This window comes from Nonomuraea sp. NPDC049637 (assembly GCF_040675235.1).
Lineage (GTDB): Bacteria > Actinomycetota > Actinomycetes > Streptosporangiales > Streptosporangiaceae > Nonomuraea.
On record NZ_JBFAOM010000013.1, the window covers coordinates 1 to 111,066 of the forward strand.

The following is a 111,066-nucleotide window of genomic DNA, read 5'->3' on the forward strand; positions in this document are numbered from 1 at the left end:
GCGCTGGTGGCGGCGGAGCTGGCCGAGCTGGGCGCGCGGGGCGAGGGCGGCCGGTTGGGGGTCATCACGCCCGACGGGCTGCACGCGCGGGTGGCGGCTCTGTTCCCGGGGTCGGCGGACCTGGACGCGCCGGTGGTGGTGCTGACGGTGACGCAGGCCAAGGGCCTGGAGTTCGACGGGGTGGTGGTGGTCGATCCGGCGGGGATCCTGGAGCAGTCGCCGATGGGCGGCCACGACCTGTACGTGGCGGTGACCCGGGCGACGCGGCGGCTGACGGTGGTCTGCGAGGGCGAGCTGCCGGCGATGTTGTCCCGTCTGAAATCTACAATGTAAAGCCGCTGGGCTGGTGGCATTCACCCACAATTCATCAAAAAAGCCGCAACGATCGGGAGCGCCCCGGGTGGGTCATTCGTTGTAGAGCTTGTCCGCGACTTCGTGGATGCGGCGGGTGGCGTGGTCGAGGGCGCGCAGGGTCTCGGTGTCGAGGTGGGACATGATGCGCTTGTAGTGTCTGAGGCCCGCGTCGTTGATCTCGGCGATCAGGGTGGCGCCGGCGGGGGTGAGCTCGACCCGGCGCACCCGGCGGTCGTTGGGGTCTTCGTGCCGGCTGACCAGGCCCTGGGCGACCAGGCGGTCGACGATGCCGGTGACGGTGGCGAGGCTGACGCCGAGGGTGTGGGCGAGCTCCTGGCCCGAGGCGGAGCCCTGCGTCGACAGCTGCATGACGACGTGGAGCTGCCGGATGGTGAGGTTGGAGCTGAACAGGGGGGACTGTTGCCGGGTGAACAGTCTTCCCAGGTCGCGCTGTGTCTCGGTGATCCGGCGGATCAGGTCTTCGCGGTCGTCGCTCACGCTCACCTCTCGCTTCCTGAGAAGGTTATCAGGAAAGCTGAGTGAGGCTAAATATTCGTATAAGGCAAAGTGTTAGTCTGGGGCGAACTTTGGAGGGGAGCCTATGACCGCTTTCGCCCGGTTGAGTCTGGTCAACCGCAGTCTTGTGATCTTGGTAGCGGTCGTGATCACCGCGTTCGGCGCGTTCACGATTCCGCAGTTGAAGCAGCAGCTCCTGCCGTCGTTGGCGTTCCCGGGCGCGTTCGTCATCGCGCCCTTCCCCGGCGCCTCGCCGGAGATCGTCGAAGACCAGGTGACGAAGCCGATCGAGGACTCCTTCCAGGGGATCCCCGGCATGGAGCAGATGACCTCCACGTCGAAGGAGGGCATGGCCCAGATCCAGGTGGCCTTCGAGTACGGCACCGACATCGAGGCCTCGCTGAACAAGATGCAGCAGGCCGTCGCCAGGATCACGCTCCCGCAGGGCGTCGATCCGCAGGTGGTGGCAGGCAACACCGACGACATCCCGGTGCTGGTGCTGGCGGTGGGCGACGGCGGCGACGAGCGGGCGATGGCCGACAAGCTGCGCCGGATCATGGTGCCGGAGCTGCAGAGCGTGGAGGGGGTGCGCGAGGCGGCGGTCACCGGCACCCGTGACGAGGTCGTCACGATCGAGCCGGACGTCAAGAAGATGGCGCTGGCCGGGGTGTCGGCGGCGCAGATCCCCGAGGTGCTCAAGGCGAACGGCACGCCGATCCCGGCTGGGTCGCTGACCTCCGACGGCAGGTCGCTGACCGTGCAGGTGGGGTCGCGGGTCGACTCCCTGGAGAAGCTGAAGAACCTCTACCTGACCCCCGCGCAGCCCGCCCAACAGCAGGCCCAGACCCCGGGGCAGACCCAGGGGCAGGCGCAGGGCCGCCCGCAGGCCGGGCAGCCGGCCCAGACGGGCCGGGCCGCCCTGCCGCAGCAGGTGGCGCGGCCCAAGCCGCTCAAGCCGGTCAAGCTCGGTGACGTCGCCGAGATCACGCGCGGCCTGGCCGACGCCTCGACGATCACCCGTACCGACGGCAAGACCAGCCTCGGCGTGTCGGTGACGATGACGCCCGACGGCAACGCGGTGACGATCTCCCACGAGATCCGCGAGAAGCTGCCGGAGCTGACGCGGTCGCTGGGCGACTCCTCCGACACGCAGGTGTCGGTGGTGTTCGACCAGGCGCCGTACGTGGAGGAGTCGATCGAGAACCTGACCACCGAGGGCCTGCTGGGACTGGCGTTCGCGGTGCTGGTCATCCTGGTGTTCCTGCTGTCGGTGCGCTCGACGCTGGTGACCGCGGTGTCGATCCCGCTGTCGGTGGTGATCGCGTTGCTGGCGTTGTGGGCGGGTGACTACTCCCTCAACATGCTGACGCTGGGCGCGCTGACGATCGCGGTGGGCCGGGTGGTCGACGACTCGATCGTGGTGCTGGAGAACATCAAGCGCCATCTGGGTTACGGCGAGGCCAAGCTGCAGGCGATCCTGACCGCGGTGCGGGAGGTGTCGGGGGCGGTGACGGCCTCGACGCTGACGACGGTGGCGGTGTTCGCGCCGATCGCGATCGTGGGCGGCATGGTCGGGGAGTTGTTCCGGCCGTTCGCGGTGACGGTGGCGGTGGCGTTGCTGGCCTCGCTGGTGGTGTCGCTGACGGTGGTGCCGGTGCTGGCGTACTGGTTCCTCAGGGCGCCGTCGTTGTCGCCGGAGCAGGCGCGGGCCCAGCGTGAGGAGGCCGAGGCCAAGGAGCTGCGCAGCCCGTTGCAGCGGGCGTACCTGCCGGTGTTGCGGTTCGCCACGCGGTTCAAGCTGGTGACGGTGCTGATCGGCGTGGCGGTGTTCGTCGGGACGATGGGCCTGGCGGGCGGTCTGCGGACGAACTTCCTGGACTCCTCCGGGCAGAACACGATCTCCCTGACGCAGAAGATGCCGGTCGGCACCGATCTGGCCACGACCGACAAGGCGGCCAAGAAGGTCGAGGGCGTGCTGTCGGGGCTGGCCGGTGTGGAGACGTACCAGGTCAACGTGGGTGGCGGCAACGCCATGCAGGGCGGCGTGGGCGGTGGCGCGGACCGGGCGTCGTTCTCGGTGACGGTCAAGGACGGCGCCGAGCCGGCGACGGTGGAGCGGCAGCTCCGCGAGAAGATCACGGGCCTGTCCGGGGTCGGCGAGGTGACGGTCGGCGGCGCCGGCGGTGGCGGGTTCTCCTCCGACACGGTGAGCGTGATCGTGCAGGCGCCCGACGCCGAGTCGCTGCGCACGGCGACCGAGGCGGTCAAGGGCGCGATGAGCCAGGTGAAGGGTCTGCGTGACCTGTCGTCGAACCTGGAGGCCAGCGCGCCGCGCATCGAGGTCGCGGTGGACCGGGAGAAGGCGGCGGCCAAGGGGCTGTCGGAGGGGCAGGTCGGTCAGGCGGTGGCGCAGGCGTTCCGCGGCGCGCCGCTGGGCCAGATCACCCTGGACGGCCGCAGCAGCGACCTGGTGCTGCGCGGCGGCGACGCGCCCGACGACGTCAAGGCGATCGAGGACCTGAAGCTGCCGACGGCGGCGGGGCTGGTGAAGTTGTCGTCGGTGGCCAAGGTGGAGCAGGTGGCCGGTCCGACGCAGGTGACCAGGATCGACGGTGAGCGTTCTGCGACGGTGTCGGGCAAGGTGGAGGCGTCGGACCTGGGCACCGTCACGCAGGAGCTGACGACGAAGATGAAGTCGGTGGCGCTGGGCGCCGGCGCCCGGTACAAGATCGGCGGCGCCTCGGCCGACCAGGCGGACGCGTTCTCCGACCTGGGCATGGCGATGCTGGCGGCGATCGCGATCGTGTTCATGATCATGGTGGCGACGTTCCGGAGCTTCGTCCAGCCGCTGATCCTGCTGGTGTCGATCCCGTTCGCGGCGACCGGCGCGGTGGGGCTGCTGGTGGCGACCGACACGGCGATGGGTGTGCCGGCGCTGATCGGCATGCTGATGCTGATCGGCATCGTGGTGACGAACGCGATCGTGCTGATCGACCTGATCAACCAGTACCGGGATCAGGGGCTGGGCGTGGTCGAGGCGGTGATCGAGGGCGGCCGGCGCAGGTTGCGGCCGATCCTGATGACGGCGGTGGCCACGATCTGCGCGCTGACGCCGATGGCGCTGGGGGTGACCGGGTCGGGCGGGTTCATCTCGCAGCCGCTGGCGATCGTGGTGATCGGCGGTCTGGTGTCCTCGACCCTCCTGACGCTGGTGCTGGTTCCGACGTTGTACACGGTGGTGGAGCGGGTGAAGGAGCGGATGGGGCGCAAGCCGTCCGCGCCCAAGCACGAGGCCAAGGTCCTCACGCCCACGTCGTGAGCGGAGCACCCCGGCGCCGACCTCATGCGGCGCCGGGGCCGGGCGGGTCACCCCATCCCGCATTTCATAATGCTGATATGAGGCGGTTGTGGGCGCTCGTTGCAGTGGTGGGCCTCCTTGCCATTTTTGGCTGGGGAGACCTGGGGGAAATGGTGTCAAAGTGGACTTCCGGCCCTTTGGGATCAACCACGCAATGGGGGCCGTTCACTCTTTTCTGGTGGGGTCGTCTCGGGAAGTGTCTGCAGTTCCTTGGCGGCCTTGTCGCCCTGCTCGATCTGGTGGATCCGGAAAAGGTTAGAGAAGCCGCCCGAAAGGCGTCCGCCCGGGCCCGAAAGCTGCGCAGAACTCTTCACCTGAGCTCGTACCTGTCGGAGCTGATCGCGCTGGAGAACCTGCTGCTCAGCCGTACCGTCTGGCACAATCCCACCGACTGGCGAGGGCTGGAGGCCGACTACATCGATCCGACGCCTCCCCGGCAAGGGTTCGCCGGCAGCCTCGTCCCGCTCGAGGACTACCTGCGCATGAAGGACGACTTCGTCAAGAATCGCCATGACTATTGCGGCCGTCAATGCCGCTACGGCGAACCGCATGAGTGGATCTGCAGCGACCAGAAAGTGCGGCTGAAGCGGGCCATCCGCGATCTGGTGACGTCCGGCCTGCCTGCCGAGGAACGTCCTGTGCGCGAACTGGCAGAAGAAGAAGTGGCTGCGTTGAACCTTGCCGAGCCCCTTCTGTCGCTGGCCGTGCTGGGAGCAGGTATCGGCATCTTCACCTGGGGCGTCGCGGAGTTCAGCCACAGCGCGATGTGGGCGGCGATGGGCCTGTTCGGCTCGGCGTCGCTGGCGTTCACCGTGATGACGTCCGGGGAGCTCATGCTGGAGAAATCAGGCGTCTGGCTGAGGTACAAGCCGGCCATCTTTCTCCGCTTACGGTTCGCCCGAGCGCTGGAGGTCATGCGTCCCAGTCGCAAGCTACGCTGGGCCGGATTCGCGATCTTCTTCGTCGGGTTTCACCTCGACCTGCTGGCTTCGTAAGCCACCTGCCCATTCATCAGCTTCGGGGACGCGTCGGCCGCGGAGCAGCTGTCTGTCTGCTTCACCCGCCGTCCGGGTGGTCCCCCAGCAAGGTGCTGAACCTGGCCGCGCAGGCCGGTGACGGCGCCGTGATCATCAGTTGGGGGCTGCCCGTCGACGACGGCAGCTCCGCGATGCTGGACGCCCACCCCTATGACACGCAAGCTCCGCCGTGAGCGCGTTCCTGGAATGGCTCCACCCCTACATGCTCGGCAGCACGGTCGCCACGTGGTCGTCGTTGCTGGTGCCGGGGCTGCTGGACGCGCTGCTGCTGTGGTGGCTCCTTGGCCGCCGAGGAGGCCTTGGGGCATGCCGCTGGCGCAGGTATGCCTTCTCCTGCTGCTCCCTCGTACGCCGCCTCAAGAGGTGACGGTCCGGCAGAAGTAAAAGAGTTATGTGGAAGTTGCTTCCAGGGCGTAATGAAAATGCCTGCCGGAGTTTCAGGGGAAGAAATGCGTTTCGGCGGCGGAAATAAATTCCGGGCGGTCGTCTTGACGATTCCCGGTAATGGCGGGTCACGATGGAGGGGCCAGAGGAAGAAGTCCTGTGGGAGGAACCGTGTTCAAGGAAGCATGCGCTGTGAGCGCCCTTGTCGCTGCCGCCCTCGCCCCTTCGACGGCCTCGCAGGCGCTGGGGGAGAAAGTCCACGCCGCCACCGTCACGCCCGCCGCGTCGGCCGCGCCTGCCGACTGTGCCGCGGGCGGCGCCGCCAGTGGCGCGCCCAAGTGCAAATATCTGGAGGAAGGCAACAAGCGCTGCTACTACTGCCGCGACAAGAAGGGCGGCGGGTACAAGAAGCAGTACTGCGAGCAGAAGACCAAGCAGCCCGAGCAGGCGACGGAGCGCGAGTGCAAGACCACCAAGGAGCCGATCACGGGGAGCCCGGACCGTACGTGCAAGACCTGCACGGACGCCAAGACGGGCAAGGTCCTGTCCCGGGAGTGCAACAGCTAGCCGGCGCCGGGCACACGCTTCTGGTGACGGTCCGGCCCTTCGGCCGGCCGGGGCCCGGTAGCAGGGGCCGGTGACCGGGAAGCGGGGGAGGCGGCGCGGTGCGAGGTCGGGACGACCCGCCGCACCGCCCCCCAAGGCCCGCGGCGGTTACTTCTTGAAGGCGTCCTTGACCTTCTTGCCGGCGTCCTTGACCTTCTCACCCGCCTGCCTCAGGCCGCCTTCGGTCTGGTCGGCGCGGCCTTCGGCCTGAAGGCTCTCGTTGTCTGTGGCGTCGCCGATGTTCTCCTTGGCGCGTCCCTTGAGCTCCTGGGCCTTGTTGCGGATCTTGTCGTCGGTGCTCATGTTCATGCCTTTCTGGTCGGGTCCTCGCGACTTCCTGTACTTACCGGCCAGGACAGGGGGAAACATGGCCTCCGTCCGGCCCGGCGCGCGACGGCGCTGGTCAGCGCCCGTCCGCGGGGGGCGGACGTGCCCGCAACGTGGCCGCAACGGGGCCGCGGGGAAGGGCGTGCGGGCTGGATGCGGTGGCGGTGACGGGGTGTGAATAGACTTGTCCAACGTGACTTCCAAGCCGCGCATCCCGAACGTCCTGGCCGCCCGCTACGCCTCACCCGGGCTGGCCCGCCTGTGGTCTCCCGAGTACAAGATCATCGCTGAGCGGCGGTTGTGGCTGGCGGTGCTGCGGGCGCAGGCCGAGCTCGGGGTGGCGGTGCCCGACGGCGCGGTCGCCGACTACGAGAAGGTGGTCGAGCAGGTCGACCTGGAGTCGATCGCGGCGCGCGAGCGCGTCACCCGCCACGACGTCAAGGCGCGCATCGAGGAGTTCAACGCGCTGGCCGGGCACGAGCAGGTGCACAAGGGCATGACCTCGCGCGACCTGACCGAGAACGTCGAGCAGCTGCAGATCCGCGACAGCCTGCTGCTGGTCCGCGACCGCGTCGTGGCGCTGCTGGCCCGCCTGGCCTCCCTGGCCGAGGAGCACACGTCCACCGTCATGGCCGGGCGGTCCCACAACGTGGCAGCGCAGGCCACGACGCTGGGCAAGCGGTTCGCCTCGGCCGCCGACGAGCTGCTGGCCGGCTACCACCGGCTGGAGGAGCTGATCGGCCGCTACCCGCTGCGCGGCGTCAAGGGCCCGGTCGGCACCTCCCAGGACATGCTCGACCTGCTGGGCGGCCGCCAGGACAGGCTGGCCGAGCTGGAGGAGAAGGTCACCGCGCACCTGGGGTTCTCCCGCCGGCTGACCAGCGTCGGCCAGGTCTACCCGCGATCCCTGGACTTCGAGGTGGTCTCGGCGCTGGTGCAGCTGGCGGCCGCGCCGTCCTCGCTGGCCAGGACGATCCGGCTGATGGCCGGGCACGAGCTGGTCACCGAGGGATTCAAGGAGGGGCAGGTCGGCTCCTCGGCGATGCCCCACAAGATGAACACCCGCTCCTGCGAACGCGTCAACGGCCTGACCGTGGTGCTGCGCGGCTACGCCTCCATGGTGGGCGAGCTGGCCGGCGACCAGTGGAACGAGGGCGACGTGTCCTGCTCGGTGGTGCGCCGGGTGGCGCTGCCGGACGCGTTCTTCGCCTTCGACGGGCTGGTGGAGACGATGCTGACCGTGCTGGAGGAGTTCGGCGCGTTCCCGGCGGTGATCTCGGCCGAGCTGGGCCGCTACCTGCCGTTCCTGGGCACGACGAAGATGCTGATGGCCGCCGTGCGCGCCGGCATGGGCCGCGAGCAGGCCCACGAGCTGATCAAGGAGCACGCGGTGGCGGCGGCGCTGGCGATGCGGTCGCGGGGCGCCTCCAACGAGCTGCTGGACCTGCTGGGCGCCGACGAGCGTTTCCCGCTGGACCGCGCCGAGCTGGAGGCGCTGCTGGCCGACCGGGTCTCCTTCACCGGCGCGGCCGCCGCGCAGGTGGCCGAGGTGGTGCGGCAGGTGGGGCAGGTCGTGGCCGAGCACCCGCAGGCCGCCGCGTACCGGCCGGGCGAGATCTTGTGATCCACCGGCTCGGCGACCCGGGCGCGCTGCGCGCCGCGTGCGGCGACGACGACCTGGTCGTGTGGACGGGCCAGGACCTGCGCGGCCGGGCCCGCGCCTGGGCGTTACGGGAGGCGGTGGTGGCCGCCGCCCCGGGCATCGCCCGGCACGACCGGCTGGCGGTGTGGGGCGACCCGGACGACGCGGCCGAGCTGGTCCGGCACGCGCTGGCCGAGCTGGGGCCCACCTTCCGGCCGCTGGGCGAGCGGGAGCTGATGCGGCGGGTGGCGGCGAGGCTGGAGGGTGTGACGGAGAGCGGCGCGTTCTCCTGGATGAGCCTGCCGGGGCCGCCCCGCCCCCGGCCCGGCCAGGCCGGCGCGCCGCCACGGGATGCCGGCCCACGCGACGCCGGCCCTCTGGATGCCGGCCCGGCGGGCGGCCCCGCTGTGGGCCCGACGTCGGCGGTCGGCTGGCTGGACGGCGCGGCCGAGCGGGAGATCGCCGCGCTGCTGGCCGGGGACGCGCCCGCGTCGTACGCGGTGCCGGGCGCAGCCGGGGTGCGGCGCTGGGCGGGTGTGCGGGTGGGGCGCGAGCTGGCCGCGGTGGCGGCCGACGCGTGGTCGGCGCCGTCGGTGGGCCTGCTGGCCGGCGTCGCCACGGCGGCCCGCTTCCGCGGGCGGGGGCTGGCCGAGCGGGTGTGCGGCTGGATGTCGTCGCAGCTCGTGGCCACGCACGGCCGCGCGGCGCTGATGGTCGACGACGTCAACGCCGCGGCGATCAAGGTGTACGAGCGGATCGGCTACCGCCGGCGCCTGGTGCTGGCCTGCCACGTCGCCGGCTGAACCCCCGCGGGGGGAGGCGGTGGGTCAGGTGATGGCGCGGTAGGTCAGGTGGGTGGCCAGGGGCGAGAAGTGCGTCTCGACCGGTTCCCACTGGCGCGGGCGCGCGTGTGCGAACAGGCGGGTGCCCGCGCCGAGCAGCAGCGGCGCCAGGTGCAGGCGCAGCTCGTCGAGCAGCCCTTCGTCGGTGGCCTGGCCGATCAGGTCGGCACCGCCCATGACGACGATGTCGCCGTCGCCGGCCACGGTGCGGGCGTGCTTGACGGCCGCGGCGGGGCCGTCGGTGATGAAGGTGAACAGTTCGGGCCGGCGTACCGCTGGGGGCGGGACGTGGGTGACGACGAACACGGGCGGCGTCTGCGCCTGCTCGCGGGCCGAGCCGTAGCCGAGGGGGTCGCCCCACCCGTAGGGGCCGTCGACCACGTCGAAGGTGCGCCGTCCCATGAGGACGGCGCCGGTGGCGCGGACCGCGCCGCCCAGGACGCGCGCGTCGACGTCGGTGGGCTGGCGGGCCCAGGCGTGCAGCAGTTCGCCGCCGGTGCCCAGGCCGTGTTCGAGGCCGGGATCGGGGCCGGTGACGTAGCCGTCCAGCGATACGGAGATGTCGGCGACGACCTTGCTCAACGGGTCCCTCCCCCTGGCGTGTCCGGTCGGTCACCACGCTGTCATCGGCGCTGGGAAAACCGGGTGAGGTTCGAGCGGTGCTCGTGCAGAGTTGACGGCGTGATGTCCAATTTTGTGCCTGGTATTGAGCTTTCTCGTGCCTTCTACGGCGAAGTCGTCGCGCCGCTCCTTCCCGGCGTGCGGCACAGCGCCGCGCTGATCGGCCCGGGGTCCGAGGTGCTCGCGTTCGACACGGCCCGCTCGGCCGACCACGACTGGGGGCCGCGGGTCCTGCTGTTCGTGCCCGCCGGTCAGGTGGAGCCGGTACGGGACCGGGTGGCGGCGGGGTTGCCCGACCGGTTCGGCGGTTTTGACACCGTGTTCGAGTACCACGGGGTGCGGCAGCCGGGGGTCGTGGTGGCCGAGCTGGGGGAGTGGCTGGCCGGGCGGCTCGGGTTCGATCCGCGTGCAGGTGTGTCCCTGCTGGACTGGTTGTCCGTGCCGTGGCAGACGCTGGCCGAGGTGACGGGCGGTGAGGTCTTCTGCGACGGGTTGCCGGGCGTGGGGCTGGAGGCGGCCCGGCAGGCGTTGCGCTGGTATCCGCAGGACGTGTGGCGGTACGTGCTGGCCTGCCAGTGGCAGCGCATCGGCCATGAGGAGCCGTTCCCCGGGCGGTGCGCGGAGGTGGGGGACGAGCTGGGGTCGGCCGTGGTGGCGGCGCGGCTGGCGCGGGAGGTGATGCGGCTGGCGTTGCTGCTGCGGCGCCGCTACCCGCCGTACGCCAAGTGGCTGGGCAGCGCGCTGGCCCGGCTGCCGGGCTCGGCCGAGCTGGGTGAGGCGCTGGGGGTGGCGATGGCGGCGCGGTCGTGGCGCGAGCGGGAGGAGGGCCTGACGGCGGCGTACGGACGGCTGGCGGCGCTGCAGAATCGCATGGCGCTGACCGAACGGCTGGAGGAGGGGGTGCGGGGGTTCTTCGACCGGCCGTTCCGGGTGATCGGCGGGGAGCGGTTCGCGCGGTCGCTGCTGGCGTCGGTGACGGATCCGGCGGTCAGGGGGCTGCCGGTGGCGGGGTGCGTGGATCAGTTGTCGGACACGGTGGAGCTGGTGACCTCGCCCCGCCGGGCGCGCGCGCTGACGGCCGCGGCGCTGGACCTCCCCGCTTAGAAATCTACATTGTAAAGCTGCTGGGTCCGGACAAGATCCATTTCCCCACTTCAAAACCCTTCAGCCAGGTCAGAGGCGGCGGGCGTTGGCGTGGATGGCCTGGCGGTAGTACGCGGCCAGGCCGGGGGCGCGGTCGTCGTAGGCAGCGGTGAAGCGGGGGTCGGTGGCGTACAGGTCGCCGAGGCCGCGGTGGAGTTCGGGCGTGCAGTCGTAGAACCAGCGGGTGATGTGGGCGCGGTGGCGTTCGGCGATGTCCATGACGTGGGGGTGGTCGGGGGCGAGCCCGCGGGTGCGGGCGGCGTGCATGTCGTCGTCGATGGCGGTGGCTTCGGCGGTGAGCTGGAGCCAGTCGGTCTTGGTGTAGGCGGCGGTGCGGCGGCGGCTTTCGGCGTGGGCGTCGGTGTGGCCCCAGCGGCGTTGGACTTCGGCTTGGTGGTCTTCGGGGGTGAAGTCGCCGAAGACGTCGAAGCGTTCTTCCGGGGTGAGGGGGAGGTGGTGGGTGTGGGCTTGGATGGCGCGTTCGACGTTGGTGATGACCTGGTGGAGGCGTTGGGCTTTGCGGGTGAGGAGTTCGTGTTGGCGGTGGAGGTGGGTGAGGTGGTCGGTGTGGGGCTGGTCGAGGATGTCGGTGATCTGTTCGAGGGGGAAGCCGAGTTCGCGGTAGAGGAGGATTTGCTGGAGGCGGAGGAGGTCGTCGTGGGTGTAGCGGCGGTAGCCGGCGGTGGTGCGTTGGCTGGGGGTGAGGAGGGCGATTTCGTCGTAGTGGTGGAGGGTTCGTACGGTGATGCCGGCCAGTTTGGCGACTTGGCCGATGGAGAGGGTCATGGGTCTGACGTTACGTGAGGGTTGGTGTGTAGGTGGATGAGGAGTTGCTGCCGATTGGGCAGTTTGCGCGGCTTGGTCGGTTGAGTGTGAAGCAGTTGCGGCATTACGACGAGTTGGGGTTGTTGCGTCCGGCGTATGTGGATGCGGTGACGGGTTACCGGTATTACCGGGCTGGTCAGGCGCGGGAGGCGTTGTCGATCGGGTTGTTGCGGTCGTTGGATGTGCCGTTGGCGGTGGTGGGGCGGGTGTTGTCGGGGGAGGTGGGGGCGTTGGAGTCGGTTCGGGTGTCGTTGGAGGTGGAGTTGGCGCGGCGGCGGCGGACGTTGGCGTCGTTGGAGCGGGTGCTGGCTTCGGGGTTGCCGGCGGCTGAGGTGTCTTTGGTGCGGGAGGGCGGGGTGCGGGCGGCGTTCGTGGGTGAGCGGGCGGCGGGGATGGAGGATGTGGGGCGGGCTACGTCTGCGGCGGTGGCGCGGTTGGTGGCGGGGTTGCCGGAGGGGTTCGGGCCGGTGCGGTTGGTGGGGTTGTTTCCGGTGGATGTGGGTGAGGTGGTGGACGTCCGGGTGGCGTTGTTGCTGGAGGACGGGGTGGAGGTCGGTGGGGGGTTCGAGGTGGGGGTGTTGCCGGGTGGGGTGTTCGCGCGGGCGACGCATGTGGGGCCTTATGACCAGATCGCGTTGACGGTGCATGCGGTTCTTGCGTGGTGTGCTGAGCGGCGTCTGGTGGTGAGGGGTGCGGTGCGGGAGGTGTATGTGTCGGATCCGGGGTGTACGCCGCCTGGGGAGTTGGTGACGGATGTGCTGGTTCCGGTGGTGGACGGGGTTTCGTGAGGGGGGTGGTCAGGGGCAGCCGTTGGGGGGCTGGACGGCGACGACGATGTCGACGGGTGGAGCCTGCGGTGGCGGTGTCGCCGGGCGGGGGATTTGCTGGGTTCCGTTGCCCCAGGTCCATACGGTGCCGTCGGTGTGCAGGGCGTAGCTTTCGAGGTAGACGCCGCTGGTCTGGGTGACGTCGTGGCCGCCGGTGGAGGCCATGGGGATGGGGTGGGTGACGGGGGTGTCGTTGGTGCCGTTGCCGACTTGGCCGAAGAAGTTGTATCCCCATGCGTGGACGATGGGTGCGGTGCCGGTCTGGGTGGTGGGTGTGAGCGGGGCGGTGGCCAGGAGGAGTGCGGCGGCGAGGGTGGCTGTGGCAGGCGGTGTCTCGCTGGTCTCTTTCGGTGGGTGGTCTTTGTGGGGTGGGCGTTCCATCCCGTTCCAGCAGTCCGGATGTTGGGTGTTTTGTCGGTTTCGTGATGAGGTCACGGGCGGTCGGTGACGAGGTCTCTGGTTCGGCGATCAACGACCCGGCAGAGTCGTGGACGTCCCCACCGGAACCGAAAGGACCCCTGATGAGAACCCTTGCCCTGTTGTCCGCCTCCGCCCTGGCGGCGACCCTCCTGGCGGCCCCGGCGCACGCCGCCGTCACCCGGTGGAGCTCCTGTCAGCCCGGCGAGGGCGTCGATCCCCGGCAGGAGTGCGCGACGATCGAGGTGCCGATGGACTACTCCGCCCCCGGCGGTCCGTCGGTCACGCTGGCGGTGTCCAGGATCGAGACGGCTCGTCCCGACCTCCGCCGCGGCGTGTTGCTGATCATTCCGGGCGGTCCCGGCAGCCCGGGGCTGAACCGGCCGAGCACGTTGGTGAAGAAGCTGCCGAAGGAGGTGCTCGACCGGTTCGACATCGTCGGGTTCGACCCGCGTGGCGTGGGGAAGAGCTCGCCGGTCTCCTGCGGGCTCGCGCCCGCCGACCTGTCGCTGACGCGGCTGAAGCCCTATCCCGACGCCGACGGCGGGATCGCCGGGAACGCGGCGTGGTCGCGCCGGATCGCCGAGGCGTGCGCCCGCAACGGCGGGCCGCTGATCCGGCACATCAGCACCCGCAACCACGCCAGGGACATCGACCGGATCCGGGTGGCGCTCGGCGAGGACAAGATCTCCTACTGGGGCGTCTCCTACGGCACCTACGCGGGCGCCGTGCACGCCACGATGTTCCCCGGCACCACCGATCGGGTGATCCTCGACAGCAACGACGACCCCGATCCGCGCAGGGTGGCGCGTCAGTGGCTGGCCAACTACGCCGTCGGGGTGCAGGACGCCTTCCCCGACTTCGGCGCGTGGGCGGCCGCGCGCGACGGCGAGTACGGCCTGGGCGCCGACGTGGCGGCGGTGCGCCGGACGTTCCTGGAGCTGGCCGCCCGGCTGGACCGCGAGCCGCTCGCCTGGCCCGGGGCGGAGCCGGAGCAGCGGCTGAGCGGCAACCTGCTGCGGGAGACCCTGCTCAACGCGCTGTACTCGCGGGCCAATTACCCGATGCTGGCGGGGCTGTTGAAGGCCGCGCTGAGCGGCGCCGGGCTGCCCGCGCCCAACCAGCCGCCGCAGGCCGCCCTGCAGAACACCGCCGCGCACGCCGGCGCCACGATGTGCAACGACGTGGTGTGGCCGGGCTCGGTCGCCCGGCACGAGCAGCAGGTGCGGCGCAGCCGGGCCGCCTACCCGTTGACGGCGGGCATGCCGGTGAATCTCGGGCCGTGTGCGTCCTGGCCGTGGCGGCCCGCCGAGCCGGCCACGCGGATCGGTTCGCGCGGTCCGGCCAACGTCCTGTTGATCCAGAATCTGCGGGATCCGGCCACGCCCTACAGCGGGGCACTGAAGATGCGTGAGGCGCTCGGGCAGCGGGCCCGGATGGTCGCCGTGGACTCCAGTGGTCACGGGGTGTATCTGGCCAACGGCAACGCCTGCGGCGATCGTGCCGTCACCGACTTCCTGGTGACGGGCCGCCTGCCCGCGCGTGACCTGAGCTGCTGACCTGCGCTGCTGACCTGCGCTGCCGGCTCGGCGAGGCGGTGCGGGTTGTGCCGCTCCCACACCCGCATTTGTCCAGATTCTGACGTATTGTCCACCAGCGCGGCCTTCGCCTGTTAGATTCCGAGTCGTGATCAAGGAGAGGCACGGCAACGGCCCCGCCACGGGCCGCTGAGGCAGGACGAGGGATGCTCCACCGCCAGGCCAGGGGGCCCGATCATGCGCCGTGCGAGCAGTCCCGCCCGCCGATCGACGTGCCGATCGACGATAGGAGCAATGTGCTGAGAAGAACATCCCTGCTCGCCACCGCCCTCATGACGGTGGCGACGCTGTTAGCCGTCCCCATGGCGGGGACGGCCGGCGCGGCGGTGACCCGGCAGGACGTCACGGATGCCGTCGGCAAACGCGGCATCACCTGGGGGCCGTGCGAGGAGGAACCCACCGTCGAGTGCGGCACGCTGGCCGTGCCCGTCGACTGGTCCGAGCCCGACGGGCCGACCGTCGCCCTGGCGCTGGCCCGCCGCAAGGCCACCGCCCCGTCCTCGCGGATCGGCTCCCTGCTGAGCAACCCCGGCGGCCCCGGCAACTCCGGCGTGAACGACATCCTGCGCCCCTCCGGCTTCAGCCAGGACATCCAGCGGCGCTTCGACATCGTCGGCTACGACCCCCGCGGCGTGGCCCGCAGCCGCTCGGTGACCTGCTCGGCCTCGGTCTACAACCAGATGCCCTACCCGGTCATGACCAGCCAGGCCGACTACCTGACGTGGGTCGCCTTCGACAGGAGGCTGCGCGCCGACTGCCGCAAGCTCACCGGCCCGCTGTACGACCACCTCGACTCGGTCAACGTGGCCCGCGACATGGACGCCATCCGCGCCGCGCTGGGTGAGGACAAACTGACCTCCTACGGCGTCTCCTACGGCACGCTGGCCCAGCAGATGTACGCCGAGCTGTTCCCCAACCGGATCCGCGCCATGGTGCTGGACAGCAACATGGACCACAGCCTGGACGTCAAGGCGTTCCAGGTGAGCGAGGCGGCCACCGTCCAGGACAGCTTCGAGGAGTTCGTGGCCTGGTGCGGGCGCGACAGCGACTGCGTGCTGCGCGGGCGCGACATCCGGGCGTTGTGGAAGGGGCTGCTGGCCAAGGCGGGCAGCGGCCAGCTGCGGTGGCCGGGCGACGGCCGCCCGGTGAGCGCGCACAACCTGCTGTGGCTGGGCGTGGTGCTCAACGAGGCGCCCGCCTGGCGGCTGGAGGCCAAGGTGCTGCTCGCGCTGGCGGGCGGCCCGGTGCCGGAGGACATGCCGGGCCCTCCCGGCAACTGGCCGGTGAACGGCACGTACGCCGAGCTGCCCACCGCGATCTTGTGCCAGGACTGGAACCTGTCGCTGCGGGGCTACGCCGAGTACGCCGAGGTGATGCGCGCCTCCAACGCGGTGGCGCCGGACATGCGCTACAACCCGATGCCGATGGGCGACATGCCGATCTGCCAGGGCCATCCGGTCAACAACCCCCAGCACCCGCTGCGGTACAAGGGCAGCACGCCGCTGCTGGTGGCCACCTCCAAGCACGACCCCGACACGCCGTACGCGTGGTCGGCCAACGTGGCCCGCCAGCTCGGCGCCAAGGCCACCCTGCTCACCTACGAGGGCTGGGGCCACGGCGTCTACGGCATGACCACGTGCACCACGGCCGCGATGGACAGCTACCTGATCTCCGGGGCCGTACCCGCCAAGGGCATCAGCTGCCCGGCGGAGGAACCCCAGGGCTGACACGGGGCTTCCACGGGGCTTCACAGGGCTGATCGTGCCGGGCGCCTTTTGGCACGATCAGCCCCACCCCTCGCGCGGCCGGTCAGGCGAGCGCGGCGGCCAGATGCTCGGCGGTGCGGGAACCGGAGGCCGTCAGCAGGTCGGCAGGGGTGCCCTGGAACATCAGGCGGCCGCCGTGTCTGCCGCCGCCCGGCCCGAGATCGATGACCCAGTCGGCCCGTTTCACCACCTCGATGTGGTGTTCGACCACGATGACCGTGTTGCCGGCGTCGACGATGCGGTCGAGCAGGTCGATGAGGGTGGCGACGTCGGACAGGTGCAGGCCGGTGGTGGGCTCGTCCAGGACGTAGACGGCGCCGGTCTTGGTGAGCTCGCCGGCCAGCTTCATGCGCTGGCGTTCGCCGCCCGACAACGTGGAGGTGGGCTGGCCCAGGGTGAGGTAGCCCAGGCCGACGTCGACCAGGCTGGTGACGCGGTCGCGGATGGCCGGCTCGGTGAAGAACGCCGCGGCCTGCTCGGCGGTCAGGGCCAGGACGTCGACGATGGTGTGGCCGCGCAGCCGGTGCCGCAGGACCTCGGGGTTGAAGCGGGTGCCGCCGCACATCTCGCACACGGCGGTGACCGGGTCCATGAAGGCCAGGTCGGTGTGGATGACGCCACGGCCCTCGCAGGCCGGGCAGGCGCCGGTGGAGTTGGAGCTGAACAGGCCCGCCTCGGTGCCGGTGGCGCGGGCGAACAGCCGGCGGATCGGATCCAGGACGCCGATGAAGGAGGCCGGGCTGGAGCGGGCCGAGACGTTGACGGCCCCCTGGTCGACGACGACCGCGCCGGGGTGCTGGGCGGTGAACACCTCCCCGACGAGCGTCGACTTGCCCGACCCGGCCACACCGGTGACGCAGGTCAGGACGCCGGCGGGAATGTCGAGGGTGAGGTGGTCGAGGTTGTGCAGGGCGGCGTCGGTGATGGCCAGGTGACCGGTGGGGCGCCGCACGGCGGTCTTGAGCGGGGTGCGGGCGCGCAGGTGGCGGCCGGTCAGGGTGCCCGAGCGGGCCAGCCCCTCGACGGACCCCTGGTAGACGACGGTGCCGCCGTGCGGGCCGGCGCCGGGCCCGAGGTCGATGACGTGGTCGGCGACGGCGATGACGTCGGGGTCGTGCTCGACCACCAGCACGGTGTTGCCCTTGTCACGCAGCGCCTGGAGCAGCGTGTTGAGCCGGCCGACGTCGGCGGGGTGGAGGCCGGCGCTGGGCTCGTCGAAGACGTAGGTCATGCCGGTGAGGCTGGAGCCGAGATGGCGGACGGTCTTCAGACGCTGCGCCTCCCCGCCGGACAGGGTGGTGGTCTCGCGGTCGAGGGTGAGGTAGCCCAGGCCGATCTGCTCGATGCGGCGCAGCGCGGCGGCCGCGGTGTCGGCGACGGGGTTGCCGAGCCCGGCCAGGACGGCGATGAGGTCGGTGACCTCCATGGCGGCGTGGTCGGCGATGCTGTGCGGGCCGATCCTGGTGGCCAGCGCGGCCTGGTTGAGGCGGGCGCCCCGGCACTGGGGGCAGGTGCCCTCGGTGACGAAGGCCAGGACGGCCTGGCGGGTCTTGTCGCTCAGGCCCGACAGGTCACGTTTGAGGTAGAGGCGGGTGAAGCGGTCGGCGACGCCTTCGTAGTCGACCTTGTTCAGGGTGCCGTTCTTGCCGCGGACCTCGACGGTGAAGCCGCCGCCGTGCAGCAGCAGGTGGCGCTCCTGTTCGGTGTAGTCGGCGACGGGTTTGGCGGGGTCGAAGGTGCCGGAGCGGGCGTAGATCTGCCACTGCCAGGTGCCGACCCCGAACAGCGGGAAGCGGATGGCGCCGTCGTCGAGGGACCTGCCGGGGTCGAGCAGCGCGTCGAGGTCGAGGCGCACCGCCCGGCCGAGGCCGTCGCAGCCGGGGCACATGCCGTGAGGGTCGTTGAAGGAGTAGGCGTAGGTGTAGCCGGCGCTGGGGGTGCCGTAGCGGGAGAACAGCACGCGCAGGATCGGCAGGATGTCGGTCATGGTGCCGACGGTGGAGCGCGAGCTGCCGCCGACCGGCTTCTGGTCGACGACGATGGCGGCGCCGAGGTTGTCGATGGCCTCGGCCTCGGGTTTCTCGTGTTTGGGCAGCCGGTTGCGGACGAACCAGGAGTAGGTTTCGTTGAGCTGGCGCTGGGACTCCACGGCGACGGTGTCGAAGACGACCGACGACTTGCCCGAGCCCGACACGCCGGTGAAGACGACGAGCCGGTTCTTGGGGATGCGCAGGGACAGGTTCTTGAGGTTGTTCACGCGCGCGCCGGTGATGACGATGCTGTCGTCCATGCTGTCGACCATGCTGTCCTCCATGCGGTCACGCTAGCGACAGGCGCCGACAGTTTCCGGGAAGGGGCGAGGTGGCCGAGCAGACGGCGTCCGGGGTCGGGCCGGACCGGGTGGACCTGGTGTACGAGCGGCTGGGCCACCGGGCCGCGCCCCCCGTGCTGCTGATCATGGGAGCGGGCGGTCAGCTGATCAACTGGCCCGACGGGTTGTGCGCCGAACTGACCGGGCACGGCCTGCAACTGATCCGGTTCGACGGCCGAGACTGCGGGCGCTCCACCCACTTCGACGCCGCCGGCCGGCCGGACTTCGCCGCGGCGCTGGCCGGAGACCTGTCCTCGCTGGCGTACACGCTCACCGATCTGGTCGCCGACACCGTGGGGCTGATGGACATCCTGGGGCTGGACAACGTCCACCTGGTGGGCGCGTCGCTGGGCGGCATGATCGCCCAGGCGGTCGCCGTCGCCCACCCAGGGCGGGTCAGGTCACTCACCTCGATCATGTCCACGCACGGCGACCGCATGACACCGCCGCCGCTCCCCGGCGCCGCGCCCGCCTTCCCGGGGCCGCCGCCGACCACCCGCGAGCTGTACGTGGCGCGGATGGTGGCCGGGGCGAGCGCCGGCGGCGTGGCCGCCGACCTGGAGGCGGTGCGGGCCGTGGCCGGGCGGGCCTGGGACCGCGGCTGGTCGCTGGCCGGCATGTTGCGGCAGGCGGCCTCGGTGATCGGGTCGGGCGACCGGCGGGAGGGGCTGGCCGGGCTGGCGGTGCCGGCGCTGGTGATCCACGGCGCGGCCGACGCCGTCGCCGACCCCGCCTGCGGGCGGGCCACGGCGCAGGCGATCCCGGGCGCGGAGTTCCTGCTGGTCGAAGGGATGGGACACGGGTTCCCGCCAGGGGTGTGGCGGCAGGTGAGCGCCCGGATCGCCGCGCTCGTCCACCGGGCCGAGCGACACGAACCGTCATGAGGACGGGCGGATCAGGCCGCTCTCGTAGGCGAACACCACCACCTGGGCGCGGTGACGCAGCCCGAGCTTGAGCAGCACGCGGCTCAGATGCGTCTTGACCGTGGCCTCGGCCAGATGCAGGGCCGCGGCGACCTCGGCGTTGGACAGGCCGCGCGCCACCTGGACGAGCACGTCGTGCTCGCGGGCGGTCAGCAGGTCCAGCAGCCGGTGCTGTTCACGGGGGCCGGGGGTGAGCTGGGGGGCGAACCTGTCCAGCAGGCGGCGGGTGACGCGCGGCGACAGCACGGCCTCCCCGGCGGCGACGTTGCGGATCGCGCCGAGCAGGTCGGCGGGCGGGGTGTTCTTGGGCAGGAACCCGGCCGCGCCGGCCTTCAGCCCGGCGAAGGCGTACTCGTCGAGGTCGAAGGTGGTCAGGATGAGCACCTTCGAAGCGGGACAGTCCCGGACGATCCGGCGGGTGGCCTCGATGCCGTCCAGACCGGGCATGCGGACGTCCATGAGCACGACGTCAGGGCGCAGCCGGCGGGCCAGCAGGGCGGCCTGCTCGCCGTCGGCTGCCTCGCCGACGACGTGCAGGTCGGGTTCGGCGTCCAGCACCATGCGGAAGGCCATGCGCAGCAGCGCCTCGTCGTCGGCGATCAGCAGCCGGACGGTCATGGCACCTCCGGGCCGGACAGCTGGGGGCCGGTCAGATGGGAGCCGGTCAGGTCGAGGCTCATGGCGCGTCCGGGCCGGTCGCGCGGGGGCCACTCCTGTGAGGGCTGGTCGTGTGAGAGATGGCCAGGTGAGGGCTGGTCGTGTGAGGGCCGGTCAGGTCGAGGACCGCCGCGACGCGCCAGCCGCCGCCGGGGGCCGGGCCGGCGTGCAGGGTGCCGTCGTAGGCGGCGACGCGTTCGCGCATCCCGGCCAGCCCCCGCCCGGCGGGCCGCGGGGGCGCCGGGCGGCCGCCGTCGTCGCTGATCTCGATGTCGGCCCGCCGCCGGGTCAGGCGTACCTGGACGTGCGCGCGGGCGCCGGGGGCGTGTCGCAGCGTGTTCGTCAGCGCCTCCTGGGCCAGCCGGTAGAGGGTGAGCTGCGCGGCGGCTGGGACGTCGGCGGGATCGCCGTTGACCTGCAGCCGGGTCGGCAGGCCGGCGGCACGCATCCGGTCGGCCAGCGGGCCGAGATCGGCGATACCGGGCGCCGGGTGCAACGGGGCGCTGCCGAACTCCTGCCCCTGCCCGATGCCTTGCCCGATGCCTTGCCCGATGCCCTGCCCGGCGACCTGCCCGGCGCTCGGGCCAATAACCTGGTCGGCGCCTCCCTCAGCGCCTCCCTCAGCGCCTCCCTCAGCGCGTCTGCCGGTGCCTCCCTCAGCGCCCTGGTCGGTGCTGAGGGAGCGGCGCATGTCGCGCAGTGCCTGCCGGCCGGTGTCGGCGATCTGCGCCATCGCGGCCACAGCCTGACCGGGCGCGCGGTCGTGGACATAGGCGGCGCTGTCGGCCAGCGCCACCATGACCGACAGGTTGTGGGTGACGATGTCGTGCATGTCGCGCGTCATCCGGGCGCGTTCCTCGGCGACCGCCAGACGTGCCCGCTGGTCGCGGTCGCGTTCCAGCGAGGCGACGTAGGCCCGCCGGGTTCGCGCCCACCGGCCGGCGGCCAGCGCGGCGGCCGACATCGCGCTCAGCGCCGCCACCGTCAACGGCATCCGGCCCGGCGGCGCCCACCGCGCCGCGGCCGCCACCACCCCGGCCTCCAGCACAAAAGCGGCGGCCAGCGTCGCCCACCACGGGCGACGGGCCGCCACCGTGTAGAACGCGACCAGCAGCGCCGCGTCGGCCGGAAGCTGCACCCCCATGGCCCACTGCACGGCGGCCGCGCCGCTGATCGCGCACAGCACCAGCAGCGGGGCACGTCGCCGCCACACCAGCGGCGCCACCAGAGCCACCTGCAGCGCCAGCACCGCAGGACCGCCCTCGGCCACCCGGCCCGGCCCCAGCGTGACCACGAAGATCACAGCGGCCAGCAGCGCGTCGGCAACCACAGGCGGCACCGAACCGACCACCGAACCGACCACCGAACCGACCACCGAACCGATCACCGAGCCGACCGTCGAGCCGACCGTCGGACGGATCTCTGAGCCGACCGTCGAGCCGATCCCCGGGCGGCCCCTCAAGCCCCGCACAAAGCCCCTCACCGAGCGAACCACTGGGCGGCCCGTCGAGCCGATCGTGGAGCCGATCCTCGAGCGGGGCGTCGCAGTCGGACGGGCGGCCGGAGTCATGCGCCCACCCTAAAGGCCGCGCCCCGGCGCCCCCCATCCTCCGCAAGGAGGAACATCCGGGCCCCTCATCCGAAAGTCGTACCCGCAGGTCAGCCCGTGGCCGCTGGTCCGCCCGCGAGCTCGCCTGCCAGCCTCGGACCACACCCCCCGCCTTCCCTTCCCGTTCGAGGAGAACACCGGCATGCCCGTGAAGACGTACGCGGCCCCTCTGGCCGTCGCCGCCCTGGCCCTCACGCCCGCCACCGTCCCCCTGCACGCGCAACAGCAGCAGCAGGCGCGGCAGGCGGTCACGGTCGCCCTGCCCGCGCCCGGCGGCCCCCACCCGGTGGGAACCGTCGCCCTGCGCCTGGTCGACCGCTCCCGCCGCGACCCCCTGGTGCGGTCGAAGCCGTATCGCGAGCTGATGGTCAGCCTGTGGTACCCGGCCCAGAGCGGCGCGCAGCCGCTCGCCCCCCACATGGCGCCCCTGGCTGCCGCCGACTGGGACCGCCGCTCCGCGCCGCCCATGGGCATCGCCAAGGGCGCCGTCGACTGGGCCGCCACCCGCACCGCCGCCCGTTCCGGCGCGCCGGTCGAGCGCGGTGCGGGCCGGCTGCCCGTCGTGCTGTTCGGCTCCGGGGACGGCGGGCCGCGCACGCTGGGCACCACGCTCGTGCAGGACCTGGCCTCGCGCGGCTACCTGGTCGTCACCGTGGACCACACCTACGAGGCCGACCAGGTGGAGTTCCCGGGCGGGCGGGTCGTGCGCGCGCTGCCGCTGCCGGCCAAGCTCACCCCGCGCGTCATCGCGGCGCTGCTGGAGCGGCACGCGCGGGCGCGGCTGGCCGACATGCGGTTCGTGCTGGACCAGGTCACGGCCCTGGGGCAGGGACGGGCCATCCAGGGACGGGCCGCCGGCGGGGAGATGCCCGCCGGGTTGCGCGGCGCGCCCGACCTGACGCGGGTGGGGGCGCTGGGGCAGTCGCTGGGCGGGTCGGTGGCGGCCCAGCTCGTCCACGACGACCCGCGGGTGGACGCCGGGGTCAACCTCGACGGCGGCTACGTCGGCCCGGTCGCCGCCACCGGCGTGGCCAGGCCGTTCCTGCAGCTGGCGGCCCAGACGCACACACGGGACAACGAGCCGAGCTGGAAGTCGTTCTGGCGGGCCTCGACCGGGTGGAAGCGGGAGCTGCGGTTCAAGGGCGCCGCGCACGGCTCGTTCACCGACCTGCAGGCGCTGCTGCCGCAGATCGCCGCGGCGCTGCCCAAGGCACAGTCCGAGGCCCAGCCCGAAGCACAGGACGGCGAGCAGGACGGGAAGCAGAGTGCCGTGCCGGTCGCCGACTTCGTCGGCACGATCGATCCGCAACGGTCGGTGGCGGCCCAGCGCGCCTACGTCGGGGCGTTCTTCGACCTGCACCTGCGGGGCAAGCCCACCCGCCTGTTCCAGGAGCCCGACAGCCGTTTCCCCGAGGTGTCCAGCATCCCCTGACCCCCAGCCCGCTGGGAGACCCACCCCGGGGCGATAACAATACCGGTATAAGTATCGTGCGGGTGTAGGGTGGGGGCATGGTGCGATCCCCGCTGACCCCCGAGGAGCGGCTGCGCGGCGAGCAGCTCGGCCACGTGCTGCGCCAGGCCCGAGGCGAGCGCAGCATCGTCGAGGTCGCCGCCGCGGCCGGCATGTCCGCCGAAACCCTCCGCAAGATCGAGACGGGGCGCATCGCCACGCCGGCGTTCTTCACCATCGCCTCACTGGCCGACGTCCTGGGCATCTCCCTCGACCGCCTGGCCGTCCGCGTCACCCCCGCCCGCACCTGACCCACCCGTCGGGGATCAGTCCGGGCCGCGATCAGTCCGGGCCGGGATCAGCCCGTACGGGAGCGGCGCACCTCCTCCAGCACGTCCTGGATGCGGCGCCAGGCGTCCTCGGCCGAGGCAGGGTGGAAGGTGTCACGCTCGTCGGCGGCGAACCCGTGGCTCGCGCCCGGATACACCACCGTCTCCAGCCGCTGCGCGATCGCCCGCTGCTGTGCGCCGTCGATGATCGGGTCGTCGGCGCCGAGCAGCACCACCAGCCGCCCCGGCGCCCGCGCGGCCCGCTCCAGCGTCGGCTCCGGCCGGCTCAGCGGCAGCTCGGTGCCCGTCAGCCAGCCCGGGTACAGCGCCACCGCCGCCGCCAGCCCCAGCTCCCCGGCCACCGAGCACACCACGTGCCCGCCCAGGCTGAACCCCACCGCCGCGGCGGGCCCGGCGCCCACGCGCCGCAGGTGCTCGGCCGCGGCACGCGCGTCATCCAGCACCTGCTCCCGGCGCAGCAGCCAGGCCAGCTCCAGCCCCCGTTCCCGGCCGGCCGCATCGGCCGGCAACTCCACCACCCGCCCCGGCGGGCCACCCGTCACCGCATCCACGGCAACCGGAACCCCCGCCTCGCCCCGAGGAGCCTCCGAAGGCGCGGGGGAGGGCCGCAGCTCGTGCCGGTGGTTGAAGTCCGGCACGACGGCCGCATGCCCCAGCCCGGCCAGCCGGTCGGCCATCCGCCGCGCGTACCCGCTCACCCCGAAGATCTCACCGGCGACCAGCACGCCCACGGGCCGCCGCACCCCCACGGGCAGGGCCGTGTAGGCCGCCATGCCCGCGATGTCCACCCATCCGGTGGTGATCTGTCCGTTCACGCCGCAGACTCAACCAGCTCCCGGCCGCCCCGGGCCAATCACGACACCGATGGCCGCCATCACGACCCCGATCACCCAAGGTGGCCGGGGCTCTGTCGGGACGGCTTGTCCCGCAGCAGCGGGTGCGACCGCATCGCCACCTCCAGCTCCCCGGGCAGCTCGTCACGGTAACGCCCCAGCGTCGACAGGTCACTGTGCCCCAGCACCCGCCGCACCGCGTCCATGTCGACCGCGTCGGCCAGCAGGTGCGTGGCCGTGGTGTGCCGCAACCCGTGCGGCGTCACCGAACGCCGCTGATCGGGATCGACGTGCCGCTGCACCCGGTCGATCACCGCCTGCACGTCGCCCCGCGCCAGGCGCCGCCCCCGCCACGACAGCAGCAGCGCCTTGCCGTCCTCGGCGCCGGCCACCTGGCCCCGCCCCCGCGCCAGGTAGGCCTGCAACACCTCGGCCACGTCGTCGGGCAGCGGCACGTCACGCGTACGGCCGCCCTTGCCGAAGATCCGCCAGTAGCGCACCCCGTCGTTGGTGTAGAAGTCCTCCACGTTGGCGCGCACCAGCTCCGACACCCGCGGCCCCACCGTCGACAGCAGCAGCACGATCACCGCGTCGCGCAACTGCATGCGCTGGTCGCGGCGCTTGCCCTCCTGCTCGGGCGCCTCCCGCAACTGCCGCGCCGCGCCGATCAGCCCCTGGGCCTGCTCGCGGGTCAGCGCCCGCCGCTCCGGACGCAGCCCGCCCCGCTGCTTGGCCGTCACCGTCGCCGCCGTCATCGGGTTGATCTGCACCCACCCGGCCAGCGTGGCGTGCTTGAACAACGCCGAGATCGACCGCCGGAACCGGGCCTGCGAGGACGGCGACTGCCCCGCCCCCGACCCGCCCGCCTGCCGCGCGTCGGGCTTGCGCGCGAACGCCAGCAAGATCGCATCGACGTCCTCGCCGGTCAGGTCGTCGAGCACCACGTCGGCGCCGGCCAGCGCCACCAGCGTGGCCACGTCACGCGCGTAGACCTCGGCCGTGGCCGGGGACAGCGCGCCCGTCGACGTCTTGGCCACCACCAGCTCCACGTAGCGGTCAGCCGCCTGTCCCACCGTCAACCTGTCCAGCTCCGCGGGCCGCACCGGCTCCCCTCCTCACATCTCGGCGACGCACCGAACGCACCCGCCCGCAGACGATGCCGCCTGCGGGCGCGTGCCGCCTGCAGAGGAGACGGTAGCGGCCGCCACCGACGAAAATCAGATGTCGCGGAAGGTCTCGATCCGCGCGCCCAGCGCGTTCAGCCGCTCGGCCAGGTCCTCGTAGCCGCGGTTGATCACGTACACGTTGCGCAGCACCGACGTGCCCTCGGCGGCCATCATGGCCAGCAGCACCACCACCGCCGGGCGCAGCGCCGGCGGGCACATCATCTCGGCGCTGCGCCACCGCGTGGGCCCCTCCACCAGCACCCGGTGCGGGTCCAGCAGCTTGACCGAGGCGCCCAGCCGGGTCAGCTCGGTCAGGTAGATCGCCCGGTTGTCGTAGACCCAGTCGTGGATCAGCGTCGAGCCCTGCGCCGCGGCCGCGATCGCGGCGAAGAACGGCACGTTGTCGATGTTCAGCCCCGGGAACGGCATCGGGTGGATCTTGTCGATGGGGGAGACCAGCTTGGAGGGCCGCACCGTCAGGTCGACCAGCCGGGTACGGCCGTTGGCCGCCCAGTACTCGCCCGTGCGGTCGCAGTCGAGCCCCATCTCCTCCAGAACCGCCAGCTCGATCTCCAGGAACTCCACCGGCACCCGGCAGATCGTCAGCTCCGAACTGGTCACCACCGCCGCCGCCAGCAGGCTCATCGCCTCGACCGGGTCCTCGGAGGGGGAGTAGTCGACGTCCCGCTCGATGGAGGCCAGCCCGTGCACCGTCAGCGTCGTGGTGCCGATGCCCTCCACCCGCACGCCGAGCTGCTCCAGGAAGAAGCACAGGTCCTGCACCATGTAGTTGGAGGAGGCGTTGCGGATGACCGTCACCCCCGGATGCCGGGCCGCGGCCAGCAACGCGTTCTCCGTCACGGTGTCGCCGCGCTCGGTCAGCACGATCGGCCGCGCCGGGGCGGCGCCGCCGTCCACCTTGGCGTGGTAGAAACCGCCCGTCGCGGTGATGTCCAGCCCGAAGTGCTTCAGCGCCGACATGTGCGGCTGGACGGTACGCGTGCCCAGGTCGCAGCCGCCCGCGTACGGGATCTGGAATTCCCCCGTACGGTGCATCAACGGCCCCAGGAACATGATCACGCTGCGGGTACGGCGCGCCGCCTCGGTGTCCATCGCCTCCAGCTCCAGCCGAGCCGGCGGCACGATCTCCAGGTCGCTGCCCTCGTTGATCCACCGCGCCCGCACCCCGATCGAGGCCAGCACCTCCAGGATCCGGTAGACCTCCTCGATCCGCGCCACCTTGCGCAAGATCGTGCGGCCGTTGTTCAGCAGCGACGCGCACAACAGCGCCACACACGCGTTCTTGGACGTCTTGACGTCGATGCTGCCCGACAGCCGGCGCCCGCCCACCACCCGCAGATGCATCGGACCGGCATACCCCAGGGACACGATCTCGCTGTCGAGCGCCTCCCCGATCCGGGCGATCATCTCAAGACTGATGTTCTGGTTGCCGCGCTCGATCCGGTTGACCGCGCTCTGACTCGTCGCCAGCGCATCGGCCAGCTGAAGCTGCGTCCAACCGCGATGCTGACGCGCATCCCGGATGAGCCGGCCGATCCGCACAAGGTAATCATCTGCCACAACACACGACCATATCTCACATATGAGATGCCGCCGCGACCGCGGGGCCCGACGCGCCGGACAGCTCCCGATGACCCGCCAGATGCGGGGGAGTGGCCTGCGCCCGCGCCTTGCCCACGAACGCCCGGCGCGCCGCCCGGAACCCGTTGCGGTCGTCGAACATGTCCCGGCTCATCTCCGCCAGCTCCTCGGCCCGGTAGGCGTCCAGCGGCTTGCGCCGCTCGTCGGCCTCACGCGCCTGCCGCCGCGCCGCCAGCAACGCCTCATACGAGGGGTCCTGGGCCAGCCGGTGCGCGTAGTCCACCACCCGCCGCTCGAACTCCTGCCGCGACCCGCCCACCACCCGATCGGCCAGCCCCAGCTCCACCGCCTCGGCGGCCCCCACCGGCAACGCCCGCCCGGTCAGCTCCGCCGCCGCCTGCGCCCCCACCCGCCGCGGCAGCACGTACGTCCAGAACTCGCTGCCGAACAACCCCATCGTCCGGTAATGCGGATTGAGCACCACCGGCTCCCGCACGATCACCCGGTCGGCGCCCAGCCCCATCATCACCCCGCCCGCCCCCGCGTTCCCCGCGATCGACGTCACCACCAGCTGCGAGGTGCACCGCACGATCTCCCGGCACACCGCGTTGATCGCGTTGATGTTCATCCACGCCTCCAGCTCCGGATGACGTGCCGCCTCGATCACGTTCAGGTGGATGCCGTTGGAGAACACCTCGCCACCCCGCACCACCAGCACCCGCGTGTCCTGCGCCGCCGCGTACCGCAACGCCGCCGCCAGCCGCCGGCACTGGTCGGTGGACATCGCGCCGTTGTAGAAGTCGAAGCTCACCACCCCGACCTCCTCGCCGCGCTCGTAGGTGATCTCGCTGTAGCCGGCCCGCTCACCCACACCCGCCAGCCGCTCACCCAGCACCATCGTCGCCGGCAGCTTCACCCCGCCGCCTTCCTGGCCCGCCCCCGCCTCCAGTCGCAGGTGGCCCACCCACACCGTCCCCTGACCGGTGTGCACCAGCACCGCACCCTCACGCCGGGCCGCCACCGCCCCCGGCGTGCCGGCCAGATCGGGACCCCGGTGCACGTCGAACACCCGTACCGGCAACTCGCACAACCGGGCCCGGCCGCCCGGCGCGCCGTCGGCCGCCCGCACCACCCGCACGATCTCCTCGGCCGGCTGCTCCCAGGAGAACTCCCGGTCGGCGTGCCGCATCGGCCGGCGCAGCCGTCCCGTCACAGCGGGGGAGCGGTAGTCCAGCGGCGTCGGCGTGAACAACGGATCGGCGGCCTTGCCCGCGACCTCCGCCACCAGCTCCACCGCCGCGTCGGCCACCGGCCCGTTGTACAGCGCCGACTTGCGCGGCGGCTCCGAGGGCATCGGGAACGTCCGCCACCCCCAGATGGGGCCGGCGTCCATCTCCTCCACCGCCTGCAGCGCCGTCACACCCCACTCGCGCTCGCCTTCGGCGATCGCCCAGTCCAGCGAGGACGGCCCCCGGTCCCCGGGCGGCCCCGGATGGATGATCACCGTACGGTGCCCGCGCCACAACGCCTCCGGCACCCGCTCCTTCAGGAACGGGCAGATGACCAGGTCCGGCTTGACCAGCTCGGCCGCCTCCACCATGACCCGCTCGGAGATCGCCAGCTCGACGCTCACATCATGGCCGGCCCGCCGCAGCTCCAGCCAGGCACGCTGGGTCAGGCCGTTGAACGAGGAACACAGGAGCAGGATGCGCAACGCGGAACTTCCTTCACCGAGACGTCAAGGGGAGCGGGCAGGGGAGAGGCGTCAACCGATCGCGAGCCGGCGAACACCACCGGCATCGGCGTCAACGGCAGTCCCACAAGGCCCAGGCATCTCTAGATGTTGACACGAATCGCCCACCGATGCTGACAAATCACCGCAGACAGCCCAGCTGAGCAGCCAAATTGCCCCGATATGCCCGAAAAAATGCTGGCGGGGGAGACACCTCAACCCCGACCAGCAAGACACAACCCACCACAATGGATCACATGGACACCCGCGCCGCCGCCCAGCACTTCGCCGACACCTGGCAACACGGCTGGACCCACCACGACACCACCGCCATCATCGCCCTCTACAGCGACGACGCCACCCACACCAGCATGCCCTTCCGCCCACCCCACCACGGAAAAGACGCCATCGCCGACTACATCCGCCAATCCTTCACCGGCGAAAGCGACCCCCACGTCACCTTCACCACCCCCATCGTCGACGGCGACCAGGCCGCCATCGAATACCGGGTCCACGCCCTCGACAACGGCCACCCCATCACCCTCGCGGGCTGCGTCTTCGCCCGCTTCAACCCCGACGGCCTGGCCGTACAGACCCGCGACTACTGGCACACCACCCCAGGCCACCGATAAGCAGAGAAATCAGCGCCGCCCCATCGGCACCGGCGCCACCACACCCGGCGACACACCAGGCGCCGGCAACGGACGCGCCACCTGCCGCGTCTCCTCCACCTCCGCCACCTCAGCACGCCGCTCGGCGTGCCCACCCCCGCAATACCCGTTCGTCAGGATCAACCGCCCCCGCAGCGGGGTGTACGCCTCCCTGTCCGAAGCAGGCAGAACCCCCTGACACACCGGACATAAAACCGACTGGTTCCCCACGTGCTGCTCCTCTCGCTGAGCGAATGGCAGGAGCTCTACCCTAAATCCACCGAACATGACAAAGACAGTGAATCAACACGCCGTCAAAGCCCCCGTCAGCCACCGCAGAAGCCCCACCACACCACCACATCACCCCACGAAACCCCAGATCGCACCCGCATTCCAAAGCGCCCGACAAGATCACAATGAAGGCGGAAACACCCGAAAAAAACTTCTCACCAACCCCACAAGCAACGCCCACGGCACCCACCACAGCCCGCCACCGCTCAACCACCCAGCCTCGTTCGCGGGCTACGCTCCGCCCATGGGCAAGTTCCTCGCCGTCCTCAACGGCACGGCCGACGACACCGACAAGGCAACACGGACGCGAAAACCGGATACGCGATCATAGAGGCCGAAACACACGAAGACGCGGCACAGCTCTTCAGCAACCACCCTCACATCACACTGATGCCAGGCAACTCCATCGAAGTCCTGGAGTGCCCACCCACCCCGTCCTGAAAAGCGTGCACGCCCGGCACCGCAGGCGGGCGATCAACCCCCTCACGGGATGAACAACGACCCACTCACCCCCACCGGCTCCCACAAGCCGAGCGCCCGCAGCAGATTCCTCGCCAACGCCCGATGCCCGTACTCATTGGGATGGCACCCCGACCCCATCCAATGCTCGCCACCATCCCAGGCCGCATGATGATCCACCAACACATCCGCCTCCAGCGAGCGCACCACCTCGGCATAAGCCGGCAGATCAGCCCAGCCGGACTCCGGCGCCCGATTGGGCGTCTGAAGCACCACCTTCGCACCCGCCTCCCGCACCCGGGAGACCACCGCGGCATAGTCACGGGCAAAAGCCGAAAGACCCGCCGCCCCGGCCACACAGTCATTGAGCCCGAACATCAGCACCACCACATCAGGCCGATGACGCAACACCGCGTTCTCCACATCGAGCTGCGAGACCTTCTGACCACTCACACCCGTGTTGATCACCACATCACCGGGCCGATTCAGCTCGAACCGCACCCGCTCGGCGAACAACTGCGTATAGTCACGCCACCCGAACGTGTGCAACGCCCCCTGAGTCACGCTGTCACCCGTGAACAGCCACACCGTGCCCATCCGCCGACCACCCCGCTCACCAACGCCCGAAGACAACATCGCCCGAAGCGTAGACGATCATCCACTGGTCACCATGCGGGGGAGTAGCGCAAGGAACCACCCAGGATGCGCATCGTTGGACAACCACCAACAAGTAGCGCGCCGCCGCACCTCGACCTCGTCCAGAAGCGGAGGCGAACCCCGGACATGGGCGGTAGAAGCGGGTAGCTCGTCCTGCCCACACGCAAAGGCCCCACCGGCGGGGATCACGACAACGATCCCGGCTCCGACCGAACAGTCCAACGCATCAGACCACTGCCGGCTCGACCACGACGACCCACCACCCTCGACCGGATGCGCGGAGGAGGCCCTCGATCCGGTCTACTTGACATAATGTTCATTATCGAGCAACCAGTCGACGCCACGACCCGGCAAAAACACGCCGCATGAACAGTCACCGGCCGGGCAGATTTCCACCATGCCCAGCCTGACGTCCAGCCAGCTCCTCGCCGCCCCGCCGGCCCTGGCCGCCTCGACGGCCGGCCTCGTCGCACTCACCGCCGTCATCGTCGCCGCCGTCATCTGGCTGATCATTCTGGCCGTGCGATTCACCAAAAGCCCCCGCAACCGCCCCAACCCCAGCGTCGACCTGGTGGACCAGGCTCGGGAGCTGAAGGCGCTCGGCCAGATCAAGGAAGCCGTCTTCCTGGTACGCGGCGAGACCGGCATGAGCCAGCGTGCCGCCTCCCGCTTCGTGAACCGCCTCTAGCCGGACAAACTGCTCATACCGTACAGAACGTGGATTCTGTGTGGTTTGGGTAATCCGTCCGCAAAAGGGCTGGTCGTGCGGCTCTGGAGATCCCGGTGATTACGCACGGCGGTCGGACGGCTGCTCTATGCTGTCGGGGTGCGGGTGTGTGAATAGGGGGCGTGAAACCCCTCCGGCCTCGGCGGGGCCGCCTTGGTGCAGGGGTCGGCGGCCTCGGCGTGTGTCACCGGCCGCACGGTCCACGGTCCACTCCCCTCTTCCGATGCCGGGCATGTGAGAGCTCGGGAATGGCGGCTTTGTCGTGAATACCCCGGACCCCCTCGGGTGTGTGTCCCTCCCCCATCTGCTCTATGTCGATCACCAGTTGCGCATCACGTGCTGCCCGATGCCGGGTCCGTCGATCATCCGGTTGGTGGGCGAGGTGGACGCGACGAATCAGGTGGCGCTGGCCGAGGCGTTGGGCCGGGCGCGGCGGATCGACGAGTCGCTGGTGGTGGATGTGAGCGGGCTGGCTTTTCTAGGGGTGGAGGGGGCGCGGTTGCTGGTGATGTCGTGCCGTGCGGGGCGTACACAGTTGGTGGGGACGCCGCCGCATGTGTTGCGGTTGTTGCGGGCGATGGGGTGGACGGGTGGTCAGGGGGCGTAGGGGTGGGTGGCGGTGACGGCGGTGACGGGGAGGGGGCCGTAGAGGTGGGGGTAGCCGTTCTCGGTGCGGATGTCGAGGCCGGTGGGGTCGATGTCGAGGACGAGGAGGGGTTGGGTGACGGCGGTGTAGTAGGTGTCGTGGACGGTGCGGAGTTGGGTGTGGTCGTGGCTGAGGTGGATGAAGCCGATGTCGTCGAGGGTGTGGCCGAGGGTGGAGATGCGGTACTCCCCTGCTTGCTGGGCGTGTTCCCAGTCGGTTTGCAGGGCGAGGTGGTGGACGACGGTCATGGTTTCTCTGGTCCCTTCGCCTTTGGCGATCTCATTGTCGAGGAGGGTGGCTTGGTGGCGCATGGGGTTCAGTGGTTGCCGGCGAGGTTGAGGACGATGACGCCGCCGATGATGAGGAGGATGCCGCTGATCTTGGGGAGGGTGAGGGTTTCGCCCATGAGGGTGGCGCCGATGAGGGCGATGGCGGCGGTGCCGGCGCCGGACCAGATGGCGTAGGCGGTGCCCATGTCGAGTTGGAGTTTGAGGGCGCGGACGAGCAGGACGAAGGAGGTGATGTAGCCGGTGGCGACGGCGATGGTCCAGCCGATGTGGGTGAGGCCGTTGCTGAGTTTGAGTGCGGTGGTGGCGAGGACTTCGGAGGCGATGGCGAGGGTGAGCAGGATCCAGGCCATGGGGTTCCTTCGGGGTGTGGGGTTGGTGGGTTCCGCTTGAAAAGGTAGTCGAATGCGTGTTCCACTGGTTGGGTGGGTTGGGATGCGCTGGCGCTTGTGGAGGCGGTCGATGAGCGGCCGTTGATCGAGCGGCGGGCGGTGGTGCGTGACGGTTTTTATGAGACGCAGGCCCGTACGGTGATCGAGCGGGTGCCGGGGAGTGCGGGCATCGTCGAGCGGTGGGCGGTTTCGCCTTATCGGGGTTGTGTGCATGCGTGTCTGGGGTGTGGGGCGCGGGCGGGTCATCGCAAGCTGGGGTTGGATGCGGGGGCTGATTTCGATTCGCGGATCGTGGTCCGGGCCAATGTGGTGGAGCGGTTGCGGTCGGAGTTGGGGCGGTGGGAGGGTGAGCCGCTGGCGGTGGGGGTGGCGGGTGATGGTTATCAGCCTGCTGAGGAGCGGTATCGGTTGATGCCGGGGGTGGTGGCGGCGCTGGGGGCGGCGGGGGTGCCGTTCACGGTGTATACGCGTAGTGCGCTGGTGTTGCGGGATGCGCGGGTGCTGGCGCGGGCGGGTGCGCGGGTGGCGGTGTCGATCGCGTTCGTGGACGAGCGGATCAGGCGTGCGGTGGAGCCGGGTGCGGTGGGGGCGCAGGCGCGGTTGGAGCTGGTGTCGGCGCTGGTGGAGGCCGGGGTGGAGTGCCGGGTGTTGATGGCTCCGGTGTTGCCGTTGCTCAGTGATGCGGCTGATCAGTTGACGGCGACGGTGCGGCGGATCGCGGGTGCGGGGGCGGTGGCGGTGGAGCCGGTGGTGTTGCGGTTGCCGCCGGGGACGCGGCAGTGGTACATGCGGTGGTTGGCTGGGGCGCATCCGCATCTGGTGGAGCGTTATGAGGAGCTCTACGATCGGGCGGGGTTTCCCTCTCCTGGCTATGAGCAGCGCATTACGGGGCAGATCGCGCAGTTGTGCCGGGTTTATGGGATGCGGTGCGGTGCGCCGGAGCCGGTGGGCCGGGGGCCGCGGGCGGCTCAGTTGTCGCTGGTGTGAGGCCCTGGGGTGGGGGTCAGGGGCGTTGGGTGAGGATCATGCCGGGCCACTCCCCTACGGTGAAGGGCTGGTCGCGGGTGAATCCGCAGCTTTCGTAGTAGGCGATGAGGCGTTGGTCGTCGCCGGCGTAGCAGTCGACGCGGACGAGTCCGAGGTGGCGGTCGCGGGCTTCTTGCAGGGCCCATTGCAGGAGGTGCCGTCCGACGGATCGGCCGGCGTGGCGTTGGTCGATGACGAGGACCTGGATGTAGAGCTCGGGTTCGGTGGCGGGGGTGACGTAGGGCAGGGCGTCGCCGACGACGATGCAGCCGGCTGGTTGGTCGTCGATCTCGGCGATGCGCATGCCGCCGCCGGCGAGCCAGTCGGCGGCTTGCTGGGTGCGTCGGGGGTCGCCGGTGAAGGGGCGGGTGCCCCATTGGCCGGTGCGGTTCTGGCTGGCGAGCCATTCCACGGCGCTGTCGAACATGGTGAGGAGGAGGGCGTCGTCGCCGGGGCGGCCTTGTCTGATCTTCACCGGTGACACTGTAAGGGGTGGTGGGTGGTTTGGGTGCTGACGGGGGTGGCGGAGTGGTCCCTCTCCCCCGTCTTTGGGATTGTCTCTGCTCGACGGGCCCGGCTGCGGCTTCGGGAGGGCCGGCATCACGAGTGCCGTGATCAGGTGGAGCGCGGTTGAGGCGATCAGGACGATCGGGGTTCGACGGCAACTCTCGGCTCACCACTGTCCGGGCCGGACGCCGGTGCGCACGTCGTCGCCTCCGTGTCCGGTGCGTGCATCCCCGGAGCCCCCGCGCCACGTCGGGGATCATCTTGCGCAAACATGCACGCCTCCGCCTATTTGCTGCTAAATATCTGAAACGATTGCCTTTTATTTGTCTTTCGACACTCCTTGCCTTCCGCAGGAAAACTTGTGCGCTATATCGCTTCGCCGAAGGGGTACTTTCGCATTCGCAACCATTTAGGGGCAGCTATTGGCCCCGTTCGTTCGAATCTGGCACCTACAGGGGACACACGTGGCTCAACACCAGAGCGGGCGCGCTTCGCACCCCCTCGGCATCACGCGCACGATGGCGTTTGCTCTAGCCGCTACGGCAACCAGCGCACTGACGGCTCTTTCCATTCCGGCGCCGGCCCTTGCCGGCGTCCACGCGACATCGGTCGCCGGCGTTCACGGCCCCGCGGATGCCAAGGTCGTCAAAGCGCACAACCGCTCCTTCCCCGTCGGGATGGAAGACGACAACGCTGTCGCGATCGACTCGGCCTTCCAAGGGGACCCCGAGGACGCGGAGAGGCCGCCGACCAAGTTCGTAGGGGTCATCCGGGAGGACAAGGTACTCATCAGGGATCCGCGGACGACGCCACGATGGCACGACCTGTCCTCGCGGCTGCCCAGAAACTTCGGCCGCCTGGTCGACATCACTCTGGCCGCGCCCGACGAGGGCACGACCGTGCACGTCACCGTGCTCAACGCACACTCGCGCATAGCGCAGAGCACGTGCACCGTCTTCCCGCCTCCGGGCACCATGGGGACACGGCCCTGGCCCGCCAACTGCAGCCCTTTCTTCGACATCACGCCGCCCGCCTGAGTCGACCGGGTCTGATCCGCTGACGCCGCTTGCCGTGCCCTGCAACCTGCAGGGCACGGCATTCGCGTTAGTCGCGACCGCTTTCGGCTCATGTTGGGTCCCTGGTCAGGGCCCGCGTGTGCCACGGCAAGAGAGCCAGGGTGCGCTCCAGAGATCTCCTCAGAGGGCGAGGAGGCGTACGGCGGCAACCGCACCTCCCGGTAGGTCCGACAGCGCTTACATCACTGAGTGACTGTTCGAAGTGCGGCTACGTCTTCACCGGGCTCCAGGCGTCCGGAGCCACCGGGAGCATGAAGAACTCTCATCCCGGCTCGTCGGGCCGCCGCTGTCACGGCGACCTCGGAGCGATCGCCACCGGCCGCGCCGGTTGCTCTCCGCGATGGCGACCGGTACGCGAGCGCCGCTTTGTAAGTGCATAGAATTCTCCAAAGCGCCTTTGGTGGAGCGTGGCCAAGCCCTTGAGTGGCGCCGGGGCAATCCGCAGTATGCTGATTGTTACGTCGGCGCCTCATGTCCAAGCGTGATTCAGTGTCCTGTCTCTGCTCGTAAGAATCCCGCAAGGGGGACGCGATGTTGAGAAGACGACTCATGATCTTCCTGAAGGCGCTTAGCGCATCACTTCTGTTCTTCGTCAACACGTCTCCAGCTTTCGCCGGCATAGAATGGCACCAAGGTGATCCTGTGGCAGTGCCACAGAGGCCCTAACCAGCTCTGGATCCCGCGCATATTCGTACCCGGGGATCCCGACACCAAGATTCTGGTGAATCGCAACAGCGGCAAGTGCCTCGATGCCGACAATCCGGCCTTCCCGGCACCACCCAAGCCTGGCGCCCGCCTGCAGCTGTGGGACTGCATCGGCAGCACGTCGGCCTATAACGCCGTGAACCAGGACTGGAAATTTGAGTGGTGAAGTCGCCGGCCATATCACCGCCGCCAATGCGGTGACCCACTGCGAGCGAAACCGGGTCAGGTCAATCACAAGCCTGTCTCCTTGACTTCCTTGATGAACTGCTTGAACGGCTCCACCTTCGCCAGCTCGGCCATGATCCTTCCGTTCTCGGCCCGCAGCGCCTCCACAGCGGCGCTCAGCTCAGCCCGGATCGGCTTGACGTGAGTGTCTTGTGCGCGGGCACATCGGCAGGTGTGGGCTTGCGCGTCGGTGTCAGGTTGCCGTCGTGCCAGGTGGCGGATTCACCACAGCGAGGGGTTGCCGCCTCGCCGGCGCCTGATGCGTTTGGGTGTCGCGCAGGTGCCGGGGCACCTCCTCCTGGTGGACGAGATCCCAGTCGGCGCCCACGCTACGCAACACCGATGTGAGCGTGCCCCTCCACAGCACCCCCTCACGCGAGCGTTGGTCTCCGTCCCGTCGCCCGGCTTGGCGGCCTCCTCGCGCAGCAGGTCGTAAAGGGCTCTGGAGTCGGCGACGAGGTCTACCTTGCGCGACGTTCCCTCAGTCTGGGCGGTGTCGCCGATCTTCGGCATGCAGTCATCAGCTCCTGGCGGCGTTACAGGTGGACAGGCAGCTTCCCGCAAGGGTTCCGAAGCGGCGCGCTCGCGCGCCCGCGCTTCGGCCGGGACGTGGCTGGCAGCGGCGAGTGCTTCGGCGCGGGTTCTTGTGATCACTACCGTTCTACGCTGAGCCGTACGATCGACACCGACCTCCACAAGACCGTGGTCGCGGGGCTGTCGGGGATGCGCCCTGCTCCCCCGGTCCTTGTCTGCCTGCTGCTCTACCCTTGCCTTCAAAACAGGCAACAGAGGGGTTTGCGTGAAGCCTGACGCCAACGGTTCGCTCGGTGTGTCCCTGGATGCGGTCCTGGAGCGCATCACCTTCGCCAGTGAGGAGACGGGGTACACGATCGCGCGGGTGGCCACCGAGCGGTCGGGGGCGGAGTTGCTGACGGTGGTGGGGCCGTTGCTGGGGGCGCAGGTCGGGGAGTCGTTGCGGTTGCGGGGGCGGTGGACGTCGCATCCGCGGTACGGCAGGCAGTTCGAGGTGTGGTCCTACACCACGGTGTTGCCGGCCACGGTTCAGGGCATCCGGCGTTATCTGGGGTCGGGGCTGATCAAGGGGATCGGGCCGAAGATGGCCGAGCGGATCGTCGATCATTTCGGCACGGGGACGCTGGAGGTGATCGAGCAGGAGCCGCAGCGCCTGGTGGAGGTTCCCGGGCTGGGCCCCAAGCGGACGAAGATGATCGCGGCGGCGTGGGAGGAGCAGAAGATCATCAAGGAGGTGATGATCTTTCTGCAGGGGGTCGGGGTGTCCACGTCGATCGCGGTGCGGATCTTCAAGCAGTACGGGGAGTCGTCGATCTCGGTGGTGCGGGAGCAGCCGTACCGGCTGGCCGACGAGGTGTGGGGCATCGGGTTCAAGACGGCCGACACCATCGCCCAGGCGGTGGGGATTCCGCATGACAGTCCCGAGCGGGTCAAGGCGGGGCTGCGGTACACGTTGTCGCAGGCGGCCGACGACGGCCACTGCTACCTGCCGGCGCCCAACCTGGTGGCCGACGCGGTCAAGATCCTCGACGTGCCGGCCGAGCTGGCCACGCGGTGCATGGAGGAGCTGGCGGCCGAGGAGGGGGTGGTGCGTGAGCAGGTGCCGGCCGGGGACAACAGTGTGCCGGCGGTGTATCTGCCGCCCTTCCACCGGGCCGAGCTGTCGCTGGCCGGCGGGTTGTCGTCGTTGCTGAACAGCGGTCATGACCGGCTGCGGTCCTTCGCCGACGTCGACTGGGAGCGGGCGGAGTCGTGGCTGGCGGCCCAGACGGGCGCCGAGCTGGCGCCCGAGCAGCGTCAGGCGGTACGGCTGGCGCTGACGTGCAAGGTGGCGGTGCTGACGGGCGGGCCGGGGTGCGGCAAGAGTTTCACCGTGCGCTCGATCGTGACGCTGGCCAGGGCCAAGCGGGCCAAGGTGATCCTGGCCGCGCCGACCGGGCGGGCGGCCAAGAGGTTGTCGGAGCTGACCGGGCACGAGGCCACCACGGTCCACCGGTTGTTGCAGCTGAGGCCGGGCGGGGAGGCCACCTTCGACCGCGACAATCCGCTGGACGCCGACCTGGTGGTGGTGGACGAGGCCTCGATGCTGGACCTGCTGCTGGCCAACAAGCTGGTGAAGGCGGTGGCGCCGGGCACGCATCTGCTGCTGGTGGGCGACGTGGATCAGCTTCCCTCGGTGGGGGCCGGGGAGGTGCTGAAGGATCTGCTGGCCGCCGTGGACGTGCCGCGGGTGCGGTTGACGCAGATCTTCCGTCAGGCGCAGGAGTCGGGGGTGGTGACCAACGCCCATCGGGTCAACACCGGGCACCATCCGGTGCTGGCCGGCATGTCGGACTTCTTCCTGTTCCCGTGTGAGGAGCCGGAGGAGATCGCGGCGATGACGGTGGACGTGGTCGCGCGGCGCATCCCGGCCAGGTTCGGGCTGGACGCCCGGCGCGAGGTGCAGGTGCTGGCGCCGATGCACCGCGGCGCGGCCGGGGCGGGGGCGCTCAACATCGCGCTGCAGGAGGCGCTGACCCCGGCCCGCGAGGGCATGCCCGAGCGCCGTTACGGCGGGCGGGTGTTCCGGGTGGGCGACAAGGTCACCCAGTTGCGCAACAACTACGACAAGGGCGCGGCGGGGGTGTTCAACGGCACGGTGGGGATCGTCACCGGCATCCGTCCCGACGACCACAGCCTGACCGTGCGCACCGACGAGGACGAGGAGGTCGACTACGCCTTCGACGAGCTGGACGAGCTGGCCCACGCCTATGCGGTCTCCATCCACCGCAGTCAGGGCAGCGAGTATCCGGCGGTGGTGATCCCGCTGGCCACCAGCGCGTGGATGATGTTGCAGCGCAATCTGCTCTACACCGCGATCACGCGGGCCAAGAGGCTGGTGGTGATCGTGGGGTCGCGGCGGGCGCTGGCCCAGGCCGTACGGACCAAGGGTGCCGGACGGCGGCACACGAGCCTGACCCATCGCCTGGAGCGGCGCTGAACCCCCCGCGGGCACGAGCGTTGATCGTCGCGTTGACGCAGGTTGACCTGGGGTTGACAGCAATTAGTGATGCAAATGTGACCGAACTCTCCTAAATGCTTCTGCGTCATACATGCAGGAGCATTAAAGTCTTTGGGGTGGGTTTGCCGCCCTGGTGGAGAGGACAGTCTTGAACGTTGCGCCCGCTTGGACGAAGTCTGCCGCCGGCCTCGCGCTGCTGGCGGTGGCGGCCCTGACGGCATCCTGCTCGAGCGGGAACGCCGCCTCGCGCGGGCCGGAAGCGCCCGATGCCACCACCGTGGCCACCCCGCAGGCGCCCACGGTGACCATCAGCCCCGCCGAAGGCAGCGCCAAGGTCAGCCCCGACAAGAAGGTCGTGGTCACCGCCGCCGGCGGCGCGCTGGAGGAGGTGACCGTCGAGGGCGGCGGCCAGGCGGTCGAGGGCAGGTTCAACGCCGACAAGACCAAGTGGGTCTCCCGGACGCCGCTGAAGCCCTCGACCAACTACAACGTCGCGGCCAAGGCCGGCGCCACCGCCGCCACCAGCACCTTCACCACGCTCAAGCCCGAGCGGGAGCTGCAGGTCGCCGACGTCACCCCCAACGCCAAGGGAGAGACGGTCGGCGTCGGCGCCCCGATCATCGTCACCTTCAACCAGCCGGTCACCGGCAAGGCGGCCGTCGAGCGCGTGCTGGAGGTGGAGGCCGAGAAGCCCGTCACCGGCGCCTGGCGGTGGATCAACGACACCACCGTCATCTACCGCACCGCCAAGTACTGGCCCGCCCACCAGAAGGTCACCTTCAACGCCCGCATCACCGGCGTCAAGGCCGGCAAGGGCCTGTACGGCGTGAAGGACTACTCCGCCAGCCTCAAGATCGGCGCCAAGGTCATCAGCAAGGTCAACACCAAGACCCACATGATGTACGTCTACAAGGACAACAAGCGCGTGCAGACCATGCGCATCAGCGCCGGCATGGCCACCACCCGCGAGTACACCACGACCTCCGGCGTGCACCTGACGATGGAACGCGGCAACCCGGTCCGCATGATCTCCCCCGGCCGCAAGAAGGGCGACCCCGGCTACTACGACGTGATGATCAACCACGCCGTGCGCATCTCCAACTCCGGCGAGTACGTCCACGCCAAGGACAACGTCTGGGCCCAGGGCGTGCGCAACGTCAGCCACGGCTGCATCAACTCCCGCCCCGACCAGGCCAAGTGGTTCTACGACAACTTCCAGCGCGGCGACGTCGTGGAGATCACCGGGACCAATCGCGAGCTGGAGTGGAACAACGGGTGGGGCTACTGGCAGCTGCCCTTCTCGCAGTGGAAGAAGGGCAGCGCCCTGCACGCCAAGTCCTGACCGCTCCCCCGCTCTCCCCAACTCCTCCTCCTGAGGGGCCGGCTTCCAGCCGCTCACCGCCGCCGAAAGACGCGGCGGTGAGCGGCTTTTTTTGACGGCCGGACCGCTGTCGTGAACCGTCCTCGACGGGCCCTCGCCCTCGCCATCAGCGAAAACGCCTCGACGTGTACGAAGGGTTGCCATACGATTACCCACTGTGGGCATTCGTCAGGAACCCTCGAAGGAGAACACGTTGAAGAAGATCCTTCTCGTCCCCGCGATCACCGCCGGGTTCGTCCTCGCCTCGGCCGGCGCCGCGTACGCCTCCCAGTACGTCGCCTACGAAGGCCCCGGCTTCACCGGCCGCTCGGTCGTCCTGGACGCCTGCGGCGTGTCCAACATCCCCTACCACGGCTCCTACAAGTGGTACGGCGACGGCCAGAGCGGCCGCATGTACAACCAGCCCAACGCCTCCGGCGTGATGCACTTCGAACTGGCCTCCAACCGCAACGCCGAGCAGCGCACCCCCGTCGGCTGGAAGAGCATCTTCATCGTGTGCTGACCCGCCGCCCCTGACCGGCCGTTCCCCGGGCACAGGGGGCGGCCGGTTTCGGCATGCGCGCGTACGGGCGGCCGTGGGAGGCACACTTGCCAGTACGACCATCGGCACGCGTGCGGGGGGCGAGATGGGCAGGAGCGCGAGCATCGGCGCGGCCACCAGCGCGGCCCCCGACCCCAGCAGCAGGACCAGCACCACCAGCACCAGGGCCACCAATACCAGCCCCACCAGCACCAGCACCAGCGCCACCTCAAGCGCCGCGGCGACCTGCACCTCGGGCGTCGGTGCGAGCAGCGTTGCGGGGCGCCAGGGCGAGCACGACGGTCATGGCGCTGATGTCGCTCCTGGTGGCGGCGTTGTCCGGCTGTGGCGTGCCCTCCCTGCCAGGCGCAGGCAAACGGTCGCCTTCCGCCGGCGGTCAGGCATCCTCCGCAGCGGCACCCTCACCAGGATCGTCCCAGGGAGCGGGGCGGGGGCAGGGGCGGGGGGCGGCGAGCAGGGGATGTGCCGCCACGGCCGGCCGGCTCACCTCCGGCCCCCACCAGCTCACCACCGCCGGCCTGACCCGCCGCTACCTGCTGGCCGTCCCCGACGGCCCCGGCCCCCACCCGGTGCTGCTCAACCTGCACGGCCTCGGCTCCGACGCCACCGAACAGGCCGCCTACAGCCGCCTGTCCCAGATCGGCCCAAGCCGCGGCTACATCGTCATCACCCCCCAGTCGGCGCCCGGACGGCTGGCCTGGACCCTGCCGCACACCGCCGGCCCCGACGACACCGCCTACCTGGCCGCCCTGCTCGACGAGGTCGAACGCCACCAGTGCGCCCACCCCGGACGCGAGTTCGCCGCCGGCCTGTCCTACGGCGCCGGCCTGGCCGTCTCGCTCGTCTGCGCCCTGGACGGCCGCCTGAGCGGCGTGGCCGCCGTGGCCGGCATCCCCATCGCCCAGCCCTGCGCCCATCCCGTCCCCACCACGATCGTCGCCTTCCACGGCACCGCCGACCGCCTGGTCCCCTACGGCGGCGGCCACCCCGAGCCCGGCGGCGAACTGCGGCACCTGGCCGCGCTCATCGTGCTGCCCCCGGTCGAGCAGACCATGGACGCCTGGGCCGCCGCCCAGCGCTGCTCCTCCCCCGCCACCGGCCACCCCCTGCGCCGCGTCCGGCTGCGCCTGTGGGCGTCCTGCCCGCGGGGGGCCACGCTGCGCCTGTACACGGTGGACGGCGGCGGCCACACCTGGCCCGGCCCCATCGAGGTGCCCCGGCTCGGCGACACCGCCCGCGACCTGGACGCCAGCCGTCTCATCCTGGACGCCTTCGACCGCGCCCCGACCCGCTGACCGGACCCGCTCACCGGACCCGGGCCGCCGCATGGAGGAGGCCGGGTGCGCGATCAGGAGCGGCGGCGGTGAGCCTGCCGGTGAGGGGTCACGGGTTGTGGAAGCCGACCTCGGGGTTGTCCGGGGTCGGGCCGTCGAGCAGGGGCCGCTTGAGGTGGCGAAGGTGCTGGTCGAAGAAGGCGGCGACGTAGGCGCGGGTGAGCGCCAGGCCGCGTGCGGCGGCGATGGCGCCGGGAGCCGGCGGGCCGATCAGGCTCTGCGGGAGGGCCAGGTCGGTGAAACTGCTGTGCTGGGCCTGGGCGACGGTGAGCCAGCGCTTCCAGCCGCGCAGGGCCTGCCAGGCGCTGTCCCAGGTGTCGTCCTTGCCGGGGCTGTGGTCGCGCTGGCTGCCCATCAGCAGGAAGGGGCGATCGCTGGCCGGTGGCGGGGAGGGTCGCGCTGATGGTGCCGTCGAGGTTGATCCCGGCCTTGACCCGCTTGTCGGCTGCCATGGTGGCGGAGGCGGCCTCGCCGCCGAGTGAGTGGCCGGCCATGCCGACGCGCTTGGGGTCGATCAGGCGGGCGCGTTTCCAGGCCGGGTGGCGGCCGGTCAGCCGGTCCAGGACGAAGGAGACGTCCCTGGCGCGGTTCCTGGCGATGGCGGCCTTGCCGCCCTCGGGGGGCTTGGGCTGGTCGCACAGGGGTGCGCAGGTGAGCAGGCCGAGGCCGGGGAAGACGGTCCCCGACGATTCGTAGGCGTGGTCGAGCGAGGCGACGACGTAGCCGCGGCTGGCCAGGTCCTCGCTCAGGGAGGTCAGGCTGGCCCGCGGCAGGCCGAGGCCGGGTGAGAGCACCACCAGGGGGCGGCGGCCGTTCCTGGGGGGCGTGCCGGTGCGGGCGTGGGTGCGGATGTCGCTGACGGTCTCAGCGGGCAGGCCGGCGCCGGGGGCCTTGCGCCGCAGCAACGACGCGGCCTCCTCCACCGTCATGAAGGGGGCCGGGGCGCCGGTGGCCGAGCGGGCGGGGTAGTACATCGAGACCATCAGCCGGCGCGGCCCCGATCGGGGAACCCACGGGTCCTTACGGCTGGTGTCGACCAGGTACAGGACGTCACGGCCGACCGGATCGGGGCCGGTGGGAGGCGGCAGTTCCAGCCAGGCGGGCGCCGGGGAGGCGGTGGCCGGCGTCGTCGTCGCCGGGGAGGCCGGGACGGGAGCCCAGGCCGTCCAGCTCACCCGCCGGCTGCGCCCCGACGTCGTCGTGATGGACATCCGCATGCCCGGCATGGACGGCATCGAGGCCACCAGGGCCATCACCGCCGAATCCCCCGACACGCGCGTGATCATGCTCACCACGTTCGACGACGACGCCAACGTCCACGCCGCGCTGCGGGCCGGAGCCAGCGGGTTCCTGGTCAAGGACATGGCGCTGGAGGACATCCTGACCGCCGTGCACGTGGTCGCGGCCGGCGACGCGCTGATCGCGCCCAGCGTCACCCGCCGCCTCATCGCCGAGTTCGCCGCCCGCCCCGAACCCCGCCCGCTGCCGCGCGAGCCGCTGGGCGTCACCGCGCGCGAACGCGAGGTGCTGACCCTGGCCGGGCGCGGCCTGTCCAACGCCGAGATCGCCGCCCGGCTGCACATCAGCCCCGGCACCGCCAAGGCCCACATCGCCAGCCTGCTCACCAAGCTCGGCGCCCGCGACCGGGTCCAGCTCGTCATCGCCGCCTACGACGCCGGCCTGGTCTCCCCGCAGCACCACGATCGATGAGGGCCAGGCCGGCCGGCGCCGCTAGTCTTGTCGCCCATGAGTCAGGTGGGACAGGTGACGGCCCGCGCGCTGCTGCGCAGGCTGGCCGTCGAACAGGCCGAGTGCAGGGTGCCGTCGCTGACGGCGGCGATCGTCCGCGACGGGCGGACGGTGTGGTTCGGCGGCCGCGGCCGCGTCGGCGACGGCCCGCCGACCCCGGCCACCCAGTACCGGCTGGGATCGATCACCAAGTCGATCGTGGCCGTGGCCGTCATGCGGCTGCGCGACGAAGGCAGGCTCGCGCTGACCGACCCGCTGGAGCGCCACGTGCCCGGCACCGCCGCCGGGCAGGCCACCATCGCCCAGCTGCTGTCCCACACCTCGGGCCTGACCGCCGAACCGCCGACCGACTGGTGGGAGCGCACCCCCGGCCTGGAGCTGCCCGACCTGCTCAAGCGGGTGGGCCCCGACCAGGTCAGACACCGGCCCGGCCGCCTCTTCCACTACTCCAACGTCGGGTTCGCGCTGCTGGGCGAGCTGGTGGCCCGGCTGCGCGGCACCGACTGGCAGCAGGCCGTGCGGCAGGAGGTGCTGGCGCCGCTGGAGATGAACGCCACCACCGCCCGCCCCCGCGCCCCGCACGCCACCGGCTACGCCGTCCACCCGTGGGCCGACACGGTGCTCACCGAGCCCGAGCACGACGCCGTGGCCATGGGGCCGGCCGGGCAGCTGTGGTCCACCCCGCACGACCTGGCCCGCTGGGCCGCCTTCGTCGGCGGCGACACCGGCGGCGTGCTGTCGCCCGACACCCTGGCCGAGATGCGCGAACCGGCCGGCGTGGCCGACGGCGACTCCTGGACCGTCGGCTACGGGCTGGGCCTGCAACTGGCCCGCGTCGGCGGGCGCCGCCTGGCCGGGCACACCGGGTCCATGCCCGGGTTCCTGGCCACCGTGTGGGCCGACCCGGCCGAACGTGTCGGCGTGCTGTTCATGGCCAACACCACCAGCGGCATGACCGGCACCCTGACCACCGACCTGCTCGACATCCTCGACGAGCACGAGCCGCGCCTGCCCGAGGAATGGCAGCCCGCCCCCGCCGACCCCGACCTGCTGGCGCTGACCGGGCTGTGGCACTGGGGGCCCAAGCCGTACGCGCTGCGGCTGCTGCCCGACCGCGGGCTGTCGCTGGCGCCCGTCGACGGCAGCGGCCGCGCCTCCCGCTTCGTGGCCCAGGACGACGGCACCTGGCTCGGGCTGGACGGCTACTACGCCGGCGAGACGCTGCGCGTGGCCGCCGACCACCTCGACCTCAACACGTTCATCTTCACCCGCGAGCCCTACGGCCCGGCCGCGCCGGTGCCGGGCGGGGTGACCGGCTGGCACGCCTGACCCCTCCACCCGCCGCACACGGACCGGCCTGCCTGGGCAGCCTCAGCCCGGCGGGCCGGACAGGGCCCTGGCCAAGGTGGCGGCCGGGCCGGGCGGCAGCGCGCCGTGCACCAGCTCCACACGGTGCACCAGGCGCGGCGCCGCCAGCGGCACCCCCGGCCCGGCCGAGGCCGGCAGCAGCGTCAGCCCGTGCCCGGCGGCCACCAGGTTGAGCACGGTGTGCACGTCGTCGCCCTGGTAGACCAGCGCGGCGGCGAACCCGTCACCGGCCAGGTCACGCAGGCGCGGCAACGGGCACAGCGGCGTCTGCAGCCAGCGGGCGTCGACGAGGTCGGCCAGCCGCAACGCCCGGCGTCCCGCCAGCGGATGCCCCGGCGGCAACGCCACCACCAGGTCCTCCTCGCTGACGCCTGCCGTCGTCATCGGGCCCGATTCCGGCAGGCGCAGCGGGTCGCTGGGCGCGGCGATGCCGTCGGCCAGCCCGAGATCGGCCTCGCCCTCGGCCAGCAGCTCGGCCAGCCGGTGCCGGTCACAGGTGCGCACCTCCACCCGCAGGCGCGGCTGGGCGGCGCGCGCCTGGGCCAGCCGTGCGGCCAGCACGGCGTTGACCGCCAGCGGGGTGGCGGCCAGCCGCAGCCGGTGGGCCGGCTGGGCCGCCGCGCGCAGCACGTCGGCGCGTGCCGCCCGCAGGCGCAGCAGCAGCGGCCCCGCGTGTTCCAGCAGCCGCTCGCCGGCCGGGGTCGGCGCCACCGGGCGGCGGCCGAGCAGCGGCAGTCCCAGATCGGCCTCCAGCGCCGCGACCTGCTGGGAGATCGCCGACTGGGTGTAGCCGAGCTCGTGGGCGGCGGCCGAGAAGGAGCGCAGGCGGGCCACCGTCACGAACGTGCGCAACAGATTCGGGTCCATCAGGAATGCTTATACCAGGTGCAGACATCATCGTTGGTGCTTAAGGGCGGGTGGAGGTCACGATGGGAGGCATGAGAATCGCCCTGGTCGCAGACCGCTCACCCAGCGTCCGGTCCCACGCCCGCGTCCCCCGCCTGATCGAGGCGCTGCGCGATCGCGACGGCATCGCTTTGGACCCCTACTGGATCCCCACCACCGAGGCCGACGACCTTGACGGCTTCGACGGCATCTGGATCATGCCCGGCAGCCCGTACGCCAGCGAGGCCGGCGCGGTCCAGGCCGCCCGCACCGCGCGCGAGCGGCGCATCCCGTTCCTGGGCACCTGCGGCGGCTTCCAGCACATGCTGCTGGAGTACGGCCGCAACGTGTGCGGGCTGGACGTCGCCCACGCCGAGAACAGCCCCGGCGGCGAGGCGTTCCTGCTGGAGCCGCTGTCGTGCTCCCTGGCCGGGCACGAGGGGCTGGTGCGGCTGGCCCCCGGCTCGCGGATCGAGCAGATCATGGGGACCACGTCCATCGTCGAGGCCTACAGCTGCTCCTACGGCCTCAACGACGCCTACCGCGGGACGCTGGCCGAGCACGGGCTCGTCTTCTCCGGCCACGCCGAGGACGGCATGGTGCGGGTGGCCGAGCTGCCCGGCCACCCGTTCTTCGTCGGCACGCTGTTCCAGCCGGAGCTGGCCGGCGACGGACGGCGTCCGCACCCGCTGATCGCCGCGTTCGCCGCCGCCGTGCAGCGCCACGCCCAGCCCGCTGTCGCGGCCCGCTGAGGCCCCGGCCCGTACGGCGGGCCGGGGGCTGGGAGCCGGCGCGTACCGGCTCAGCGCCGGAAGTGGCGTGTACCGGGCCGGCTCTGGAAGTGGGCGCGTGCCGGGTCAGCGCTGGAGGCGGCCCGTGCCGGCCGGCGTTGAAGGCCGGTCCGTACGGCGGGCCAGCAGCGCCAGGAGAGCGGCCGTCACCAGGCCGAGCACCGTGAGCGAGACCCGGTCGGCGGCCGTCTCACCGTTGGCCAGCACTCCGAAGGCGGTGTGCCCGACCAGCGCGCCGCCCGCCAGCGCCAGGCTGTGCCGCTGGCCCCAGCCGCCGCCGGCCGCCCACCGCCGTACCAGCAGCGCGGCCCCCACTGCCAGCAGCGCCGCGGCCGCCATCGGCGCCGCCACCCAGCCGCCCTGGGTGAAGGCCGGATGCCGGGCCCCGCCGAAGGGGAACAGCAGCGCCAGATACCCGAACGCCACGACCCCGGCCCCCACCGCCACCAGCGCCGGAACGGGCACCCCCGCCGATCCCCCGACCGCCGGCGGAGACCCGGCCGACGGCGGTGGGACGACCCGCAACGCCAGGACGGCCAGCGCCGCCACCGCCAGCAGCAACCCCGCCTGCACCGGCCACGGCGCCAGGTAGCCGGGGTCCATGAAGGCCGCCGTCCAGCGCAGCAGCAGCACACCCAGCACGAACACCACGCCCGCCACCACCAGCCCGGCCCGTCCCAGGTAGGGGCGGTGACGCAGCGCCGGGAACAGCAGGTCGGCCAGCAGGATCGGCAGCGCCACGCTGAACACCGCGTGGTAGGGGATGTTCAGCTCGGTGTAGGCGCTGTTGAGGCCCAGGACGCGCGGCGCCCACCCCGCCGCGCCGTACAGGGTGGGGCTGGTCAGCGCCTGCAGCGCCAGCCCCTCCTCCACGATCCCGTACGCCGCCCCCAGCAGCAGCACCGACCCCCACCCGCGACCGGCACGGCGTACCAGCTCGCGGATCAGGACGGTGCCCGCGCCGTAGATCGGCGTCCACACCAGCAGCAGCCACGCCTGGCGCAGCGGCGGATTGCCCAGCGTGAGCTCGGCGACGACCGGCGTGAGCCCGGCCAGTACGAGCGCGGCCCACCGGCCGCGTGCCTGAAGAGAGACCATGCCCCCACGTTCCCGTCCCGGGCGGGGGTGGCGCTGCTGGCTTGCGGCCGGTCTGTGGCCACCGCGGTCGTGCACCGGTTGCGACTTTGGTTGCCACGGCCGGTGACCACGGTTGCCGCCCGGCACGGCGCCCCCGGGCTACGATCGGCCATGGTGTTCGGGGCGCGCAGCCCGCAGACGGGCGAGCAGAAACAGGCCGGCCAGGCTGGGCGAACATGGCGGGCCTGGTGGGCCTGGTGGGCCGGCAGCTCCGGCGACGGCCAGGACGACGGCCAAGACGGTGAGCGAGCCGGTGAACGAGAAGGCGGGCGAGCCGGTGAACGAGCCGGTGAACGAGCCGGTGAACGAGAAGGCGGGCGGTCGCGGCGGGGGCGGGCCGCCGTTGCCGGAGGGGTCGTGCTCGCCCTGGCCGGCGCCGTCTCGGTGGTGTGGGGAGACCTCGCGCCCGGCACGCCCCGCTGGTACCTGTGGGCCGACGTGATCGGCGGAGCGGCGGCGTGCGCGGCGCTGTGGTGGCGCCGCCGCCGTCCGGTGGCCGCCGGGCTGGTCGCCGTCGCGCTGGCGATCCCGGCCGCCGCCGCGTCCGTCGCCGCCGGGATCGCCACGCTGCTCGTCGCGCTCCACCGGCGTCCGCCTGCGGCCGTGGCCGTCGGGGTGGCGTGGGTGGCGGCGTCGCTGACCAGGTTCGCCCTGCGGCCGCCGGGGCTGGCGCCGTACCCGGTGTGGGCGCTGGTCGCAGTGCTGTTCGGCGGGGCGGTCACCGGCTGGGGCATCCTGGCCAGGACCCGCCGGCAACTGCTGGCCTCGCTGGCCGAACGCGCCCGCCGCGCCGAGGCCGACCAGCGGCAACGCGCCGAGGAGGCCCGCCGCGCCGAACGCCTGGACATCGCCCGCGAGATGCACGACGTGCTGGCCCACCGGCTGTCGCTGCTGGCCGTGCACGCCGGCGCGCTGCGCTTCAACGCCGCCGCCACGCCCACCGAGGTCGCCGAGGCGGCCGAGGTCATCCGCGCCAGCGCCCACCAGGCCCTGCAGGAGCTGCGCGGCGTCATCGGCGTGCTGCGCCGGCACCCCGGCGACCAGCCCGCCCGCGCCCAGTCGCCGTCCGCCGAGCAGCCGCCGGCCGGGCTTGAGCCGCTGGTGACGGAGTCACGGCAGGCCGGGATGCGCATCGAATTGCGTGAACACGGCATACGGTTCGCCGACCTGCCCGAGCCGACCCGGCGCACCGCCTACCGCGTCGTGCAGGAGGGCCTGACCAACGCCCGCAAGCACGCCCCCGACCGGCCCGTCACCGTCGAAGTGCGCGGCACGGCCGGCCGGGAGCTGACCGTCGAGGTGCGCAACCCGCCGCCCGCCGGGCCACGGGCCGAGCTGGCCGCCACCGGCGCCGGAGCGGGGCTGGCCGGACTGGAGGAACGCGTCACCCTGGCAGGCGGCCGGCTGGAACGCGGACCGGCCGGCGACGGCGGGTTCCGGCTGGCCGCACGGCTACCATGGCCCCGTGGAGGAGTCGCGGAGTGAGCCCGGCCCGATCCGGGTGCTGATCGTCGACGACGACGCGCTCGTCCGCACCGGGCTGACCCTGATGCTCAAGGGCTCCCCCGACCTGCGCGTGGTCGGGTCCGTGGCCGACGGCGGGCAGGTCCAGGCCGCGGTCGGCGAGCACTCCCCCGACGTGGTGCTGATGGACATCCGCATGGCCGGCCTCGACGGCATCGAGGCCACCCGGCGGTTGCGCGCCCGCCCCGGCGCCCCGCAGGTCATCATCCTGACCACCTTCGACGCCGACGAGCACGTCTTCCGGGCGCTGCGCGCCGGAGCCGGCGGCTTCCTGCTCAAGGACACCCCGCCCGAGGGCATCGTCGAAGCCGTCAAACGGGTGGCGGCCGGCGAGCCCAGCCTGTCGCCCAGCGTCACCCGCCGCCTGATCGCCCACCTGATGCCCGAGGAGGACGACCGGCGGCGCGCCGAGGCCCGCCGCGTGCTGTCGGCCCTCAGCGAGCGGGAGCGCGAGGTGGCGCTCGCCGTCGGGCAGGGCAAGCCCAACGCGGTCATCGCCGGCGAGCTGCACATGAGCGTGGGCACCGTCAAGGGCTACATCTCACGCATCCTGACCAAGGCCGGCCTGGACAACCGGGTGCAACTGGCTCTGGTCGTCCACGACGCCACCTAACGGGCCGGTGCCTCCAGCAGGCGTGCCAGCCTGCGCAGCGAATGCCGGGCCAAAGCCGTCACGATCGGACGCCCCGCCGGCCACAACGCCCGGCCCGCCGCGCCCAGCGGCAGCAGCAGCTCCTCGGCCCAGATCACCCGGCTGCCGCCCCGCCACGGCCGCACCCGGATCGCACCCCGGCCGCGCACCAGCCGCCCGGTGTGCTCCATCAGCACGTACGACGGCGGCTCGAAGGCCACGATCGTCATCGTGTCCAGGAACCCCACCGGCCGCACCCCGGTGTAGGCCTCCACCCGGCGCTCGCCCACCTGCCGCGCCGACGTCATGAACATCCATTCGCGGTGCCGCGGCCAGTCGGTGATCAGCGCGAACACCTCCTCCGGCCGCGCGGCCACCTCCACCGCCGCGCCCGCGTACACCGGTCCCATCCCTGGCCTCCTCGTGTGCCGGCTCATCCCTCAGGACATGAGATACCTGCTCATGATCCGGCAGGACGAACCCGGCACCGGCCGGCGGCCGACATGAGAAGGTCCCGCCGCCGGGCTGAGGACTGGGGAAGTCAGACCCGGCGGCGGGACCGGCATCGGGTTCACGACCCCGGCGAGGAGCTCCCGCCGCGGCCGGCCGGGCCGTACGCGGTGAGGTACGGCCTTGCGCGACCGTCCGGGCGGTACGCGGCTGCGCTGCGGACAACGGCCGGCCCCGCGTCATGGGGGTGACTGTCGGGGTGACCGTGGTGACCGCAGCGGCTCGCGGCCCTGACCGGGGACGTGCCCGTGCCCGTCGCGGCCCGAGCCGCGACGCCGCCGCCGGCGAGCCTGACCGTCGGCACCTCGACGACGGCCTCCGGCCCGCTGACGGCTGTGCCTGTCATGCGCTCCTCCTCCCTGCCCGAGCGGGCGACTCTTGCACCGTGACTACCCCATGTCACTCTCCGTGAAGCTCGATCGCCGGGTAAAATCCCCGGTCAGCAGCCCAAACGCAGGGCGGCGATCACTTTGGGTGAGGGAAACGGCGGCGCGGGAGGCACGTCCGGCGGAACTGTCGGCGCCTGGTGGCACACTCGGCGGGCATGAGCGATGACGTGCGGCTGCGGCCCGTCCTGGAGGCCGATCTGGAGGTGTTCCTGGAGCAGGAGCACGACGAGGAAGCCGTCCGGCGGTCCAGGTTCGTCCCTCGTGAGCGGGCGGCCTTCATGACCCACTGGGCCACTCGGGTCCTCGGCGATCCCACCGTCCTGGTGCGCACGGTCACGGTCGGGGGTGAGGTGGCCGGAACGTGGTGTCCTGGTGGGAGGGCGAGCGGCGTTTCGTCGGCTACTGGCTGGGCCGCCCCTTCTGGGGGCGCGGCGTCGGCACCGCGGCGCTGGGGCTGTTCCTGGCGGAGGAGAAGACCAGGCCCCTGTACGCCGACCCCTTCGCGGGCAACACCGGCTCGGTGCGGCTGCTGGAACGCCACGGGTTCCGGCGCGCCGGCACGGTCCGGCACGGCCAGGACGAGCATCTGCTGCTGGTGCTGGGCGACGACCTGTCCGCCTGACCGGTCAGGCGTGAGGTCAGCGGTGTTCGGGTGGGGCTGGGGTGACGGCTGGGGTCAGCCGCGGCCGCCCGTGAAGGGGGGCTCGCCGTCCTTCAGTGCTCGGAAGCGCAGCGCCGACCACGTCTCGTCCACCGCGACCTGGCCGTTGGGACGCAGCCCGTACTCGCCGACGATGGGCCACAGCGTGTCGCGGTTGATGTCGGACTTGTTGCCCTTGGGGTAGGCCACCCAGACCACGGGCGGTGCGGTGATGTCGTCGCGGTGCTCGTCCAGGATGCGGTGGGCCGTGGCGGCGTCGGAGGCGAAGATCAGCGCGACGTCCGCCTCCTGGACGGACCCGGCCTCGCGGGCGCCCTCGGGCAGCGGCCCAAGGAGCGGCCGATGGGCCGGGTCGGAGAGCCACACGGTGGTCGTCGGCTTGATGAGCAGCTTGTCGGCGACGGTCTTGGCGGCCATGTCATGCCCTCCTGTAGATCAGGTTCAGCACGCCGGTGCTGAAGGTGGTGGACGTGGTCAGGGTGAGCGGGATCTGCTCGCGCACGTCGTCGAACAGCCGCTTGCCCGAGCCGACGACGATCGGGTGGAGCAGCAGGTTGAGCTCGTCGAGCAGGCCCTCGCGCAGCAGCGAGACCACCAGGGTGGCACTGCCGACGACCGAGATGTTCCCGCCCGGGCGCTCCCGCAACGCCGCCAGGTCGGCCAGGCTCACGACCTCGGTGTTCTGCCACGACGGCGAGGTCAGCGTGGTGGAGACGACGTACTTGGTCGAGGAGTTCATCGCCTCGGCCATCGGCTCCTTCTCGGGGTCCTGGTGGGGCCAGTATCCGGCGAACTCCTCGTAGGTGCGCCGGCCCAGCAGCATGGCGTCGGCGGCCTGCATCTGCGCGCCGACCGACTCGCCCATCTCGTCGTTGAAGTACGGGAAGTGCCAGGTGTCGGGGGCCTCGACGACGCCGTCGAGGGAGATGAACAGGCCCGCGGTGATCTTACGCATGGTTGTCGCTCCTTGAGTTCCTGAGGTGCCTCAACCTTCCCACCGACAAATCAAGTTGTCAAGACGACTTCCGTTGTCCGAAGCGCGCGACGGTCTGAGGTCATCGAGCCGGGCGGCGAGGGTGATGCATGACGACGAGCCGCTGTTTGGGCAGCGCGGTAGAACCGGCAGGGCTCGGCGCTGGCCGACTTCTTCGGAGGAAAGGAATCTCCGCCCCCGGGTGGGCGGCTCTCGAACCCGAGGCTGCTGTGGCCGATCTTCCGGCTGCGAACCGCCCCTGCTGGGCGGGGATCCGGTCACAGGTGACGGAAGCTGCTCCCGGCCTGGAGTCCGAGCACGGCCCAGAGGCGGGCCCGAGGGCGGCCCCATGCCGCAGGCCGCTACAGCTTTGGTGAGAATGGGCGGCAGCGGCTTTGGCCGCGGGCTACTGAAAGGCCTCCTGGCCATGAGCTGCCGAGAGCGTCCCGACAAGCGGCCCCTGAGGGCGGCCTCCCTGGTCGCAAGCCGCTTCCGCCACGGATGGGTTCCCGTGGGGCCTGCGGGAACGGCTCTTCGGGCCGGTGAACAGGTTGCCGGTGGCGGGTTGCCTCGGAACGGCTGTGACTTGTCGCGTGGAGCGCCTCTGGAGGCTGTGGTGGGGGCTTCTGGGGGGGCTGCGGGTGACGCTGGGGGTGGGGGTTAGAGATGGGCGGTGCGGTGGGGGTTAGGGATGGGGCTGGGCGGTGGAGGTGGACAGGAGGGTCAGGGCGGCTTGGCGGGCGTGGTCGGCGGCGGCTGCGTCCTCGTGGTGGGCCGCGACGACGGTCGCGCCCTCGACCAGCATCAGCAGTTGCCGTCCCACAACCCCGGGATCGGCGGCCCCGGCGCGTTCGGCGATGCCGGTCAGCAGCTCGAGGTAGCGGTCCAGGTGGCGGGCGGTGATGGCCCGTACGGGGTCGGCGTGGTGCTGGGCGGCGGCGTTCAGCAGGGCGCAGCCGCGGAAGGCCGGGTCGGCGTACCACTGCCGCAGGGCGTCGAACACCGCGGCCAGCTGGGCGCGCGGATCCTCGCCCGCGGCCTGGACGCGGCCGGCCAGCCAGCGGGCGACCCGGTCGCTGCGTTCCCGGAGCACGGCCTCGACCAGGCCCTCCTTGGTGCCGAAATGGCGGTAGAGGGTCTCCTTGGAGATGCCGATCGCGGCGCACAGCCCGGCGACGCCGATGCCGTCGAGGCCGCGCTCGTACAGCAGGTCGGTGGCGGCGCTCAGGATGGCGGCGCGGGTGCGGGCGGGATCGATCGTGGAGCCTTTGGCCACGGGCATGGCTTGGATAGTACCGGTCGGTTCGATCGGCTGCTAACGTCTCGGGTCGTACCTATCGGTTCGATCTAGGGGAGTTCGCCCGTGTTTGATCCGCTTGCCGCCGACCCGCCGCGCGACCCCGACTTCCCGGCCACCACACCGCGGGTGACGTTCGACAGCGGCGGCGAGCGCCTGCTGGGCGTGCTGCACCTGCCCGCCGGACGCGGCCCGCACCCCGTCGTCGTGCTGCTGCACGGATTCCCCGGCAACGAGCGCAACTTCGACCTCGCCCAGACGCTGCGCCGCGCCGGCTACGCCGCCCTGGTGTTCCACTACCGCGGATCATGGGGCGTGGGCGGCGCCTGGTCCTGGGGACACGTGCTGCAGGACGCCGCCGCCGTCGTCGCCGCGCTGCCCGGCCTGGCCGCCGCCCACCGGCTCGACCCGCGGCGACTGGCACTGGTCGGCCACAGCATGGGCGGGTTCGCGGCCCTGATGACGGCCGCGGCCGACCCCTCCGTGACCGCCGTCGCCTCCGTCGCCGCGTTCGACCTCGGTGTGGCCGCCGCGCTGTGCCGCGCCGACGCCGAGGTGCGGGCCGGGTACGTCAAGGCGTTCGACGGCGAGCTGGCCCCCCTGCGCGGCACCAGCGGGCAGGCGCTGGTCGGCGAGATGGAGGCGAACGGCGACGCCTGGCGGCTGGCCCGGCTCGCGCCCCGGCTGGCCACCCGCCCCGTGCTGCTCGCCGGCACCGGCCACGACGTCGTCACGCCGCACGAAGTGCACCACGATCCGCTGGTCGCCGCCTACCGGGCACACCCCGTCGAACGCCTCGAAGACCACCTGTTGCCCACCGACCACGCCCTGTCGGACCACCGGGTCGCCCTGGCCCGCATGATCCTCGGCTTCCTCGAACGCTCCCTGTGACGGCCGCGCCCCGCCCAGGCGGCGGCCCGTCAGGAGGGGCGGGCCACGTACGCGCGCTTGGCGCCGCCGGAGAAGCCGCAGGCGCGGGAGAAGGCGTGGGTCGCAGGCCGGCGCGAGCTCGTCATCAGCATCGCCTTGTAACAGCCGGCCTCCCACGCGGCCTGGAGGGTGGCGGCCATGATCTGCTTGCCCAGCCCGGCGCCCCGCCGTGACGCCTCGACGACGACGTTCTCGATCACGACGTTCTCGATCACGACGTTCTCGATCACGACGTACGGCGAGGCCGACCGGGTGAGGTTGGGGATCACGTTGAGATAGGTCGTCGCGACGACGGCGCCGTCCAGTTCGAGCACGAAGAGACGCAGCGCCGGGGATGCGAGGATCTGCCGGAAGACCGCCGCGTCGGAGCCGTCCGCGACCTCGGGGTCGTCCGGCTGCAACTGCCGGTAGAGGCGGACGATGTGCTCGAAGTCGTCAGGCCGGGCCTCGCGGACCATGCCGGGAGCATGACAACCTGCCGATCACGCCATGGGCCCCGCCTCAGCGGGGCAGCGCGGCCCGGATCAGCGCCGCGTCCTGGTCGAGCCGGGCGCGCGAGCGGCTGCGCCACTCGGCGCCGACCACCACGCCGTCGCCCGCGAAGCGCGGCACCACGTGCAGGTGAAGATGGAAGACCTCCTGGCCGGCGGCCTCGCCGTCGGCCAGCGACAGCCGCACCCCCTCGCACCGCAGCCCCGAGGCCCGCAGCGCGGCCGCCACCCGCCGCGCCGCCCGCCAGATCGGCCCGCCGATCGCGTCACCGGCCTCGGCCAGGCCCGCGACGTGCGCGCGCGGGATCACCAGGACGTGACCGGGGGTGGCCGGGTGACGGTCGAGGATCACCAGGACGTCGTCGTCGCCGAAGACCACGCTCGCCGCCGCCCGCCCGGCGACGATCTCGCAGAACGCACACGTTTCCATACCGGTCATGATCGGCGGCGACGGGCGGCTGCCGCACCCGGATTTCCGCGCGGCCCGTCAGCGGCTCACGACGGTCTCGTGTCCGATGCGGGACAACTTGCCGGGATTGCGCACGGCGTACAGGCCGCTGATGAGGCCGCCGTCCAGGCGGATCGCCACGACGCTGTCGATCTCGCCGTCGAGGTCGACGAGCAGCGCCGGATGACCATTGACGTGGGCCGGGCGCAACCGGGCCGGGCCGGCGAGCCTGGCCAGCACCCCGGCCACCGTGACCGCGCCCTCGATCGGCGCGAGCGCCGCCCGCACCACGCCGCCGCCGTCGGTCAGCAGGACCACGTCAGGAGCCAGCAGGTCGAGCAGACGCTGCAGGTCGCCGGTCTCGATCGCGCTCTGGAAGGCCGCCAGCGTCTGACGCGCCTGCTCGGCCGAGACGCTCGCCCGGGGACGGCGTGCGGCCACGTGCCCCCGGGCGCGGTGGGCGATCTGCCGCACCGTCGCCGGGGTCTTGCCGACGGCTTCGCCGATCTCGTCGTACTCCAGGCCGAACACCTCGCGCAGCACGAACACCGCGCGCTCGGTGGGATGGAGCGTCTCCAGCACCAGCAGCATGGCCATCGAGACGCTCTCGGCCAGCTCGACGTCCTCGGCCACGTCCGGCGAGGTCAGCAGCGGCTCGGGCAGCCACGGCCCGACGTAGGACTCCTTGCGGCGGCGCATCGTGCGCAGCCGCGTCAGCGCCTTCCTCGTCACCATGCGGACCAGGAACGCGCGCCGGTCACGCACGGACTCCAGCTCGACCGACGCCCACCGCAGCCAGGTCTCCTGCAGGATGTCCTCGGCGTCGGCGGCCGAGCCCAGCATCTCGTAGGCGACGGTGAACAGCAGGTTGCGATGCTCGACGAAGGCCCGGGTCGCGCTGTCGGCCTGGTCCGCCGGTTCGGCGCTGGTGTCCATCATCTGCTCCCGCCTGTCGGTTCTCGACCTTGCCACACGCACCAGACGCCGGTCGCCGCCGCCGCGTGACATCCGGGAGCAGTGGCGCCCGTCACATCGCGCGGGCGGTCAGCGGGACTCCGCGGCGGCCTTCAGGTCGCGCAGCCATGCCCGCAGCCCCGCGCCGAGGAGCTCGGTGGCGGTGGCCACGTCGGCCTCGACCTGACCGCCGGTCCAGGTCTCCTCGGTGTGCACGCGCACACCGCCCTTGACCTGGGTGAACGTCCACAGGTGCACGCCCCGGTCGATGCGCACGCCCGTGCCGGCCGCCGGCCCGCTCCACAGCAGGCAGGCCTCGCGCTTGACGCGCCGGAGGGTGGAGGTGATGTGCATGGTGGTGGCCGGGGTGGTGGCGGTGGCCGGAGCGGGCGTGCTCCACCGCCACGACGAGCCGGGACGCAGCGGGCCGCGGTCGAGGCGCTTGCTGGACAGGACCGGCTGCTGCCAGTCGGGCCACTGCTCCACCCGCGTCTGCAGGCCGAAGACCCTGCTCAGCGGGGCTTTGATCACGATGTCGGCCCGGTAGCGGATGCGGGCGGAGGCGTCGACCCCCTCCCCCTGGCACCGGGCCGCGCCGGCGGCGGCGTGGGCGGCGGCGGTGGCGGTGGCGGCCGGGACGTTGCCCGCCAGGACGCCGGCCACGGCGAGCGGGATCAGCATCGAGGCGACGCGGACGTTACTGGACATGGTGTTCCTCTCGTTGAGGGATCGAAGAAGGGGGCCGGCCGGGGAGACCGTCAGCGCCGTCCGGTCCGCACGACGGCCGCGACGAGCGCGGCGCAGGCGGCGACGATCAGCACGGCGAAGGCGGGATGCATGTCCTTCGACAGGCTCGGCGCGCCGCCGGGCCGGACCACCCACACGGCCAGCGGCGCCGCGTAGGCCAGGGCGACGAGCACGGCCGCCCACCGAACCAGCCGGTCCTGGGCGTGACGCAGCGCGCCGACCAGCACGACCGTGACCGGAACGATCCCCAGCAGCGCGAACTGGCCGACGATCAGGACGGGGACCGCCCAGGCGGCGACGCTCACCGCCACCGGCGTACGACGACGGGCGGACGGCTGGTACGTGGTCATGACGTTCCCCTTCACCTGGACGAACACGACAGATAGATGCTCATGCGTTCGTTAGAAGTTATAACCGGACGGCGGAGGGAGTGTCAACAACGTTCGTGATAGCCTCTAACTAAATCTCCTGGGTATAGCGGCGGAAGGCGGCAACGCATGGCGGACACCGGCACGGCGACCCCGCGCGAGCGCTACCGCGCCCAGATCCGCGCCGAGATCAAGGAGCGCGCCTGGCAGCAGATCGCCACGACGGGAGCCTCTGCGCTGTCCCTCAACGCGATCGCCAAGCAGATGGGCATGAGCGGCCCCGCGCTCTACCGCTACTACGCCAACCGCGACGAGCTGATCACCGAACTCATCCGCGACGCCTACCGCAGCCTCGCCGACACCCTCCGCTCAGCCGCCGAAAAGGCCGTCGAAAAGGCCGCCGAAAAGGGCAGCGAAGAGGGGGGTGGGGGGCTGGTCGTGCTGGCTCACGCCGTACGTGCCTGGGCCCTGCGTGACCCCCAGCGCTACCTGCTCATCTACGGCACCCCCGTCCCCGGCTACCACGCCCCCGACGACATCACCGCCATCTCCTCCCAGATCATGACCCTCCTGCTCGACGCCGCCTCGACGACGACCCCGCCCCGGCGCCCCGAAACCCCGCTCGACCACCACCTGGCCACCCACCGCGACTGGGCCGGCGACCACCCCGCCCCGCCCGCCGTCCTGCACCGGGCGCTCAGCTTCTGGACCCGGGTCCACGGCGTGTTGTCCCTGGAACTGGCCGGCCACTTCGCCGGCATGGGCTTCGACCCCGCCCTGCTCTTCGCCGCCGAGCTGGACGACCTGCCGGCCCGCTGACCCCGCGCACACCACAGGCCCGGCCCTCCGGAGGCGATGCCGGGCCTGGGACAGCCGCGTTACCGGACGTCCTGGGGCAGGTGGGTCTTGGCGTCGTCGTAGGAGCCCTCGCCGGCCGCCCCGGCCGGCCGGTAGACCAGGTACAGCACGCCCGTGGTGAACGTCTGCGAGCTGACCAGCTCCAGCGGGATCGAGCTGTCGCCCTCCTCGAACAGCCGCTCGCCCCTGCGCACCGCGATCGGGTGCACCAGCAGGTGCAGCTCGTCCAGCAGCCCGGCGGACAGCAGCTGCCGCACCACCGAGACCGAGCCGCTCATCGCGATCGGGCCGCCCGGCTCGGCCTTCAGCGCCGTCACGCCCTTGACCAGGTCGCCCTGCAGCAGCTCGGAGTTGCGCCAGGTGAACTCCAGCGGCTGGCGGGAGACCACGATCTTGCGCGCGTCGCCGATCGTGCGGGCGAAGTCGGCGTCCTCGCCGCCGGCCGTCTCACGCTCGGGCCACGCCCCGGCGAAGCTGTCGTACGTCTTGCGCCCCAGCAGCAGCGTGTCGGCCATCTGTGCCGTCACCGCCGCGCCCATCTCGTCGTTGAAGTACGGGAAGTGCCACTCCGCCGGCTCCTGGACGACGCCGTCGAGCGAGATGAACAGGTTGGCGCTGATCTTCCTCATGATGGTTCTCCATGCGTCTCGGGATGTGCCTGAAGTCTGGCCGGGCCGGCTTACGGATCTCTTAAGGTCTTCCTTCCCGGCCGATCCCGGCGACCAGGAGCCCGACCAGGCGGCGGGCGTCGTACCGGGGATCGGCCTCGGCCCCGATGCACAGGTTCCCCACGCCGCGCATGAGCTCGAAGGCGTCCAGGTCGTCGCGGATCTCGCCGGCGGCCGCCGCGGCCTGCAGCAACTGGGCGCACACCGGCACCAGGCGGTCGAGGAAGTAGGCGTGCAGCGCCTGGAAGCCGGTGTTGTCCGGCTGCAGCACCGCGGCCAGCCCGTGCTTGGTGACCAGGAAGTCGACGAACAGGCCGATCCACTGCCGCAGCGCCGCGTACGGGCTCGCAGCGGCGGCCAGCAGGGCCGGGCCGGCCTGCGCGCAGGACTCCACCTGGTGCCGGTAGACGGCGATGACGAGGTCGGCCCGGGTGGGGAAATGGCGGTAGATCGTGGCGGTGCCGACGCCGGCCTTCGCCGCGATGTCGCGGATCGGCGCCTCCACGCCCGAGGCGACGAACACGGCGGCGGCCGCGCGCAGCAGGTTCTCCTCGTTGCGCCGCGCGTCGGCACGTTTGGGACGCGACTCCTCCACGCCGTTCCTCCCAGGGTCGGATTGCTAAACGGGACAGGGTCCCGTATCGTCGAAAACGGGACACGGTCCCATTTGCACACATCATGCCAGAGCTGCGGTCCGACGGCCAAGCCCTGCCCTCTCCCGCGCCCACCTGCGGCAACTCACCCGGAAGGCACCACCATGCCCGCATCACCCACCCCCGTCGTGTCGGTCAGGCCGGTCGTCCTGCCCGCCCCCGGACGGGGCCAGGACCTCCAGGTCCGCGTCTCGGCCCCCGCCACCGGCGACCGGCTGCCCGTCGTCGTCCTGTCCCACGGCCATGGCTGGTCCATGGACGGCTACGCCCCCCTGACCGACTTCTGGGCCGCCCACGGCTTCGCCGTCGTGCAACCCACCCACCTCGACTCCCGCACCCTCGCCCTCCCCGCCGACGACCCCCGCACCCCCCACATCTGGCGCACCAGGGTCGACGACCTCAGGCGCGTCATCGACGGCCTCGACGTCCTGGAAAAAGCCCTGCCGGGCCTGGCCGGACGCCTGGACCGCGGCCGCGTCGCCGTCGCCGGGCACTCCTGGGGAGCCCACAGCGCCAGCATGCTGCTCGGCGCCCGCGTCCTGGACGCCCACGGCCGCCCCGGGGAGGACCTGTCCGACCCGCGCGTCACGGCCGGCGTGCTGCTCGCCCTGCCCGGCGCCGGCGGCCAGGACCTGTCACCCTTCGCCGCCGAGCACTTCCCCTTCATGAACCCCGCCTTCGCGTTCATGACCACCCCGGCCCTGCTGGTCGCCGGCGACAAGGACGACTCACCCCTGACGACACGCGGACCCGACTGGTTCACCGACGGCTACCACCACAGCCCCGGCGACAAGAGCCTGCTGACGCTGTTCGGCGCCGAGCACACCCTGGGCGGCGTCGCCGGAGACCACGTCGCCGAGACCACCGACGAGCACCCCGAACGCCTGGCCCTGCTGCAGCAGCTCACCACCGCCTACCTCCGCAGCGCCCTGAACCCCGGCGACCCCGCCTGGCCCGCCGCCCGCGCCGCCCTGGCATCGGCCCCCCACCCCCTGGGCCGGATCGACGGCAAGCAGGCCGATCAGCCGGCCGGACGGCGATAGCCGAAGGTCTCGTGCCGGCGGCGGAAGCCCAGCGAACGGTACAGCTCGCGGGCGGCCACGTTGCCGGCGTCGTGGTTCACCGTCACCGCCGTCATGCTCAGCGCCCGCATGCGGCGCTTCGCGTGCAGCATCGCCGCCCGCGCCAGGCCCCGCCGCCGGAACGCCGGATGGGTGCCGACCGGCTCGAAGTGACCGGTCGCGTTGCGCCCGTCGAGCCAGCCGAGCGCGAAGGCCGCGATCCGGCCGTCCGGCGCCTGGACCACGATCTCGTCGGCCGGGTCGTAGCCGGGCCGCTCCATCACCGCCGAACGGTAGAGCGGCCCGGTCCAGTCATCGCCGAACGCCGCGTTACGCGCCTCACCCAGGCCCGGCGCGTCCTCCGGCACGGCGTGCCGCACCTCGAACCCGGCCGGCGCGCCCGGCTCGGGCAGCGGGCCGCCCACTCCAGCATGTCCAGCTCCGCCGGCCCGCCGCGCAGCCGGGGCGCGGCGAAGACGTCGAAGGCGCAGCCGAACCGCAGCAGGATCGCGATCCCGGCCAGACCGCCGGCGTCCTCCCACAGCCGGACCAGCTCGGCGGCCGGACGGCGGTCACGCAGGTTGTCATAGACGCGGTGCGGCAGCTCACCGGCGTGGTCGTAACCGCACCGCCCGGCCTCGGCGATCCACCCCGACAGGACCTGCCGCAGCCGCGGCAGATCCTCGTGACGAAAGACGCGCGGACGCACGAAGCCCCCCTTCAGGACTTCAGGAAGTGCAGGACGGCCAGCACCCGGCGGCTGTACCCGCTGGCGTGCGACAGGCCCAGCTTGTCGAACAGCGAGTTGACGTGCTTCTCCACCGCGCTCTGCGACACGTGCAACTGCCCGGCGATCGAGGCGTTGGTCATGCCCTGGGCCATACGCTCCAGCACCTCCCGCTCGCGCGCGGTCAGCCGGGCCAGCGGATCGACCTGCGTGGTACGGGCCAGCAACTGCCGCACCACCTCCGGGTCGAAGGCCGCCCCGCCCGCCGCCACCCGCTCCAGCGCGTCCAGGAAGTCGCCCACCTGCGCCACCCGGTCCTTCAGCAGATAGCCCACGCCCTCGACGTCGGCGCTCATCAGCTCGGCGGCGTACCGCTTCTCCACGTACTGCGACAACACCAGCACCTTGACCTGCGGCCAGCGCCGCCGGATCTCCAGCGCCGCCCGCAGCCCCTCGTCGGTGTGGGTCGGCGGCATGCGCACGTCGACCACCACGACGTCGGGGGCGTGCTCGGCCACCGCCGCCACCAGGGCCTCGCCGTCGCTCACGGCGGCCGGCACCTCGTGGCCCTCCTCGCCCAGCAGGCGGACCAGACCCTCGCGCAGCAGCGTGGAGTCCTCGGCCAGGATCACCCGCACGGCAGCCCCGCCGCCACCGTCGTCGGGCCGCCGGGCGGGCTGACCACCTCGAAGGCGCCGTCCAGCGCCGCCACCCGCCGGGCCAACCCCGACAGGCCGCCTCCCGAGGGGCGCGCGCCGCCCGTGCCGTCGTCGCTCACCCGTACGAGCACCCTGTCGTCCTCCTGCCTGACCTCGACCGTCACCATCGTGGCGGCCGCGTGCTTGGCGGCGTTGGTCACCGCCTCGCTCACCACGAAGTACGCCGCCGTCTCCACCGCCATCGGCGGCCTGCCCGGCAGGTCGCACACCACCTTGACCGGCACGCCCGCGCGTTCGGCCACCCCGGCCAGCGCCTCGCCCAGCCCGAGGGAGTCCAGCCCGCTCGGGTAGACCCGCCAGGCCACCTCGCGCAGCTCGGCCAGCGCCTGCTGGGCCTGCTCGTGCGCCTGCTCCAGCAGCTCGGGACGCCCCCGCCGGGACCGTCCGATGAGCATCGACAGGGCCACCAGACGCTGCTGCAGCCCGTCGTGCAGGTCACGCTCGATCCGGCGGCGCTCGGAGTCGACCGCGGCCACGATCCCGGCCCGGCTCTCGGCCAGCTCGGCGATCCGGCGCTCCAGCGCCTCGGTACGGTCGGGCCCCAGCAGCCGCCCGGCCAGCCGCCGCTCCAGCGCGTGCACCCCCACCAGCCCCGACACGGCGATGAACAGCAACACGCAGCCGCCCACCAGGAAGTACAGCACCAGCGGCGGCGTCGGCGTCATCCCGTCGTACGGCTCGCCGCGGGCCCAGGCCCCCAGCAGCAGGATCGCCGTGCGCGCGCCCAGGACCAGCAGCGTCACCACCAGCCCGCCCAGCACCCCGGCCGGGATCCTGGCGGCCAGGTAGCGCGCCGGCCGGGTGTCCCAGCCCGACAGCGCGTCCAGCGCCGCGGTGTCCAGGCGCAGGCGGCGCGCCTCGAAGGCGGCCAGCGCCGCCGCCGTCGCCCGAACCCGCGGCCGGCCCAGGAAGGGCAGGGTGAGCAGCAGGAACAGCGCGCCGGCCACGGCGGTCAGCCCGCCCAGGACCACCGCGCCCAGCACCCTCAGCCCCTCAGCGGCGGTTCGCATGCCTTCCCTTACGCCGTTCCGTCAGCCGTACCGCGACGAAGACCGCGATCGCCAGCGCCACCAGGCCGATCACCACGTAGGTGCCGATCCCCACGTACGCCTCGACCAGCGACCAGTTCTCGCCGAGAAAGTATCCCGCAAGCACGAAGATGGTGTTCCAGATGGCGCTGCCGGCCGTCGTGAGCAGGGTGAACGTCACCAGCGGCATGCGTTCCACCCCCGCCGGCACGGAGATCAGGCTCCGGAAGATGGGGATCATCCGGCCGAAGAACACGGTCTTGCGGCCGTGCCGCAGGAACCACGCCTCGGTCTTCTCGATGTCGGTCACCTTGACCAGCGGCAGCTTGGCGGCGATGGCCAGTGTGCGCTGGCGGCCGAGCAGCGCGCCCACCCCGTACAGGGCCAGCGCCCCGACGACCGAGCCGAGCGTCGTGCACACCAGCACGTCGAGCAGGTCCAGCTCGCCCCTGCTGGCGGTGAAGCCGGACAGGGGCAGGATCACCTCGCTGGGCAGCGGCGGGAACAGGTTCTCCAGCATGATCGCCAGCCCGGCCCCGAAGGCGCCGAGGTTCTCCATCAACGCAATCAACCAATCCGTCATGTCCCCCAGGCTACGAATGATCCGTTATGGCGGTAATGAGGCGGACGGCCGATGTGCTCTGTGGTAAACCACACCCCGATGTACCGTACACTGTACGGCCTATGAGTGCTCTTCCGGATCTGGCGCGACACCCAGCGATCTTCCGTCCCGGCGATCCCCCCAGGTCCGGCCACCTGGTCTTCCTCGACGACCAGGGCGACGGCACGGCCACGGTGATCGAACCAGGCGACGACGGCCGGCCCCGCGCCCGCGAGCGCGCCGTCACGCAGATCCCCGTCGCCGACGCCGTCGCCGTGCTGGCCAGGGCCCGCGCCGACGCCGCCGCCCACCCGGCCACCCGGTTCTGGGGCGCCGTCGCGCTGGTCGCCCTCCAGCTCGTCACCCGCGGCCGCATCCTGCCCGCCGTCTCACCCGACGGCCACGACTCCTGGCGCGCCGGCCCCCTCGACGCCGCCGACGCCCGCCGCGTGCGCGAGCTGGCCGCGGCCATGCCCGTCGCCGCCCGCGCCATGCCCGCCGCCGCCCGCGCCATCCCCGTGGGCGACCTGCTGCTGCCCGACGCCGAGCCCCTGGTCCGCGCCTTCCTCGACGCCGTGGCCGACGCCATGCCGCGCTCGCCCGGAGCCGTACGCGCCACCGGCACCACCGCCTTCGCCGCCGTCAAGCCCGTCAAGGTGCCCCACCTGCGGCCCTGGGCCGAGGAGGTCTCGGCCGCGCTCGACTCCGGCGTGCGGCTCTCGCTCCGGCTGGAGGCCGACGACCTGGCCCAGGCCGAGTTCCGGGCCGTCGTCCAGGTGCACGGCCTGGCCGACCCCTCGCTCGTCGTGGACGCCGCCGACCTGTGGCAGGGCCGCGACCCCGGCTTCGGCGCCCGCGCCAGGATCGAGGTCACCCTCGCCCTGCGCCGCGCCGCCCGCTCCTGGCCCCGCCTGGAACGGCTGCTGGAGCACGCCGTGCCCGACGAGCTCGCCCTCACCGACGGCGACGTGGCGGACCTGCTGACCGGCGCGGCCGACCGGCTGGCCGCCGTCGGCGTCGAGGTCCACTGGCCGCGCTCCCTGGTCCGCGGCCTGAGCGCCCAGGCCGTCGTCGGCGAACGCGACAGCGCGCCCTCCGACCTGCCCTCCTTCCTCGGCGGCCACCACCTGACCAGCTTCAACTGGCGGCTCGCGCTCGGCGGCGCCCCGCTGACCGCCGCCGAGATGGACCTGCTGGCCGAGTCCCACCGGCCCGTCGTACGGCTGCGCGACCAATGGGTGCTCATCGACCCCGCCCTGGCCCGCAAGGCCCGCCAGCGCGACCTGAAGCCCCTGACCGGCCTGCAGGCGCTCGGCGCGGCCCTGACCGGCACCGTCGAGATCGACGGCGGCGACGAACCCGAACAGATCGCCGTCGAACCCACCGCCTGGCTCGCCGACCTGCGCGACCGGCTCACCGACCCCGAACCCGTCCCGGCGCCGCCCGGCCTGGCCGCCACCCTGCGCGACTACCAGCTCCAAGGGCTGCGCTGGCTGGCCAGGATGACCTCGCTCGGCCTCGGCGGCTGCCTGGCCGACGACATGGGCCTGGGCAAGACCATCACCCTCATCGCGCTGCACCTGCACCGCGCCGGCACCGGCCCCACCCTCGTGGTCTGCCCCGCCTCGCTGCTGGGCAACTGGGAACGCGAGATCACCAGGTTCGCGCCCGGCGTCCCGGTCCGCCGCTACCACGGCAACGCCCGCACCCTGGCCGACGACGGGTTCGTGCTCACCACGTACGGCACCATGCGCCTGGACGCGGCCACCCTGGGCGCCCACCCCTGGGGGCTGCTGGTCGCCGACGAGGCCCAGCACGTCAAGAACCCCGCCTCCAGCACCGCCAAGGCGCTGCGCGAGATCCCCGCCGGCGCCCGCGTCGCCCTCACCGGCACGCCCGTGGAGAACAACCTGTCCGAACTGTGGGCCATCCTCGACTGGACCACCCCCGGCCTGCTCGGCCCCCTGACCCGCTTCAGGGCCCGCTGGGCCAAACCGGTCGAGTCCGGCGACGCCGACACCGCCGCCCGGCTGGCCCGGCTCGTCGGGCCGTTCCTGCTGCGCCGCCGCAAGAGCGACCCCGGCATCGCCCCCGAACTGCCGCCCAAGACCGAGACCGACCGGCCCGTCCCCCTCACCACCGAACAGGCCGCCCTGTACGAGGCCGTCGTCCGCGAGAGCATGACCCAGATCGAGAACGCCAAGGGCATGGCCCGGCGCGGCCTGATCGTCAAACTGCTGACCGGCCTCAAACAGATCTGCAACCACCCCGCCCACTACCTGCACGAATCGTCCCCCCGCCTGACCGGCCGCTCGGGCAAGCTGGAACTGCTGGACGAGCTCGTCGACACGATCGTCGCCGAGGACGGCGCCGTGCTGGTGTTCACCCAGTACGTCGCCATGGCCAGGCTCCTGGAACGCCACCTGTCCGGCCGCGGCGTCGCCACCCAGCTCCTGCACGGCGGCACCCCGGTCGCCCGCCGCGAGGAGCTGGTCGCCCGCTTCCAGGACGGCCACGTCCCCGTCTTCCTGCTCTCCCTCAAGGCCGCCGGCACCGGCCTGAACCTCACCCGCGCCGACCACGTCATCCACTACGACCGCTGGTGGAACCCCGCGGTGGAGGACCAGGCCACCGACCGCGCCTACCGCATCGGCCAGACCAGGCCCGTCCAGGTGCACCGCCTCATCGCCGAAGGCACGATCGAGGACCGCATCGCCGCCATGCTCGGCGCCAAGCGCTCGCTCGCCGACGCCGTCCTGGCCTCCGGCGAGGCCGCCTTCACCGAGCTGACCGACGCCGAACTCGCCGCACTCGTGGAGCTCAGATGACCGCCGTACGAGGATTCGCCGCCTTCCCCCCGCAACGCGCCGGCGCCCGCTTCGCCACCACCTGGTGGGGCCAGGCGTGGATCAAGGCCTTGGAGGACACTTCGCTCGACCAGACCCTGCTGCGCAAGGGCCGCGCCTACGCCAAGACCGGCCAGGTCGGCCCGATCACCGTCAGCCCCGGCCGGCTGGCCGCCGTCACCGAGCACGAGTACGACACCGTCGTCCGCGTCGAACAGCTCACCGACGCCGCCTGGGCACGTTTCCTGGACCAGGTCGCCGCCAAGGCCGGGCACATCGCCGCCCTGCTCGACCGCGACGTCCCGCACGACCTGGTCGAGGCCGCCGAGGACGCCGCCGTGCCGCTGCTGCCCACCGTCGGCGACCTGGAGCCCGAATGCTCCTGCCCCGACTGGGGACACCCCTGCAAGCACGCCGCCGCCCTGTGCTACCAGGCGTCCTGGCTGCTGGACGGCGACCCGTTCGTCCTGCTGCTGCTGCGCGGACGCGGCGAGCAGGAACTGATCGAGGCCCTGCAGAACCGCGACCTGCCCGTCCCGGCCCCCGCCCGCGCGCCCGGCGACGGCGCCACCGGGCAGGACGCCGGCGGCGGGGTGCCCGCCGCGCAGGCCTTCGCGCTCGGCGAGCCGCCGCTGCCCGAACCGCCCCCGCGGGAGGCCGCCTTCACCCCCCTCGCCCTCGACCCCGCACCCGGCGTGGACGTGGCCGCCCTGGCCGTGCTGGCCGCCTCCGCCGCCGGCCGCGCCCGCCAGATCCTGCTGCACGGCCGCCTGGAACCGCTGACCGAATACCAGGACCGCGTCCGCCTGGCCGCCGAGCACGACCTCGACCTCGGCCTGGACGCCGCCGTCCAGGCCTGGCGGTACGGCGGCGCCCCCGGCCTCGACGTGCTGGAAACCCCCTGGACCCCGGCCCGCCAGGACCTGGCCAGAGCCCAGGCGCTGCTGGAGTCCGGCTGGGACGGCGACCCGCCGCCCCAGCTGGAGACCTGGCGCAACCGCTGGACCCTCGGCCCCCGCCAGGTCCGCTACGGCCGCGACGGCCGCTGGTACCCCTTCACCGAGCACGACGGCCACTGGTGGCCCGCCGGGCCGCCGGAGCGCGACCCGTCCACCCTGCTCACCTGACCCTGGCGGGCGCGAACCGGGTCAAGAGGCCGACTCCTCGGCCTCGCCCGCCGCGGCGACCACGGCCAGCAGACGGTCCAGGTCGCCCGGCGTGGCGTGCGGGTTGAGCAGGGTGAGCTTGAGCCGGACCCGCCCCGGGCCGGTCCCCGGCAGCTCGGTCCGGCCCACCACCGCCCTGCCCTCCCGCAGCAGCCTGCGCCGCAGCCCCGCGTTCACCTCGTCCGAGCGCGCCGGATCGGCCGGCACGTACCGGAACAGGAACGCCGTCAGCACCGGATCGGCGTGCAGCTCCAGCCGCCGATGGGCGCGCACCGCCGCCGCGCCGTGCCGGGCCAGGTCGTGGCAGGCCTCCACCAGGCGGCCCAGCCCCGACCTGCGCAGCGTCACCAGGATCTTGAACGCGTCGGCCCGGCGCGTGGTGCGCAGCGACAACCCCAGCAGACTCGGGTACCCGGCCTCCTCGTCGTCGGCCGGGTTGAGGTAGGCCGCCCGCCGGGCCAGCGAGGCGTACGTCTCGGCCCGGCGCACCAGGAACACCCCTGCCGCGGCCGGCTGCCAGCCGAGTTTGTGCCAGTCCAGCGACACCGAGTCGGCCAGCGCGAGACCGTCCAGGAGCGGGGCCAGCCGGTCCGACAGCAGCGCGCCACCGCCGTAGGCGGCATCGACGTGCAGCCAGGCGCCGTGCTCGGCGGCCAGCGACGCGCACGCGCGCAACGGGTCGATCGCCCCGGTGTCCGTGGTGCCCGCCGTGGCCACCACCGCCACCGGCAGCTCACCGCGCCCGGCGCTCGCCCGCAGCGCCCCGGCCAGCGCTGCGGCGTCCATGCGCAGTTCCCGGTCGACCGGGACGGCGACGACCGCGTCCTCACCCAGCCCGAGCAGCGCCGCGGCCCGCCGGGTGGAGAAGTGCGCGGCCTCGGAGGCGAAGATCCGCAGCCGCGGGCCCCCGCCCGGCAGTCCCGACAGCTCGGCCCGGACGCCCGCCGACCGGCCCACCGCCAGGTCCCTGGCCAGCATCAGGCCCATCAGGTTGGACTCGGTGCCGCCCGAGGTCAGCACGCCGGCCGCGGCCGCCCCGAACCCCACCAGCCGGGCCAGCTCCGCCAGCAGCGACGTCTCCAGCGCGGTCGCGGCCGGCGCCTGGTCCCAGGAGTCCAGCGACGGGTTGAGCGCCGAGACCGCCAGATCGGCCGCCACCGCCACCGCCAGCGGCGGGCAGTGCAGGTGCGCCGCGCAGAACGGGTCGGCCGGATCAGCGCTCCCGTAGGCCAGCAGCTCGCTCAGCGCCCCCAGCCGCTCGCCCTCCGCCGCGAACGCCCGCGCCACCTCGGCGGCCAGCTCCTGGGGCGTGCGGGCGGGCAGCGGACCGCCCCGCCGCCGCGCGCCCTCGGCCAGGGCGGCCAGCACCTCACGCAGCAGCGGCTCCAGCGCGGCCGCCCCGCCCACGCCGCCGGACAGGGCCTGGCCCTTCGTCGCATCACTCATCCGGCCACTGTGCGGCACCGGCGGCGCCGCGGCCAGCAGGCACCGCGACGCAACGCCCCTGAACGCCCCTGAAGTACGCCAGGGAACGCCCCTGAAGGCAGGCCCCGCGCTCAGGCCGGCGGCCAGTTCCTGAGCACCGCGTCCAGGGCGTCCAGGGCCCTGGACCAGGAGGCGTCCACCTCGCGGGGATGGCGGCGGAACCCGCCGGCCATCTCCAGGGTCACGTAACCGTGCAGGGTGCTGCTCAGCATGCGCAGCGCGTCGGTCTGGTCGGGCTCGGACAGGTCGTAGCCGCGCAGGACGGCCCGCGTCAGCTCCGCGTGCCGGCGGCCCGCGCTGACGTCCAGCGCGTCGGAGTCCAGCTCCAGCTGGGTGGCGGCGTACCGGCCCGGATGTTCCTTGGCGTAGCCGCGGTAGGCCGCGGCGAAGGGCACCAGCGCCTCCTTGCCCGACCGGCCGGCCAGCGCGGCGGCGGCCCGGTCGGCCATCTCGCCCAGGGCCAGCTCGGCCACCCTGACCCGCAGCTCCTGGATGTCCTTGACGTGCGCGTACAGGGCCGCGGGCTTGACGCCGAAGCCGCGGGCGAGCGCGGAGACGGTCACGTTCTGGAAGCCGACCTCGTCGGCCAGGTCGGCGGCCGCCCTGGTCAGGCGGTCGACGGTCACTCCCGCTCGGGCCACGGCAGCACCCTTTCTTACAGCTTTTAAGTATTTGCATACTACCGTTAAGAAAAGCTAGCCTCCACACTCATGAGACCCCTGACCGAACACGACATCCGCACGTCGTTCATCAACTGCTCCAAAGGCGAGGCCAAACGCGCCGGCCTGCCCAAGGACCTGGCCGACCTGCCCTGGGACGACCTCGACTTCCTCGGCTGGCGCGATCCCGGCGCCCCCGAGCGCGCCTACCTGGTGGCCGAGGCCGACGGCTGCCTGGTCGGCGTCGCCCTGCGGGTCACCTCCGGCGGCTCGCGCTCCTTCACCTCGCGCAGCATGTGCTCCTTCTGCCTGACCACGCACACCAGCGGCGGCGTCGCCCTCATGACCGCCCGCCGCACCGGCGAGGCCGGCCGCCAGGGCAACACCGTCGGGCAGTACCTGTGCGCCGACCTGGCCTGCCCCCTCTACCTGCGCGGCAAGAAGGAGGCCGCGGGCGCCGGCGTGGTGGAGGAGTCGCTGACGCCGGCCGAGAAGGCCGCCCGCACGCATGCCAACGTGCGGGCCTTCCTGGACAAGGTGACCGCCTGAACCGGCAGCTACTCGTCGTCCCAGGCCATCGAGCTCATCCGCCACCCGGCGGGCGTCCGGACGAACTGGGTGGTCTTGCGGCCCGCCCCCGTGAACTCCACGCCGTCCCGGACGCCGGACTTGCGGTAGTCGCTGAACCGCTGGGCGACCGAGCCGAAGATCTCGGTGCGCTCGGCGACCTCCCACTCGCGGAACTCCGTCAGCGTCCCGTCGGTCAGCATCCGCTGCCGGGGCTCGACGAAACCGTCCAGGTCGTGCACCACAGGCTCCGGCCCGGTGTTGTTGACGATCACTGCCTGCGGCACGAACAGCTCCCGGACGGCGCCGACGTCCGGGCGGCGCCCGCCGGTGTTGGTGAAGGCGTCCAGGAAGGCCGCCATCAGCCGGTCGAGCTCGGCCTTGACGCCGCCGGCGGGCGCCTCGTCGGCCAGCAGCGACCAGACCTCGCTGTCGTGCCGTTCGCCCCGGTGGGGGAAACGCCTGCGCAGCACGCCGTCGCGGGTCATGCCGAGCCGGCGCGCGACCTCGATGCTGCGCGTGTTGCCCGGCGAGACCCACCACTCCACGCGCGCCATGCCGCGCTCGGCGAACGCCCAGTCGATCAGCAGCCGGCAGGCGCGGGTCACCAGCCCCCAGCCCTGGCCGGCCGGCTCCAGCCAGCAGCCGATCTCGCACACCCCCGAAACTGCCTCGAACCGGGTGAACATCACGCCGCCGACCAGCGTGCCGGCCAGCCAGATCCCGTAGATGCGGGCGCCGTCGGCCGCCTGGTCGTCGGCGTAGCGCTGCAGGACGGCCGTGGCCGAGGCCAGGTCGGTGCTGCGCGCGGCCCACGGGATCCACGGGTCGACCAGGGGGCGGGCGCGGTCGATGTGATCCAGGAACTCCTGGGCCCGCCAGGGCTCCAGCGGGCGCAGCTCGGCCTCGTCGCCGAGCGGAAGAGCGAACACGGACACCGTCCCAAGGTACGTAACGAGCGTTCGGTATGTAAGGTAGCAGCATGCCGCCCGCCGCAGGAGACCGTGAAGCCCGCCGCGACGACGTCTCGCAGGCGGTCTGGCAGGTGCTGGCCGACAAGGGGTTCGGCGGGCTGACGCTGCGCGCCGTCGCCGCCGCCATGGGCGTGTCGACCGGCCTGCTCATGCACTACTTCCCCACCAAGCGGGCCCTGGTCGGGCACGCGCTCGACCTGCTGGAGAAGCGCACGGCCGCCCGTCCCCGCCGCGAGCCCCCGGCCGCCGGCCTGGCCGCGCTCAGGGCCGCGCTGCTCGACATCCTGCCGCTGGGCCCCGCCGACGTCGCCCGCAACCGCATCTGGGTCAGCTCCTGGGACCTGGCCCTGGCCGACGACGACCTCGGCGCCGGCCAGGCCGCCCGCTACACCCGCCTGCGCTCGGCGCTGCGCGCGCACCTGGAGACCGCCCGCGACCTCGGCGAACTGTCCCCGGCGGCCGACCCGGAACGGCTCGCGGCCGGCGCGGTGGCCTTCACGCACGGGCTCGTCGTCCAGGCGTTGTTTGACCCCGGCCGCTTCCCCGAGGACGTCCAGATCGCCCTGCTCGACGACTTCCTCTCCTCGATCGTCTAGGTGGCCACCGAGACGACGTGCCCCGCCGAGGCCGGGTCGGCGGCCAGCTTCAGCATGCATTCGGCCAGGTCGGCGCGGGTGGTGGAACGGCCGCCGCGCAGGTTGAGGTCCAGGGCCGTGCGGTAGCGGCCGGTGGGGCCGCCGTCGAGCAGCCGGGAGGGGCGCACGATCGTCCAGTCCAGGCCCGAGGCGCGCAGCAGGCGCTCGGACTCGGCCAGGTCTGTGTAGGAGTTCTTCAGCAGCGGCCGCAGGAGGAGGGGCTTGAGCACGTACCGGGTGAACAGGCCGTCGCCGGCGTCGGCGACCATGCCCGCGGCGCTCACCAGCAGCACCCGCCGCGCCGGGCCCCGCGCCATCGCCTGGAGGATCGAGCGCATGGCGGTCGTGTGCACGGTGGTCGGGCCGCGCCCGCGCGGGCCGAGCGCGATCAGGACGGCGTCCCCGCCCTTGATCGCCGAAGCGACGGCCCCGGGGTCGGCCAGGTCGGCGGTCACGGTCTCGACGCGGTCGCGCAGCCCGTCCGGCAGCCGGGCGGCGTCGCGGACCACGGCGGTGACCTCGTGCCCCAGGCCGAGCGCCTGCCGGACGAGCTCCAGCCCCGTGCGGCCGGTCGCGCCGAAGATGACGAGCCTCATGTCGTGCCCTTCGCGAGAGGGTGGGTGAACACTTACTCACCCTACTCGCCGCAGCCCTCAGACGGCGTCGGCCGGCACGTGCGCCGCCGCCAGGGCTCGCGCCGCCGCCACGACCGCCGCGCGGCGACGGGCCAGCGCCCGGCCCGGGTCGGGCTCGTCGAGGATGAGCCGGCGCATCTGCGGGGCGGCGAAGTTCCAGGCCACCAGGCCCAGCACGGTGAACAGCCAGTCCTGGGCCGTCGCGCGGTCGCGCATGCCGGCCGCCGCCAGGCCCTCGACGTGCTCGACGTAGGACTCCCTGCGCTCGCGTTCCCCCTCGACCGGCGCCTCGCCGACCTCCAGCGCCTCCCACATCAGCAGCCGCACCAGCTCCGGATGCTCCTGATACCAGTCGAACAGCACGCCGACGGCCTCGGGAAGGGTGCGCGGGTCCAGGCTCACCGCGTGGCAGATCTCGTCGAGCTTGTTGCGCACCACCGTGCCGAACAACTTCTCCTTGCCGCCGAAGTAGAGGTAGATGGCCTGCTTGTTGGCCTGGGCGGCGGTCGCGATGCGATCGATCCTGGCACCGGCCAGGCCGTGCTCGGCGTACTCGGCCGTGGCGGCCGCCAGGATGCGCCGCCTGGTCGCCTCCGCGTCATAGCTCATGGCGGCAATTAAACCATCCGGTTGACATTTCGGCGGAGGCACGCCAGGGTTCTCGTAAACCAACTGTCTGGTTTATTTCTGAGGAGCGATCATGACCGTGAACACCCTTGCCCCCGTCCCGGTGAGCCTGCCCCTGCCCGCCGCGCTGGCCGGCCGTACCGTCGTGGTCGTCGGCGGCAGCTCCGGCATCGGGCTCGCGGCCGGCGCGCTGCTGGCCTCCGCCGGGGCGCGCGTGACGCTGGTGGCCCGCGACCGCGACCGCCTGGCCGCGGCCGTGGAGCAGGTGCGCACCCCCGGCGCCACCGTGACGGGCATCGCCGGTGACGGCACCGACGAACACGACCTGGCGCGCGTGCTGGACGAGGCCGGCGGCTCCGTCGATCACCTGCTGGTCACCGCGGGCGGCCTGGCCGGCGGCCCGTTCCTGGACACCCCCGTCGACCGGCTCCGCCAGGCCGTGGACGGCCGGTTCTGGGGGGCCTACGCCGCCGCCCGCGCCGCCGCCCGCGTCATGCCCCCCGGCGGCTCGGTCACCTTCAGCTCCGGCCTCTACCTCCAGCGGCCCGTCCCCGGCGCGGCCGCCGCCATCGCGATCCTCGGCGCCGTCGAAGGGCTCACCAGGACCCTGGCCGTCGAGCTCGCCCCGATGCGGCTGCGGGTCAACGCCGTCAGGTACGGCATCGTGGACACGCCGCTCTCGCGCGGCAGCCTCGGCCTCGACGGCGCGGAGGCGGTCGCCGCGGCCGGCCGGAACACGCCGCTCGGCCGGTTCGGCACCGCGCAGGAGGCGGCCTCGGCCGCGCTGTTCCTCATGGCCAACAACTTCGCGACCGGCACCGTGCTCACCCTCGACGGAGGCCAGAGCCTGGCCTGACCTCCGCCGGGAGCGGCCCTCAGGCCAGGTTCAGCTGCCAGGAGACGCCGAACCGGTCGTTGACCCAGCCGAACCTGGTGCTGAAGCCGTACGAGCCGATCGGCATCAGCGGCCGGCCGCCCTCCGCCAGCGCCGCGTAGAGCCGGTCGATCTCCTCCTCGGTCTCGCACGCGACCCAGATCGACATCGAGGGGGTGAAGCCGAACGCGTGCCGCTCACTGCTGTCGATGCACATGTACTCCTGGCCGGCCAGGGTGAACGTGGCGTGCATGACGGTGCCCTCGGGCCCCGGCCCCTCCGGGCCGTAGTGGGAGACGGCCACCACCTTGGAGTCCTCGAACAGCGAGACGTAGAAGTTCATCGCCTCCTCGGCGTCGCGGTTCTGGAACATCAGGAACGTGGTGGTCTTCTGGCTCATGACTGGTCCTCCGTCGGTAGGTAGAAGGCCGTGGTGGCCGCGACCGCGGCGGCGGCGGCCTCGGGCGGCGCCCCGGCCGCCGCGAAGGCCGCGCCCCACGCCCGGCTGCTGGCCGTGATGTAACGGCGGCCGTCGGCGGTCAGCTCGAAGCCGGCCTTGTCGGGCATCGGCAGCCCGGAAAGATGCAGCCGCAGGCCCAGGAGCCCGAGGTCCCAGCCCACGCCGACCGCCCCGGGCCCGAACCGGCCCCACATCTCCGGCGGCACCTCGGCGGTGTGGCGCAGCTCGAACCTGGTGCCCTCGCCCTCGGCCGACAGGCGCACCTCGACCTCGGAAAAACCGGGGTCGGGCCCGAACAGCCAGCTCACTCTGAGGTAGGAGGGCGGCTCGCAGGCCAGGATCTCCCCGCCCGCGTTGCCCTCCAGCTGGTACGTGCCCCCCAGCCGCAGGTCGCCGGAGACCGGCATGAACCAGCGGGCTATGCGCTCAGCGTCGGTGCAGGCGTCCCAGACGTCCGCCACCTCCGCGTCGTAGTGGCGGGTCAGGGTCACGGTCTTGCGCTCGCCGTCCGTCAGCTCGCGCCTGATCCGGGATATCTCGTCAAGGCTGTCCATCGTGCTTCTTTCTTCTGCCCCGCGCCAGCTCGGTGGCCAGCGCGTCGAGGCGCTGGTCCCAGAAGCCGCGGAAACGGTCGAGCCAGAGGTCGACCTCCCGCAGCGGCGCGGGCTCCACGGCGTAGAGCCGTCGCGTGCCCTCGGCCCGCACGCTGGCGAACCCGTTGTCGCGCAGCACCTTCAGGTGCTGGGAGACCGCCGGCTGTGAGACGCCGAACTCTCGCTGGATGACTGCGGTGACCTCGCCGGAGCTCTGCTCGCCGCCGGCCAGCAGCTCCAGGATCCGGCGGCGGACCGGATCCCCGAGGACGTCGAACGCGTGCACGACCTCAGTGTTTCAGGATCGGCTTATATAAGTCAAACCTGAGATAGGTGGTGGCGGATGAAGTCCAGCTCCAGCAGCAGCAGGTTCTCGGCCACGTCCTCCTGGGGGGCCATGTGCGTCACGCCGCTCAGCGGCAGCACCGTGTGCGGACGGCCCGCGGCCAGCAGCGCCGCCGACAGGCGCAGCGTGTGGGCGGCGAAGACGTTGTCGTCGGCCAGGCCGTGCACCAGCATCAGCGGACGGCTCAGACCGGGCGCGTCGGCCAGCAGCGAGCAGCGGTCGTAGGCCTCGGGATGCTCGTCGGGGTGACCCAGGTAGCGCTCCTGCCAATGGGTGTCGTACAGGCGCGGATCGGTCACCGGGGCGCCCGCCACGGCCACGTGGAAGACGCCGGGATGACGCAGCACCGCCGCCGCCGACAGGTAACCGCCGTAGGACCAGCCGCGGATCGCCACCCGGCCCAGGTCCAGGTCGGGATGGCGGGCGGCGGCGGCCTGCAGCGCGTCGGCCTGGTCCTCCAGCGCGGCGCTCAGCTTGTCGAACCGGACCGCCCGCTCCCAGGCCGGCCCCCGGCCCGGCGTGCCCCGGCCGTCGGTCACCAGCACGGCGAAGCCCTGCTCGGCGAACCACTGCTCGATCGCGAAGCCGTCCAGGCCACGCAGCACCCGCGCCCCCATCGGCCCCCCATAAGGCGACAACAACACCGGCAACCGCCCCGACCCCGGCACGTGCCCCGAGGGGAACAGGACCGCCGTGCGCAGGTCGCGCTTGCCCAGCGACACCAGCTCCACCCGCGGCCGCAGCACCGGGACCGCCCCGTGGGAGGCGATCGTCCGGCCGCCCACGCTCACCCGCACCCCGTGCTCCTCCAGGGAGCGGCGCACCACGACCGTCGCCCCGCCCGCGCGTGTGCCGGTGTGCACGCCGGGCTCGGCGGTCACCCTGACCAGGCCCTCGGCCCTGGACCAGGTCCACAGGTGCCGTTCGGTGGGCTCCTCGCAGCAGTGGAGGAGCACGGTGTCGCCGTCGACGGCCAGCACCGCCAGCACCTGCAGGCCCGGCGGGGTCACCACGTCCCGGCCCACCATCAGGCGCCGGGTGTCGTCGCGGTCGACCGTCCAGACCAGCTCGCCCGCGGCCGTGCGCGACGGCACGCCGGGCACCAGCTCCAGCCAGGCGTCGTCGGTGTCCTCGCGCACCGGCGTGGTCGCCCCGGTGGCCGGATCGACCTCCAGGACGCGGGTCGTGCGCTGGTCGCGGCTCTGCACCAGCACCAGCAGGCCCTGGACGGTCCACGACACCGCCGCCACGTACTCGAAGGCCGCGCGGTCCCACACCACCCGGGTGCGCCGGCCCTCCAGCGTGACCAGCCACAACGACACGTCGGCGTTGGCCGTGCCGGCCGGCGGGTAGGCCATGGTCCGCGGCGGCCGGCCCGGCTCGGCCGGCTCGGCCAGGCACCACTTCTGCACCGCGGCGTTGTCCACCCGGGCGGCCAGCAGCCGGGTGCCGTCGGGCGCCCACCAGTAGCCGCGGTGACGGCCCATCGACTCGCCCGCCACGTGCTCGGGCAGCCCCCACGTCACGTCGGTGCCGTCGGGGACCAGCAGCGGCCGCTCCCCGACGTGCAGCGCCCCGCCGGAGACGAACGCGACGTGCTCGCCGGTGGGGTCCAGCCGCGGGTCGGAGCCGGTCAGGCCGAGCGCGGTCACCTCGCCGGTCAGCAGGTCGACGGTGTGCAGCGCGCCGTCGGCCGCGTAGACGGCCTTGGTCACGGCCGCGTCGGTGGCGTAGTCCACGATGCCGCGGGCGTGCTCACGGGTGCGCTCCCGGCGGGCGCGCTCGGCCTCCGACAGCCGCTCGCCGGGCACGGGCGCGCCCGGCTCGGCCAGCAGGCGCTCCTCCCCCGTCGCCACGGTGAACGACCACAGCCGGTGCACCGGGTCCTCGCCCGACGACGACCGCAGGAAGATCACCCGCGCGCCGTCCGGGGAGATCGTGAAGTTCCGCGGGACGCCGTAGGTGAAGCGAGCCGTGCGGGCGTGCTGGCGGGGAAGCGTCAGGGGAGGCATGGCGCGATCATAGGCACGGCCCGTCGAGGCGGCGCAAGGCAGGCCAAGGTGGCGGCGCGGGCACGCTCCCGCGCCGCCGCGCGAGGTCAGCGGTCCTCGAACCGCACGTCGTCGAACAGCGCCTCGTCGCCGGCCGGAGCGGTGCCCGCGCTGCTGAAGGCGTAGCCGTCCATCGAGGTCACGGCGGCCGTGCGGGGCAACGTGGCGAGCTGCCGGTCACCGGCGTACAGGGTGGCGGAGGAGGTGGTGGCCTCCAGGCGGATCCTGGTCCAGCCTTCGCCGACCGTCCCGGCGGGGGCCAGGGTCGTCCACTTCTTGGCGGCGGCGTCGTAGCGGCTGACCGCGCCGGCCCTGCTGATGCTCAGGTGGTAGGCCGACGTCGTCCCGCTGGTCACCGTGAACAGGAAGGAGTTGGTCACGCTGACCGGCTTGTAGCGGAACTCCAGGGTCTTGCGTGCGCTCGCGGTCGTGGTGCGGGCCGCCTTGGCCATCAAGGTGGTGGACTTGTCGGACAACGTCAGCGCCCGGTCGGCGCCCACCTCGTACGGCGACACCCACGCCGCCGACAGGCTCTGGTAGCCGCGCGGGCGCAGCCAGATCGGGTCGTTGTCGAAGGTGTCGGTCGTGGAGTAGAGCTCGACCTCGTTGAGCATCGCGCAGCTCGGGCCGATCTCGGCGTCGCAGTCCGGCGTGGCCTCGACGACGATCTTGACGTGCCGGCCGGTGGCGTTCACCGGCTGGTGGCGCAGCGCGTAGTCGGTGCGGCCGGTGACCGCGGCCACCGGGCGGCCCCAGTCCGCGCCGTCTTTGGAGACGTAGACGCCGGCCGAGGCCGGGTGCCCCGGGCGCAGGCTGAGGCCGATCCGGTTGAAGGTCTGCTCGCGGTCCAGGTGCAGGACGTACTCGCCGGGGCCCTGGGAGACGGCGCTGGACCAGTACGCGGTGCTGCCGTCGAAGGCGCCGTCGGGGCGCACCCGCGGCCGCCGGGCGTCGGCCCAGGTCATGTTGGTCTCGACGGTCAGCTCGCCGGCGCGCTGCTTGGCGGCCAGGTCGATCCGGCCCGCGCCGGGTGCCAGGACGTCCAGGTGGCGGCGCTTGACGGCGTACCAGCCGCCGTTCTCGAACCTGCCGCTCGCCGGGCAGGCGGTCTCGTTCAGCGTGCCGTCGGCCTTGACGCCGGGCAGCTTGCAGTTGTCGAACAGCTGGACCAGCCGGTTGGCGCCGACGGCGGCCAGCGCCGTGTACCCGGACGAGCCGTGCGTGTCGTAGACGCCGTCGCGGTTGTGGTAGGTCACGCGCTGCTGCGTCCAGGAGTCGCCGCGGCCGTCGGGAGAGATCGCCAGCCAGTCGTCCGGGCGGCCGGCGCTGAGCACCAGCACGCCGTTGGGCATGAGCAGCAGGCGCGGGGCCACGCCGCGCACCGTGCAGCTCTGGCCGGACAGCTGCAGGTCGCGCACCGCCGACCAGGTGCGGCCCTCGTCGGTGGAACGGCTCCAGGCCAGCGTGGAGTAGGTGCCGCCGTCCTTGCGCAGGACCGCCAGCAGGCTGCCGTCGGCGGTCTGCTCGACGGCCGTCTCGTTGTACGTCGCCTCGCCGGCCGGGCGGGCGATGACGCCGCGGCGGGCGAAGGTCCGGCCGCCGTCGGCGCTGGCGTACAGCTCGGCCTGGTTCTTGCCGCCGGTGGCGGTGTAGCGGGCGTAGACGGTCACCAGGACGGTCCCGTCGGCCAGCTGGATCGGCACGCCGTGCGCCACGCCGCCGCCGACCAGCTCGTCCGGGCTGGTGAAGGTGGCCTTGGCGGTGTCCCAGGTCTGGCCGAGGTCGGTGGAGGTGTGCACGTCCAGCTCGTTGGTGTGGGCGTCGACCTTCGACAGGTAGTAGGCGGTGCCGAACAGGCGGCCGTCGTGCAACTGCACCGGCGCCTCGCGCAGCGGCGTGCTGCGCGCCGGGCCGAAGGTCAGGCCGCCGTCGTCGGAGACGGCCATGCCGCTGGTCTGGGCCATGACCGCGTCCACGTTGGTGGACCAGGTGGCGATCAGCTTCTGGCCGGGCGTGCCGTCGGGCCTGACCACGTCGATCGCGGTGAGGTTGGGGAAGCCGGCGTAGTCGCGGCGCTGGGCCGCCGTCGGCTCCTTGGCCGCCGGGCGCGGGCTGGGGTAGACCCAGTCCACGAAGGCGTCGCTGCCCGATCCGGCCAGGTAGCCCTCGCGCGGCCCCGACTCCTGGGCGGTGAGGGCGGGCGTGTCGGGAATCGAGCAGTACGCGGCCGCGTGCGCCGTCCCCTGCAGGACGACGGGAAGGGGGGCCAGCAGGCAGGCGGCGAGCAGCGCTCTGGTGGGCAGCACGGGGGAAGGACTCCTTGCGCAACGAACGATCGACGTCCGTTTTGTCGTTTATTTACGCAAGAAGACTATATTTGGCCAAAAGTGGAGGTGTAAGTTGTAACTGCCTTATGTCCGCTTTGTGATGAAGTGGGGGTCAGTCGTCGAGCCCGCGGGCCGACAACGCCTCGCCCAGCGCGTCCGCATGCCGCAGGGCGCCCACCACCAGCGGCACCGCGAAGGCCCGCACGCTGCGCTCGACCCCCCGCGCCCGCTGCGCCTCCCTGATCCGCACCGCCAGCGACGCCACCACCGGCACGCTGCGCACGGTGAGCGAGAGCAGCAACGACAGCCGGAACGGGTCCAGCCCCACCAACCTGACCGGCGACAGCACGCGCTCCAGCGCCGCCAGCATGTCGGCCGTCCGCGTGGTGAGCGTCACCAGCCCCGCCAGCGCCACGGCCAGCACCACCCGCAACGTCGAGGACACCGCCGCGTCCAGGTCCGCGAACACCAGTTGCAGCACGAACAGCATGACCGCGAACCAGCGCACCGGCCGCACCTGCGCCCACGCCGCCCGTCCCCCCACCCGCGCCGACGCGTACGACGCCGCCACCACGAGCGCCGCCCCCGCCAGCGCCAGCGGCGGCCGCAACAGCACCAGCACCGTGCAGGACACCGCCAGCCCCGCCAGCTTGACCCCCGGCGGCAGCCGGTGCAGCCACGAGCCGCCCGGCACGTACGCCCCGGTGAGCCCGTTCACGCCATCAGCCTGGTGTAGTGGCCGATCGCCTCGGCCGGCGGGCCGTCGGCGACCACCCGGCCCTCGTCCAGCACCAGCACCCGGTCGAACCCGGCCAGCAGCGGCAGGTCGTGCGTCACCGCCACCACCTGCTGCGGCATCTCCCGCAACAACGTGGCCACCTGCCGCGAATGGCGCAGGTCGAGCAGCGTCGTGGGCTCGTCCATGACCAGGATGTCGGGTTCGAGCACCATGACCGCGCACAGGGCCAGCAACTGCTTCTGGCCGCCGGACAGGTGGTGGGCGGGATGGTCGGCGTGTCCGTCCAGGCCGTGCCGGGCCAGCACCTCGTGCACCCGGCGCTCGACCTCCTCGCGCGGCAGGCCCTTGCGGCGCAGGGAGAAGGCGACGTCCTCGGCCACGGTCGGCATGACGATCTGCGCGTCGGGGTCGGTGAACAGGAACCCCACCCGCCGCCTGATCCGCGCCGCCTGACGGCGGGTGTCCAGGCCGAGCACGGTGACCTCGCCCGAGGTGGGCACCGCCAGGCCGTTGATCAGCCGGGCCAGCGTGCTCTTGCCCGAGCCGTTCGCGCCGACCACGCCCACCCGGCGCTCGGTCAGGCTCGCGGTGATGCCGCGCAGCACGTCGCGGGCGCCCAGCCGGACGTGCACGTCGGCGAACTCGATCACGCGACCACCTCGAACAGCGCGGCCACGCCCAGCCCGCCGCCCACCGCCGCGGCCGCCAGCCCGAGTGTGCCCGCGGGCGCCCCGGCCCGCACCAGCCTGGAGAAGAGCCTGGTCACCACCACCGCGCCGGTCGCGCCCCACGGATGGCCGAGCGCCAGCGCGCCGCCGCCGGCGCACACCCGCTCGCGGTCGGCCTCCAGCGGGTCGAGGCCGAGCGCGTCGGTGACGGCCAGCACCTGCGCCGCGAACGCCTCCACGATCTCCACCGCGGCCACCCGTCCCATGTCCACCCCCGCACGTGCCAGCACCCGGCGGACCGCGGGCACCGGCCCCCACCCGGGCAGTGCCGGATCGCAGCCGATGACGGACCCGGCCAACAGCCGCAACCCCGGCAGGCCGGCCCGCTCGGGGGCCAGCGCCACGGCGGCCGCGCCGTCGCTGACCGGGGAGGAATTACCGGCGGTCACTGTACCGCCCGGCACGAACGCCGCGGGCAACCGGGCCAGCGACGCCGCCCGCAACGCCCTGGGACGCTGGTCCTCCGCCCGGCCGCCGACCGGCACGATCTCCTGGTCGAAGGCGCCCGCCGCGCGGGCGGCCAGCGCCTTGGCGTGGCTGAGGCGGGCGTAGTCGTCCTGGCGGTCGCGGCTGATGCCGTACGCGCCGGCCAGGGCTTCGGCGGCCGGGCCCATGTCGGGGTCGGGATGGCCCTCGGGGGCGAAGGGCGCCCGGTCGTAGGGACGGTCCGCGCCCCGCGGCGTGCGCAGCGGCGCGGTCGAGGCGCTCTCGGCTCCCCCGGCGATCACCAGGTCCATCTCCCCCGCGGCCACCGCCTGCCCGGCCACCAGGATCGCGGCCAGCCCGCTGCCGCACTGCCGGTCGACGGTCAGGCCGGGCACGCCGTGCCCGAGCCCGGCGGCCAGCGCCGAGACCCGGGCCACGTTCCCGCCGGGGCCCATGCAGTTGCCGAGCACCACGTCCTCCACCGGCCGACCGGCCTCGGCGGCCACCGCCTCGATCACGGGGGCGGCCAGCCGGTCGACGGTCACGTCCTTGAAGGCGTGCCCGGCCGTGCCGATCGGCGTACGGCGGGCCGCCACGACGACGGGTCGTCCGCCCACGTCAGACCAGCCGCCGCAGCTCGGGGTCGCCGCCGGCCAGCCGGTCGGCCACCAGCCCGCGCGCCGGCTTGCCCGACCCGGTACGCGGCAGCACGGGGACGGCGTACCAGCGCCGGGGCCGCTGCGCCGAGTCCAGCCCGCTGCGCGCGACGGCCTCCAGCAGCGCGCGCGGCGGCGGCGAGGCCCCCTCGACCACCGCGGTCACCACCGAGCCGAGCGACGGGTGCGGCGACCCGATCACCACGATGTCCCCCACCCCCGGCACGTTCCGCAACACCGCCTCGACGTCCTCGGGCACCACGGTCGCGCCGCCGGTCTGGATCGCGCCGTCGCCGCGCCCGCGCACCCGCAGCACCTGCCCGGCCCGGTACGGCTCGGCCAGGTCGCCGACCGTCATCCAGCCCGCGCCGTCGCGGCGCAGCGGACCCCGCGCGCCGCCCAGATAGCCTTCGGCCAGCCACGGCGAGCGCGCCCACACCTCGCCCAGCGCCCGCCCCGGCTCGGCCCTGACCTCGATCTCGACCTCGGGAAAGGCGCGCAACCCGCCCCCGTCGGCGTCGAAGGCCACGAACGACAGCTCGGTCGCGCCGTAGTAGGACATCACCCGCACCCCCGCCCGCCCGGCCAGCTCCCGGGCCTGCCCGCTCAGCGCCGCGCCGCCGACGACGGCCGTCCGCAGGCGGGGGGCCTGCTCCAGCACCTCGGGCAGCCGGTGGGGCACCAGGTGGATCGCCGTCGCCGCGCGCAGCGACGCCGCCGTGGGCCGCCCGCCCGGCACCACGGCCGTCGCGCCCACGGCCAGCGTGTGCACGGCGGCGAAGGCGTACAGGGAGGAGACCAGCGGGCCGGGCACCAGGACGACGTCGGCCGGGCCGATGCCGGTCAGCTCGGTCAGGTGCGGGAAGGACCGCGTCCAGGACGCGCGGGTGCGCGCGACCGCGCGCGGCCGGCCCGTGCTGCCGGAGGTGAAGCACGCCCACGCCTGGTCGCCGGGACGGGGCTCGGGCACGAGCGGCGCGCCCGGCACGGCCGGCAGCGGCTCCTCGACCCGCAGGTCCGCGCCGGCCGACCCGGCCACGCGCGCCCAACGCTCCGCGCTCCAGGCCGGATCGCCGACCAGCGGCGTCACCCCCGCCAGATCGGCCGCCAGCACCGCGATCAGCAGCTCGACCGGGTCATGCAGGGCGATGGCGGCCAGCGCGCCGCGCCCGCGCAGATGCCGCGCCCCGCCCTGGACGCGCCCGGCCAGCTCACCGTAGGTCAGCGAGCCGCCCGGACCGCGCAGCGCGACCTGGGACGGACTGTCGGCGGCGTGCCGCAGGACGTGCTCGGCGACCGGCATCAGCGCACCCGTTCGCGGTGGACGGCCGGAACGGCGTCGGGATAGGCGCGCTGCGTGCCCCTGGCCACCAGGGCGGCCACCACCGCCTTGAGCGCGTCGCCCGGCAGGAACACCGCGCTGAGCGCCAGCGCCTTGGTCAGCGGCAGCCCGGTGACCAGCGCCTGCACCGGCACGCCGACCAGGTAGACCACTCCGATCCCGCCCACCGCGCACGCCACCAGCAGCCGCAGCACGCTCGGCGTCCGGCCTGCCCGCTCCACCAGCAGCCCGGTGACCGCGGCCCCCGGGACCCAGCCGAGCAGGAACCCGGCGGAGGCGGCGGTGAACACGCCGAACCCGCCGCGCCCGCCCGCCAGCAGCGGCAGCCCGGCCGCGACCAGCACCAGCAGCACGACCACCGCCAGCGCCCCCCGCCGGCTGCCGAGGATGGCCCCGGCCAGCATGACGCCGAGCGTCTGGAGAGTGATCGGCACCGCGTTGCCGAGGACATTGACCGCGCCCGGCGCGCCCAGCACCGCGATCAGCGCGGCGAACACCGCGATCCTGGCCAGGTCACCGGTGGGGAACCGCCGCCGTCTTCCTGCGTTCGTCATGAGGACGATCCCACACCAGAACGGGTCGATCCCGCATGCAGGGTTCCCACAACACCGGTGGCTACGCCTTGTCAGAGGCGCTCATGCAGTGCGCCGTCCGGAACGCGTTGGTGATCTTCGTGTGCCAGGAGTCCAGCTCACGGGCCGACAGGGTGGCGTTCGGGAAGGTCACCGTGACCCGCCGGGACACCCCGGAGATCGTCGCCGACATGGAGACGTGGATGCGGTCGGGGATCACCGTCGTGCCGTCGGGATAGTGCACCTCGACGCGGTAGTCGGCCACCGCGCCGCCCTTGGCCTCCAGGCAGGCGCGGGCGCCGTTCTCGACGCGCAGCATCAGGCCCTGGTTGATCTGCCGGCCGCGCATGGGGACCAGGTTGTAGCGCAGGCTGGCGCCGGAGAAGGAGGAGGCGATGAGATGGCCGCCCTGCCAGTCGCCGCTGCCGCCCCAGTTGCCGACGGTGGCCTCGCACCCGCTGCGCGCGGCCGCCTTGCTGGCCAGTTGCGGGGCCAGGGCCCGCGCGGGCCGTCCGGCGCCGTCGGTGGTGTAGGTGCGGGAGCCGTCCTTGTAGGTGTGGTTCCTGGCCAGGTGCCGGATGCAGGCGGCGGCGTCCGTGGTGGGGCCGGCCGCCTGCGCGGGGACGGTGAGGGTGGCGGCCGCCAGCGCGGCGGCGCACAGGACAGGGGGGAGCCGGGTCATGGGCATGAGAAGGCATTCCTCTCGCGGGGGACGCACGACGGGCCCGCTTCGGCAGGCTGCCTCGCCCTGTCGGCGAGCGCGTCGGCTTTGTCGCGATAGTGATGCCCCGAGGAAGTTGTAGCGGAACGTTGCCACAACGCTACTGTTCGTAGTGATTACAGGTAGGTCGCCCTGTTCAGGGCTCGACGACGGCCCAGCCGTGCGGGGGCAGGGTCAGCGACGAGCCGTCCAGGACGCCGTCGCCGGCGGCCAGGCTCCCGGAGAAGGGCAGGCTGACCTGCGACGGCTCGTCGGAGGTGCTCAGCGCGACGGCCAGCGCGTGGCCGCCGGAGCGGCTCTCGTAGGCGTAGAGCTGGTTGGACAGGACCAGGTCGGTGGTGTGCGCGCGGGCCAGCCACCGGTGCCGGCGGCGCAGCGCCACGAGCCGCCGGTGCAGGCCGAGCACCGGCAGACCGGCCGGCGGCATCTCCAGCGGGGAGCCGGGGAAGGCCGGGCGCACGGCGTCGTCGCCGCCCTCGCGCTCCTCCTTGACGCCGCGCAGGGCGTACTCGTCGCCGGCGTACAGCGAGGGCGTGCCGGCGACCGTCATCAGCACGGCCAGGGCGTGCGGCAGGTGGCGCTCGTCGGCCAGGCGGCTGGCCAGGCGGGTGACGTCGTGGTTGCCGACGAACGTCATCGGCACGAAGGACTCGGCGAAGGCGGTGTGGCGCTTGAGCGCCCAGGCCAGCTCGAAGGCGTTGCGGTCGTTGAGCGAGCTCCAGATCGCCTTCCACAGCTCGTACTGGGTGACCGCGTCCACGCCGGTCTCGGCCACGAACGCGGCGTAGTCGCCGTGGATGACCTCCCCCACCACGTACGCCTCCGGCCGCCCGCGGCGCACCTCGGGCAGCACCCGCGCCCAGAACTGCGGCGGCACGGCGTAGGCGGCGTCCAGCCGCCAGCCGTCGGCGCCGCGGTCGAGCCAGTGGGCCATCACCGCCGCGACGTGCTCGGCGACGGCCGGCTCGGCGTGGTCGAGCGCGACCAGCGACTGGTGCCCCTCGAAGTCGTCGTGCGCCGGAGCGCCGCCGCCGGCGGGCCAGCGCAGCCGGAACCAGCGCGCGGCCGCCGAGCCCGGCCCCTCGCGCAGGGCCTGCTGGAAGCGCGGGAAGCCCTGGCCCACGTGGTTGAAGACGCCGTCGAGGAGCACCCGCAGCCCGCGCTCGTGCGCGGCCGACACCAGCGCGTCGAAGTCGCCGTCGTCGCCCAGGCGCGGATCGATGCGGAAGTGGTCGAGGGTGTCGTAGCCGTGGGTCTCGGCGGCGAAGATCGGGCCGAGCTGCAGCCCGTCGGCGCCCAGCGCGGCGGCGTGGTCGAGCCACGGCGTCAGGCCCGCGAGCCGGTGGGTGACCCGCGGCACGGCGGCCCGCTCGGCGCCCAGGAAGCCCAGCGGGTAGACGTGCCAGAAGATCGCCTGCTCTGCCCAGGACGGCACGTCAACCCCCCGATGAAGATCCGAAGCTCATTCTAGGCGGGCCCCCGCCGAGAGCCGCCCGCCGGGGCCCCGACCGGCTCACGCGCCGGCCGTGAGGCGCTTGTAGAAGAAGCTGCAGTCGAGCAGGGTGCCGTCGGGGGCCCCGGCGTAGCCAGGCACGACGCCGTAGCGGGTCCAGCCGCCGGTGCGGTAGACGTGCTCGGCGGCGCTGCCGGTCTCGGTGTCGAGCACCAGCAGGCCGGCCCCGGCCGCGACGGCGCCCTCCTCGGCGGCGGCCAGCAGCAGGCGGGACAGGCCGCGCCCGCGCGCCTGGCGGTGGACCAGCAGCTTGACCAGCTCGGCCCGGTGCCGCGAGTTGGGCTTGCGGGCCAGCACCAGGCTGACCGTGCCGGCCAGGAAGCCGCCGGCGTCGCGGCAGGCCCACACCGCCATGCCGCCCTCGGCCACCGCCGCCGCCTGTCCCCGCCACCAGGCCGCGGCCTCCTCCGGGCCGAACGGCTTGAGGAAGCCGACCGAGGCGCCGCCGTCGACGGCGTCGGCCAGCAGCACGCCCAGCTCCTCGACGCTGCCGGCGAACTCCTGCGGGGACATGCGGGTGACGGTGTGCACGAAAGGGCTCCTCACGGCAGGACGACGAGCAGGGCGTAACGGACCGGCGAGGGCCCCGGGCAGCGGAACCGCGACCGCCCCCACAGGCGGAAGCGCAGGCAGTCGCCCGCCTCCAGCCGGTGGACGCGGCCGTCGGCGGTGATCTCCACGACGCCCTCCAGCACCCAGACGTGCTGCTCGAGCCCCGGAACCGGCGGCTCGTCGTAGGCGATGTCGGCGCCCGGCCGCAGCCGCCCCTCGACGACCTCGCCGCGCAGCCCCGGATGCGGCGGCGAGACCGAGCGTCGCTCGAAGCCCGAGCTCTCGTCCCGCCACACCGCCTGGGCCGCCGCCCGCACCACCTGTGCAGGCTCCGGCTCCACCTCGGCCAGCAGGCGCGACATCGTGCGTCCGTAGACCGCGCAGAGCTTGTTGAGCAGGGCGGCGGTGGGGCTGATCTCGCCGCGCTCCAGCCGGGACAGCGTCGAACGGCTGATGCCGGCGCGCCGCGCCAGCTCGTCGAGCGACCAATCGCGCTCGACCCGCAGCTCGGCGAGCCGCCCGGCCAGCCGCTCGTCCAAATCCTGTCCCATATTCGAGACGATATCCCAGATGTGGGATCAGTGGCGACCCTTGCGGCGGATCCTGATGTCCCGCATGTCCGTCACCGCGATCTGCAGCGCCTGGTACGGCACCCCGTAGGCCTCCAGCGCCGCGACCGCCCGCCCGGTGGCCTCGGGCTCACCGTCGTCCGGCCCGGCGGGCACCTGGCAGCGGAAGGTGAACGCCGACACGGTGCCGTCGTGGGTGAACGTGCCCGCCTCGGTGAACGCGATGTCGTGCGCCGCCAGCACCGCGGCCCGCCCCTCCTCGTCGATCCCGTCGAACTTCCCGCGGATGGTCACCCGGAACAACGCTCAGCCCTCCCGTACGGCATAGGTCAGCAAGGGCTCGCCGAGCAGGCCCTCGGTCACGTCCAGCAGCTCCAGCACGGCCGCGGCGATGGCGTCGGGCCCCTGCCCGGCGGCCACCCGCCTGCCGACCTCGGCGTACACCAGCGAGTGCAGGCCGCCGATCTGCCAGGCGACGGCCCGCGGCAGCGGATCGCCCGGCTCGGCCCCCGTCTCCTCGGCCAGCACGTCGGCGAGCGCGTCGGTCATCTGCCCGGCCAGCTCCTCCAGGCGCGCGCGCAGCGTGGGAGCGGCCAGCATCATCTCCAGTACCTGGCCGAACCCGGCCGTCAGCCCCAGGCTGCGCTCCCGGCCGCGCACCTCCTCGCGCAGGCGGGCCAGCACCGCCCGCGCCGCCGACACGCCCGGCGCGCGCTCGCGCACGATGTCGGCGAGCCGCTGCGGCGAGGCCTCCTCGGGCGGCAGCACGAGATCTTCCTTGGCGGTGAAGTAGTTGTAGAGCGTGTTCACCGACACCTCCGCCGCCGCGGCGATCTCGGCGATCGTGACCTGGTCGAAGCCGCGCTCGACGAACAGCCCGATCGCCACGTCGGAGAGGTGCCGGCGGGTCTTGCGCTTCTTGCGCTCGCGAAGCCCTTCGGTCATGGCAGGACTTTACTGCAAAAATGAAGTGGATTGCAGTTTTGGGGCCGTCACCGCAATTCGACGTGGACGGCGAACCGGTCCCACGCCGCCTGGCGGGTGATGCCGAGAGCCTCGCCAATCCTGGCCCACGTCACGTTGCGGTCGCGCAGGATGCCCACCCAGGCGCGCAGGTCGCGTTCGGCCTGCTCCAGGGTGAGCGCCTGGCGGGGCAGGGAGGCCAGCACGTCCTCGTCGGACATGCCGGACACGTACTTGTCGTCAGGGGCGGGGCCCCAGTGGACGCGCGACCCGCCGTCGCCGGCCGGCGCGGGCTCGCCCTCCCTGCGGAGCTCGGCCTGGACGATCTGCTGGCTCAGGTCGATGCAGACGTCGCAGATGTAGACGCCGGGCCCGGCGACGACCTTCCTGGCCTCCTCGTGCGGCTTGCCGCAGAACGAACACCTCGTCGCCAGCTGCTCGACGGGCGCCGTCTCCCGGATGCTCTGTCTGTGTGTCATCATGCTGTCAGCCTTCCCTTGACGAGGCGCCGTGTCAAGGACATCCTGACGATCGCCGGGAGCGCCGTCGGGGCCGCCGGAGAACGCGCGGCGGGCGTGCGGCAGCAGCGCCCGCACCGCCGGGCCGCCGCCCTCCCGCCAGACCAGGGCGAGCAGGGCGGGCGTGCGCACGTCGTCGATGAGCAGCGCGGTGAGCCGGTCGCGGTGGAGCGCGGCCATCGACTCGCTGAGAATCGCCACCCCGAGGCCGCGCACGGCCAGGCCGGCGATGGCGTCGGCGGCGCCGGCCTGCAGCGCGATCGGCGGCCGCAGCCCCTGGGCCGCGCACGCCTCGTCGAACACCGCCCGCAGCCCCGTGCCGCGCGGCATGCACACGATCGCATGCTCGCCCAGGTCGCGCAGGGCGATCCGCCTGCGCCCGGCCAGCGGGTGCTCCGGCGGGACGGCCGCCACCAGCCGCTCGCTGACGATCGTCAACGACTCCAGGCCCTCGGGGACGCCGTTCGCGGCGCCGATGAGCGCCAGGTCGAGCGCCCCGCCACGGACGCCCTCGACCAGCTTGTCGGAGTTGTCCTCCAGCAGGGACAGCTCCACGCCCGGATGGGCCCGGCGGAAGGCGGCCAGCGCGTCGAACAGGGGCGTGATCGTGCAGCCGAGCACCATGCCGACCGTCAGCGTGCCGCGGATGAGGTCGGTCACCTCGCCGACCGCCTGGCCCACCGCGCCGGCGGCGGCCAGCGCGGCGCGGGCGTGCTCGAGCGCCGCCTTGCCCGCGACGGTGAGCGTGGCCACCCGGGCCGACCGGTCGAACAGCTCGGCGCCGAGCTCGCGTTCGAGCTGCCGGATCTGGGCGCTGACCCCCGACTGGCTGATGTGCACCCGCTCGGCCGCACGGGTGAAACTGCGCTCCTCGGCCACCGCGACGAAGTACTCCAGCTGCCTCAGTTCCATAACCTCAGATTGTAGAGGACATAAGAACCATCTGTTGGACTTCTGATGCGGCAGTCGGCAGGCTGGCACCATGACCACATACGAGAAGGCCATGCAGCCCGAGGACATCACCCGCCTGTTCGTCGAGCGCTCCAACGCCGGCGACGCGGCCGGCGTCGCCGCGCTCTACGAGGAGGACGCCGTGCTGGCCTACCCGCCCGGCAGCCGCACCGTCGGACGGGCCGCCATCCAGGAGCTGTGGGAGAAGGTGCTGGCCGGCCGCCCGCACTTCGAGCCGGAGCAGCCGCTGCCGACGCTGGTCAGCGGCGACCTCGCCCTCACCTCGACCCCGCCCAAGGACGGCTCGGGCGCCCGCGCCCAGGTCGTGCGGCGTCAGCCCGACGGGAGCTGGCTGCGCGTCCTCGACCAGCCCGAGTTCGTCCAGCCCGGCGAGCGCGCCTAGACCGGGACGGTGCCGCTGACGGTCGTGCCCTCGCCGGGCACGCCGCGCACCGACAGGCGCCCGCCCAGCTCGGCGAACGCCTCGCGCATCCGGCCGACGCCGCCGCCCGGAGCTGAGCCCTCACCCGGGCACGATCGTCGAAGCGTAGCACCACGGCCCGCCGGTCACCCGGAAGGCGTGCGGCCGGGCGCGAAGGGATCGAGCCCGGTCAGCTCGGCGCTCGCGGCCCACAGCCGGGCGGCGAGCTCGGGGTCGGCCAGGTGCCCGCGCACCGGCTCGCGGGCCGGCAGGCCGCGCATCCCCAGCACCCTGGGCCCCCACAGCTCCCCGCCGCGTACGGACGGATCCAGCACGGCCCGCACCGCCGGCCACGCCGCGGCCTCCTTGCCCTGCAGCAGCAGCCCGGCGGGCAGGCCGCGCAGCCGCTCGCCGGCGGTGCGTGGCCGGACCGGCCGCGAGGGCGTCAGGGAGTCGAGCGCGCCGCCGGGGTGGGTGACCACGCTCGCCGTGGTGGCGCCCGCGGCGCGCAGGCGGCGGTCCAGCTCGAAGCCGAAGAGCATCTGCGCCAGCTTCGAGCGCGCGTACACCCGTTTGGGCCGGACGTCGCCGCGGCTCTGCAGGTCGTCCAGGTCCAGGGTCTCGGACCTGGCGGTCAGGCTGCCGGTGGTCACGACGCGGGCGGCGGGGGCGGCGGCCAGCAGCGGCGCCAGGTGCGCGACCAGCGCGAAGTGGCCGAGATGGTTGGTGGCGAACATCAGCTCGTGGCCGTCCTTCGTCTCGCGCCGCGGCGGGTGGTCGAGCAGCACGCCGGCGTTGCACACGACGGCGTCCAGGCTCGGCAGCCGCAACGCCGCGACGACGGCCTCGACCGAGGCGAGGTCGGCCAGGTCGAGCGGCACCTGCCGGACCCGCGCGCCCGGGACCCGGCCGCGGATGGAGAACGCGGCGGTCTCCGCCCTGGCGGGGTCGCGGCTGCCGAGGATCACGGTGGCGCCGGTGCCGGCGAGCTGCTCGGCCACGAAGTAGCCGATGCCGGCGTTGCCGCCGGTGACCAGGAAGTGCCTGCCCTGCGCGGACGGCAGGCGCCGGACGTCCCAGGGCGCGGAGGAGGAGGACACGGGCGCGCTCATTTCTGTAGTGGTTATGAATTCAGAATCATTCTAGTTTTTGCTACGATGAGAGCATGACGACAGGACGCCGCGAACGCAAGAAGGCGCAGACCCGCAAGGCCCTGGCCGAGGCCGCGGTGCGGCTGTTCGCCGAGCACGGCTACGACGGCGTCACCGTCGCCCGGGTCGCCGACGAGGCCGACGTCTCCATCGCCACGCTGTTCGCGCACGTGCCCGACGGCAAGGACGCGCTGATCTTCGACGACGGCGACGACCGGCACGTCTGGCTGGCCGCCGCCGTCCGCGAGCGGCCCGCCGGGCAGAGCGTGCTGGCGGCCCTGCGGCGCTGCCTGGCCGAGCGGGGGCCGTTCGCCGGCGACCTGCCGCCCGAGCAGCGGCGCAAACGCGACCTGATCGTGGGCACGCCCGCCCTGCGCGAGTACTCGCGCCGGCTCTGGATCGCCGCCGAGGGCCCGCTGGCCGAGGCGATCGCGGCCGAGACCGGGCGCGGCCCCGCCGACATGACCGTGCGCGCGCTGGCCCGCTACGTGCTGGAGATCCCCGAGCTGGCCGGCGCCGAGCCCGACCCGCGCGCCGCCCTCGACGCCGTCTTCGACCTCCTGGAGTCCGGCTGGGCCGAGCGCGCCTGACGGCGTCGGGGCGTTGACGCGGCGGACCCGCCTCCGGTCCGCTGTACGTCACTGATCATCCACCGTGGACGCCTACCGCGCCGCCCAGCTCGACGCCGTGCTGCCTGTGCTCCGACCACCGCGCGCTGGTCGGGACCGTCACCCTGTCCTGAGGCGCCGCTCCACCGCGGGGGCCTGCTGACAGGGGCCTGTCAAACAGCGGCCAGCCACCTTGTCGGGCAGGTCGCGCGGGCGCACAGTCAAGGCACATCACCGCCCAGGAGGATGGATGAACGGAAGACCTGCCCCCCATCGTCACGCCACGACCGCGGTAAGACGTCTCTTAGCCGCCGGTCTGGCCGTGTTCGCCGCCGCCTTCCTCGTCGCGACCCCCGCCGGGGCCCTGGCGCTGCCGACGGCCAAGGAGTTCGTGTCGAACCTCGACCTCGACTGCTTCAAGACCACGACGTACCAGCCGCCGGCCGTCGCGCTGACGCTGAAGCACATCAACCCGGTGCTGGCCAACCAGCCGCCCGTGCAGGTCACGCTCGGCCCGCGTGAGCAGCTCTGCGTGCCGGTGGCCAAGAACAACGTCATCCCGCCGTCTCCCGCGCTCGACTTCGTCAGGTTCGTCGACCTGTCCTGCTACCGGGTGAGCGGCCCGCAGATCAACCTGCCCCTGTCGCTGCGCCACCTCAACCCCGTCCTGCAGGGCCTGCCCGGCCTCAGCGTCACGCTGAGCTCGCCCCAGCAGCTGTGCGTGCCGGTCAGCAAGAACGGCGTCGTCCCGCCGCCGGACGTGCTGAACGTCATCTCGCACATCGACCTGCTGTGCTACGCGCACACGCCGAACCCGTCGATGAACAAGGCGTTGAACCTCACCCAGCTCAACCCCGTCCTGGTCAACCAGATCCCGCCCAGGACCGTGCAGGTGGCCGCCGCCCGCCAGCTCTGCGTCCCGGTGCAGAAGAGCGGCGACCAGATCCCGGCGGACGTGTTCGCCCTGGTCCGCTGGGTCGACCTGGAGAAGTTCGACGTCGTCAGCCCGGCGACCCCCATCGTGTCGCTGACGCTGAAGCACCTGAACCCGGTGCTGGCGAACCTGCCCGCCGAGGAGCTGAGGCTCACCGGCGCCGCGCAGCTCGCCGTGCCCGTCTCCAAGAACGGCGCGGTGCCGCCCTCCTGACGCACCCGGCCGGGCCGGCCCCACCGGCCCGGCCGCCTTCCGCCCTGCCTTCCGCCCTGCCCGCGCAGGACAAAGGATTCCCCAGCTTCGGGTCGTCCGAGAGTGGCGTCCCACTGCAAGCGGTATGACCTGTTTCCGATGAGTCGTGGAGCATTCGGGGGAACGGTGGGAATGTCCTGGCGGGCGGTGGTGACGCTGCTCATCGCCGTGGCGCTGACCGGCGGTTGTGGCGGCGGTGACGGCGGTCAGGACGGCTCCGGGGCGGGCGAGGCCGGGCCCGGCGCGCCCCAGCAGGCCCGGCCCGTCATCACGCCGGACGCCCCGATCGTCCCCGACGACGCCGGCGACCTGCCCGACCCCACCGCGCAGGTGGGAGTGGACTGCCAGCAGGTCCTCAACAACCGGGACTTCGCCGGACCGGCGGCGCAGAAGATCGACCAGGTGGCCGCCGACCCCGGCAGCTCCGACAGCGAGAAGGCGGTGGCCAACGCCTGCGGCGCGGTGATCAAGGCGAACAGCGGGAAATGGGACGAGTCGATCAAGCAGGCCCACACCGCGAACAGTCTCCGCGAGTCCGTTCCCCAGCAGATGCGCACGCAGTTGTTCGCCATGGTCGACCAGGCGGAACTGGAGAGTGCCGCCGCGCTGGGCGACAGTGACAGGGTCCGGCAGATCATCGCCCGCATCGAGCGGGAGGGTGGCCAGGTCCCGGACAAGTACCTCAGGAACGCGTGCGCGGTGGTGTCCGGCACGCAGACCCTTCCGGAGTGCGCGACGCTCACCGCCTCGCCCGGATCCTCGCAGCCTTCCTCCCAGCCCTCGTCCGGCACCTCGTCCGAGTCCACGTCCGGGCCGTCGGAGCCCGCCGGGCCTTCGCCGGGCGAGCCGCCCTCCGAAGCCCCCGGCACCGAGCCGCCCGGCGAGCCTCCGGACACCGGCGGCGAGACCGGGCCGCCCGGCGGCAATCCCGAGCCGCCGCCGGAGGACACCGGCCCGGCGCCGGCCCCGTCGTGACCGCCCCGCCACCCGCCGCCGCACCGCCGGACGACGACGCCGGCACCGGCCAGGACGTGTCCCGCCTGTGGCGGATCCTCGCCCACGTCGTGACGCCGACCACCTTCATCGCCGCCATCATGGTGTACTTCGGGGCGGTCCGCACCAACACCATGTACGCCCGCCTCGGCGTGGACCAGAGCATGCTGGGCCTGTCCCTGCAGGACTACGCGCTGCGCAGCGTCACGCTGGCGGCAGAGCCGCTGATCCTCGTACTGGTGGCGGCCCTGGTCGCGCCCCCGGCGCACGCGTGGCTGACCCGGTCCGCCGAGCGGCATCCCGCCTTCGCCAAGTGGGCGGTCAGGGTCATGGCCGTCCTCGGGGCGGCCGGCGCCGCGCTGGGCATCGGGAGCCTGGCCGGATGGAGACTGATGCCGCCCTACGCCAGCCTGGGCGAATGGAGGTCGCTGCCGCCCTACGCGGGGGTGGCCGGATGGCGGCCGCTGCCGGCCTACGCCATGCCCCTCTGCCTGGGCCTCGGCGTCTTCCTGCTGGTCTACTGCTCCTCCCTGCGGCGACGGCTCGACCCGCGCCACGCGCCCGCCGCCACCGATCAGCTCGTCCGGCGCACGCTCTGCATGGCGCTCCTGCTGTTCCTGCTGCTGTGGGCGATCACCCTCTTCGCGCAGTCCCGTGGAGAGCGGGAGGCCAACCGGACGCTGGCCGGCATGCGCAGGCTGCCGAGCACGGTGGTCTACGCCGCCCGGCGCCTGAACCTGGAGGGGCCGGGCATCACCGAGACCGCCCTGCCCGACCCCGCCGCGATGTACCGCTTCCGCTACACCGGCCTGCGCCTGCTGATCAACTCCAACCAGCGGTACTTCCTCCTGCCCGCCTGCTACATGTCCGACCCGTCGGCGCGGGCGATCGCCCTGCCCGCCGACGACTCGCTGCGCCTGGAGTTCGGCTTGTTCAGGGTGCCCTCCGACTGCCCTCGCTGACCGGCCGCGGCTCGCGGGTCACACGCCGAGGTGCACGTACGGCGCCCAGAACATCGGGCTGCCGAAGCGGGCGGTGCCGCGCAGCCGGGTGACGGCCCGGTGCAGCGCCACCGCGGGCTCGGCGTCGCCCGCGGCGAGGACGGCGTACACGTCCGCGGCCACCTCGGCGGCCGAGGCGTCGTACATCGACCACAGGGTGCCGATCACGTTGCGGTAGCCCGCGAGCTGGAACGCCGCGGCCAGGTGGATGGCCTCGTCGGTGAGCGCGGCGTCGCCCTGCGCGGTCTCACAGGCCGACAGGAAGGCCAGGTCGCCGCCGTCCACGCCGATGGTGGTCAGGTCGAGCACGGTCAGGTCGGCCGGCCTCCCGGGCCGCCGACGCGCATCGCTCGCTCGAACGGCGCGGCGTTCGCGGGCGATACGTCCTGCGGTTCGGCTGACCGCCCCTCACGCAGGTGTGCACCTCACTCCGGAAAGCGCCGCCACCAGCCGTCGCCGCCGTCGAACCGTGACCGGGACGAACGGGCCTCATCAAGTTCAAGCCCCTTCGGTAGATCCATAGGGAAGGTTTCGATATACCGTCGCGCGTGTGGACTTACGCCGATTGCAGTATTTTGTGGTCGTCGCGGAAGAGGGAAACGTGGGCCGTGCCGCCCGCCGCCTGCTCATCTCCCAGCCGCCGCTGAGTCAGCGCATTCGCGAACTTGAGGCGGAGCTGGGATGCGCGCTGTTCGTCCGCACCACGCGCGGGATGATCCTCACCATGGCCGGCGAGGTGCTGCTCAGGGAGGCCCGGGGACTGCTCGCCGCCGCCGCGGGCGCGGTCGAGCGAGTACGGCAGGCGAACGGTGAGCCGGTACTGCGGATCGGCGTGCTGGGCCCGGCCGAGTCGGCCTTGTCGGCCGAGGCGGCCCGGAGCTTCACCCAGCGGTATCCGGCCTCGCGGGTCCAGCTTCGCCAGGGCAACGTGGCCGATCCCACGATCGGGCTGGGTCGCGGCGAGGTCGATGTGGCGATCACGTTCACGCCGTTCGACGAGACCGGGCTGGCGGTTCACGCGGTCCGGGCCGAGCCTGTGTACGTGGCGCTGCCCATGGACGACCCGCTGGCCGACCGGCCCTCACTCGACCGCGCCGAGCTGTACGGCCACCGGACCGTCCGGCTGCCCAGCGAGGCGGACCCCACCTGGGTGAAGTTCTGGCAGATTCCGGGCGACGGTCCGGTGGTGCGATCACTCGGCGAGGCGCTGCACGCGGTCCTGTGGCAGCAGGCCGCGATCTTCGTTCCCGAGCGGACGACGCGGACGAATCCCGTCCCGGGCGTGCGCTACGTCCCGCTGGCCGATCATCCCTCGACCCACCTCGTCCTGGCCAGGCGAAGCACCGATCACTCGCCCCTGGTGACCGGCTACATCGCCGCGAGCCTCGCCTGGCCCGAGAACTCAGAGTCCGCCTGACGGCTGACGGTCAGTCATCGATCAGAGAGATCCAGCCCGCGACACTCCAGGCCGCGGTCGAGGGGCTGTAGATGGCGAAGTCGGTCGCGCCGCCGATGGTCGTGTAGCCGCTCTTGCCCTTCCAGCTCACCCCGACGCCGGTGTCGGTGTTGTTGGCCCAGGCCCAGGGGTCGACCTGGCCCCGGCAGTTGTAGATGCTGCCGCCGACCGAGAACCCGAAGATGCTGACGGAGATGGGCTGCTGCCGGCAGGGCTCGAAGAACTGCGTCCACTTGGGGTCCTGGTCGACGATCCAGTTGCCGGGCGGGACATAGGTCCACTGCCAGGTCTGCTTGATCTCCGTACCCTTCGCCTGGTCGCGGGCGCTGTGCCAGATCTGGCCGAGGACCCCCCAGTTCCCGGCTCCGTCGCTGTTGACCAGCCAGTAGCCGTACGAGGCGTAGACGTGGGCGTTGCCGAACGTGACGTCGGCGACCAGGTACCAGTCCGGGTTCCGGTCCACCGGGGTGCTCAGGGCGGCGACGCCCCCGCTGGTCGCCGGATCCGGGAGGGACCCGGCGTACTTCAGCAGGTCGGACTTGCTGAGGTTCGGTCCGGTGATGGACAGCCCGACCGCTCGGCCGCCGGCGAGCTGTGCGGAAGGGTCCACACCGGGGACCTGGGGCGCCGTGTGGACGACCCGGACGGTGCTGCCGGGCAGCACTCCCTGAAGCCTGAGCTTCACGCCGGTGTTCGAGGTCCAGGTGATGGTCCGGACTCCGACGGCATCCGCCGTGCTGACGGACTCGGTGAAGGTCTCGCCTGCCTGATCGGAGACGATGGCGACCGGCTTGTCCCGACCGGACGGTGGCGACTGAGCCGCCGCCGGGCTCGTCGTCAGGGCCAGCGTCACGGCGACGGCGGCCAGGGTGCGTAACGACCTCATGGTTCTCCTCCTGGTGCCGGAGCGGGGTGACGAGGGGAGGTGCGGCTCCAGCCCCTCCAGAAAACGATTTCAGTAACCGCTCGTCCAAGACTTTTTTGGGATCACCAGGACAGTTCTCGATATGGCTCCCTTCCGGGTGACCGAGACCAGGTCGCGGTCAGCCCGGTCGTCGAGCCGTTCGACGTGGGTGCGCCGGTGCTCGCCGGCAGAACGCTTCCGCCACCCCTGTTCGAGTTTTCGGCAAAACAATGCTGACGCATGAGCCGGAATGAACCCGGGAAAAATGCCGGCTGTCTGAGAAAATGCGGACGCGGCGCCGGGATCGGCGAAAGTGCGCGGTCCCGGTGAACCGAGAGTGGCGTTGTGCGATGAGGCCGATGACGACGGGGATTTCCCCATGAAAACGCTCAGGGAGTACGTCGAGGCGCGCATTCTCTCGCCGGACGACCTCAAAGGCGCTCTGGAACTCGCGATGCGGCTGGAGTTCGCCACGATCCCGCCGTATCTGTGCGCCGAGTGGTCGGTCACGAATGATCCGGACCACACCCGGACCGTGGTCCACCGAGTGGTGGTCCAGGAGATGCACCATTTCGCACTGGCGGGAAACCTGCTGACCGCGGTGGGCGGCACGCCGTCGATCGCGCACGCGGACTTCCTGCACGTCTACCCGGCGAACGAGCTGCCCGGCGGCATCGCCCAGGAGCTACCGGTCGATCTCAAGCCACTGAACAAGGACCAGCTTGCGGTGTTCATGCAGATCGAGCATCCGGACTTTCCTCCGGTCGCCCTCCTGGACACAGCGCCCCCGCCGACGATCGGCGCCTTCTACGACACGATCATCGCGACGTTCCGGGAGACCGAGCCGGCGATCGACCAGGACGCCCTCGCGGTGGAGGTCCCCCTCGCGCCGCCGATCCAGACCGTCGACGACGCGATCGCGACGATCGACCGGATCAAGCGCGAAGGGGAAGGCGTTCCCGGCTCGCCCGACGTCCCCACCAGCGCGGGGACGAACCATGCGCACTACTACCTGTTCAAGGAGCTGTTCGTCCAGAAGCGGCTGGTCAAGGTCGACGGGGTGTGGAGCTTCAGTGGCGCGCCGATCACCCTGCCGGACGTGCAGGACTTCCTGCCCTCGACGGCGGAGCCGGAGCTGTCGCTGGAGTTCCGGCGCGTTCTGAGCGGCCTGCTGACCAGCCTGGAAGCCTGCTGGACGACGCCGGGCACCGAACCGGACCTGTCGGCGATGTTCGATCTGAGCTCAACGGGCCAGGACCTCATCGGACGGGGCATCCGCCCGGACTTCACCTGGCTGGACCCGTCGCAATAAACGCTCGCCCAGAGGCGGCACACAAACGCACCACTGCGAGAGAGATGTGTCCGGCATGCCGAATACGCCAGCCCTTGGCAGCCACCTCCGATGACGCAGCATTTCCGGGTTCGGTCCCGGCCTCGCGCTCAGCCATGACTCGACGGGCCCCCGGCAGCGCCTTCGCGAGCCGCGGTGGCCCGGCTGATCGCCATCGTGATCCGAATGCAGCCGCATTACTCCGGCTCAGGGGCATGCTGCAGCCCTCGCATTGCCGGGGTGCGAGGGCTGCTGCTTGTTCGTGTCAGGCGGAGAAGCTGCCGATGGGGGCTGTGTTGACGCCGTATTGCCAGCCGCTCGCCCCCACAGAACGGCCCCCGAAGCTACAGAAAAGAGCCGACGAGCTCGGCGAACTCCTCCGGCGGCACGATCCGCACCCCCAGGCTCTCGGCCTTGGCCCGCTTGGAACCGGCCTTCTCTCCGGCCACCAGCAGCGACGTCTTGGCCGAGACGCTGGAGGACGCCTTCCCGCCGGCCCGCTCGATCAGCTCGTTCATCTCGTTGCGGCTCAACGCCTCCAGCGTGCCGCTCATCGCGCCGGTCACCACGACCGACATCCCGGCCAGCGGCAGCCCGGACGCGTCGCCGGTCTCCGGGGAGCCGGGCTCGGCGGGGGGCGTCCAGCCCGGCTCGGCCATGTTCACGCCCGCCCGGACCAGCTTGTCGATCAGCGGCCCGACCTCGATCAGCTCGGCCACCACGACCGGCGCCTTCTCCGGGCCGATGCCCTCGACCGCCTGGATCGCCTCGGCGTCGGCGGCCCGGATGGCCTCCATCGAGCCGAAGTGGCGGGCGATGCGGCGGCTCATCGACCGGCCGGTGCCGCGGACGCCGAGCGCCGCGAACACCCGGCTGAGCGGCCGGCCCTTGGCCTGTTCGAAGGCGGCCAGCAGGTTGTCGGTGCTGGTCTCGCCCATGCGCTCCAGGCTGAGCAGCTGCTCGCGGGTCAGGAAGAACAGGTCGGCGAAGTCGGCGATCAGACCGGCGTCCAGCAGCTGCTTGATGCGGTTCTCGGCCAGGCCCTCGATGTCGAGCTGGTCGCGTCCGGCGGCGTAGACGATGGAGGCGATCGCCCGGCAGGCCCGCCCGCGCACGCACCGCCACCGTTCCTGCGAGCTGTCGATGGCGTCGCCGCAGGACGGGCAGACCTGCGGGATCGGGATCGGCTGCTCCTCGCCGGTGCGCAGGTGCACCACCGGCGACTCCACGCGCGGGATCACGTCGCCCGCCTTGTAGACCACCACGCTGTCGCCGAGCATCAGGCCGCGCCGGGTGATGTCGGCGACGTTGTGCAGGGTGGCGTAGGTGACGACGCTGCCGTCGAGCTCGACCGGCTCCAGCACGGCGCGCGGGGCGATGATCCCGGTGCGGCCGGTGTTCCACTCCACCCCGACCAGCTTGGTGATCTTCTCGGTGGCGGGCAGCTTGTAGGCGGTCGCCCAGCGCGGCGCGCGCGAGCTGAACCCGGCCTCGGCCTGGTCGGCGGCCAGGTCGCACTTGATCACGATGCCGTCGATGCCGAACGGCAGCCCGGCGCGGGCCGCGGCGATCTCGCCGACGCGCTCCTGCACCCGCTCCAGCGTGTCGGTGACGATCCCGGCGACCGCGGTGGCGGCCGTGGTCTGCACGCCCTGCCCGGCCACCCACTCCATGACCTGGCTGTGCGGCAGCTCGCGCAGCCGAACCGCCAGCTCGGAGTCGTCGCCGGGCGCGGGCAGCGCGCCGTAGCCGAAGAACGTCAGCTCGCACACGTACGGCCGGTCCTGGGCGCGCAGCGTGCCGGCGGCGGCGCTGCGCGGGTTGGCGAACGTGGTGCCGTCGTGCGCCGAACGCTTGGCGCACGCCTCCTCGAACTGCGACGTCGTCATCATGACCTCGCCGCGCAGCTCCACCGTGACCGGTTCGGCCAGCCGCTCGGGCAGGCCGACGATGGTGCCGATGGCGTGCGAGACGTCCTCGCCCGCGGTGCCGTCGCCCCGGGTGACGAGCTGGGCCAGCCGGCCGCCGCGGTAGCGGGCCGAGATGGCCAGGCCGTCGAGCTTGGGCTCGACGCTCCACGCGGTGACCGGACGGCCCAGCCTGCGCTCGACCGAGGCGGCCCAGTCGGCGAGCTGCTCGGCGCCGAAGACGTTGTCCAGGCTGAGCATCGGCACGGTGTGCGGCACGTCCCCCACGATCGCGCCGCCCGCGACCTTGCCCGTCGGCGAGGTCGGCAGCACCTGCTCGGGATGGGCCTCCTCGTACGCCTGGATGCCGCGCACCAGCCGGTCGTAGGCGTCGTCGTCGAGGGTGGAGGTGCCGTCGGCGTAGTAGGCGGCGGAGGAGTCCACGGCGAGCTGCACGGCCTCGGCGTAGGCCGTGTCATCAGCGAGGACGGTGAAAGGGGGCGTCTCGGTCATGCCATAACAATGCCGTCCGCAACCGACAATTCCGAACCGTGGTTCAGCGGGCGAGGGTGAGCTCGGCCAGCTCCCGGAAATCGCGGCGGCGGCCGTCGAGGTCCGCCGCGGCGAACGCGGTCTCGCCGAGGCGCTCGCGCGCCTGATCGGCGATGCGGGCGGCGTCCGGCAGCGAGCGGTCCGGCGTGCCGCGCACCGCCTCGCTGGCCGCGATCAGCCGGACGGCCTGCTCGTCCTGGCCCTCGCGCAGCGCGACGTCGGCGATCCCGACCAGCGCCTCGGCGATGGTCGGCGGGAACATGTTCTCCACGGCCGCGTCGAACGCCCTGCGCCGGTACGCCCGGGCCTGCTCGACGTCGTCGGCGAGGTAGCCGTACAGGTCCATGATCGTGGAGCGGACCGAGCCGACCATCTCATCGTTGGACAGCACCGCCTGAACGGTGGCCAGGTGCTCGCGCGCCTGGTCCGCCTCGCCGCGCCAGCGCGCCAGCTTCGCCTGCCCCAGCGCCAGCTCGGCGAGGGAGTCCGGCCAGACGATCCCGTCGGCGTGCCGCTGGGCCTCGGCCATGGCCGCGGCGCTGGCCCGCTCGTCGCCGAGCAGCCAGTGCAGCTGAGCCAGCCGGGCCCACACGCCCACGACGTCCTCGGTCGCGCCCACCTCGGTCTGCGCCACGGCGCCCTCTTCGTAGTACTCGCAGGCACGGGCGAACTCGCCGCGCATGGCGAGCCGATCGGCCAGGAAGGTCAGCGCCAGGGAGATGCCCATGCGGTCGCCCAGCGCGCGGAACTCGGCGAGCGCGGTCTCGGCGTCGAGGTCGACGTCGGTCTCGTCGCCGCCGAGCGTGAGCCGGAACCGGCCGCCGGCCAGCCTGCCCTGCGCCCGCACCCAGGGATCGGCGTCGGCGATCAGCGGCTCGAACGCGGGCAGGAACGCCGCCGGACCCTGCAGCGTGCGCTCCAGCAGCGCGGCGAACCCGAGCAGCGGCTTGCGGGACCCGCTGCTGCGGGCCAGCCGGTGCGCCTCCTGGATCCATTCGCGGGCCTGGAACTGGTCGCCGCCCACGCCGGACGTCACGAACATGGTCACCATGAGGTACGCCATCGCCCGCACCTCGTCGGGCACCTCGCCCTCCAGCCCGGACGCGGCGATGCTCAGCTCGGCGCCCTCGGCCCGGTGGCCGCTGAGGAACCAGTAGTAGCCGGCCGCCCCGGCCAGCCGCATCGCCTCGTACGCCCACCCCTCGGCGATCGCCCCGCGCAGGGCCGTGATGATGTTGTCGTGCTCGGCGTCGAGCACGGCCAGCCACTCCAGCTGCTCGGCCCGCCGCAGGTGCGGGTCGGCGGTCTCGGCCAGCTCGGTGAAGTGGGCCAGGTGCGCCCGCCGCGCCGCCTCGGACTCCCCGGCCTCGGCCAGCCGCTGGGCCGCGTACTCCCTGATGGTGTTGAGCATGCGGTAGCGCGGGGCGCCCTCGTCGTCGGCCAGCAGCAGCGACTTCTCGGTCAGCGCGGTCAGCACGTCGAAGACCAGCTCACCGGCGGACGCCTCGTCGCCGCACACGCGTTCGGCCGCCTCCAGGCTCGCCCCGCCGGAGAACACCGACAACCGGCGCAGCACGCCGCGCTCGGCCTCGCTCAGCAGGTCCCAGCTCCAGTCGACGACCGCGCGCAGCGTCCGGTGCCGGGCGAGCGCCGTACGGCTGCCGCTGGTCAGCAGGCGGAACCGGTCGTCGAGACGGCGGGCGAGCTGGTCGACCGACATCGTGCGCAGCCGGGCCGCGGCCAGCTCGATCGCCAGCGGGTTGCCGTCGAGCGCCCGGCAGATCCGCGCCATGGCCGCGAGGGTGGGGGCGTCGGAGCCGATGTCCTTGCGCACCAGGTCCGCGCGGTCGCGCAGCAGCCGCACCGCGGGCGAGGACGCGCTCTCGGCCGGCGAGGAGCCCTCGGCGGGCAGCGTGAGCGGCTCGACCTGCCACAACACCTCGCCGGTGATGCCGAGCGGCTCGCGGCTCGTGGCCAGCACGCGCAGGCCGCGGCACTCGCCCAGGAGCCGGTCCGCGAACGCCGCGGCGGCCTCGATGACGTGCTCGCAGTTGTCCAGGATGAGCAGGATCGAGCGGTCGCGGATGGCGGTGATGAGCCGGTCCATCGGGTCGCCGCCGCGTCCGCCGCCGAGCATGCCCTGGTCGCGCAGGCCGATCGTGGTCAGGGCGGCCTGCGCCAGCTCGCCGCCGGCCCGGACCGGGGCCAGCTCGACCAGCCAGGCGCCGTCGGGCAGCTCGGGGAGCATCGTGCGGGCGGTCTCGGTGGCCAGCCGCGTCTTGCCGGAGCCGCCCGCGCCCGTCAGGGTGACCAGGCGGTACCTGGTGGCCAGGTCGGCGACCGCGGAGACGTCGTCCTGCCGGCCGACGAAGCTCGTCAGCTCGGCGCGCAGGTTGGTCCTGCGGTTGTCCGTCCGCTCCCCCACCTCGCCGCGCAGCAGCGCGGTGTGCAGCTCCGACAGCTCGGCCGACGGGTCGGCGCCCAGCTCGTCGGCCAGCCGCTCGCGGGTGCGCTGGTAGAGGGCCAGCGCCTCGTTCCCGCGGCCCGCCTCGGCCAGCGCCCGCATCAGCGCCGCCACGAATCCCTCGCGCAGCGGGTACGCCGCCACCAGCCCGGTCAGCTCGGTGACCAGCTCCGCGCCCCGGCCGAGCCGCAGGTCGGCGTCGATGCGGTCGCCGAGCGCGGCGACGTGGAGGTCGTCGAGCCGGGTGACCACGGCGTCGAAGGTGTCGCTGTCCTGCATCGCGATGTCGGCCATGGGGGCGCCGCGCCACAGCTCCAGGGCGCTGCGCAGCAGGTCGGCGCGGGCGGCGGGCGCGGCGGCGCGGGCCTGGACGATCAGCTGTTCGAAGCGGCACACGTCCACGGCCTCGCGCGGCACGGCCAGCCGGTAGCCGCCGGCCTCGGCCTCGATCACGCCGTCGGGCAGCACCCTGCGCAGCCTGGACACCAGCGCCTGCAGGGCGTTGACCTCGTCGGCGGGCGGCCGCTCCCCCCAGATCCAGTCGATCAGCCGCGCGCGCGTGACGATCCGGCCGGGCTCCAGGGCGAGGGCGGCCAGCAGCGCGCGCAGCCGGACACCGGGAACCTCGACCACGGCCCCTTGGGCGTTCCGGACCTCGAAGGGCCCCAGCAATCCGACTCGCACACCGCAATTGTGCCGGAACCAGGACAACGCCCGGCCCATCCCCGCCCGTCCGCCCCCTGGAACCCGTCCCCCGAGGTCAGCCGGCGGCCTTGCGGCTGAGGTGTTCCCAGGCGCGGTACTCCGCGGTGCGGGCCTCGTCCATCTGCTGGACGAGGTCGTACGAGCGGCTGCCGACGATCAGCCGGCGCGGCGGCTCGGGCAGGTCCACGAGCTCCATGACGACGGGCGCGGCGTTGCTCGGCGGAGGGCCGGCGTCCTCGCCCCACATGGCGGCCAGCTCGGCCCGCAGCCCGTCGTAGACCGGGTCGGGCTCGGTGGCCGTGGTGCCCAGCGTGAACAGGCCGGTGTCGTAGCCGCCCATCTGCAGGTTGGTGACCTTGACGCCGAACGGCGCGAGCTCCATGGCCAGCGCCTGGGTGATCGAGTCGAGCGCCGACTTGCCCGCCGCGTACAGGCCGACCGAGGCCATGCCGCCGCCCGCGCCCATCGAGGTGACCTGGAGGATGTGCCCCGACCCCTGGGCCCGCAGGTACGGCGCCACCGCCTGGGTGACCCAGATCGCGCCGAACAGGTTGACGTCGAAGTGCGCCCTGATCTGCTCCTCCGTGGCCTCCTCCAGCATGCCGAACAGCATGCCGCCGGCGTTGTTGACCACGACGTCGAGCCGGCCGAACGCGGCCGCCGCCTGGTCCACGCCCTCCAGCACCGCGGCGCGGTCGGAGACGTCGAGCGGCAGCCGGACGAGCGAGCCCGGGTGCCGGGCCTCCAGCTCGGCCAGCGGGCCGACGTCGCGGGCGGCGGCCACGACCCGGTCGCCCCGGTCCAGGGCCGCTTCGGTGAACGCCCGGCCCAGCCCCCGGGACGCACCCGTGACGAACCATACGCGCATGCGCTCTCGCCTCCTCCATCTCTAAGACGAGACGGTCCGTCTCGCCGCAGGTCCCTCAGTGTGCCAGCAAGACCGGGCCACTTGTCAAGACGGACCGTCTCGTCTCGTTGATGCGCTATGATGGCCGGCGTGAAGCAGCCCGATCCCGCGCGCCGCAGCGAACGCTCCCGGCAGGCGATCCTCCAGGCCGCCAGGGAACTGGTGTCCGAGGTGGGTTACGCCAAGGTCTCCGTCGAGGCGATCGCCGCGCGGGCCGGCGTCGGCAAGCAGACGATCTACCGGTGGTGGCGGTCCAAAGGGGCCGTGGTCTTCGACTCCTTCCTCGCGCTGAGCGAAGGCGGCCACGACCAGGGGGTGACGCTCCCCGACACGGGCGACATCGAGGCCGACCTGAAGACCGTCATGCGGGCCACCGTGGCGGAGTTCGCCGACCCCGCGTTCGAGGCGCCGATACGGGCGCTCAACCTGGAGATCGTCGCCGACCCCGAGCTGGCCGCCCAATACCGCGAGAAGCTGGCCGGCCCGGTCGACGAGGCCAAGAAAGCCCGTCTGCGCAGCGCCCGGCAGGCCGGCCAGCTCGCCCCCGACGCCGATCTCGACCTCGCGCTCGAACTGCTCTACGCCCCTCTCTACCAGCGCTGGCTGCTGCGCACCGGCCCGCTCACCCCGCAGTACGCCGACGCGCTGGTCGACCTGGCGCTCAAGGCGCTGCGCCCCTGAGCCGGGGCCCTGGATCTCACAGGGCCCGAAGCAGGTCGGCCAGCGCCTGGAGCACGGCGTCGCGCCGCTCCTCGTGCAGCCAGCCGTGCCCGGCGTCGTCCAGCACCCGGTGCTCGCCGCGCGGGAAGGAGGCGGCCAGCTCGGCGTGCAGGGCGAGCTTGCCGGCGTTGATCTCCCGCAGCACGTCCTCCGGCCACAGCTGGGACTGGGTGGCGTCCGCCCCCATGGCCGACAGCACGATCACCGGCACGTCGGGGGCCGGCGGCGCGGCCCTGAACTCCGCGGAGACCTCGTCGTAGAGGTTGCGGCCCTCCAGCCAGCCGGTGCGCCAGGCGGTGAGGTGGTGGTCGACCAGCGCCTCGCGCACGCCGTCCGGCCAGGCGGCCAGCAGCCGCTCGACGGCCGGGCGGGCGGCGTCGAGCTGCTCCGGGGTCGCCTCCGGGAGCGCCTGCTCGCGCATCCGGTCGAGCGTCTCGCGCGCCTGCCGGGGCGCGCGGGCGGCCATGTCCTCGTGGAAGGGGTCGAGCAGCAGCAGCGCCGCGACGTCGCCGGGGAAGCGGCGGGCGTAGTGGCGGGCGTACGCGCCGCCCAGGGAGTGCCCCGCCAGCACGTACGGGCCGCGCACCTCCGCCGCCCGCAGCGCCGCGCGCAGCTCGTCGGTCACCTCGGCCGCGGTGCGGGGCAGCTCGGCCGGCTCGCTCCAGCCGGTGCCCGCGCGGTCGTAGAGCACGCTGGTCGTCAGCTCGGCGGCGCGGTCGTGCACGTTGAGGTAGTCCAGGCCGACGGCCCCGGCGCCGGGCAGGAACACCACGGGCGGGCCGCCGGCGCCCGAGCGGTGCAGCATGATCCGGCGGCCGGCGACGTCGTGCAGGCGGCCCAGCGGAGGTGCGTCCAGGGCGTGGTCGGTCATGATCCGTCCTTTCTCAGGTTTGAGAAAGGTAGCAGGTGTGAGATCGTACGTCCATGGACACGGTGGACCTGCTTCTGCACCCCGTACGGCTGCGCATCGTGCACGCCATGGCGGGCGGCCGCACGCTCACCACCTCCGACCTGTGCGACCTGCTGCCCGACGTCTCCAAGGCCACCGTCTACCGGCACGTCGGCCTGCTGGCCGAGGGCGGCCTGCTCGACGTGGAGGGCGAGCAGCGCGTACGCGGGGCCGTCGAGCGCCGCTACCGGCTACGCCCGGCGCGGGCGGCCATCGACGCCGACACCGCCGCCTCGGCCTCGCGCGACGACCACCGCCGCGCGTTCGCCGTGGCCATGGCGGCGCTGCTGGCCGAGTTCGGCGCCTACCTCGACCGCGACCAGGCCGATCCGGCCGCCGACCTGGTCGGCTACCGGCAGCACGCCATCTGGCTGAGCCCCGACGAACGCGCCGCGCTGATCGCCGACCTGCGTGCCGCGCTCCTGCCCAGGATCGCCAACCCGCCCACGCCCGAGCGCACCCGCCACCTGATCAGCCCGATCCTGTTCCCGGCCGAGGAGCCGTCCGCCTGAGCCCCGTTCTCCCGGAGGAGGTCAGCGGTAGCCGGTCAGGCCGTCCGCGAGTTGTTCCTCGTCGCCGTCCCGATGCGCGGACAGAGCCTGCTGCAGGGCGAAGGACGCGCGGATCACGGCGATGCGGGTGGCCATCGCGCCGTCCGGCCGGCCTCCCAGCGCGAGCACCCGATCCAGGAAGGGCCTGCCGTAGCCGGCCTCGACGGCCGCGAGGTCCTCGGCGGGATCGCCGATCGTCACCTCGTCCCAGTCGATCACCCCGCTGAGCACCGGCAGCCCGTCGTCGTGCTCCCACAGGACGTTCTCCGCGCCGAGGTCGCCGTGCACCACGGCGTCGGTGACGTGGGGAAGGCCGTCGAGCGCCGCGAGCTCCCGCTCGGCTCGCCGGCGCCCGCGCTCGGCCATGAGCCCGAACAGCTCGGCGCGCACGCCCGCGGTGAACCGCCGCCATCGATCCCGTGGCGCCGGCAGCGCCGCCCGCACGTCGTCCTCGGCCCCGATCCTGGCCAGCTCGCGCAGCAGCGTGACGTACTGCGCCGCCGCGGCCTCGGCCACCTGCGGGTCTTCGAGTTCTCCGGCCTCCAGCGGGGCTCCGGGAACGCGGCTGAGGACCAGGAACCGCGGCTCGTCCGTGCCGGGATCGCCGGCCTGCGGCAACGGCCGGGGCGTGCGGAAGCCGAGGTCGAACCCGGCGAGCAGGCGCAGGACAGCGGCCCGCTGCGGCAGCCGGGCGGCCGCGGCCTCGGTGCGCGGCAGGCACACGACCCGATCCGGGCCGATCACCACCTGGTGGAACTGCCCTTGGCGAACGGTGAGCTCCTCCGCCGCGACGCCCGGCAGCAGCCGGCTCAGCAGAGCACGATCCATCTGCGGGACCTGCATGAGGGGCGAACCGTCCTTTCCGCGGCACGGGCGCGATACCCGCTGCCCTGGTCACCGTACAAGCGGGGCGGCACGGGCGCGGTACCCGCTGCCCCAGGCACCGTACAAGCGGGGCGGCGCAGGGCGGTACCCGCTGCCCCGGGCACCGTACTAGCCGGGCGGCGCGAGGGCGGTGAAGCGTTCGTGGGCGGCCCGGTCGCCCAGCCGGTCGAGGGCGGCCAGCCAGCACGCCCCGGCCGTCGCGTCGCGGGCGGTCGTCACCCGCCGCCCGGCCAGCCGGGCCAGCACGGCGGCGCGAACCGGGCCGTCCGCTGTCAGCACGCCGCCCGCCAGCACCAGCGGCCCGTCGCCGGACAGCCGGGCCGCCGTCGCGGTCAGCCGCCGAGCGGCCTCGGCGACGATGCCCGCCGCGCGCTCGTCCCCGGCTTCGGCCGCCCGCGACACCAGCGGCGCGGCGGCGGCCACGAGCATCCGGTCGGCCTGGGCCAGCCGGACGATGCGGTCCGCCCGCCGCCGCGGCTCGCCCGTCACCCCGAAGTGCGCGCTCACCAGATCCACCAGCGGCCCGTACGGCAGCCCGGCACCCGGAGCGCGGCCCATGCCTCCCTCGGGACGGCCGTCGTCCACGGCCTCGCCGGGGCGGTCCAGGGCGCGGACGGTCGCGCGCACCCCCGCCCGGCCGATCCAGAACCCGCCGCCCTCGTCGCCGAGCAGCCAGCCGAGCCCGTCGGCCACCGCGGTCACGGTCCGGCCGGAGAAGCGGGCCGCCGCGGCGCCCGTCCCGGCCAGCAGCAGCGTGCCGGACGGCGCGGCGGTCCCGGCCGCGTAGGCGACCTCCACGTCGCCGACCATGCGCGGCGG

General features: G+C 72.6%; 115 protein-coding genes and 1 pseudogene (1 of these 116 only partly in view). 48 read left to right on the plus strand and 68 right to left on the minus strand.

Annotated features, from left to right (window positions below):
• Window positions 1-333, plus strand: a 333-nt coding sequence (locus AB0J71_RS19495) for an ATP-binding domain-containing protein (protein ID WP_364415249.1), incomplete at its 5' end; no start/stop codon positions are given.
• Between the two features lie 72 nt (window positions 334-405).
• Here the strand turns inward: AB0J71_RS19495 and AB0J71_RS19500 are convergent.
• Window positions 406-858: a MarR family transcriptional regulator gene (locus AB0J71_RS19500; RefSeq protein ID WP_364390363.1), complete on the minus strand. Its 453-nt coding sequence runs from the start codon at window positions 856-858 to the stop codon at window positions 406-408.
• Window positions 859-955: 97 nt separating this feature from the next.
• On the opposite strand from AB0J71_RS19500, the gene AB0J71_RS19505 reads away from it, so the two are divergent.
• The 5 genes from AB0J71_RS19505 (at window position 956) to AB0J71_RS19525 (ending at window position 6,216) form a co-directional block, all read left to right on the plus strand.
• On the plus strand, window positions 956-4,189 hold the full coding sequence (locus AB0J71_RS19505) for an efflux RND transporter permease subunit (RefSeq protein WP_364415251.1): 3,234 nt from the start codon (window positions 956-958) through the stop codon (window positions 4,187-4,189).
• Window positions 4,190-4,266: 77 nt separating this feature from the next.
• Window positions 4,267-5,223, plus strand: coding sequence for a hypothetical protein (locus tag AB0J71_RS19510; RefSeq protein ID WP_352327817.1), 957 nt, complete (start codon window positions 4,267-4,269; stop codon window positions 5,221-5,223).
• Between the two features lie 92 nt (window positions 5,224-5,315).
• Window positions 5,316-5,438, plus strand: coding sequence for a hypothetical protein (locus AB0J71_RS19515; RefSeq protein WP_352327818.1), 123 nt, complete (start codon window positions 5,316-5,318; stop codon window positions 5,436-5,438).
• Complete coding sequence (locus AB0J71_RS19520; protein WP_364415253.1) at window positions 5,435-5,632, plus strand: hypothetical protein; 198 nt, start codon at window positions 5,435-5,437, stop codon at window positions 5,630-5,632. Before AB0J71_RS19515 ends, AB0J71_RS19520 begins: the two co-directional genes overlap by 4 nt.
• Before the next feature lie 209 nt (window positions 5,633-5,841).
• The gene (locus tag AB0J71_RS19525) at window positions 5,842-6,216 is read left to right on the plus strand and encodes a hypothetical protein (protein WP_352327819.1); all 375 of its coding nucleotides are present in this window, start codon (window positions 5,842-5,844) and stop codon (window positions 6,214-6,216) included.
• A 147-nt stretch (window positions 6,217-6,363) separates the two neighbouring features.
• Here the strand turns inward: AB0J71_RS19525 and AB0J71_RS19530 are convergent, their stop codons facing one another.
• Window positions 6,364-6,558: a CsbD family protein gene (locus AB0J71_RS19530; RefSeq protein WP_352327820.1), complete on the minus strand. Its 195-nt coding sequence runs from the start codon at window positions 6,556-6,558 to the stop codon at window positions 6,364-6,366.
• A gap of 217 nt (window positions 6,559-6,775) precedes the next feature.
• Between AB0J71_RS19530 and purB the strand changes: the two genes are divergently transcribed.
• Together purB and AB0J71_RS19540 are read left to right on the plus strand one after the other, a co-directional pair.
• Window positions 6,776-8,206: an adenylosuccinate lyase gene (gene purB, locus AB0J71_RS19535; protein ID WP_364415255.1), complete on the plus strand. Its 1,431-nt coding sequence runs from the start codon at window positions 6,776-6,778 to the stop codon at window positions 8,204-8,206.
• Complete coding sequence (locus AB0J71_RS19540; protein WP_364415257.1) at window positions 8,203-9,027, plus strand: GNAT family N-acetyltransferase; 825 nt, start codon at window positions 8,203-8,205, stop codon at window positions 9,025-9,027. Before purB ends, AB0J71_RS19540 begins: the two co-directional genes overlap by 4 nt.
• A 24-nt stretch (window positions 9,028-9,051) precedes the next feature.
• Here AB0J71_RS19540 and AB0J71_RS19545 read toward each other — a convergent pair whose 3' ends face one another.
• Window positions 9,052-9,648 (minus strand): dihydrofolate reductase family protein, encoded by a 597-nt coding sequence (locus AB0J71_RS19545; RefSeq protein ID WP_364415259.1) that lies wholly within the window; start codon window positions 9,646-9,648, stop codon window positions 9,052-9,054.
• Between the two features lie 114 nt (window positions 9,649-9,762).
• Here AB0J71_RS19545 and AB0J71_RS19550 point away from each other — a divergent pair, with 114 nt between their 5' ends.
• Window positions 9,763-10,791, plus strand: a complete 1,029-nt coding sequence (locus AB0J71_RS19550; protein WP_364415261.1) for a DUF4037 domain-containing protein — start codon at window positions 9,763-9,765, stop codon at window positions 10,789-10,791.
• 69 nt (window positions 10,792-10,860) lie between these two features.
• Here the strand turns inward: AB0J71_RS19550 and AB0J71_RS19555 are convergent, their stop codons facing one another.
• Window positions 10,861-11,616, minus strand: a complete 756-nt coding sequence (locus AB0J71_RS19555; protein ID WP_364415263.1) for a MerR family transcriptional regulator — start codon at window positions 11,614-11,616, stop codon at window positions 10,861-10,863.
• 32 nt (window positions 11,617-11,648) lie between these two features.
• On the opposite strand from AB0J71_RS19555, the gene AB0J71_RS19560 reads away from it, so the two are divergent.
• Window positions 11,649-12,443 (plus strand): MerR family transcriptional regulator, encoded by a 795-nt coding sequence (locus tag AB0J71_RS19560; RefSeq protein WP_352330146.1) that lies wholly within the window; start codon window positions 11,649-11,651, stop codon window positions 12,441-12,443.
• Window positions 12,444-12,452: 9 nt separating this feature from the next.
• Here AB0J71_RS19560 and AB0J71_RS19565 read toward each other — a convergent pair whose 3' ends face one another.
• Window positions 12,453-12,863: a hypothetical protein gene (locus tag AB0J71_RS19565; protein WP_352330144.1), complete on the minus strand. Its 411-nt coding sequence runs from the start codon at window positions 12,861-12,863 to the stop codon at window positions 12,453-12,455.
• Window positions 12,864-13,003: 140 nt separating this feature from the next.
• On the opposite strand from AB0J71_RS19565, the gene AB0J71_RS19570 reads away from it, so the two are divergent.
• Together AB0J71_RS19570 and AB0J71_RS19575 are read left to right on the plus strand one after the other, a co-directional pair.
• The gene (locus tag AB0J71_RS19570) at window positions 13,004-14,458 is read left to right on the plus strand and encodes an alpha/beta hydrolase (protein WP_364415265.1); all 1,455 of its coding nucleotides are present in this window, start codon (window positions 13,004-13,006) and stop codon (window positions 14,456-14,458) included.
• A 275-nt stretch (window positions 14,459-14,733) separates the two neighbouring features.
• The gene (locus tag AB0J71_RS19575) at window positions 14,734-16,224 is read left to right on the plus strand and encodes an alpha/beta fold hydrolase (RefSeq protein WP_364415267.1); all 1,491 of its coding nucleotides are present in this window, start codon (window positions 14,734-14,736) and stop codon (window positions 16,222-16,224) included.
• 82 nt (window positions 16,225-16,306) lie between these two features.
• Here the strand turns inward: AB0J71_RS19575 and AB0J71_RS19580 are convergent, their stop codons facing one another.
• The gene (locus tag AB0J71_RS19580; RefSeq protein WP_364415269.1) at window positions 16,307-18,577 is read right to left on the minus strand and encodes an excinuclease ABC subunit UvrA; all 2,271 of its coding nucleotides are present in this window, start codon (window positions 18,575-18,577) and stop codon (window positions 16,307-16,309) included.
• 47 nt (window positions 18,578-18,624) lie between these two features.
• Between AB0J71_RS19580 and AB0J71_RS19585 the strand changes: the two genes are divergently transcribed.
• Window positions 18,625-19,518 carry an alpha/beta hydrolase gene (locus AB0J71_RS19585; RefSeq protein WP_364415271.1) on the plus strand — a complete coding sequence of 298 codons (894 nt, stop codon included), beginning with the start codon at window positions 18,625-18,627 and terminating at the stop codon, window positions 19,516-19,518.
• On the opposite strand, the gene AB0J71_RS19590 is transcribed toward AB0J71_RS19585, so the two are convergent.
• Entirely contained in the window at window positions 19,513-20,175 is a 663-nt protein-coding gene (locus tag AB0J71_RS19590; RefSeq protein ID WP_352328864.1) for a response regulator transcription factor, read from the minus strand. The two genes, AB0J71_RS19585 and AB0J71_RS19590, sit on opposite strands and share 6 nt — an antisense overlap.
• A gap of 58 nt (window positions 20,176-20,233) precedes the next feature.
• Window positions 20,234-21,676 (minus strand): histidine kinase, encoded by a 1,443-nt coding sequence (locus AB0J71_RS19595; RefSeq protein WP_364415273.1) that lies wholly within the window; start codon window positions 21,674-21,676, stop codon window positions 20,234-20,236.
• 289 nt (window positions 21,677-21,965) lie between these two features.
• Here AB0J71_RS19595 and AB0J71_RS19600 point away from each other — a divergent pair, with 289 nt between their 5' ends.
• On the plus strand, window positions 21,966-23,255 hold the full coding sequence (locus tag AB0J71_RS19600) for a lipase (RefSeq protein ID WP_364415275.1): 1,290 nt from the start codon (window positions 21,966-21,968) through the stop codon (window positions 23,253-23,255).
• A gap of 77 nt (window positions 23,256-23,332) precedes the next feature.
• Entirely contained in the window at window positions 23,333-23,584 is a 252-nt protein-coding gene (locus tag AB0J71_RS19605) for a helix-turn-helix transcriptional regulator (protein WP_352326035.1), read from the plus strand.
• Window positions 23,585-23,631: 47 nt separating this feature from the next.
• On the opposite strand, the gene AB0J71_RS19610 is transcribed toward AB0J71_RS19605, so the two are convergent.
• From AB0J71_RS19610 to AB0J71_RS19625, 4 genes are all read right to left on the minus strand, one after another.
• Window positions 23,632-24,438, minus strand: a complete 807-nt coding sequence (locus tag AB0J71_RS19610; RefSeq protein ID WP_352326034.1) for a dienelactone hydrolase family protein — start codon at window positions 24,436-24,438, stop codon at window positions 23,632-23,634.
• A 71-nt stretch (window positions 24,439-24,509) separates the two neighbouring features.
• Window positions 24,510-25,559 carry a tyrosine-type recombinase/integrase gene (locus tag AB0J71_RS19615; protein ID WP_352326033.1) on the minus strand — a complete coding sequence of 350 codons (1,050 nt, stop codon included), beginning with the start codon at window positions 25,557-25,559 and terminating at the stop codon, window positions 24,510-24,512.
• A gap of 114 nt (window positions 25,560-25,673) precedes the next feature.
• Window positions 25,674-27,203, minus strand: a complete 1,530-nt coding sequence (locus AB0J71_RS19620) for a UDP-N-acetylglucosamine 1-carboxyvinyltransferase (protein ID WP_352326032.1) — start codon at window positions 27,201-27,203, stop codon at window positions 25,674-25,676.
• A 16-nt stretch (window positions 27,204-27,219) separates the two neighbouring features.
• Window positions 27,220-28,938, minus strand: coding sequence for an enoyl-CoA hydratase-related protein (locus AB0J71_RS19625; RefSeq protein ID WP_364415277.1), 1,719 nt, complete (start codon window positions 28,936-28,938; stop codon window positions 27,220-27,222).
• 275 nt (window positions 28,939-29,213) lie between these two features.
• Here AB0J71_RS19625 and AB0J71_RS19630 point away from each other — a divergent pair, with 275 nt between their 5' ends.
• Window positions 29,214-29,588: a nuclear transport factor 2 family protein gene (locus tag AB0J71_RS19630; RefSeq protein WP_352326029.1), complete on the plus strand. Its 375-nt coding sequence runs from the start codon at window positions 29,214-29,216 to the stop codon at window positions 29,586-29,588.
• A gap of 792 nt (window positions 29,589-30,380) precedes the next feature.
• Here AB0J71_RS19630 and AB0J71_RS19635 read toward each other — a convergent pair.
• Window positions 30,381-30,953: an SGNH/GDSL hydrolase family protein gene (locus tag AB0J71_RS19635; RefSeq protein ID WP_364415279.1), complete on the minus strand. Its 573-nt coding sequence runs from the start codon at window positions 30,951-30,953 to the stop codon at window positions 30,381-30,383.
• A 457-nt stretch (window positions 30,954-31,410) separates the two neighbouring features.
• On the opposite strand from AB0J71_RS19635, the gene AB0J71_RS19640 reads away from it, so the two are divergent.
• Entirely contained in the window at window positions 31,411-31,701 is a 291-nt protein-coding gene (locus tag AB0J71_RS19640; protein WP_364415281.1) for a hypothetical protein, read from the plus strand.
• A gap of 328 nt (window positions 31,702-32,029) precedes the next feature.
• Window positions 32,030-32,347: an STAS domain-containing protein gene (locus AB0J71_RS19645; RefSeq protein WP_352326025.1), complete on the plus strand. Its 318-nt coding sequence runs from the start codon at window positions 32,030-32,032 to the stop codon at window positions 32,345-32,347.
• Here the strand turns inward: AB0J71_RS19645 and AB0J71_RS19650 are convergent.
• Window positions 32,335-32,634 (minus strand): DUF952 domain-containing protein, encoded by a 300-nt coding sequence (locus AB0J71_RS19650; RefSeq protein ID WP_364415283.1) that lies wholly within the window; start codon window positions 32,632-32,634, stop codon window positions 32,335-32,337. The two genes, AB0J71_RS19645 and AB0J71_RS19650, sit on opposite strands and share 13 nt — an antisense overlap.
• Before the next feature lie 68 nt (window positions 32,635-32,702).
• Window positions 32,703-33,026, minus strand: a complete 324-nt coding sequence (locus tag AB0J71_RS19655) for a multidrug efflux SMR transporter (protein WP_364415285.1) — start codon at window positions 33,024-33,026, stop codon at window positions 32,703-32,705.
• 96 nt (window positions 33,027-33,122) lie between these two features.
• Between AB0J71_RS19655 and AB0J71_RS19660 the strand changes: the two genes are divergently transcribed.
• A complete protein-coding gene (locus tag AB0J71_RS19660; RefSeq protein ID WP_352326022.1) occupies window positions 33,123-34,052 on the plus strand; it encodes a radical SAM protein in 930 nt (309 codons plus the stop codon).
• Between the two features lie 16 nt (window positions 34,053-34,068).
• Here the strand turns inward: AB0J71_RS19660 and AB0J71_RS19665 are convergent, their stop codons facing one another.
• Complete coding sequence (locus AB0J71_RS19665) at window positions 34,069-34,566, minus strand: GNAT family N-acetyltransferase (protein WP_352326021.1); 498 nt, start codon at window positions 34,564-34,566, stop codon at window positions 34,069-34,071.
• A gap of 496 nt (window positions 34,567-35,062) precedes the next feature.
• Between AB0J71_RS19665 and AB0J71_RS19670 the strand changes: the two genes are divergently transcribed.
• The 6 genes from AB0J71_RS19670 (at window position 35,063) to AB0J71_RS19695 (ending at window position 42,855) form a co-directional block, all read left to right on the plus strand.
• A complete protein-coding gene (locus tag AB0J71_RS19670) occupies window positions 35,063-35,635 on the plus strand; it encodes a hypothetical protein (RefSeq protein ID WP_352326020.1) in 573 nt (190 codons plus the stop codon).
• A gap of 673 nt (window positions 35,636-36,308) precedes the next feature.
• Entirely contained in the window at window positions 36,309-36,545 is a 237-nt protein-coding gene (locus tag AB0J71_RS19675; RefSeq protein WP_364415287.1) for an RICIN domain-containing protein, read from the plus strand.
• An 858-nt stretch (window positions 36,546-37,403) separates the two neighbouring features.
• The gene (locus tag AB0J71_RS19680; RefSeq protein ID WP_364415289.1) at window positions 37,404-39,617 is read left to right on the plus strand and encodes an ATP-dependent RecD-like DNA helicase; all 2,214 of its coding nucleotides are present in this window, start codon (window positions 37,404-37,406) and stop codon (window positions 39,615-39,617) included.
• Window positions 39,618-39,786: 169 nt separating this feature from the next.
• The gene (locus AB0J71_RS19685; RefSeq protein WP_364415291.1) at window positions 39,787-40,980 is read left to right on the plus strand and encodes an Ig-like domain-containing protein; all 1,194 of its coding nucleotides are present in this window, start codon (window positions 39,787-39,789) and stop codon (window positions 40,978-40,980) included.
• A gap of 232 nt (window positions 40,981-41,212) precedes the next feature.
• Window positions 41,213-41,521 (plus strand): MiAMP1 family antimicrobial peptide, encoded by a 309-nt coding sequence (locus tag AB0J71_RS19690; RefSeq protein ID WP_352329610.1) that lies wholly within the window; start codon window positions 41,213-41,215, stop codon window positions 41,519-41,521.
• A gap of 281 nt (window positions 41,522-41,802) precedes the next feature.
• On the plus strand, window positions 41,803-42,855 hold the full coding sequence (locus AB0J71_RS19695; protein WP_364415293.1) for a hypothetical protein: 1,053 nt from the start codon (window positions 41,803-41,805) through the stop codon (window positions 42,853-42,855).
• A gap of 88 nt (window positions 42,856-42,943) precedes the next feature.
• On the opposite strand, the gene AB0J71_RS19700 is transcribed toward AB0J71_RS19695, so the two are convergent.
• Both AB0J71_RS19700 and AB0J71_RS19705 read right to left on the minus strand, forming a co-directional pair.
• Window positions 42,944-43,249: a hypothetical protein gene (locus AB0J71_RS19700; RefSeq protein ID WP_364415521.1), complete on the minus strand. Its 306-nt coding sequence runs from the start codon at window positions 43,247-43,249 to the stop codon at window positions 42,944-42,946.
• A 340-nt stretch (window positions 43,250-43,589) separates the two neighbouring features.
• Window positions 43,590-43,877: pseudogene (locus AB0J71_RS19705) on the minus strand (alpha/beta hydrolase); the annotation flags it as partial.
• A gap of 91 nt (window positions 43,878-43,968) precedes the next feature.
• Between AB0J71_RS19705 and AB0J71_RS19710 the strand changes: the two are divergent.
• A complete protein-coding gene (locus AB0J71_RS19710; RefSeq protein ID WP_364415295.1) occupies window positions 43,969-44,604 on the plus strand; it encodes a response regulator transcription factor in 636 nt (211 codons plus the stop codon).
• Window positions 44,605-44,640: 36 nt separating this feature from the next.
• Window positions 44,641-45,972, plus strand: coding sequence for a serine hydrolase domain-containing protein (locus AB0J71_RS19715; RefSeq protein WP_364415297.1), 1,332 nt, complete (start codon window positions 44,641-44,643; stop codon window positions 45,970-45,972).
• Between the two features lie 42 nt (window positions 45,973-46,014).
• On the opposite strand, the gene AB0J71_RS19720 is transcribed toward AB0J71_RS19715, so the two are convergent.
• Complete coding sequence (locus AB0J71_RS19720; RefSeq protein WP_364390336.1) at window positions 46,015-46,878, minus strand: LysR family transcriptional regulator; 864 nt, start codon at window positions 46,876-46,878, stop codon at window positions 46,015-46,017.
• 71 nt (window positions 46,879-46,949) lie between these two features.
• On the opposite strand from AB0J71_RS19720, the gene AB0J71_RS19725 reads away from it, so the two are divergent.
• Window positions 46,950-47,648, plus strand: a complete 699-nt coding sequence (locus tag AB0J71_RS19725; RefSeq protein WP_352331202.1) for a gamma-glutamyl-gamma-aminobutyrate hydrolase family protein — start codon at window positions 46,950-46,952, stop codon at window positions 47,646-47,648.
• A 105-nt stretch (window positions 47,649-47,753) separates the two neighbouring features.
• On the opposite strand, the gene AB0J71_RS19730 is transcribed toward AB0J71_RS19725, so the two are convergent.
• Window positions 47,754-48,785 carry a hypothetical protein gene (locus tag AB0J71_RS19730; RefSeq protein ID WP_364415299.1) on the minus strand — a complete coding sequence of 344 codons (1,032 nt, stop codon included), beginning with the start codon at window positions 48,783-48,785 and terminating at the stop codon, window positions 47,754-47,756.
• Window positions 48,786-49,181: 396 nt separating this feature from the next.
• Between AB0J71_RS19730 and AB0J71_RS19735 the strand changes: the two genes are divergently transcribed.
• Both AB0J71_RS19735 and AB0J71_RS19740 read left to right on the plus strand, forming a co-directional pair.
• Window positions 49,182-50,309 (plus strand): histidine kinase, encoded by a 1,128-nt coding sequence (locus AB0J71_RS19735; RefSeq protein ID WP_364415301.1) that lies wholly within the window; start codon window positions 49,182-49,184, stop codon window positions 50,307-50,309.
• Complete coding sequence (locus AB0J71_RS19740; protein WP_352329642.1) at window positions 50,290-50,961, plus strand: response regulator transcription factor; 672 nt, start codon at window positions 50,290-50,292, stop codon at window positions 50,959-50,961. Before AB0J71_RS19735 ends, AB0J71_RS19740 begins: the two co-directional genes overlap by 20 nt.
• Here the strand turns inward: AB0J71_RS19740 and AB0J71_RS19745 are convergent.
• Entirely contained in the window at window positions 50,958-51,389 is a 432-nt protein-coding gene (locus AB0J71_RS19745) for an SRPBCC family protein (protein ID WP_352329641.1), read from the minus strand. The two genes, AB0J71_RS19740 and AB0J71_RS19745, sit on opposite strands and share 4 nt — an antisense overlap.
• Window positions 51,390-51,550: 161 nt before the next feature.
• Window positions 51,551-51,835, minus strand: a complete 285-nt coding sequence (locus AB0J71_RS19750) for a hypothetical protein (protein ID WP_364415303.1) — start codon at window positions 51,833-51,835, stop codon at window positions 51,551-51,553.
• Window positions 51,836-52,239: 404 nt separating this feature from the next.
• Between AB0J71_RS19750 and AB0J71_RS19755 the strand changes: the two genes are divergently transcribed.
• Window positions 52,240-52,500, plus strand: a complete 261-nt coding sequence (locus tag AB0J71_RS19755) for a GNAT family protein (RefSeq protein ID WP_364415306.1) — start codon at window positions 52,240-52,242, stop codon at window positions 52,498-52,500.
• A 54-nt stretch (window positions 52,501-52,554) separates the two neighbouring features.
• Here AB0J71_RS19755 and AB0J71_RS19760 read toward each other — a convergent pair whose 3' ends face one another.
• The 3 genes from AB0J71_RS19760 to AB0J71_RS19770 all read right to left on the minus strand — a co-directional run bounded on the left by AB0J71_RS19760 (window position 52,555) and on the right by AB0J71_RS19770 (window position 54,794).
• Window positions 52,555-52,956, minus strand: a complete 402-nt coding sequence (locus tag AB0J71_RS19760) for a hypothetical protein (RefSeq protein WP_364415308.1) — start codon at window positions 52,954-52,956, stop codon at window positions 52,555-52,557.
• Window position 52,957: 1 nt separating this feature from the next.
• A complete protein-coding gene (locus AB0J71_RS19765) occupies window positions 52,958-53,494 on the minus strand; it encodes a dihydrofolate reductase family protein (RefSeq protein ID WP_364415310.1) in 537 nt (178 codons plus the stop codon).
• Window positions 53,495-54,197: 703 nt separating this feature from the next.
• A complete protein-coding gene (locus AB0J71_RS19770) occupies window positions 54,198-54,794 on the minus strand; it encodes a TetR/AcrR family transcriptional regulator (protein WP_364415312.1) in 597 nt (198 codons plus the stop codon).
• Between the two features lie 81 nt (window positions 54,795-54,875).
• Between AB0J71_RS19770 and AB0J71_RS19775 the strand changes: the two genes are divergently transcribed.
• Window positions 54,876-55,700, plus strand: a complete 825-nt coding sequence (locus tag AB0J71_RS19775; protein WP_364415315.1) for an alpha/beta fold hydrolase — start codon at window positions 54,876-54,878, stop codon at window positions 55,698-55,700.
• Window positions 55,701-55,729: 29 nt separating this feature from the next.
• Here the strand turns inward: AB0J71_RS19775 and AB0J71_RS19780 are convergent, their stop codons facing one another.
• From AB0J71_RS19780 to AB0J71_RS19800, 5 genes are all read right to left on the minus strand, one after another.
• Window positions 55,730-56,197 carry a GNAT family N-acetyltransferase gene (locus tag AB0J71_RS19780; RefSeq protein WP_364415317.1) on the minus strand — a complete coding sequence of 156 codons (468 nt, stop codon included), beginning with the start codon at window positions 56,195-56,197 and terminating at the stop codon, window positions 55,730-55,732.
• Between the two features lie 43 nt (window positions 56,198-56,240).
• Complete coding sequence (locus AB0J71_RS19785) at window positions 56,241-56,660, minus strand: HIT family protein (protein WP_364390326.1); 420 nt, start codon at window positions 56,658-56,660, stop codon at window positions 56,241-56,243.
• 57 nt (window positions 56,661-56,717) lie between these two features.
• A complete protein-coding gene (locus AB0J71_RS19790) occupies window positions 56,718-57,614 on the minus strand; it encodes an RNA polymerase sigma-70 factor (protein ID WP_352325585.1) in 897 nt (298 codons plus the stop codon).
• A gap of 108 nt (window positions 57,615-57,722) precedes the next feature.
• Window positions 57,723-58,340 carry an SRPBCC family protein gene (locus AB0J71_RS19795; RefSeq protein ID WP_364415319.1) on the minus strand — a complete coding sequence of 206 codons (618 nt, stop codon included), beginning with the start codon at window positions 58,338-58,340 and terminating at the stop codon, window positions 57,723-57,725.
• Between the two features lie 50 nt (window positions 58,341-58,390).
• The gene (locus AB0J71_RS19800; RefSeq protein WP_364415321.1) at window positions 58,391-58,729 is read right to left on the minus strand and encodes a hypothetical protein; all 339 of its coding nucleotides are present in this window, start codon (window positions 58,727-58,729) and stop codon (window positions 58,391-58,393) included.
• Window positions 58,730-58,876: 147 nt separating this feature from the next.
• Between AB0J71_RS19800 and AB0J71_RS19805 the strand changes: the two genes are divergently transcribed.
• Window positions 58,877-59,566: a TetR/AcrR family transcriptional regulator gene (locus tag AB0J71_RS19805; protein ID WP_352325561.1), complete on the plus strand. Its 690-nt coding sequence runs from the start codon at window positions 58,877-58,879 to the stop codon at window positions 59,564-59,566.
• A gap of 59 nt (window positions 59,567-59,625) precedes the next feature.
• Here AB0J71_RS19805 and AB0J71_RS19810 read toward each other — a convergent pair whose 3' ends face one another.
• Together AB0J71_RS19810 and AB0J71_RS19815 are read right to left on the minus strand one after the other, a co-directional pair.
• Window positions 59,626-60,234 carry a dihydrofolate reductase family protein gene (locus tag AB0J71_RS19810; protein WP_352325563.1) on the minus strand — a complete coding sequence of 203 codons (609 nt, stop codon included), beginning with the start codon at window positions 60,232-60,234 and terminating at the stop codon, window positions 59,626-59,628.
• A gap of 61 nt (window positions 60,235-60,295) precedes the next feature.
• Window positions 60,296-60,868 (minus strand): helix-turn-helix domain-containing protein, encoded by a 573-nt coding sequence (locus AB0J71_RS19815; RefSeq protein WP_352325564.1) that lies wholly within the window; start codon window positions 60,866-60,868, stop codon window positions 60,296-60,298.
• A gap of 162 nt (window positions 60,869-61,030) precedes the next feature.
• On the opposite strand from AB0J71_RS19815, the gene AB0J71_RS19820 reads away from it, so the two are divergent.
• The gene (locus AB0J71_RS19820; protein WP_352325565.1) at window positions 61,031-61,969 is read left to right on the plus strand and encodes a chlorophyllase; all 939 of its coding nucleotides are present in this window, start codon (window positions 61,031-61,033) and stop codon (window positions 61,967-61,969) included.
• Here AB0J71_RS19820 and AB0J71_RS19825 read toward each other — a convergent pair.
• From AB0J71_RS19825 to AB0J71_RS19845, 5 genes are read right to left on the minus strand one after another with little or no spacing between them, the layout of a single operon-like run.
• Complete coding sequence (locus tag AB0J71_RS19825; protein ID WP_364415511.1) at window positions 61,948-62,268, minus strand: GNAT family N-acetyltransferase; 321 nt, start codon at window positions 62,266-62,268, stop codon at window positions 61,948-61,950. The genes AB0J71_RS19820 and AB0J71_RS19825 overlap by 22 nt on opposite strands.
• Window positions 62,268-62,696 carry a hypothetical protein gene (locus AB0J71_RS19830; protein WP_352325566.1) on the minus strand — a complete coding sequence of 143 codons (429 nt, stop codon included), beginning with the start codon at window positions 62,694-62,696 and terminating at the stop codon, window positions 62,268-62,270. The genes AB0J71_RS19825 and AB0J71_RS19830 overlap by 1 nt, the downstream gene beginning before the upstream one ends.
• 11 nt (window positions 62,697-62,707) lie before the next feature.
• Window positions 62,708-63,352: a response regulator transcription factor gene (locus AB0J71_RS19835; RefSeq protein ID WP_352325567.1), complete on the minus strand. Its 645-nt coding sequence runs from the start codon at window positions 63,350-63,352 to the stop codon at window positions 62,708-62,710.
• Complete coding sequence (locus tag AB0J71_RS19840; protein ID WP_352325569.1) at window positions 63,343-64,443, minus strand: histidine kinase; 1,101 nt, start codon at window positions 64,441-64,443, stop codon at window positions 63,343-63,345. Before AB0J71_RS19840 ends, AB0J71_RS19835 begins: the two co-directional genes overlap by 10 nt.
• Window positions 64,427-65,044, minus strand: a complete 618-nt coding sequence (locus tag AB0J71_RS19845; protein ID WP_352325571.1) for a DedA family protein — start codon at window positions 65,042-65,044, stop codon at window positions 64,427-64,429. Before AB0J71_RS19845 ends, AB0J71_RS19840 begins: the two co-directional genes overlap by 17 nt.
• Window positions 65,045-65,145: 101 nt before the next feature.
• Between AB0J71_RS19845 and AB0J71_RS19850 the strand changes: the two genes are divergently transcribed.
• Together AB0J71_RS19850 and AB0J71_RS19855 are read left to right on the plus strand one after the other, a co-directional pair.
• Window positions 65,146-67,890, plus strand: a complete 2,745-nt coding sequence (locus AB0J71_RS19850; RefSeq protein ID WP_364415323.1) for a DEAD/DEAH box helicase — start codon at window positions 65,146-65,148, stop codon at window positions 67,888-67,890.
• On the plus strand, window positions 67,887-69,035 hold the full coding sequence (locus AB0J71_RS19855; protein WP_352325574.1) for an SWIM zinc finger family protein: 1,149 nt from the start codon (window positions 67,887-67,889) through the stop codon (window positions 69,033-69,035). Before AB0J71_RS19850 ends, AB0J71_RS19855 begins: the two co-directional genes overlap by 4 nt.
• 21 nt (window positions 69,036-69,056) lie before the next feature.
• On the opposite strand, the gene AB0J71_RS19860 is transcribed toward AB0J71_RS19855, so the two are convergent.
• Together AB0J71_RS19860 and AB0J71_RS19865 are read right to left on the minus strand one after the other, a co-directional pair.
• Window positions 69,057-70,520, minus strand: a complete 1,464-nt coding sequence (locus AB0J71_RS19860; RefSeq protein WP_364415325.1) for a pyridoxal-dependent decarboxylase — start codon at window positions 70,518-70,520, stop codon at window positions 69,057-69,059.
• Window positions 70,521-70,630: 110 nt separating this feature from the next.
• Window positions 70,631-71,200: a WHG domain-containing protein gene (locus AB0J71_RS19865; RefSeq protein ID WP_352325576.1), complete on the minus strand. Its 570-nt coding sequence runs from the start codon at window positions 71,198-71,200 to the stop codon at window positions 70,631-70,633.
• Window positions 71,201-71,269: 69 nt separating this feature from the next.
• Here AB0J71_RS19865 and AB0J71_RS19870 point away from each other — a divergent pair, with 69 nt between their 5' ends.
• Entirely contained in the window at window positions 71,270-71,767 is a 498-nt protein-coding gene (locus AB0J71_RS19870; RefSeq protein WP_352325578.1) for an FBP domain-containing protein, read from the plus strand.
• 8 nt (window positions 71,768-71,775) lie between these two features.
• On the opposite strand, the gene AB0J71_RS19875 is transcribed toward AB0J71_RS19870, so the two are convergent.
• Window positions 71,776-72,723, minus strand: coding sequence for a GNAT family N-acetyltransferase (locus AB0J71_RS19875; protein WP_364415327.1), 948 nt, complete (start codon window positions 72,721-72,723; stop codon window positions 71,776-71,778).
• A gap of 44 nt (window positions 72,724-72,767) precedes the next feature.
• Here AB0J71_RS19875 and AB0J71_RS19880 point away from each other — a divergent pair, with 44 nt between their 5' ends.
• A complete protein-coding gene (locus AB0J71_RS19880; protein ID WP_364415329.1) occupies window positions 72,768-73,355 on the plus strand; it encodes a TetR family transcriptional regulator C-terminal domain-containing protein in 588 nt (195 codons plus the stop codon).
• Here AB0J71_RS19880 and AB0J71_RS19885 read toward each other — a convergent pair.
• Window positions 73,352-73,990, minus strand: a complete 639-nt coding sequence (locus AB0J71_RS19885; RefSeq protein ID WP_352325581.1) for an SDR family oxidoreductase — start codon at window positions 73,988-73,990, stop codon at window positions 73,352-73,354. The two genes, AB0J71_RS19880 and AB0J71_RS19885, sit on opposite strands and share 4 nt — an antisense overlap.
• Window positions 73,991-74,047: 57 nt before the next feature.
• Window positions 74,048-74,638, minus strand: a complete 591-nt coding sequence (locus AB0J71_RS19890) for a TetR family transcriptional regulator (RefSeq protein ID WP_352325582.1) — start codon at window positions 74,636-74,638, stop codon at window positions 74,048-74,050.
• Between the two features lie 91 nt (window positions 74,639-74,729).
• On the opposite strand from AB0J71_RS19890, the gene AB0J71_RS19895 reads away from it, so the two are divergent.
• Window positions 74,730-75,512, plus strand: a complete 783-nt coding sequence (locus tag AB0J71_RS19895; protein ID WP_364415331.1) for an SDR family oxidoreductase — start codon at window positions 74,730-74,732, stop codon at window positions 75,510-75,512.
• Between the two features lie 19 nt (window positions 75,513-75,531).
• On the opposite strand, the gene AB0J71_RS19900 is transcribed toward AB0J71_RS19895, so the two are convergent.
• The 17 genes from AB0J71_RS19900 to AB0J71_RS19980 form a co-directional block, all read right to left on the minus strand.
• The gene (locus AB0J71_RS19900; protein WP_352325584.1) at window positions 75,532-75,930 is read right to left on the minus strand and encodes a VOC family protein; all 399 of its coding nucleotides are present in this window, start codon (window positions 75,928-75,930) and stop codon (window positions 75,532-75,534) included.
• Entirely contained in the window at window positions 75,927-76,544 is a 618-nt protein-coding gene (locus AB0J71_RS19905) for an SRPBCC family protein (RefSeq protein WP_364415333.1), read from the minus strand. The genes AB0J71_RS19900 and AB0J71_RS19905 overlap by 4 nt, the downstream gene beginning before the upstream one ends.
• A complete protein-coding gene (locus AB0J71_RS19910) occupies window positions 76,531-76,869 on the minus strand; it encodes a metalloregulator ArsR/SmtB family transcription factor (protein ID WP_352330870.1) in 339 nt (112 codons plus the stop codon). The genes AB0J71_RS19905 and AB0J71_RS19910 overlap by 14 nt, the downstream gene beginning before the upstream one ends.
• Before the next feature lie 32 nt (window positions 76,870-76,901).
• Window positions 76,902-78,941: a prolyl oligopeptidase family serine peptidase gene (locus AB0J71_RS19915; protein WP_364415335.1), complete on the minus strand. Its 2,040-nt coding sequence runs from the start codon at window positions 78,939-78,941 to the stop codon at window positions 76,902-76,904.
• 86 nt (window positions 78,942-79,027) lie between these two features.
• Window positions 79,028-81,286: an exo-alpha-sialidase gene (locus AB0J71_RS19920; RefSeq protein WP_364415337.1), complete on the minus strand. Its 2,259-nt coding sequence runs from the start codon at window positions 81,284-81,286 to the stop codon at window positions 79,028-79,030.
• Between the two features lie 133 nt (window positions 81,287-81,419).
• Window positions 81,420-82,025 carry an energy-coupling factor transporter transmembrane protein EcfT gene (locus AB0J71_RS19925; protein WP_364415339.1) on the minus strand — a complete coding sequence of 202 codons (606 nt, stop codon included), beginning with the start codon at window positions 82,023-82,025 and terminating at the stop codon, window positions 81,420-81,422.
• On the minus strand, window positions 82,022-82,696 hold the full coding sequence (locus AB0J71_RS19930) for an ABC transporter ATP-binding protein (protein ID WP_352330565.1): 675 nt from the start codon (window positions 82,694-82,696) through the stop codon (window positions 82,022-82,024). Before AB0J71_RS19930 ends, AB0J71_RS19925 begins: the two co-directional genes overlap by 4 nt.
• Window positions 82,693-83,817, minus strand: a complete 1,125-nt coding sequence (locus AB0J71_RS19935; RefSeq protein ID WP_364415341.1) for a thiolase family protein — start codon at window positions 83,815-83,817, stop codon at window positions 82,693-82,695. Before AB0J71_RS19935 ends, AB0J71_RS19930 begins: the two co-directional genes overlap by 4 nt.
• Before the next feature lies 1 nt (window position 83,818).
• The gene (locus AB0J71_RS19940; protein WP_364415343.1) at window positions 83,819-85,159 is read right to left on the minus strand and encodes an AMP-binding protein; all 1,341 of its coding nucleotides are present in this window, start codon (window positions 85,157-85,159) and stop codon (window positions 83,819-83,821) included.
• Window positions 85,159-85,752, minus strand: coding sequence for a biotin transporter BioY (locus tag AB0J71_RS19945; RefSeq protein ID WP_364415345.1), 594 nt, complete (start codon window positions 85,750-85,752; stop codon window positions 85,159-85,161). The genes AB0J71_RS19940 and AB0J71_RS19945 overlap by 1 nt, the downstream gene beginning before the upstream one ends.
• A 61-nt stretch (window positions 85,753-85,813) precedes the next feature.
• A complete protein-coding gene (locus AB0J71_RS19950; RefSeq protein ID WP_364415347.1) occupies window positions 85,814-86,452 on the minus strand; it encodes a DNA/RNA non-specific endonuclease in 639 nt (212 codons plus the stop codon).
• A 175-nt stretch (window positions 86,453-86,627) separates the two neighbouring features.
• On the minus strand, window positions 86,628-87,926 hold the full coding sequence (locus tag AB0J71_RS19955) for an alpha-amylase family protein (protein WP_364415349.1): 1,299 nt from the start codon (window positions 87,924-87,926) through the stop codon (window positions 86,628-86,630).
• Window positions 87,927-88,004: 78 nt separating this feature from the next.
• The gene (locus AB0J71_RS19960; RefSeq protein WP_364390309.1) at window positions 88,005-88,535 is read right to left on the minus strand and encodes a GNAT family N-acetyltransferase; all 531 of its coding nucleotides are present in this window, start codon (window positions 88,533-88,535) and stop codon (window positions 88,005-88,007) included.
• An 11-nt stretch (window positions 88,536-88,546) separates the two neighbouring features.
• Window positions 88,547-89,107: an XRE family transcriptional regulator gene (locus AB0J71_RS19965; RefSeq protein WP_364390307.1), complete on the minus strand. Its 561-nt coding sequence runs from the start codon at window positions 89,105-89,107 to the stop codon at window positions 88,547-88,549.
• A 27-nt stretch (window positions 89,108-89,134) separates the two neighbouring features.
• Window positions 89,135-89,419: a DUF6204 family protein gene (locus AB0J71_RS19970; protein WP_364415351.1), complete on the minus strand. Its 285-nt coding sequence runs from the start codon at window positions 89,417-89,419 to the stop codon at window positions 89,135-89,137.
• A gap of 12 nt (window positions 89,420-89,431) precedes the next feature.
• Window positions 89,432-90,070, minus strand: coding sequence for a TetR family transcriptional regulator (locus AB0J71_RS19975; RefSeq protein WP_352330596.1), 639 nt, complete (start codon window positions 90,068-90,070; stop codon window positions 89,432-89,434).
• Window positions 90,071-90,117: 47 nt separating this feature from the next.
• Window positions 90,118-91,518 (minus strand): LysR substrate-binding domain-containing protein, encoded by a 1,401-nt coding sequence (locus tag AB0J71_RS19980; protein ID WP_364415353.1) that lies wholly within the window; start codon window positions 91,516-91,518, stop codon window positions 90,118-90,120.
• 70 nt (window positions 91,519-91,588) lie between these two features.
• Here AB0J71_RS19980 and AB0J71_RS19985 point away from each other — a divergent pair, with 70 nt between their 5' ends.
• Complete coding sequence (locus tag AB0J71_RS19985) at window positions 91,589-91,960, plus strand: nuclear transport factor 2 family protein (protein WP_352330593.1); 372 nt, start codon at window positions 91,589-91,591, stop codon at window positions 91,958-91,960.
• A gap of 164 nt (window positions 91,961-92,124) precedes the next feature.
• On the opposite strand, the gene AB0J71_RS19990 is transcribed toward AB0J71_RS19985, so the two are convergent.
• On the minus strand, window positions 92,125-93,078 hold the full coding sequence (locus AB0J71_RS19990) for an SDR family NAD(P)-dependent oxidoreductase (RefSeq protein ID WP_364415356.1): 954 nt from the start codon (window positions 93,076-93,078) through the stop codon (window positions 92,125-92,127).
• A 65-nt stretch (window positions 93,079-93,143) separates the two neighbouring features.
• Here AB0J71_RS19990 and AB0J71_RS19995 point away from each other — a divergent pair, with 65 nt between their 5' ends.
• From AB0J71_RS19995 to AB0J71_RS20010, 4 genes are all read left to right on the plus strand, one after another.
• Window positions 93,144-93,719 carry a TetR family transcriptional regulator gene (locus AB0J71_RS19995; protein ID WP_364390302.1) on the plus strand — a complete coding sequence of 192 codons (576 nt, stop codon included), beginning with the start codon at window positions 93,144-93,146 and terminating at the stop codon, window positions 93,717-93,719.
• 268 nt (window positions 93,720-93,987) lie between these two features.
• Window positions 93,988-94,884, plus strand: coding sequence for a hypothetical protein (locus tag AB0J71_RS20000; RefSeq protein WP_364415358.1), 897 nt, complete (start codon window positions 93,988-93,990; stop codon window positions 94,882-94,884).
• A gap of 171 nt (window positions 94,885-95,055) precedes the next feature.
• Window positions 95,056-95,898, plus strand: a complete 843-nt coding sequence (locus tag AB0J71_RS20005; RefSeq protein WP_364415360.1) for a hypothetical protein — start codon at window positions 95,056-95,058, stop codon at window positions 95,896-95,898.
• On the plus strand, window positions 95,895-96,878 hold the full coding sequence (locus tag AB0J71_RS20010) for a hypothetical protein (protein ID WP_364415362.1): 984 nt from the start codon (window positions 95,895-95,897) through the stop codon (window positions 96,876-96,878). The genes AB0J71_RS20005 and AB0J71_RS20010 overlap by 4 nt, the downstream gene beginning before the upstream one ends.
• Window positions 96,879-96,896: 18 nt before the next feature.
• Here AB0J71_RS20010 and AB0J71_RS20015 read toward each other — a convergent pair whose 3' ends face one another.
• Window positions 96,897-97,226, minus strand: a complete 330-nt coding sequence (locus tag AB0J71_RS20015) for a CHAT domain-containing protein (RefSeq protein WP_364415364.1) — start codon at window positions 97,224-97,226, stop codon at window positions 96,897-96,899.
• Between the two features lie 241 nt (window positions 97,227-97,467).
• Here AB0J71_RS20015 and AB0J71_RS20020 point away from each other — a divergent pair, with 241 nt between their 5' ends.
• Entirely contained in the window at window positions 97,468-98,334 is an 867-nt protein-coding gene (locus tag AB0J71_RS20020; RefSeq protein WP_352325768.1) for a LysR family transcriptional regulator, read from the plus strand.
• A gap of 10 nt (window positions 98,335-98,344) precedes the next feature.
• Here the strand turns inward: AB0J71_RS20020 and AB0J71_RS20025 are convergent, their stop codons facing one another.
• A complete protein-coding gene (locus tag AB0J71_RS20025; RefSeq protein ID WP_364415366.1) occupies window positions 98,345-99,259 on the minus strand; it encodes a hypothetical protein in 915 nt (304 codons plus the stop codon).
• A 361-nt stretch (window positions 99,260-99,620) separates the two neighbouring features.
• Here AB0J71_RS20025 and AB0J71_RS20030 point away from each other — a divergent pair, with 361 nt between their 5' ends.
• Complete coding sequence (locus AB0J71_RS20030; RefSeq protein ID WP_364415368.1) at window positions 99,621-100,589, plus strand: ferritin-like protein; 969 nt, start codon at window positions 99,621-99,623, stop codon at window positions 100,587-100,589.
• Between the two features lie 362 nt (window positions 100,590-100,951).
• Here AB0J71_RS20030 and ligA read toward each other — a convergent pair whose 3' ends face one another.
• The 3 genes from ligA to AB0J71_RS20045 form a co-directional block, all read right to left on the minus strand.
• Window positions 100,952-103,027: an NAD-dependent DNA ligase LigA gene (gene ligA, locus AB0J71_RS20035; RefSeq protein WP_352325771.1), complete on the minus strand. Its 2,076-nt coding sequence runs from the start codon at window positions 103,025-103,027 to the stop codon at window positions 100,952-100,954.
• Window positions 103,028-103,070: 43 nt separating this feature from the next.
• Window positions 103,071-106,214 (minus strand): BTAD domain-containing putative transcriptional regulator, encoded by a 3,144-nt coding sequence (locus AB0J71_RS20040; RefSeq protein WP_364415370.1) that lies wholly within the window; start codon window positions 106,212-106,214, stop codon window positions 103,071-103,073.
• A 76-nt stretch (window positions 106,215-106,290) separates the two neighbouring features.
• The gene (locus tag AB0J71_RS20045) at window positions 106,291-107,103 is read right to left on the minus strand and encodes an SDR family NAD(P)-dependent oxidoreductase (RefSeq protein WP_352325774.1); all 813 of its coding nucleotides are present in this window, start codon (window positions 107,101-107,103) and stop codon (window positions 106,291-106,293) included.
• Between the two features lie 120 nt (window positions 107,104-107,223).
• On the opposite strand from AB0J71_RS20045, the gene AB0J71_RS20050 reads away from it, so the two are divergent.
• A complete protein-coding gene (locus tag AB0J71_RS20050) occupies window positions 107,224-107,823 on the plus strand; it encodes a TetR/AcrR family transcriptional regulator (protein ID WP_364415513.1) in 600 nt (199 codons plus the stop codon).
• 16 nt (window positions 107,824-107,839) lie between these two features.
• Here the strand turns inward: AB0J71_RS20050 and AB0J71_RS20055 are convergent, their stop codons facing one another.
• On the minus strand, window positions 107,840-108,733 hold the full coding sequence (locus tag AB0J71_RS20055) for an alpha/beta hydrolase (protein ID WP_364415372.1): 894 nt from the start codon (window positions 108,731-108,733) through the stop codon (window positions 107,840-107,842).
• A 53-nt stretch (window positions 108,734-108,786) separates the two neighbouring features.
• Here AB0J71_RS20055 and AB0J71_RS20060 point away from each other — a divergent pair, with 53 nt between their 5' ends.
• Entirely contained in the window at window positions 108,787-109,323 is a 537-nt protein-coding gene (locus tag AB0J71_RS20060; protein ID WP_352325777.1) for a helix-turn-helix domain-containing protein, read from the plus strand.
• Between the two features lie 21 nt (window positions 109,324-109,344).
• Here the strand turns inward: AB0J71_RS20060 and AB0J71_RS20065 are convergent, their stop codons facing one another.
• Both AB0J71_RS20065 and AB0J71_RS20070 read right to left on the minus strand, forming a co-directional pair.
• The gene (locus AB0J71_RS20065) at window positions 109,345-110,205 is read right to left on the minus strand and encodes an aminoglycoside phosphotransferase family protein (protein ID WP_364415374.1); all 861 of its coding nucleotides are present in this window, start codon (window positions 110,203-110,205) and stop codon (window positions 109,345-109,347) included.
• A gap of 150 nt (window positions 110,206-110,355) precedes the next feature.
• Window positions 110,356-111,066: the 3' portion of a BadF/BadG/BcrA/BcrD ATPase family protein gene (locus AB0J71_RS20070; protein ID WP_352325780.1), read on the minus strand. It continues 279 nt past the right edge of the window; the window shows 711 of its 990 coding nt (coding positions 280-990); the start codon falls outside the window, past its right edge — the gene reads right to left on this strand; the stop codon is at window positions 110,356-110,358.

Coding starts and splice junctions, on each gene's coding strand:
- AB0J71_RS19655 (WP_364415285.1), bottom strand. CDS start 33,026: ATGGCCTGGATCCTGCTCACCCTCGCCATCGCCTCCGAAGTCCTCGCC.
- AB0J71_RS19870 (WP_352325578.1), top strand. CDS start 71,270: ATGAGACCCCTGACCGAACACGACATCCGCACGTCGTTCATCAACTGC.
- AB0J71_RS19780 (WP_364415317.1), bottom strand. CDS start 56,197: ATGGTCCGCGAGGCCCGGCCTGACGACTTCGAGCACATCGTCCGCCTC.
- AB0J71_RS19800 (WP_364415321.1), bottom strand. CDS start 58,729: ATGACCACGTACCAGCCGTCCGCCCGTCGTCGTACGCCGGTGGCGGTG.
- AB0J71_RS19555 (WP_364415263.1), bottom strand. CDS start 11,616: ATGACCCTCTCCATCGGCCAAGTCGCCAAACTGGCCGGCATCACCGTA.
- AB0J71_RS19880 (WP_364415329.1), top strand. CDS start 72,768: ATGCCGCCCGCCGCAGGAGACCGTGAAGCCCGCCGCGACGACGTCTCG.
- AB0J71_RS19950 (WP_364415347.1), bottom strand. CDS start 86,452: ATGACCCGGCTCCCCCCTGTCCTGTGCGCCGCCGCGCTGGCGGCCGCC.
- AB0J71_RS19900 (WP_352325584.1), bottom strand. CDS start 75,930: ATGAGCCAGAAGACCACCACGTTCCTGATGTTCCAGAACCGCGACGCC.
- ligA (WP_352325771.1), bottom strand. CDS start 103,027: ATGACCGAGACGCCCCCTTTCACCGTCCTCGCTGATGACACGGCCTAC.
- AB0J71_RS19855 (WP_352325574.1), top strand. CDS start 67,887: ATGACCGCCGTACGAGGATTCGCCGCCTTCCCCCCGCAACGCGCCGGC.
- AB0J71_RS19630 (WP_352326029.1), top strand. CDS start 29,214: ATGGACACCCGCGCCGCCGCCCAGCACTTCGCCGACACCTGGCAACAC.
- AB0J71_RS19720 (WP_364390336.1), bottom strand. CDS start 46,878: ATGGACCCGAATCTGTTGCGCACGTTCGTGACGGTGGCCCGCCTGCGC.
- AB0J71_RS19730 (WP_364415299.1), bottom strand. CDS start 48,785: ATGGTCTCTCTTCAGGCACGCGGCCGGTGGGCCGCGCTCGTACTGGCC.
- AB0J71_RS20055 (WP_364415372.1), bottom strand. CDS start 108,733: ATGACCGACCACGCCCTGGACGCACCTCCGCTGGGCCGCCTGCACGAC.
- AB0J71_RS19850 (WP_364415323.1), top strand. CDS start 65,146: ATGAGTGCTCTTCCGGATCTGGCGCGACACCCAGCGATCTTCCGTCCC.
- AB0J71_RS20050 (WP_364415513.1), top strand. CDS start 107,224: ATGGCCGGCGTGAAGCAGCCCGATCCCGCGCGCCGCAGCGAACGCTCC.
- AB0J71_RS19635 (WP_364415279.1), bottom strand. CDS start 30,953: ATGGGCACGGTGTGGCTGTTCACGGGTGACAGCGTGACTCAGGGGGCG.
- AB0J71_RS19605 (WP_352326035.1), top strand. CDS start 23,333: ATGGTGCGATCCCCGCTGACCCCCGAGGAGCGGCTGCGCGGCGAGCAG.
- AB0J71_RS19845 (WP_352325571.1), bottom strand. CDS start 65,044: ATGACGGATTGGTTGATTGCGTTGATGGAGAACCTCGGCGCCTTCGGG.
- AB0J71_RS20060 (WP_352325777.1), top strand. CDS start 108,787: ATGGACACGGTGGACCTGCTTCTGCACCCCGTACGGCTGCGCATCGTG.
- AB0J71_RS19650 (WP_364415283.1), bottom strand. CDS start 32,634: ATGACCGTCGTCCACCACCTCGCCCTGCAAACCGACTGGGAACACGCC.
- AB0J71_RS19510 (WP_352327817.1), top strand. CDS start 4,267: ATGAGGCGGTTGTGGGCGCTCGTTGCAGTGGTGGGCCTCCTTGCCATT.
- AB0J71_RS19790 (WP_352325585.1), bottom strand. CDS start 57,614: ATGGACACCAGCGCCGAACCGGCGGACCAGGCCGACAGCGCGACCCGG.
- AB0J71_RS19795 (WP_364415319.1), bottom strand. CDS start 58,340: ATGTCCAGTAACGTCCGCGTCGCCTCGATGCTGATCCCGCTCGCCGTG.
- AB0J71_RS19745 (WP_352329641.1), bottom strand. CDS start 51,389: ATGGGACCGGTGTACGCGGGCGCGGCGGTGGAGGTGGCCGCGCGGCCG.
- AB0J71_RS19985 (WP_352330593.1), top strand. CDS start 91,589: ATGACCACATACGAGAAGGCCATGCAGCCCGAGGACATCACCCGCCTG.
- AB0J71_RS19590 (WP_352328864.1), bottom strand. CDS start 20,175: ATGACCGTCCGGCTGCTGATCGCCGACGACGAGGCGCTGCTGCGCATG.
- AB0J71_RS20000 (WP_364415358.1), top strand. CDS start 93,988: ATGAACGGAAGACCTGCCCCCCATCGTCACGCCACGACCGCGGTAAGA.
- AB0J71_RS19810 (WP_352325563.1), bottom strand. CDS start 60,234: ATGAGGAAGATCAGCGCCAACCTGTTCATCTCGCTCGACGGCGTCGTC.
- AB0J71_RS19750 (WP_364415303.1), bottom strand. CDS start 51,835: ATGACAGGCACAGCCGTCAGCGGGCCGGAGGCCGTCGTCGAGGTGCCG.
- AB0J71_RS19715 (WP_364415297.1), top strand. CDS start 44,641: ATGAGTCAGGTGGGACAGGTGACGGCCCGCGCGCTGCTGCGCAGGCTG.
- AB0J71_RS19805 (WP_352325561.1), top strand. CDS start 58,877: ATGGCGGACACCGGCACGGCGACCCCGCGCGAGCGCTACCGCGCCCAG.
- AB0J71_RS19765 (WP_364415310.1), bottom strand. CDS start 53,494: ATGCGTAAGATCACCGCGGGCCTGTTCATCTCCCTCGACGGCGTCGTC.
- AB0J71_RS20025 (WP_364415366.1), bottom strand. CDS start 99,259: ATGAGGTCGTTACGCACCCTGGCCGCCGTCGCCGTGACGCTGGCCCTG.
- AB0J71_RS19840 (WP_352325569.1), bottom strand. CDS start 64,443: ATGCGAACCGCCGCTGAGGGGCTGAGGGTGCTGGGCGCGGTGGTCCTG.
- AB0J71_RS19820 (WP_352325565.1), top strand. CDS start 61,031: ATGCCCGCATCACCCACCCCCGTCGTGTCGGTCAGGCCGGTCGTCCTG.
- AB0J71_RS19975 (WP_352330596.1), bottom strand. CDS start 90,070: ATGACCGAAGGGCTTCGCGAGCGCAAGAAGCGCAAGACCCGCCGGCAC.
- AB0J71_RS19965 (WP_364390307.1), bottom strand. CDS start 89,107: ATGGGACAGGATTTGGACGAGCGGCTGGCCGGGCGGCTCGCCGAGCTG.
- AB0J71_RS19760 (WP_364415308.1), bottom strand. CDS start 52,956: ATGGCCGCCAAGACCGTCGCCGACAAGCTGCTCATCAAGCCGACGACC.
- AB0J71_RS20045 (WP_352325774.1), bottom strand. CDS start 107,103: ATGCGCGTATGGTTCGTCACGGGTGCGTCCCGGGGGCTGGGCCGGGCG.
- AB0J71_RS19945 (WP_364415345.1), bottom strand. CDS start 85,752: ATGACGAACGCAGGAAGACGGCGGCGGTTCCCCACCGGTGACCTGGCC.
- AB0J71_RS19895 (WP_364415331.1), top strand. CDS start 74,730: ATGACCGTGAACACCCTTGCCCCCGTCCCGGTGAGCCTGCCCCTGCCC.
- AB0J71_RS19580 (WP_364415269.1), bottom strand. CDS start 18,577: ATGGAGGACAGCATGGTCGACAGCATGGACGACAGCATCGTCATCACC.
- AB0J71_RS19505 (WP_364415251.1), top strand. CDS start 956: ATGACCGCTTTCGCCCGGTTGAGTCTGGTCAACCGCAGTCTTGTGATC.
- AB0J71_RS19980 (WP_364415353.1), bottom strand. CDS start 91,518: ATGGAACTGAGGCAGCTGGAGTACTTCGTCGCGGTGGCCGAGGAGCGC.
- AB0J71_RS19890 (WP_352325582.1), bottom strand. CDS start 74,638: ATGAGCTATGACGCGGAGGCGACCAGGCGGCGCATCCTGGCGGCCGCC.
- AB0J71_RS19905 (WP_364415333.1), bottom strand. CDS start 76,544: ATGGACAGCCTTGACGAGATATCCCGGATCAGGCGCGAGCTGACGGAC.
- AB0J71_RS19725 (WP_352331202.1), top strand. CDS start 46,950: ATGAGAATCGCCCTGGTCGCAGACCGCTCACCCAGCGTCCGGTCCCAC.
- AB0J71_RS19770 (WP_364415312.1), bottom strand. CDS start 54,794: ATGCCCGTGGCCAAAGGCTCCACGATCGATCCCGCCCGCACCCGCGCC.
- AB0J71_RS19885 (WP_352325581.1), bottom strand. CDS start 73,990: ATGAGGCTCGTCATCTTCGGCGCGACCGGCCGCACGGGGCTGGAGCTC.
- AB0J71_RS19995 (WP_364390302.1), top strand. CDS start 93,144: ATGACGACAGGACGCCGCGAACGCAAGAAGGCGCAGACCCGCAAGGCC.
- AB0J71_RS19825 (WP_364415511.1), bottom strand. CDS start 62,268: ATGGAGCGGCCCGGCTACGACCCGGCCGACGAGATCGTGGTCCAGGCG.
- AB0J71_RS19570 (WP_364415265.1), top strand. CDS start 13,004: ATGAGAACCCTTGCCCTGTTGTCCGCCTCCGCCCTGGCGGCGACCCTC.
- AB0J71_RS19940 (WP_364415343.1), bottom strand. CDS start 85,159: ATGCCGGTCGCCGAGCACGTCCTGCGGCACGCCGCCGACAGTCCGTCC.
- AB0J71_RS19700 (WP_364415521.1), bottom strand. CDS start 43,249: ATGGGCAGCCAGCGCGACCACAGCCCCGGCAAGGACGACACCTGGGAC.
- AB0J71_RS19565 (WP_352330144.1), bottom strand. CDS start 12,863: ATGGAACGCCCACCCCACAAAGACCACCCACCGAAAGAGACCAGCGAG.
- AB0J71_RS19860 (WP_364415325.1), bottom strand. CDS start 70,520: ATGAGTGATGCGACGAAGGGCCAGGCCCTGTCCGGCGGCGTGGGCGGG.
- AB0J71_RS20065 (WP_364415374.1), bottom strand. CDS start 110,205: ATGCAGGTCCCGCAGATGGATCGTGCTCTGCTGAGCCGGCTGCTGCCG.
- AB0J71_RS19915 (WP_364415335.1), bottom strand. CDS start 78,941: ATGCCTCCCCTGACGCTTCCCCGCCAGCACGCCCGCACGGCTCGCTTC.
- AB0J71_RS20005 (WP_364415360.1), top strand. CDS start 95,056: ATGTCCTGGCGGGCGGTGGTGACGCTGCTCATCGCCGTGGCGCTGACC.
- AB0J71_RS19530 (WP_352327820.1), bottom strand. CDS start 6,558: ATGAGCACCGACGACAAGATCCGCAACAAGGCCCAGGAGCTCAAGGGA.
- AB0J71_RS19640 (WP_364415281.1), top strand. CDS start 31,411: ATGCCCAGCCTGACGTCCAGCCAGCTCCTCGCCGCCCCGCCGGCCCTG.
- AB0J71_RS19600 (WP_364415275.1), top strand. CDS start 21,966: ATGCCCGTGAAGACGTACGCGGCCCCTCTGGCCGTCGCCGCCCTGGCC.
- AB0J71_RS19785 (WP_364390326.1), bottom strand. CDS start 56,660: ATGGAAACGTGTGCGTTCTGCGAGATCGTCGCCGGGCGGGCGGCGGCG.